This is a genomic window from Isoptericola variabilis, assembly GCF_050311655.1.
GTDB lineage: Bacteria > Actinomycetota > Actinomycetes > Actinomycetales > Cellulomonadaceae > Isoptericola > Isoptericola variabilis.
The window spans coordinates 57,045-169,987 of record NZ_JBNOZM010000006.1 but is presented as its reverse complement, the minus strand read 5'-3'; the positions used below and the strand labels follow the sequence as shown (position 1 = coordinate 169,987).

Sequence of the window (112,943 nt, the reverse complement as noted above, 5' to 3'; positions counted from 1 at the left end):
GCGCCGCCGCGCTCGGACTGCTGCGGGACGGCGCGGAGCGCGTGACCTTCCACGGCCCGCTGCCGCAGGACCGGGTGCGCGACGTCGTCGCCCGCGCCGCCGTCTTCGCCGCGCCGTGCGTGCTCGGCGCCGACGGCAACCGCGACGGCCTGCCGACCGTGCTGCTCGAGGCGATGGCCCTCGGCACCCCCGTCGTCTCGACGCCCGTCACGGGCATCCCCGAGGCCGTCCGCGACGGCGAGACCGGCCGGCTCGTGCCGCCCGGCGACGCCACCGCGCTCGCCGCGGCCCTCGGCGACCTGCTCGACGACCCGGCCGAGGCCGCGCGCCTCGCCGACGGCGCCCGGGCGCACGTCGAGGCCGAGTTCGACGTCGTCGGCACGTCCCGGCGCCTGCTGGACGTGCTGGAGACCGCGGCGGCCCCCGCCGCGGAGGGGAGGGCGGCATGAGGGTCGCGTACGTGAGCTCCGACCCGGGCGTCCCGGTGTTCGGCCGCAAGGGGTCGTCCGTGCACGTCCAGGCCATGCTGCGCGAGCTGGTGCGCACCGGCGCCGAGGTGCACGTCGTCACCACCCGCCCCGGCGACGACACCCCCGCCGACCTGACGGACGTCGTCGTGCACGACGTCCCGGTGGCTCCCTCCGGGTCGACGGCGGAGCGCGAGGTCGCGCTGCGTCACGCTGACGCGCACGTCGGGGGGATCCTGACGGAGATCGCCGCGAGCGAGGGCCTTGACCTCGTCTACGAGCGCTACTCGCTCTGGGGCACCGCCGCGACGGCCTGGGCGCGCGACGCCCGCGTGCCGAGCGTGCTGGAGGTGAACGCGCCGCTCGTCGCCGAGCAGCGCACCCACCGCGAGCTGGTCGACGAGGCCGCCGCCGAGCGCTGCGTCCGCGCGGCCGTCGGCGCCGCGACGGCCGTCGTCGCCGTCAGCGGCCCCGTCGCGGCCTGGGCGGCCGACCGCGCCGGCCAGCACCCGGAGAAGGTCCACGTGCTGGCGAACGGTGTGGACACCGCTCGGATCACCCCGTGGGCATCCACGCGGACATCCACCGACGGGAGCAGCCGCGCCCTGCCGCATTCTTCGCGCGGACGTATCCCTCCCGAAGTGGAGGGCGCCCTGGCGCCCGTGAACGCGCCCGCGCGAAGAATGCGGCAGGGCGCGGCCGAGTTCACCGTAGGCTTCGTCGGCACCCTCAAGCCGTGGCACGGGCTCGACGTGCTGGTCGACGCCTTCGCAGGGCTGCGTGCGCGCGTCCCCGGGGCGCGCCTGCTGCTGGTCGGCGACGGCCCCGGCCGCGGCGACGTCCTCGCCCTCGCGCACGAGCGCGGCGTCGAGGGCGCGGTGCGCGCCACCGGAGCGGTGCGGCCCGCCGACGTCGTGCGGCACCTGCACGAGGCGCACGTCGCCGTGGCGCCGTACCCGCCGCTCGACGACTTCTACTTCTCGCCGCTGAAGGTCTACGAGTACCTGGCGGCCGGGCTGCCCGTCGTCGCGAGCGCGGTCGGGGAGCTGCCCGACGCGCTGGAGCACGGCCGGGCCGGGTTGCTCGTCCCGCCCGGAGATGCCGCCGCGCTCACCGACGCGCTCGTCGCCCTCGCGCACGACGACGACCGCCGCGCCGCGCTCGGTGCACGAGCCCGGGAGGTCGCCGTCGAGCGGCACGACTGGTCCGTCGTCGTGCGCCGCGCGCTGGGGTTCGCGGGGGTCGCGCTCCCCGACGTCTCGACGGTCCCCGCCACCGGGGGTGGTCGCCGTGGCTGAGGGACGCCAGCGGTCGGTGCGGGCGGCGGGCCGGTCGTTCCGCCGGTTCTGGCCGCACCTGCGCCACCACGTCCGCCCGGAGCGGCGGCTGCTGGTGCTGGGCGGCCTGGCGCTGCTGGCGGAGGTCGCGATGCGGCTGCTGGAGCCGTGGCCGCTGAAGTACGTGGTCGACGGGATCGTCGCGGCGACCGGGTCGAGCGTCGCCGGGCCGGCGCCCGCGAACCTCGGGGTCGTCATCGCGCTCGCGGCGGGCTCGCTGCTCGTCGTCGTGCTGCTGCGGGCGGGCGCCGCGTACGCCATGACGGTGTGCTTCGCGCTGGCCGGCAACCGCGTCCTCACGGGCGTGCGGGCGGACCTCTACGACCACCTGCAGCGGCTCAGCCTCCGGTTCCACGACGGCTCCACCACCGGTGACCTCGTCACCCGGCTCACCAGCGACGTGGGGCGGCTCAAGGAGGTGTCCGTCACCGCGACGCTGCCGATGCTGGGGAACGTCGTGACCCTCGTCGGCATGGTCGTGGTGGTGGCGGTGCTCGACCCGGTGCTGGCGCTCGTGATGCTCGTCGTCCTGCCCGTCTTCCTGCTCACCAGCGGCCGCCTGTCGCGCCGCATCCGGCACGTCTCGCGCGACCAGCGCAAGGCGGAGGGGCAGCTCGCGTCGCTGGCCACCGAGTCGCTCGCGGCCGTCACAGTGGTGCAGGCGTACTCGCTCGAGGACCGCATGAGCGCCGGGTTCGCCCGGTCCAACACGTCGTCCCTGCGGGAGGGGGTCAAGGCGAAGCGGCTGTCCGCCGGCCTGGAGCGGTCCACCGACGTGCTGGTCGGCCTCGCGACCGCCGTCGTGCTCTACGTGGGGGCGCAGCGGGTGCTCGACGGCGCGCTGACGCCGGGCGAGCTCACCGTCTTCCTCACCTACCTCAAGGCCGCGTTCAAGCCGATGCGCGACATCGCGAAGTACACCGGCCGCATCGCGCAGGCCGGCGCGTCGAGCGAGCGCGTCGTCGAGGTGCTGGAGCGCAGCCCCGAGGTGGTCGACGCGAGCTGGGCGCGCCCGCTGCGGGACGCCCGCGGCGACGTGCGGTTCGAGGGCGTGTGGTTCTCCTACGTGCCCGGCCACCCGGTGCTCCGCGGGCTCGATCTCGCGGTGCGGCCGGGGGAGCGGGTCGCGGTCGTCGGGACCTCCGGTGCCGGCAAGTCCAGCCTGGTCTCGCTGCTGTCCCGCCTGCGCGACCCCGAGTCCGGCGTCGTGCGGATCGACGGCCACAACCTGCGCGACCTCACGCTGCGCAGCGTGCGGCGGTCGGTCGCCGTCGTGCTGCAGGACAGCGTGCTGTTCCGGGGGACCGTGCGCGAGAACATCGCCGCCGCCGTCCCCGACGCCACCGACGAACAGGTCGAGCAGGCTGCCCGGGTGGCGGGCGCGCACGACTTCGTCACCGCCCTGCCCGACGGCTATGACACGGTCGTGGGGGAGCGCGGCGCCACCCTCTCCGGCGGGCAGCGGCAGCGCATCGCCATCGCGCGCGCCGCGATGCTCGACGCCCCCGTCGTCCTCCTCGACGAGGCCATGACGGGTCTCGACGAGCAGACCGAGCGGGAGGTGGTCGATGCCATGCGCCGCCTCACCCGCGGCCGCACCACGTTCGTCGTGACGCACGACCTCGACGCCGCCCGCGACTGCGACCGCGTCGTGCGGCTCGACGCCGGGCGGATCGTCGCGTCCGGCCCGCCCGACGTCGTGCTCGGCGCGGCTTCCCCCGCGGGGGTGGGTCGTGGCTGAGCGGCTGATCGAGACGCCCGGTCGCACCACGGACGGCGTGGACGACCGTGCGGCAGAGCGCGCGGCCGACCGCGCGGCCGATGAGGCGCTGGTCGCCCGCGACCCGGCCGTGCCCGCGCTGGCCGACCTCCTCGACCCGGCGGCGCTGGCGCGGCGGGTGGCGGCGGCGACCGGCACGCCGGGCGTCGTGACGCGGCCCTACCTGCGCTACAAGCCCGGCACCAGCTGCCTGCTCGCCGCGCGGTGGGTGCCCGACGCCGGCGACCCGCGCGACCTCCTCGTGCGCGCCTACGCCGACCACGCCCGCCCCAAGCTGGACAAGGCCATGCGCCGCGCCGCGCCGGACGACGTCGTGCTGGTGGACGCGGACGCCGGGCTGGTCGTCACCGGCTGGGCGGGGGACCGCGACCTGCCCGGCGCCCGGCTCCTCGCCCGCGACGGCGCGCGGGGCCTGCTCGCGCGGCTCGGCCTGCCCGGCGCCGGTCCGGGCGCGACGGCCCGGCTGCTGCGGCACAACCCCGAGCGGCGGGCGGTGCTGCACGTGGCAGGGGACCACGGCGGCGTCGTCCTGCGCCTGCTGCGGCCGGGGACGGTGGCGCGCGTCGTCACCGGGTACGGGCTGCTCGCCGCGACGGACGTGCCCGCGCCCCGGGTCCTGGCCCACGACGACGCCCTCGGGGTCGTCGTGACGCGGTGGGTGGACGGCGACCCGCTCGACGCCCTCGACGCCGCGGGCGCGCTCGGCGACGCCGGGCTGCGCGAGGTCGGTGCGCAGGTCGCCGCGCTGCACGGGTCGGCTCCCGGGGCCGAGCCGCGCCTCGCGGGAGACGACGTCGGCCGGGGCGCCCTGAGCCCCGTGGCCGACGCGCTCGCGGGTCTGCTCCCTGGGCTCGCGGAGACGGTCGGACCGCTGGCCGACGCGCTCGACCGGCAGCCGTCCCCGGGCCGCGGCGTCCCGCTGCACGGCGACCTCTCGCTCGACCAGCTCGTGCGCGACCCCTCCGGCGCGCTGTGGCTCGTCGACGGCGACACCGCCCGGTGGGGCGCCCCCGAGGACGACCTGGGATCCCTGGCAGCAGGCCTCGTCCGGGCGCACGACGACGTCCCGACGGCGGCCGCCCGGCTCGCCGCCGTCCTCGCGGGACGCGACGACGCGGGCGCCCCGGCCCCCGACCGGACCACACTGCGGCACGCGACCGCGGCGCACCTGCTGCGCCGCGCCACCGAGCCGTTCCGCCGCCGGGAGACGGGCTGGGCGGGCCGGACCGCGTGGCTCGTCGGCCTCGCCCGCGACGTCCTCGACGGCGCGGGCGGGGACCTCGGCGACGTGCTCGACGCCGCGGCGGAACGCAGCGGCCACCGCGCCGGGACCGCCGCGAGCGCTCCCGGCACGCCCGCCGTGTCCGCACAGCCCTCCGCCGTGCCCGCGACGTCCACTGCGCCGGGCGGCAGGGTCCCGCCGGCGGAGCGGATCCGGTACGCGCCGGTCGCGCGCGAGCTCGCGGACGTCCTCGCCGGCGTCGGCGGGCGGCTCTCCGCCGTCGTCCCGCGGCCTGCGGACCGCCTGCTCGTGATCGGTACCGAGGCCGACGGCCGGGTCGTCGCCGGCCGCTGGGACGCCGACGCGCGCACGGCGGCGCGCCTCGCCGCCCGGATCGGCGCCCGGGTGCGGGCGGTCGCCGGCGGCGGCCTGGTGCTCCAGCCCGACGGCGCCGACCCGGACCTGCCGTCGCTCGCCGCGCGCGTGCGGGACGGCGCGACGCTCGTCGCGCACCGCTCCGGCCGGCGCGGCGTGGTGCGGGACCCCGCCGGCACGTACACGAAGGTGACGCGCCCGGGGCGCGAGCCCGGGGACGTGGCGGTGCCGTCGGCGGCCTTCACCACCCCTCAGGTCGTCGGCCGCGGCGACGGGTTCGTCACCACCACCGCGCTGCCCGGGCGCACGCTGCACGAGCTGCTGCGCGATGCCGTCACGCCGGACGCCGTGCTCGACCCCACGCTCGAGGATGTGGGCCGGACCATCGGGCGCGGGCTTCGGCGGCTGCAGGACGCGCCCCCGCCGCACGGCGCGGAGCACGACGCCGACGCCGAGGTCGCGGTCGTCGCCCGGTGGTGGGGGCTCGCCGCCGCCCACGGCGCGACGACGGCCGCGGACTCCGACGCCGTCGTCCGGCGGGTGCGCACGGCGCTCGACGCCGCGCCCGCGGCGCGTCCGGTGCTCACGCACCGCGACCTGCACGACAAGCAGCTGCTCGTGCACGTCGGCGACGACACGGTGCCCGCCGACGCCGTGCGCGCCGGCCTGCTCGACCTGGACCTCGCCGCCGTCGCGCACCCGGCCCTCGACCTGGCCAACCTGCTCGTGCACCTCGAGCTGCGCGCCCACCAGGGCGTCTGCCCGCCCGCACGCGCAGCCCGCGTGGCCCACGCCGTCCTGGACGGCTACGGCCACGGTGCCGGCTCCGACCCGGCCTCGCTCCGGGCCTGGGCGACCGCCGCCCGCGCGCGCCTCGCCGCCGTGTACGCCTTCCGACCCGCGCCCGGCGACGTGCCCGGCGCGCTCCTGACCGACCTCGGCCGGCCCCTGCCGCCCGAGCCCGCCCCGCTCACCCTGGAGGACCGATGACGCACGCCACCACGACCACCGCCGCGAACGCCGCCGGCGTCGCCGCCGTGCCCGAGCCCACGCGCGTCACCGTGATCGGCACGGGCTACCTGGGCGCCACGCACGCCGCGTGCCTGGCGGAGCTGGGCTACGACGTGCTCGGCCTGGACACCGACCCGGCGAAGATCGCCGACCTGGCCGCGGGGAGGCTGCCGTTCTACGAGCCCGGGCTGGCGGAGCTCGTCGAGCGGCACACCGCCGCCGGGCGCCTGCGGTTCACGACCGACCCGAGGGAGGCGGCCGCGTTCGCGGACCTGCACTTCGTGTGCGTCGGCACGCCGCAGCGCCGGGACTCGATGGCCGCCGACACGAGCCACGTCGAGGCCGCCGTGGCCGCGCTCGTGCCGTACCTGCGCGGCGACGCGCTGCTCGTCGGCAAGTCCACCGTCCCCGTGGGCACGGCGGCCGGCCTGCAGGCCCTCGCCGACCGCCTCGTCCCCGCGGGCGTCGAGGTGGGCGTGGCGTGGAACCCGGAGTTCCTGCGCGAGGGCCGCGCCGTCGAGGACACGCTGCGCCCCGACCGGATCGTCGTCGGCGTCACCGACCCGCGGCACGAGAAGGCGCTGCGCGAGCTGTACGCCCCGGTCGTGGACGCCGGCGTGCCGTTCCTCGTCACCGACCTCGCGACGTCCGAGCTGGTCAAGGTGGCCGCGAACGCGTTCCTGGCCACGAAGATCTCGTTCGCCAACGCGATCGCCGAGCTGTGCGACGCCGCCGGGGGCGACGTCGTCGCCCTCACGGACGCCATCGGCCACGACGCCCGCATCGGCCACCAGTTCCTCAGCGCGGGGCTCGGGTTCGGCGGCGGCTGCCTGCCCAAGGACATCCGCGCGCTCATGGCCCGCGCCGGCGAGCTCGGCGTCGACGAGGCGCTGACGTTCCTGCGCGAGGTCGACGCCATCAACATGCGGCGCCGGTCGCGCACGGTCGCGCTGGCGGTCGAGGAGTGCGGCGGCAGCGTGCTCGGGCGGCGCGTCGCCGTGCTGGGCGCGGCGTTCAAGCCCGGCACGGACGACGTGCGCGACTCGCCCGCGCTCAACGTCGCCGCCCAGCTCCAGCTGCAGGGCGCGCACGTGCGCGTGCACGACCCGCGCGCCAACGCCACCGCGGCCCGCACGTTCCCCACGCTGGGCTACGCGGACACCGTCGAGGAGGCGGTCGCCGGCGCCGACCTCGTGCTGCACCTCACCGAGTGGCCGGAGTTCCGCGACCTCGACCCGGCGGCCCTCGAGCCCGCGCGCCGCGTCGTCGTCGACGGCCGCAACGCCCTCGACGCCGACCGCTGGGCCGCCGCCGGCTGGCGCGTGCGCGCCCTGGGTCGCCCGGCCGTCGGCCCGGCGACGGTCAGCCCGTGAACGCCGCCAGCTCGGCGCGGGGGACGCGGCGGCGGGAGCGGATGAGCTCCTCGACGTCGTCCATGCGGTCCCACACGTTGACGGCCATGCCGGCCTGCACCTCGCCGTCGCGCAGCCAGAACGCGACGAGCTCGCGGTCGTCGACCGAGCCGCTGATCACCACCTCGGTGTCGCCGGCGCGCGGGTCGACGAACCCCTTGTACTCCATGCCGACGTCGTACTGGTCGCTGAAGAAGTAGGGGAGGACGTCGTAGGCGGCGTCGTCGCCGAGCATCGCGCGGCCGGCGTGCGCGCCGGTGTCCTGCGCGACGGCCCAGTGCTCCACGCGCAACGGGCGGCCGTAGTGCGGCGACGGGACGGAGGCGATGTCGCCGGCGGCGAAGACGTCCGGGGCGGAGGTGCGCAGGGTGCCGTCCACGACGATCCCGCCGCCGAGGTCGCGCGAGCGCAGCTCGATCCCGGCCGCCGACGCGATGCCCACGTTGGGGGTCACGCCGACGCCCATCACCACGAGGTCCGCCTCGAGGTGGGTGCCGTCCGCCAGCTCGACGCCCTTGACGCGGCCGGACTCGCCGGTGAAGGCGACGACGTCGCCGCGGTGCCGCAGGACGCCACGCTCGTGGTGCAGCCTCCCGTACAGGGCGCCGAGCTCCGGTCCCAGCGTCGCCTCCAGGGGGTGCGCGGTCTGGCCGACGAGGCACACGTCCAGGCCGAGCGTCCGCGCGGACGCGGCGACCTCGGTGCCGATCCAGCCGTCGCCGACCACGACGACCTTGCCCTCGCCCTCGAGCGACGCGGGCAGCAGGAGCCCGGCGAGCAGGTCGGCGTCGTCGACCGTGCGCAGGGTGTGCACGCCGATGAGGCTGCGCCCCGCCACCTGGAGCGCGCGCGGCGTGGAGCCGGTCGCGAGCAGCAGCGTGGAGTAGCCGAGCGTGGAGCCGTCGGCGAACGTCACCTCGTGGTCGCCGGGGGCCAGGTCGACGACGGTGGTGAGCGTGCGCAGGTCGATGGCGTGGTCGTCCCACCAGCCCGCCGGGAGCGGGTAGATGACGTCGGGCTCCGCCTGGCCTCGCAGGTAGTCCTTGGACAGCGGCGGACGCTCGTAGGGGCGGTGTCCCTCGTTGGTGACGACGACCAGGTCGACGTCGGGGTCCTGCTCGCGCACGGCCTCCACGGCGCGGGCGGCGGCGAGGCCCCCTCCGACGACGACGACAGGTGCGGTGGACGACGCGGGCATGGTGACTCCTGACCAGCGGGGACGAGGGCTGCCGAGGCCGACGGTGCCACAGTTCCGCGCTGCTGGCGACCGTCTGCCCACAGGATCACGGGCGTGGCACCGGCGCCGCCGGGCGGACGTCGCCCTCGGGGCCCGTGGTCGAGCCGTGACGGGCCGCGTCCACGACGCTGAGCAGGAGCAGGGCCGTGCCGGCCCAGCTGAGCCAGGAGGGTCGGTCGCCCAGCAGGACGACGGCCAGCACCGTGGCGGTCAGCGGCTCGAGCAGCGTGGTGACGCCCGCCATCGCCGTGCTCGCGCGCGGCAGGCCGCGGAAGTACATCCCGTAGGCCAGGGCGGTCGGCAGCAGCGCGAAGGCGACCAGCAGTGCGAGCGCGCGGCCGTCGAGCGTCACCGCTGAGGGGGCCCAGGGCGCCGAGCCCAGGAGCAGGATGCCTCCTGCTGCGACGAACCCGTACGCGATGCCTGACCGCTCGTCGAGGCCGGCCACGGGGCGTCGCGAGACCGCTGCGGTCGACGCGAAGCTGAGCCCCGATGCCAGGGCCAGGAGGTGGGCAGCGGCCCCGTGCAACCCGGACGCCTCGCCGTCCACCGCCGGTCCGGTGGCCGTCGACGGATCGGTCGATCCCGCGACCACCAGCGCCAGCCCCGCCACCCCGACGAGCGTGGCGCGGAGCTCGGGCAGCGTCGGCCGGGCCCGTGACCGGATCGCGTCGAGCAGCACGAGGGACACGGGCACGGACCCGATCGTCACGAGGGTGGCCGCGCTGACCGAGCCGATCGCGATCGAGGCGAAGTAGCAGCTCTGGAACACGGCCGACAGCAGGGCGAGCACGCCGATGCGCGCCCACGCCGTCCTCCCCCGCGGGAAGGGGACGCCCGTCACGGCGAGGTAGGTCAGGAGGAACAGGCCGCCGAGGCCGAGCCGGCCGGCGGCGACGAGGGAGGGCACGAGCCCGGACCGCTCGGCCAGCGCCGAGCCCAGCACGCCGCCGAAGCCCCACAGGACACCTGCGGTGCACAGCAGCGCCACGGCGGCGGCCCGGCCGTCGCCGGTCCGTGCGGGCCGGTGGCCACGCCACGGCAGCCGGGGAGAGAAGGGAGAAGTCATGGACACGCTCCGAGCGACGAGGGGAAGGGGGTCGCGGTGGAGCGGGGCCGCCCGCAGGCGCCTGGAAGGGAGCCTGACCGGGAGAGACGTCAGGAGGGCACGACGACAGATGCGCCGACCGTGCGGCGGCGCCGGGGGTCCCCGCTCAGAGAGCGGGGGGCGGGGTGGTGGCGACTCGGAACGTCACGGCGGCGACACTACAGCGCGGAGGGGTCGCTCGTCCGGACACGTCGCAGCACGGTGCAGGCGCGCTCCGGCGCGCTCCGGCAACGGCCGCGGGGCGAGACGGACGAGAGGCCCTCCGCTCAGCGTTTCCGCTGTTCAGAGGGCCTCTCGGCTGGTCGGGGTGACAGGATTTGAACCTGCGACCTCTTCGTCCCGAATGGGTTCTGAGGCATTCCTGCGGGTGCTGATCCGCGTGGTTCTGCGGCTGATCGTCCGCTGGTGTTCACGCCGCCTCGGAGCGATAAGCCCTCCGCTAAGCCCTCGGGACGTGAGGGTCTTGGAGGTGGGGACACTCGGAGGCGCTGCGGCGACAGTGGAGCACAAGAGGCTGACGGAGGTCAGGGTCAAGGGTTGGGCGTAGCCCATCGCGTAGCGACGCCGTAGGCGCCCTTGATGCTGGCCGGAATCGGCCGGATGCTCGGCTGTCGGTGCGGGGCCGGGCGCGAGGTGGTGCAGGAGCTCGCCCGGGGTGACGGCGGGCAGCTCGACGGCGTCGACGCGTATGCCGGCCGAGTGGGGTGAGGGTGGTTCCGGGTCAGCTCGGGGCCGCCTTCGTCATGTGCGGGTTGGGCGGCCGGACGGGTGGGGTGCGCGGAGCGAGCGTCAGCGAGCGGAGCGCGGGGCCCCGCCCGGTAGGCAGCCCGCGCGCGGCGAAGCCGCGCGCCTTGAGTCAGTGAGGAAAGTCCTCACCAGGCCGCGGGGACGGCGGCCTTGGACAGCCATCGAGCTGAACGTCGTCACGTGGGCATGGTGAACGGACCGCTTGCGTGGGCGTCGCTGCAGTCGAGTCACTGCTTTCGGCGAGCCTTTGCTGTATGGGCCTTGTACTCGACTCTCAACTTGTCGTAGCGGGCGTCGTCAAGTGACGATAGGTATGCAACTGCGTCGCCCGACCAGACGTGTGAAGCGCTGTTGCTGTGTTTCCATGCGTACTTGGGCTCGGAACGCAGGTTCTCTTTCCAGCAGATTGCCTGGAGATCGAATGTCGTGAGTTTTCTGCCCGACCGCTTCTTGTTGACGCGCTCCAGGAGTTTGCTGTAGCTGTATGGGTGCGTCTGGTTCGGGTCCGTCTTGCGCACGACCATCTGGCCGTCTGCCGTTGGAGAGACGGCCACGACGAGATCAGCGCTCGTCATGTCCCTAGTGGACTGCATGTGGATGTCGTAGATCGTCGCCAGGCGTGACATGTCCGCCCCGGCATTCTCTGCGGCGTCCATGTAGCGGCGCAGTTCGTCGATGAACTGCTCGACCTCCGCAACCATTGTCGCGCTTTTGTCGACCTTCATGAACTGGACGACGTCTGCAGGAGCCGTTGCGCCCAGGGGAAGGAGCTGCCAGGTGATCGAATCGGCGAGGTCCTTCTGGAACTTTGCCAGGAGGAAGTCGCGGAAGTTCAGGACGTTCTGTTGGAGGAAGGGGTAGATGACCGCGCCCAGCCCCTGAGCGTTGTACAGGTGGATCGCACGGTCGCGGTACTCCGAGAGTGCCTTGATGTTGGCGGTGACGGCAGCTCCATCAACCGTCGTGGGCCATAGACTCTGGCCGCTCACGCGTCCGAGTGCGTCATCGAGCGTGATGGAGCGGTACCGCTCTCCGCGCTTCTTCGGGTAGAAGATTGGACGGTTGGCGCGCCGGAGTGCTGCCTTCAGCGCGAGCTCCCAGGCGTTCGTGACGAGCATGACGGTGACTTCGTCACGATAGGTCATTTGAGGCTTATTGTAGACCTCGATCGCGGCGAGCATTGCCGCGAGCGAGTTGTCGACCAGGCGTTTGATCGAGACATAGGGCGCGGCCATCAGACGGTTTCCGGAGCGATGTGCGCTGCGTTCCGGACCCTCGCCGGTAGGCCTTGGATCAGCTGCTCGTATCGCTTCACAATCGCCTTCATCCGGTCGGCCTCGGTCGGTCGAGACAGTCCGTAAAGCCCGTCGATCTCCGCGTCGAGCGCTTGGTGTTTCCGGCGCAGCCCGCGGGGCATAGTCAGCGGGTCGTACATGGCTGCCAGTGTGTCCCCGATGGCTTCGCGCTCGTCGAGGATCCCCTGGGCGGCCGCTTCGATCCGGGACTGTTGCGCAGCGCTGGGAACTACGAAGGGAAAGGGGAAGTACATCAGGCCAGGGCTGATCGAGAAGTCGGACTTGAGCCTGCCGGCGTACGTCCGGACCCAGGCCATGAACGCTGAGGATTGGAGGTAGCCAAAGTGCCACAGCTCATCGGTGTCCCACACGATCAACTTGTTGCCCGCTACGTCGTCTGCCTCGAAGAAGCGGCCGGGGATCCACTCCCGGTTCTCGGACGAAACCTCGGGGAGTGCGATGTAGCCGGAGTCGGGCTGCCGGATCTGGGTGAACAGGGCTGGGGTGTCGGCCTGTTGCTGGACGCTCGGGGTGGGCGACTCCAGCCTTGCGTTCCGTACTTGCTGCAGCCGGTCGCGGATGAGTCGCGACCCCCGGAGATCAGACGGCGGAGCATCCACTAGCCAGAGGCACCAGCGGGGCTGCACGTTTCCGAGCATCTCGTCGCCCTGGTAGAACCGGCGAAGGTACTTCGATGCGATCGGATCGCGGGCGACCTCCGCGTACTGATCGACGGTAACGAGGAGACCGCCTCGGCCGTCCGTCGGCTGTGACCCCTTGGATGCAAGAGGCATGCCGTCGACCATCGGCCTGGACAGCTTGACCGGGGCGAGGTCTTCGGCATCGACCAGATAAAAGTTGATTCGACTGGGACGGGTCTCGACGGGATCACCCTTCGCTAGCGGGTAGTCGAACAAGTGCTTCTTGGAAGCACGATCCAACGGTGAGAACCCGACGATCACGACCATGACTGAGGCCGCATCGGGTGCCTCGGAGGTCCATAGGAAGGTGCGGTGTCCGAAGTCGACCTTGAACCCGTAGCGAGCGAGCAGCGGCACGAACGTGCGTGCTTGCTCGCCCTGAGTGACGGAGTTCGTGGACACGAAGGCGGCTCGTCCCTTTGAGCCTTGAAGCAGTGGGATGGCCTTTCCGTACCAGGCCGCGACGTAGTCCAGTCGTCCAGTGCGGAGGTCCTGGGCGTCGAGACGACCGAACACGTAAGCCCGGTCGTCCTGTTGGGATCCGGTCATCCGGTTCATACCAATGAACGGTGGGTTTCCCAGGATGATCAGGTTGTCGACTGAGTCCTCGTCGTTGATCCCCAGCACGCTCCGCCAGTCGAGGCGTAGGGCGTTGCCGCGTTCGACTTTGGCCGAGACCTCGATGGGCAAGCGGTCGGGCATGATGCCGAACTCTTCGGCAAGCCGGACGTTCTCTTGATGGTCCACGAGAAACATGGCGGTCTCTGCGATCATGGCCGGCCACTCTTCGATCTCGATGCCGAAGAACTGGTCCATCGAGACGTCGAGCATCGTGGAGGGGTCGATAACGTCCTGCTGGAACATCTGGCCCGGGCGAGTCGCTGCCTCGACGCGGAGGTCGCGGAGTCGGATCATGACTTCGAGCTCCAGCCGTCGGAGCTCGCGATAGGCGATGATCAAGAAGTTGCCGCAGCCGCAGGCTGGGTCGAGAAACCGCCATGTTCCGAGTTGCTTCTTGAACTCGCGGAGTCGTCGGGCGTCATGCTTGATAGCGTCGAATCGTGCTCGAAGGTCGTCCAGGAACAGCGGTTGCACCACGCGCATGATGTTCTTCTCAGTGGTGTAGTGCTCACCCATGGTTCTGCGGGCGACGCGGTCCTTAACTGACTGGAACATCGAGCCGAACACAGCGGGGCTGATCTTCGACCAGTCAAACGCTGCGGCTTCCAGCAGTTTGGCCCGCATCGGACGGTTGAAGAACGGGAACCGAACCTGCTCGGCGAAGAGGTGTCCGTTCACGTAGGGGAACCGGAGCATGAGTTCGTCGGCATGGCCGGGGCGTCGACCCTCTGGCGTGTCGAGTATGGAGAACAGGGCCGCCAACTGGGCGCCCAGGTCTGTGCCGTCCGCGGTGGTCCGGGTCTCAAGGAGTTCAAGGAAGAGGCCCTTGGACCACATACCGGTGTCGTCGCCAAACATAAGGAAAAGCAAGCGAGCGAGGAGGACCGAAGCATCGTGGTCTGGGTAGCCGTCCTGCTCCAGTTCGGCGTACAGCTCACCCATGAGCTTCGCGGCCTGGATGTTGGCCAGCGACTCCTGCTCGGCGCTGAACTTTCGCTGCTCATACCCCGCGATGAACATGAAGCGGTCGATCTCCCGCTCCAGATCGCGGAGGTAGATCGTCACTGGCTGAGCGCCAACCTCGCGCATGTCGAGGATGCGGATGCGCTTGAAGTCGGACGTGATCACTACCTGGGGGATGTTCTCCTGCTCCAGGTCGTCGAGGTAGTCGAGGGCTTGCGCCTCGGCATCATCGAGGGACTTGTCCTTCGACTTGTGTTCCACGACGAGCACGCCGGGCCAGTACAGGTCGATACGCCCGTCCTTGCCGGTAGAGGTCCGCTTGACGTGCCGTTCGAACAGGGCCACGCGGCGCCGGTCAACTCCGAAGACGGCAAGGAACTCATTCCAGAACGTCTGTGCTTCGGCCTGTTCGGAGGATTCGCCCGCCCATCGATGCGCAAACTCTCGGGCGTTCTGTCGGATCTCGTTCCAGGACGGGGGCTTGGTGATCGACCGCGGCTGTGGGGGCACGTCGGGACACTATCGGCAACCGGTGACAGCGGCCTGTAGGCCCTCCGAGCGGGCGCCCGGTGTGCGGGAGTTCACCCACACGGACCGTGGGGCGGCCGAACGGTGGTTAGGACAGGAGATCGACTATGCGCCCATGGATGGCGGGCGCAGTTGCCAGCACGTCGGGGCCGTCGAGCGTGTAGTCGCTTCCATCCACGTGGGTCACCACCGCACCTGCGGCCCTCGCAATCGCGATCCCTCCCGCAACGTCCCACATTCGGTTTGCATCGATGACTACAGCGTCCAGGCGCCCGGCCGCGAGCCACGCGAGATCGGTCGCGGCGGAGCCGAGCATGCGTACGCGGCCAACGGCGCCAGCGAGGCTGCCGATCATCGCTAGGCGTCGAGCGTTCTTGGCACCACTTCCGGTTCCCGTTGCGAAGTCGCCGGTCGAGACCAGGGCGTCGTGCAGACTGGCCGTCTTGGAAACGTGGATCGGCTGACCGTTGAGGTAGGCGGTGCCTTTGCGGCTCGCGTATCGCTCGCCGTGAGCGGGGAGGGCGATCGTTCCGAGGGTCGAAGCGCCGTGTTCGATCAGCGCAAGCGATACGCCGTAGTTCGGCACGCTCCGGGTGAAGTTCGTCGTGCCATCTACTGGATCGAGGCACCAGAACGTCTTTCGATCGCCGGTGTGACCACGCTCTTCACCCAAAAAGCCCGTGTCCGGTGTCTCGTGGGCTAGAAACTCGCGAACGGCGTCCTCGATAGCGAAGTCGGTGACTGTGGCGAAGTCACGGTCGGTCTTGTAGACCCGTTCGCCGTCGTCGTCCCGGTGCAGGAGGGACAGCGCCAGGTCCATGGCGCGATCTGCGACCTGCTCAATGGTCGAAGGCACGAGCGCGCTCCCAGGTCTCGGTGAAGATGCGTTCGAACACTGGGTACAGGCCGTGTGGTTCGTCGTCGTCGAGTTCGATGAGGAAGGTCGGTGCGTCGAGGCCGCGCACGCCCGGTAGGTAGGGCTGAACGAGGGAGCGTGTGCCGTCGATGTTCGTGATGTTGAACCTGACGGGCTCGTCGTAGGTGCGGACTTGGACGCGGCCCTCGGCCTCAGGTGTGAGGCGTTCGCGAAGCCGCTGGATCACGAGCAAGTTGGCCCGTGTCAGCTTCGCGAGATGTCCTGATGGATGACCTTCTTCGAGTTCGCGGGCCTTTGTGGCCTTGCCGTCTGGGTCGAGGAACAGGCAGCGCAGGGTCAGGCCGTTCTCGACGAGTTCCGCAAGGGTCACGTCAGAGACGGTCTGGCAGAGAGCGTTGAGGCTGAGGCCCATGGCGTCGACATGCTCTGCGGATGCGAGGGTCCGCAGTACCGGCACAGCCGACTGAGCCTCGGAGCGGGTCGCGAACACGCCGCGAACATCCCGCGTCGAGAACAGGGATTGCTCGCTCGGTGGTGCCAGGCGCTCGTGCACCAGGGCTTCGAGACGGTGCAGAGCACCGCGCAGCTCGTCGATGCCCTCCGGGTCCGATCTGGCGGCTGCTGGCTCAACGCCCAGGCGCGTGTCGAGGGAGATGCCGTACAGCGAGGCCGCCGCGAGGACGACATCAGCTGGCGGTCGTGCTCGGCCCTTAATCCAGTTGCTTACGGCCGACTCCGAGTAGGTGCCCGACTCTGGACCGACGTTCGCGGAGCGAAGCGCAAGGGCAAGGGGTGCACCCCCTCCGGCCGCGCGTCGGGCCTGGTCAAGCACGTCCCGAACGACGGCATCCCATGTCTGGCTCACGTTGTTCAGTGTGGCACGGATCGCCTGACATGCGAATGACGCGGCTCTGATCGCTTGACAGGCGAGTCGCTCGGGTGTGTAGGCGTTCGCAGGAGAAGCGATTCACGCGCTCCATGTGCGAACGGAGTTGGTTCCAGTGGCTATCGCCAAGCGTTTCCCCATCGCCCACGGGCTTGCGTTCCCCAACGGGGCGTTCCTGCGGGGCGAGGTTGAGCCGGTCGTGGACTTCCAGGCTGAGAAGCGGGCTGACGGTTCGCGTCCGCAGCAGCGGGACAAGGAGACCGGGCTGCTGATGTGGCAGTGCACGGTCATCGACGCGGACGACGACGCGAACCGGAAGGACATCGGCGTGAGCGTGAAGTTCGCGGCCGAGGTGCAGCCGGTCCCGCCGAAGAACACGTCGCCGTTGCCGTGGACGCCGGTGGAGTTCGTGGGTCTGACGGCGCTGCCGTGGATCGACGACAACGGGCCGCGTCCGCGTCTTCAGTGGTCGTTCCGGGCCGAGGGCATGATCGCGCCGGGGCAGGGCCGCGCCGAGCAGCCCAAGCCTCCTGAGTCCAAGGCGGCGGCCTGATGTCCGCGGCGATCACGGGCGAGGTCGTCGAGCGTGAGTACGCCTCGATCCGCGAGCTGATGGAGATCGCGTCCGATCTGGTGTCGTGGATCGACGGTCGGATCTCGTCGGTCGACCTCGGCCACAACCACGTCGGCGTGCACGTCGAGGCCCAGGACGACGCCGAGAGGCTGGCTCGGATGCTGTCGCTTGGCACGGTGACCGACTTCCCACCCGAGGCGGGCTCGCCCGCTTTCTCCGTGTGGACGTCGGGTGTCGGGCCGGGTGTGCAGTTCTCGGTGTACTGCTCGGGCGAGCTGGTCCGTCCGGTCCGGGCGTTCCCTCCGGTCGAGTCGTGGTGGCACGGCTTCTACGACGGCGGCGTCGGGACGGAGGCTGCGTGATGGACGTGCTCAGCACGACGTGGGCCATCACGCGCACGGTCGCCGCCGCGGTCTGGCACTTCGTGTCGTGGACGTTCCGGTCGTGGCGGCTGGTGCTGGCCCACGTCGTGCTGGGCAACCTCCTGCTCATCGGGGAGCGCACCTTCGCCGGCTATGCCGTGATCTGGTGCGTCCCCGCGTTCTGTCTCCTGCGGGCGGTCTGGTGGGCGGTGCACCCGCTGACCTATGAGGCGATGCTGGGCGGGCCGATCCGTCGTCGAGGGTGGCGGCGTCGGGTCCGTCGAAACTGGAAGCGCATCGCTGACCGCTGTGGCCTAGCGACCGCGCCCCGCGCCGATGAGGCCCGGGTGGTCCCGAGGCTGGCGCGCGTGCGGGCGTCGGGCAACACGCTCACGTTCAACGTCCGCGCTCGCGTCGGGCAGACCGCCGACGACGTCGCCGCCGCAGCCGAAGCAATCGGCACCTCGCTCGGCGCTCAGGCCGTCGAGACGCACCGGCTCGGTGCGGGCTGGGTTGAGCTGGTCTTGACGATGCGCGAGCTGCTCGACGTCGCGACGCTCCCGACGATCCCGTCCGCGATCGAGTACCGCGGAGTCACCATCGGGCGCTGCTCGGACGGCACACCGTGGCGGCTCGACCTGGCCGGGCGGCACACGCTCGTCGTCGGCCGCTCCGGGGCGGGCAAGGGTTCGGTGTTCTGGGGTGTCGCTGGGAACCTCGCCCCGGCCGCGCACGCGGGCATGGTCCAGCTCTGGGGCGTGGACCTGAAGGGCGGCGTCGAGGTCTCGGTGGGTGCGCCGATGTTCTCCCACGTCGCCATGAATGAGGTCGACGCCGTTCGCCTCCTGCGCGGGCTCAACCGCGTGATCGTCGACCGCCAGGCCGTCATGCGTGGTCAGTCGCGCAGCTTCGAACCGACGCCGGGCGACCCTGTCCACGTCCTGATGATCGACGAGCTCGCCGTGCTCACGGCCTACGCGTCCAAGGAAGTCGTCAACGAGGCCGCGAACCTGCTCAAGCTGATCCTCACGCAGGGCCGCGCCTTCGGAGTCATGGTGGTCGCGTTCGTGCAAGATCCGCGCAAGGAGACCGTGGGCATGCGCGACCTGTTCACCCAGACCATCGCGCTCCGCCTCGCCTCCGGTGCCGAAACCCGGATGGTCCTCGGGGACGGCATGGCTGCGCTCGCCCCGGCGCACCACATCTCCCAGACCATGCCAGGCACCGGCTACGCAGTCACCGACGACGGCGTCGTCGCCCGCGTCCGCGCCGACTACTGGGCGGACGACTACATCCGCATGGTCGCGGGCACCTTCCCCGCGCCTCCCGCGCCGTCGCTGCCGGACGAGAGTGTCACGGTCGACCCCGTTACAGCAGACACCACCGGGACCGCGGCTCCCGCGCCGGTCGGTGTGACTCTCAACGGCACGGCTCCGCGTCCTCGGTCGCCTCGCAAGCCCCGCGCACCGAGAAAGCCTCGTGCCGCGTCGAGTGACGGCGACCCCGAGGCGGCGTGATGTCCACGGTCGGGCAGGTCGGTGGAGGCTTCTGGGGACACTCCCCGGACGTCCCGCTCGACCTGCCCGACCTCGACGCTTCGGCGGCTGCGGGGATCGTCGGCCGGATCGCTGACAAGTCGTGGCCCGACTTCGCGGACACGCTCGCCCGCGTCGGGAACTGCTCGCACCCGATCCGTCTCGTCGGCCGCGCCGAGACCATCGACGCCGCGACGGGCGAGATCGTCGAGACGTTCCGATCCGCCGACCAGCCGCTCGGGATGCTCTACAAGCCCTGCGGCAATCGCCGCGCCGACGAGTGCGAAGCCTGCTCCCGCATCTACGCCCGCGACACCTTCGAACTCATCTCCACCGGCCTGCACGGCGGCAAGGGTGTGCCCGACGACGTCGCCCGGAACCCGCTCCTGTTCGTCACGCTGACGGCTCCCTCGTTCGGGGCGGTGCACGGCGTCCGCGACGGCGAGAAGCCATGCCGGCCCCATGCCCGAGCCGCGGTGTGCAAGCACGGGCGCCGGCTCGCCTGCTGGGCGCACCACAACGACGGCGACCCTGACGTCGGCGCTCCGCTCTGCCCCGACTGCTACGACGTCGAGACGGCTGCCGTGTGGCAATGGTTCGCGCCCGAGCTGTGGCGCCGGTTCACCATCGCGCTCCGCCGCCACCTCGCCGCGTCCCTCGGAGTGAAGCGCGGCGTCCTGAACCGTCACCTGCGGCTCGAGTACGCCAAGGTGGCCGAGTACCAGGCCCGCGGCCTCGTCCACTTCCACGCCCTCGTCCGCATCGACGGGCCAGACGGTCCCGGGTCGCCCGCGCCGATCCCCGCGGCCGCGCTCTGCGACGTCATCAAGACCGCGGCGGCCACGGTGCGCTACGACGTCGAACCCATCGACGCCGACGACGTCGGACGGGTGCTCCGCTTCGGCGCGCAGACCGACGTCCGCGTCGTCCGCGAGGCGTGCGTCATCGACGGCGACGTCACCGCCGAACAGGTCGCCGCATACCTGGCGAAGTACTCGACCAAGTCCGCAGGCGTCGACCCGTCGCGACCGCGCCCGCACCTCACCGCTCTGGCCGAGGCGTGCCGAACCCTTGCAGCCCGTGCCTTCGCCGGCTGCCCCTTTGGGTGCGCCGACCGGGCCGCGAACCGGCACCCCGGCCTCTGCGGTGGGTGCGCCGAAAGCCCGTACGCGCTCCTGGGCCACTGGGCCTCGATGCTCGGCTTCCGCGGGCACTTCTCGACCAAATCCCGACGCTACTCCGTCACCCTCGGCGCCCTCCGACGCGCTCGACGTCGGTTCAAGCGGCTCGCGTCCGAGGCCCGCCGCAACGGCGTCACGCTTGACACCCACGACCTGGAAGCCCGCCTCATGGCCGAGGACGCCGAAGAAACCACGCTCGTCGTCGGCTCCTGGCGCTACGAGGGCACGGGCTGGCCGCGTGCCGGTGACAAGGCCCTGGCCGACGCCGCCGCATCCCGCGCTCGCGAGTACGCGCAGTGGCGAGCAGAGCAGCGCACGATCCCGGCTCGATAGCCGACCCGAAACACGACCCGAGGGGGAGAGATGAGCAAGCGAGAGAAGATCACCGTGGCCGAGGTCGCCCCGGTGCTCTGTGACGTGAACGCAGCGTGCAAGGCGCTGGGGATCCACCGCACCATCCTGTACGAGCTGATCCGCTGCGGCGCCCTGCGCACGGTCAAGATCGGCACTCGTCGCCTGGTGCCCGTGGCGGCGTTGCAGGAGTACGCCGACAGTCTGGGTGGTGCGGCATGACCGAGCAGGCGCGTGAGAAACCGCCTCGTCGCGCCCGCGGTGAGGGCACCGTCTACTGGGACAAGCAGCGCGAGCGATTCGTTGCGACCCGGATCGTGGGCTACGACGACCGCGGCAAGGAGATCAGGAAGCGCGGTTCCGGCAAGTCCCGTTCGGCCGCGATGGAGGCGCTGCGGCTCCGCGTCCGCGACTACGAGCGGGGCCTGGCGCCTGGTGCCGACAAGACGACCGTGAGCGACATCATCAAGGACTGGATCCTCTACGGGCAGGGCCAGGTCGACGACAAGACGGTCAGGACGCGTGAGTTCAACTGCGCACACATCGATGCCGGGATCGGAGACGTCTTGCTGCGGAAGCTGACGGCCAAGCATGTCGAGAAGCTGCTTGCCTCGATGGTCGCCACGCACTCGACGCGCACCATCGCGGACGTCCGGGCGTGCCTGAACTCCGCCGTCAAGCGGGCCATGGCGCGCGACCTCGTCGACCGGAACGTCGTCGAGCTCGTCGTCACGCCGCGGGGGAATACCGGCCGGAAGTCCAAGTCCCTCACGGAACGTCAGGCGCTCGACATCCTGACGTTGACCAAGGCTCATTGGATGTACGCGTACATCGTGGTGTCGATGCTCGTCGGCATCCGGACCGAGGAGATGCGGGCGTTGACCTGGGATCGGGTCGACCTCGACGCGGACCCGGCCACGGTCGCGGTCTGGCGCTCGGTCAGGAAATCAGGGGACACCAAGACCCGGAAGTCCAGGCGGACACTCGCGATACCCGACCTCGCGGCTGACGTGCTCCGCCGACGACGTCGAGACCAGGCGGCAGACCGGATCAAGGCCGCGGCCAACTGGAAGGACACGGGCCTCGTGTTCACGACGACGCTCGGCACGGCGCTCGACTCCGCGAACGTGCGGCGCGGGTTCCGCTCGGCCCTCGGTGTGGTGCCGAGCGTCGTCCCGTCCGAGTGGACTCCGCGCGAGCTGCGGCACTCGTTCGTGTCGCTGATGTCGGCGGGCGGTGCGGCGGTGGAAGAGATCGCTCACGTCGTCGGGCACTCCGATACGTCGACGACGGAGCGCATCTACCGTCACGAGCTGCGCCCGGTGATCCAGACCGGGGCGACGTTCATGAACCGCTTCGCGGCCGTCGACGTCGTCGCGCCCGACTGGCACATGGAACCGCTGTTCAGGCTGCCAGGCGAGGGGAGCGCCGCTCATGCGTAAGCCCTCGGATAAGCCCTCCACGGGGGTTCCGGGCCTCTCCGGGCAAAGCGAAAGGCCCTCATCGCTCAGCGTTTCCGCTGGTCAGAGGGCCTTTCGGCTGGTCGGGGTGACAGGATTTGAACCTGCGACCTCTTCGTCCCGAACGAAGCGCGCTACCAAGCTGCGCCACACCCCGAAGGACTTGCTCCCACGCCTCAGGACCTACGTCCTCGTGCGGAAGCCTGCCCAGAATAGCCGACGATCCGGCCTGGACGAAAACGAGATCCGCCTACCGGGCGGTGAACGTGAGCAACGTCGCCTCCGGGCGGCACGCGAAGCGCACCGGGGCGTACGGCGAGGTGCCCGCGCCGGCCGACACGTGCAGCCATGCGGAGCCCGCGCCGCCCGTCTCGTCGGGTCGTGGACCGGGCCAGCCGTGCAGGCCGCTGGCCCGCCGCCGGTCGATGTCGCAGTTGGTGACGAGCGCGCCGAACCCGGGCAGCCGCAGCTGCCCGCCGTGCGTGTGACCGGCGAGGACGACGTCCGCGCCGTCCGCGTGCATCCGGTCCAGCACGCGCCGGTACGGGGCGTGCGTGACGCCGAGGTGCAGCACCGCGTCGTCCGGCCCGGACGGGGTCGACGACGCGGGGAAGTCGTCGCGGTCCAGGTGCGGGTCGTCCACGCCCACGAGCGACAGCAGGCGGCCGTCGGCCTCGACCGTGTCGCGCCGATTGGTGAGGTCGCGCCAGCCGGCGGCGACCATCGCGCCGGCCAGCTCCTCGGACGGGAGCTCCGCCGGGCGCGTGTGCACGATGCGGGTGTCGCGCTTCAGGTAGCGCGCCGGGTTCTTCGGCACGGGCGCGTAGTAGTCGTTCGACCCCATGACGAACGCGCCCGGCGCCGTCGTGAGCAGGGGGGTGAGCGCCTCCAGCAGCGGCCCGAGCGCGTCGCTGTGCGCCAGGTTGTCGCCCGTGTTCACCACCAGGTGCGGCTCGTACTCGGCCAGCGACTGCACCCAGGCGATCTTGCGGCTCTGCGACGGCGTGAGGTGCAGGTCGGACACGTGCAGGACGCGCAGCTCGGGCTCGCCCGCGGGCAGCACCGGCACCGTGACCCGGCGCACCGTGAACAGCTTGGTCTCCAGGTGGGCGTAGCCGAGGCCCGCGACGCCGGCGGCGACGAGCCCGCCCGCGACCTGCCAGGCGGGGGTCAGTTCTCGCCCCACGCGTCGCCGAGCGACTCCCAGTCGCCGTTCTGCACGGCGTCCCAGGCGGCCTCCGCGTCGGCGCGACCGTTCTTCTTGTCGTCGCCCTGGCCGTTGCCGCCGCGGTCGTTGCCCTCGTCGCCCTTGGGCCCCTGGTCGCCGCCGTCGCCCTCGTCCGAGGAGTCGTCCCCGCCGCCGTCGGGCGTGGACGGCTGGATGGCGCCGACCCCGATCATGCTCGGGTCCGGGCTGCCGAAGTCCTTGACCGGCAGGTCGGAGACGGCCTGGTCCATGTACTCCTTCCAGGCCGGCGCGGCGATCGTCGAGCCGTACAGGATGCGGTGGTATTGACCGTTGACGACGTTCCCACTCGTGTGGTCTTCGTTCGGCTTGTCGGCGTTCCCGACCCACACCGACGTGGACAGATTCGGCGTGAAGCCGGTGAACCACGTCTGGGCCGACAGCTGGGAGGTACCCGTCTTGCCGGCCACCGGGCGACCGTCCGAGAGGCCGCCGAGCTCACGCGCCGTACCGGTTCCGGAGAAGACCTTCTCCATCGCGTACACCACCGTGTTGGCGACGTTCTCCGGGAGGGCGTTCTTGTCGCACTTGGCGTCCGGGACGTCGTACTCCTTGCCGCCCGGGCCGGTGACGCTCGTGATGGCGATCGGCGAGCAGTACGTGCCGCCGGAGGCGAGGGTCGCGTACATCGCCGCCATGTAGAGCGGCGTCGACTCCTGCGTGCCGATGATCATCGGTGCGGTGATGTCGATGTCCTTCTTCTCAGGGGCGGTGATCGTCTTCTTCTGGACGGCGGAGTTGGTCGGCCGGAAACCCATGCTCCAGGCGGTGTCACGAAGGGCGCACAGGTTGAGCTGGTAACCCATCGCCGCGTACGCCGTGTTGACGGACTCGTAGGTGGCCTCGAGCGCCGAGATGTACCCGACCTCGACCCCCTCAGAGTTCGCAGGCGCCCAGGTGTCGAAGCCGAGGCCGCCGATGCACGGTGTCTGGAAGTTACCGACGACGCGCTCCTGCTTCGTCGCGTTCACGCGTTCGCTGAGGGTGTGCCCTTCCTTGAGCCACTGGGCGAGGACGATCGGCTTGAAGTTCGAGCCGACCTGGAACCCCTTGGAGGCGCCGTGCGTCGGGTCGGCCGCGTAGTTGACGCGCGTGGTCCCCTTGCCACCTTCGGACGGCGTGTAGGGGATGTTCTGCGCCATCGCGAGGATCTTGCCCGTGCCGGGCTCCACCGAGGCGATCGCCGACTGTAGACCGCTGGAGTCTCCGGGGTGCACGGCGTTCCTGACCGCCTTGGCGGCCGCCTTCTGCTTCTTCGGGTCCAGCGTGGTGTGGATCTCCAGGCCGCCCCGGTACAGCAGCTGCTGCCGCTCGGCCTTCGTCTCGCCGAACACCGGGTTGGTGACGATCTCCTTGGTGACGTAGTCGCAGAAGAACGCCGAGTCGCCCGCGGCGGCGCACCCGATCTCGGTCGGGTTGACGTCGAGCGTCTTCTTGATCGACATCGCCTTGGCCTCGTCACGCTCCTCGGTGGAGATGTAGCCGAGCTTCCACATGTTCTGCAGCACGAGGTCGCGCCGCTCCTTCGCCTCCTCGGGGTTCACCGTGGGGTCGAAGCGGCTCGGCGACTTCGTGATGCCGGCGATCGTGGCCGCCTCGACGATGCTGAGCTCGGAGGCGTGCTTGTCGAAGTAGTAGCGGGACGCGGCCTCGACGCCGTAGATGCTGCGGGAGCCGAACTGGGCCGCGTTGAGGTAGCCCTGCAGCACCTCGTCCTTGCTCATCGTCTTCTCGAGGGAGATGGCCATCTTCGCCTCGGTGAGCTTGCGGGAGATCGAGTCCTCGCTCGCCTTGATGACGGCGAACTGGTCGCCGTCCTGCAGCGCCTGGTCGATGAGCATGTTCTTCACGTACTGCTGCGTCAGCGTGGACGCGCCCTGCGTGGCGTGGCCGGCCACGTTGTTGGCCAGCGCGCGCGTCATGCCCTGCACGTCGATGCCGCCGTGCTCGTAGAACCGCTCGTCCTCGATGGCGATCACCGCGTGCTGCATGTTCTCGGAGATCTCGTCCAGCGGGACGACGATGCGGTTCTGCGCGTAGAACGTGGCGAGCAGCTTGCCGTCCGCGGCGTAGATGCGCGACTGCTGCGACATCGGCCGCGGCTCCAGCTCCGCCGGCACCTCGTCGTAGATCTCGACGGTGCTGTTCGCCGCCGCGTTCACGCCCGCCACCGCGGGGATGACCAGCCCGGCGGCGAGGACGCCGCCGACACCGGCCGCCAGGACGAACGCGAGCAGCAGGGCGACGAGCTGCGTCGCCGGCATCGTGCGCGTGATGCGGCGAGGGTCGGATTTGGCCATGCCCACCAGGGTACGGGCTGAGCCTGTGGCGGCACGGCCACGAGCCCGGCCGCGCTGTGCAGATCGTGTGGACCCGTCGTGGCAGCGACGGGACGACGGCGGTCGGGGCGGTCGCTGGTTACGATCGCGGCATGGCTACCACGTGGGAGTACGCGACCATCCCCCTGCTGATCCACAACACCAAGGCGATCCTCGACCAATGGGGGGCCGACGGGTGGGAGCTCGTCCAGGTCGTCCCCGGCCCCGACAGCACCAACCTGGTCGCCTACCTCAAGCGCCCCTCCGGCGGGCAGTGATGAGCGTCTCGCCCGAGGCCCGCCTCGCCGAGCTCGGCATCACCCTGCCCGACGTCGCCGCGCCCGTCGCGTCGTACGTCCCCGCCGTCCGTTCCGGTCAGTACGTCTACACGGCCGGCCAGCTGCCCTTCGTCGACGGCGCGCTGCCGCTGACCGGCAAGGTCGGCGCCGGCGTCACCCCGGAGCAGGCCGCCGACCTGGCCCGCACCTGCGCGCTCAACGCCCTCGCCGCCGTCCGCTCCCTCGTGGGCACCCTCGACGGCGCGCGGATCGTCAAGGTGACGGGCTTCGTCGCCTCCGACCCGTCGTTCACCGGCCAGCCGGGCGTCATCAACGGTGCGTCGAACGTTCTCGGCGAGATCTTCGGCGACGCGGGCGTGCACGCGCGCTCGGCCGTCGGTGTCGCGGTGCTGCCGTTGGACGCGCCGGTCGAGGTGGAGCTGGTCGTCTCGGTTTCTTGAGGTGCTGTCCGCTCTTTCTGGTTGCGGACGCGGGTGGGGACGAGGTCCTTCGCCAGGTCGCGTTCACGGGCCCCAGGGGGCCCTCCACTTCGGGACTTCTACGACCTGGCGAAGGACCTCGTCCCCACCCGCTCCTGCACCGTCTCGCGCTCCGCTTTCTCTGTGACGCGCTCGACGACGTGGTGACGGCGGGCAGCGCGTCGCGCGGCAGTGGGTGGGCAGCGGGCGGGCAGTAGGGCCTCTGCACCAGAGCCGACTTCCGCCGACGGCGATTGCGGCTCGGCCGTCAGCAGGCGGGCGACCGGCTCCCCTGCCGCGCCACACCGGCTCGACGGCGGCAGGTGGCGGCGGGGGAGGGCACCCCGGTCGGGGTACAGCACCGGCAGATCCCCCATCACGAGCGAGCGCGCCCCTCACGCGGCCGTACGACGGCGCGGCGCGAACGAACCACGACGCGCAAGGTAGGAGTGACGGCTGCGGCCGTCGTCGAGCATCAAGGCCGTGAGACGACAGCAGAGCAGGCGGGAGGGGCGTTCTTCGCCGGGTCGTAGAAGTCCCGAAGTGGAGGGCCCCCTGGGGCCCGTGAACGCGACCCGGCGAAGAACGCCCCTCCCGCCTGCGTCAGCGAGAAGGTGTCGGCCGCAACCACGGCGGCCGCAACGATCAGCGAGCCCGGCGCTCCAGGCGGTCGATGTCGAGGAGGACGACTGCGCGACCCTCACGACGCACCCAACCGCGCGTCGCGAAGTCCGCCAGGGCCTTGTTGACCGTCTCGCGCGAGGCGCCGACGAGCTGGGCGAGCTCCTCCTGCGTGAGGTCGTGGGCGACGCGGATGCCGTCGTCGTTGGGCTCGCCGAAGCGGGCGGAGAGGTCGAGGAGCGCCTTGGCGACGCGGCCGGGGACGTCGGAGAAGACGAGGTCGGCCAGGGTCTCGTTGGTGCGGCGCAGGCGGCGGGCCAGGGCGCCGAGCAGGGTGGTGGCGACGCTGGGGTGCGCGGCGATCCACTGCACGAGGGCCTGGTGGCGCAGCTCGTAGACGAGCGCGTCGGAGACGGACGAGGCGGTCGCGGTGCGGGGGCCCGGGTCGAACAGGGAGAGCTCGCCGAACATCTCGCCGGGGCCGAGGATCGACAGCAGGTTCTCCCGGCCGTCGCTGGATCGGCGGCCCAGCTTGATCTTGCCCTGCGCGATGACGTAGAGCCGGTCGCCGGGCTCGCCCTCGCGGAAGAGGACGTCCCCGCGGGTCAGCTCGACCGGGACCATGGACTCGAAGAGCGCCTTCGTCTCCTCGGATTCCATGTCCGCGAAGAGAGGGGCGGAGAGCACGACGGTGTCGTCCACAGGATTCCTCACGTGGTTCGGGGGCGGCCCCACCGGGTGGGGTGCGGTCGTCCGGGGGTTGTCAAGAGGGTGTGTTCCGGTTCTCAGTCTGCCTCACGGCACCAAATCGCGGCACGACGAAGCGCCGGGAACGGCGGTGGCGGCCTGCGCGGGCGGGCTGTCGGGGGTGCTGGCTACGCTCGCACCGTGCCGACGAAGCCCGCCTCCTCGATCGCCCTCCCGTCCGACGCGACGCCCACGGGCGAGTCACGCGTCGCGCTGGTGCGGCGCGCGCGCCGCATCGACCGCGAGCTCGCGGTGACGTACCCGGACGCGCGGGCGGAGCTGGACTTCACGACGCCGCTGGAGCTGCTGGTGGCGACGGTGCTGTCGGCGCAGACCACGGACGTGCGGGTCAACGCGACGACGCCGGCGATCTTCGCGCGCTACCCGGACGCGGCGGCGTACGCGGGCGCCGACCCGGCGGAGATGGAGGAGCTGTTCAAGCCGCTCGGCTTCTTCCGCGCCAAGACGCGCTCGATCATCGGGCTGGGCCAGGCGCTGGTCGAGCGGTTCGACGGCGAGGTCCCGGCCCGTCTCGACGACCTGGTGACGCTGCCGGGCGTCGGGCGCAAGACGGCGAACGTGGTGCTGGGCAACGCGTTCGGCGTCCCGGGGATCACGGTGGACACGCACTTCGGGCGGCTGGCGCGCCGCTTCGGCTGGACGGACCAGGAGGACCCGGTCAAGGTCGAGCACGAGGTGGGGGCGCTGTTCCCGAAGAAGGACTGGACGATGCTCAGCCACCACCTGGTGTGGCACGGGCGACGGCGGTGCCACGCGCGGCGGCCGGCGTGCGGGGCGTGCCCGGTGGCGCGGTGGTGCCCGTCGTTCGGGATCGGGGAGACGGACCCGGTGGCGGCGGCGAAGCTCGTCAAGCCGGGGCCGCGGGGTTGACCTGCCCTGACGTCGCTCAGCGGGCGAGCGCGTGCTCGAGCCAGTCGACGAGCAGCTTGCCGACCTCGTCCGGGGCCTCCTCGGGCAGGAAGTGCCCGGCGCCGTCGACGGTCTCGTAGCGGAAGTCGCGGGCGAGCGCGGCGCCGTCGACGGCGGCGTACCGCGGGTCGAGGAACCCGTCCAGCTCGCCGTGCACCTGGAGCACGGGGACGTCGACGGGCTCTCGCAGCGCGGTGAGGTAGCGGCGACCGTCGGGCCGCGGCGTCGAGCGGACGAGCCAGCGCAGCGACTCCATCACGGTGTGCGCGGCGAACGGGATGCGCATCACGGTGCGGTACAGGTCGTACGCGTCGGTGCCGAGGGGGCGGGCGGCGCCGTCGCGCAGCACGCGCGCCACCTGGTCGCCGTCGGTGAGCCGGCGCTCGGGCAGCGTGGGCAGCTGGTAGGCGGCGAGCTGGCGCCGGGCCGTCGGGGTGAGCAGCCGGCGCCCCGAGACGTGCAGGCGGGCCGGGTGCGGCGCCGAGACGGCGGCCACGGCGGCGGTCACGGCGGGCTGCAGCCGCGCCATCGACCAGGCGGTGACGCCGCCGGTGCCGTGCCCGACGACGACCGCCCGGTCGTGGCCGAGGGAGCGCACCACGCCCGCCACGTCCTGCGTGCCGGTGGGGACGTCGTAGCCCGACGGCGGCTTGTCGGAGGCGCCGACGCCGCGCAGGTCCATCGCCGCCACCCGGTACCCGGCGTCGGCGAGGTGCTCCACCTGGTGGCGCCACGCCCACCAGAACTGCGGGAAGCCGTGCAGCAGCACGACGAGCGGGCTGCGGCCGCCGTTCGTCCGGTCGGGCCCGGCGAGCGCCACGTGGAAGCGGGCGCCGTTCGCGGGCACGAGCTCGTGCCGCCAGGGTCCGTCGACCAGGGCGCTGGAGAAGTCGCTGGAGTCCGACATCGCGGTCACCGGTCGAACCTACCCGCTGCGGTGCGCCGTGGCCCGCGAGGGCGCGCGCAGCCCAGCCGAAGGTTCAGCGGGTGGGGGCGGCCCTGCCCGGCGTGCTCGTGCCGTCGGGCGTCGTGGCGCCGTCGGGCTCGTCGCCCTCGGCGGGCCGCGGCTCCTTGGGCGGGTCGAACCGGTAGCCGACGTTGCGGACCGTGCCGATGAGCTGCTCGTGCTCGGGGCCGAGCTTGGCGCGCAGGCGCCGCACGTGCACGTCCACGGTGCGGGTGCCGCCGTAGTAGTCGTAGCCCCACACCTCCTGCAGCAGCTGCGCCCGGGTGAAGACGCGGCCCGGGTGCTGCACGAGGTACTTGAGGAGCTCGAACTCCTTGTACGTGAGGTCGATGGGGCGGCCGCGCAGCCGGGCGGTGTAGCCGCCGGCGTCGATCGCGAGGTCGCCCGCGGCGATCTCCTGCGGGCCGTCGTCGACGGGTCCGCGCTCCGACTTCTCGATCACGAGGCGCAACCGCGCCTCCACCTCGGCGGGCGACGCGGTCTCGAGCAGCAGGTCGTCGGCGCCCCACTCGTGCGTGACGACGGTGAGACCGCCCTCGGTGAGCACGAGCACGAGCGGCACGGTGAGCCCGGTGGCGTGCAGCAGCCGGCACGTGGTGCGGGCGGCGACGAGGTCACGACGCGCGTCGAGCAGCACGACGTCGGAGTCCGGGGCGTCCACCAGGGCGGACGGCTCCATGGGCAGCACCCGGATGCGGTGGTTCAGCAGGCCCAGGGCGGGCAGCACCTCGACCGACCCGCCGGAGGCGGGCGTGAGGATCAGCAGCTCGGCCACCGGCACCTCCTCCCGGTCGTCGGACGGTCCGTTCGACAGCGTCCGACAGGTGCGTCCGCCAACGTACCGCGGTGCGGTGTCGATCACACCGCAGCCGTCCCGGCCGTGCGACCGGTTCCCGCAGTCTGCCCCGAACCGTGTTGCGGGCGCGTTTCCGATCGACGACCGGACTGTGACGGGCACGGCCGTGAACGTGCCGCGGCGTGTCGGCCGGGGGTCGGGAGCCGGGGGCCGGACGGCGGGGGCGCCGTCCGCCGTCTGCGACACTCGTCGTCGTGACCGTGACCACCCGCGCCGTCTGGACGGCCGTCCTCTCCGCCGTCGTCGCGGCGGCCGCCGCCCTCAACGACTACGGGATCCTGCCCCTCACGGCCGTGGCCGGCGTGCTCGTGCTGCTCCTCGCCGCCGGGTGGGGGCCGCTGCTGCGGCTGCCCGCCCAGGGCGGGGCGACGGTCGTGGTGGCGGTCGCCGGGCTCGGTGCCGTCGCGGTGGCGTGGGCCACCCAGGGCGAGCCGGTCCTGCGGAACGTGCCGCTGGTGCTCGCGATGGCGCTGGTGCTGGCGTTCGTCGCGGAGATGCTGCGCCGCGGCGGGCGACCCCGGCTCGTGGAGTCCGTGAGCGGCACGGTGACCGGCGCGGTCGTCGCGGTCTGCGCCTCCGGCTGGGTGGCCGCGGGGCGCTCGGAGGCGGGCGCGTCGCTCGTGGTCGTGAGCGCGCTCGGCCTGGCGGTCGCCGCGGCGGTGTCCGCGACGCCGGTCGCGCGCAGCTGGGCCGGCTCCCTCGTGGGGGTGGCGCTGGGCGCCGTCGCCGCGGGCGGGGTGGCGACGCTCCTGCCGTCGATCGACCCGGTGAGCGGCCTGGTCGCGGGCGCCGTCACGGGTCTGGTGGTCGCGGTGCTGCGGCTGCTGTTCGAGCGTCAGCCCGCGCTGACCAGCCGCCGGGCGGTGCTGGCCGCCGTCACCGCGCCGGTCGCCGTCGGCGGCATCCTGGTCTTCGTCGTCGGGCGCCTGGTCCTGGCGTAGCCCGGTCGGGGAGCCCCGTCAGATCGCGGGCGCCGGCTCCGGGGGAGCCTGGCGGATGGCCTCGCCCGCGAGCTCGATGCGCACCGTCTTCGCGACCAGCACGCCGCCCGCCTCGAGCGCGACGTTCCAGGTGAGGCCGTACTTCTCGCGCTCGAAGTCGGCCGTGGCGTTGAAGCCGAAGATGTCGTTGCCGAACGGGTCGCGGCCCGCGCCGCCGAACTCCGCGTTGAGCGCGATCGGGTGGGTGATGCCGCGGATCGTGAGGTCGCCGTGCAGCACGAACTTCGCCGACGTCTTCAGCGTGCTCGGGGCGGTGTCGGCGCGGCCCGGCGTGCGGCCCTTGAGGCGGGCCCAGGAGAACATCGGGTCCTCCTGCGTGCGCCACTCGATGCCGGTGCTGCGGAACTCGATCGTCGGGTAGTTCTCGACGTCGAGGAAGTCCGCGCTGCGCAGGTGGGTGTCGCGGTCCGGGTTGTGCGTCGTGATCGTCGCCGTCTCCAGCGTGGCCGAGACTGCCGACCGCAGCGGGTCCTCGCCGACGTGGATCGTCGCGGTGCCGACCGGGAACTCGCCGCGCACGGGGCTGACCATCATGTGCATCGCCAGGAAGCCCAGCCGCTTGTGCGCCTCGTCGAGCAGGTACGTCCCCGCCGCCGGGATGACGAGGTCGTTCCAGGTCCGGGTGGGCGAGGTCATGAGGCGTTCTCCGGGATCAGGACGTCGGTGGGCGGGCGCCCGCCAGCGGCGGGCGACGGCGGGGGAGGTGCTCCGTGACGAGGACACGGATGCTTCAACGTTCAATCTACGGCACGGGAGGTGCCCGGCGGGAGGGGGTCCGGCCGACGGGTGGTGCGCCTCACAGCGGGGCGTGAGGCGGCGCGCACGGCGTCAGTACACGAGCGCCTGGGCGCCCGGGCGCAGCACCTCCTCGGCGAAGACGGCCGCGCCCGCGATGCGGACGCCCGGCAGGACGTCGTCGGGCCCGAGGCCCCGGCGCGCGGCGCACTGGGTGCACAGGGTGACCGAGCCGGCGGCGAGGACGGCGTCGAGGAGGTCGGTGGCGGGCGCCGCGTGCTCGAGGTCGAGCTCCGCGACGCGGCCCGGGACGGCGAACCACGCGCCCTCCCCGGTGAGCCAGAGGCTCACCTCCGCACCCGCCGCGACCGCGGCGGCCGCGACGGTGAGGGCCTGGTTCGCGGCCTCCGGCCGGTCGGTCCCGGACGTGGTCTTGATCACGAGCGAGCGGGCGGGCGTCGCGTCGGGGGTGCTCATGGGCGGCGACCCTACCGACGCGGCGCCCCCGCGCCGGGACCCACGCTGAACGAGACCCGGGTGCCTGGGTAGGATCGCGGCATGTCGATCCAAGCTCTCGAGGCAGTGTTCACCGGTCTGCTGGTCGTCGTGACCGTCACGATCCTGTGGTTCGCCGGCTACGTCGTCTACAAGCTGTTCCAGGGCCAGCGCTGATGCCCTTCGCCTTCCCCGAGGGCCTCGCGCCCGAGGTCTACCCGCTCGCGTGGCTCGTGGGCCGCTGGCGGGGCGAGGGCGTGATCGAGTACACCGGCATCGACGAGACGCCGTTCGTGCACGACCTCGTCTTCGACCACGACGGCGGGCCCTACCTGCGCTTCGAGTCCACGCTGCGCGTGCGCTCGGCCGCGGCGGCCGACGGCGAGGGCACCCCCGGCGACGACGAGCCCGACACGGTCTGGTCGACGGAGACGGGCTACTGGCGCGTGTCGAGCGACCGGCCGGAGGGGCTGGAGGACGACCGGCACGCCCTGGAGGTGCTCGTCACCGACGCGTCGGGCCGGCTGTCCCTGTTCCTCGGCGTCGCGGGCAACGGCCGCATCGACCTGGCCACCGACTTCGTGGCCCGCACCTCCACGGCCGCGGAGGTCACCGCGGCGAAGCGCCTGTACGGCCTGGTCGAGGGGCGCCTGATGTGGGTCGAGGAGCTCGCCGCGTTCGGGCGCCCGCTCGGCTCGTACGCCTCCGCCCAGCTGGACCGGGTCGAGGGCGACTGATGGTGGCCTCCCCGCTCCTGGCCCGGCAGGGCGCCGTGGCCGCCACGGGCGCCGACGAGGGCGTGGCCTGGCACTACGGCGACCCCGTGGCCGAGCAGCGCGCGCTGGCGCGCGGCGGTGCCGTGGTCGACCAGTCGCACCTGGGCGTCGTGCGCGTCGCCGGCCCCGACCGCCTGTCGTGGCTGCACTCGATCACCTCGCAGGACGTGCAGGCGCTGGCGCCGCGCTCCTCCACCGAGCTGTTCGTGCTGTCGCCGCAGGGTCACGTCGAGCACGCCGCCGCCGTCGTCGACGACGGCGAGGCCACCTGGCTGGTCACCGAGGGCGACCACGCCGCGCCGCTCGCCGCCTGGCTCGAGCGCATGAAGTTCATGATGCGAGTCGAGATCGACGACCTCTCCGCCGAGTACGCGGCGCTGGGCGAGCCTGTCGCCGCCGAGGGTGCCGAGGGCGAGCCCGTGACCTGGTGGGACACCTGGCCGCGCGTCGCCCAGGGCGGCACCCGGTACGGCCCGCCCGAGACGGAGCACCCGGGCCTGGACCGCCCGTGGCGCCTCGTCCTGGTGCCCCGCGCCGACCTCGAGTCCGCCGTCGCCGAGCGCGAGGCCGCCGGGTGGCGCCTGGCCGGCACGTGGGCCACCGAGGCGCTGCGTGTCGAGGCGTGGCGCCCGCGGCTGGCGCACGAGGTCGACCACCGCAGCGTGCCGCACGAGCTCGACTGGCTGCGCACCGCCGTCCACCTGCACAAGGGCTGCTACCGCGGTCAGGAGACCATCGCGCGCGTGCACAACCTGGGCCGCCCGCCCCGGCGCCTCGTCATGCTGCACCTCGACGGCTCCCAGCACGTGGTCCCCGAGGCGGGGGCGCAGGTGCTCGTCGGCGGACCCGAGGGCCGCCCCGTCGGCACCGTGACCACGGTGGCTCGGCACCACGAGCTCGGGCCGGTCGCGCTCGCCGTCATCAAGCGCTCCACCCCCGAGGACGCCGAGCTCACCGTGGTGGGCGACGTCGGCGGGCAGGAGCTGCAGGTCGCGGCAGCGCAGGAGGTCGTGGTGCCGGGCGACGGCGTCTCGGCCGACCGCCCCGAGGCGCACGGGCCGCTGACGCGCGGCCTCACGCCGCGCGGGCCCGACGCCCCGCAGAGCCTGCTGTGAGGGGCCTGCTGTGAGCGGGCGCCCGTGAGCGACGAGCCCTCGGCCCGTCCCGCGGGCGACGTCCCCGTGTCCCGGCGCGCGGGCGCCGCGGCGCGGGCCGCGCTGCGCACCCTGCCCCGGCGCATCCGGCTGCGCCAGGGCATCGCGCGCGTGCGCACGGCCTTCTGGCCCATCGTCCAGGCGGCGCTGGCCGCGGGCGTCGCGTACGGGATCGCGACCGTCGTGCTGGGGCACACGCAGCCGTTCTTCGCCGCCATCGCGGCGTGGGTGTGCCTCGGGTTCAGCTTCGACCGCGAGCTGCGCAAGGTGGCCGAGGTCGCGGCGGGCGTGGCCCTCGGCGTCGCGCTGGGCGACGTCATGGTCCACCTCATCGGGTCCGGCTGGTGGCAGATCGCGCTGGTGATGGGCGTCTCCGCCCTCATCGCCCGGTTCGTCGACCGGGGGCCGCTGGTGACGATCCAGGCGGGCGTCCAGGCCGGCGTCGTCGTCGGCCTGCCCGCCTCGGTCGCGACCAACGGGGCGTTCGGCCGGTGGACGGACGCCCTGGTCGGGGGCGGTGTCGCGCTGCTCGTCGCGCTGATCACGCCCGGCGACCCGCGGCGGCGCATCCGCGACCTGGCGCAGAGCGCGACCCGGGAGCTGGCCCTGACGCTGGAGTCCGTCGCGCTCGGGCTGCGCGACGGCGACGCCGACGAGCTCGCCGCAGCCCTGGTGCGCGGCCGCGCGGCCGAGAAGACGCTCGAGGAGTGGCACGACGTCGCGACCAAGTCGGACGAGATCGCCCGGGTGAGCGTCAACCGTCTGCTGAGGGCGGAGATCACGCGGCTCACCGGCCAGGCGGTGCTGGTCGACCGGGCCATGCGCAGCGTGCGCGTGCTCGCCAGGCGCGCCCCGGCGACGCTCCGCTCGCTGGGGGAGCTGGGGGACGAGGGGAGCCACCGCGTGTCGGCGGCGCCCCTGTCCGGAGGGCTCCCGCCGCCGCCGGAGGTCGACCCGACCGCCGACCCGGTGGCGGACCTCGTCGTGCGGCTCGCGCACGGCGTGCGCCTGCTCGCCGCCGCCCTCGGGTCGGGCGCCGGCCTGGCGCAGGCGCGTGACGCGCTGCTGGACGTCGCGCGCGACGTCGACCCGCGCACCGTGGGCGAGGGGTACTGGCAGGTGCAGTCGCTGGTGCTGCTGCTGCGCTCGCCCGTCGTCGACCTGCTCGAGGCCGCCGGCCTGCCGCCCGAGGAGGCCCGGGACGCCCTGCCGGAGATGTGACGGCCGGCCCGCGGGGGCTCAGCGGTGCTCGACGACGTCCGTGTCGTCGGCGAGGAGCTGGTGGGTGAGCTGTTCCACGAGCTCGTCCACCTCGGGGTCGTCCCCGCCGGGCCACTCGGCGACGTACCGCCGCAGCCGCCGGCGCTCCGCCTCGCGGATCCGCTCGGCCGCGGCGTCGCCGTCGGGCGTGGCGAGCACGGCGTCGCCGTCCACCTCGACCAGGCCGCGCGCCTCCAGCGCCTCCGCGACGCGCCGCACCGTCGCGGGCGAGACCTCCGTGCGCTCGGCCATGAGCCGCACGGAGCGCTTCCGCTTGAGGGAGACGCGGGTGACCATCCACGCCTCCTCGGCGGTGAGGTCGTCGTCGCGCGCGATGGTCTCGTACACCTTGAGCGGGTCCAGCTTGCCGACGCGGCGCCACAGGATGAGGCGCAGCTCGTCGAGGGACGTGCGGGCGGAGCCGAGCGCGAAAGACTCGCCCGCCGCCTGCCCGGCGGTGGTGGCGGCGTCGCCGCGCGTCGCGGTGCGCAGCTCGACCTCCGGCAGCAGCCAGGTGAGGAGGAACGCGAGCACCGCGACCGGCACCGCCCACAGGAAGACGACGTGCAGCGCGCCCGCGTACGCGTCGAGGAACCAGTCCTGGACCTCGGGCGGGCACTGCCCGAGCGTCTGGGTCGACGCGGCCAGCGCCCCGGGCCCGCACGGGCCCTGCGCCGTCGCCGGGACGCCCGCGCCGAGCTCCTGGCCGAGCCGGTTCGCGAAGACGGTGCCGAAGACGGCGACCCCGACCGACGACCCGATGGTGCGGAAGTAGGTGGCGCCCGACGTCGCGGTGCCGAGGTCGCGATAGCTCACGGCGTTCTGCACGGCGATGACGAGCACCTGGGTGACCATGCCGAGCCCGGCGCCGAGGACGAACATGCTCAGCCCCGCCTGGAGCGTGGTGGTGTCGCGGCCCATGAGCGACAGCAGGTAGAGCCCGCACGCCGTGATCGCGGTGCCGACGATCGGGTAGACCTTGTACCGCCCGGTGCGGGAGATGAGCTGCCCCGACCCGATGGACGTCAGCAGCATGCCGAGCATCATCGGCGTCATCTCGAGCCCGGACTCGGTGGGCGTGGACCCCTTGACCGTCTGCAGGTACAGCGGCAGGTAGGTGATCGCGCCGAACATGGCGAAGCCGACGACGAACCCGACGACGGCGGCCACGGAGAACACCTTGCTGCGGAACAGGTGGAGCGGGAGCACGGGCTCGGGGGCGCGCTGCTCCACGACGACGAACGCCACCAGGGACGCGACGGCGAGCGCGATCATCCCGTACACCGGCCACGACGCCCACTCCCACGTCGTGCCGCCCAGGCTGGTGACCAGCACGACCGACGTGGAGATGAGGCCCAGCAGGATGATGCCGGCGTAGTCGATGCGGGGCTTCTTGCCGGCGTCGATGTGCGGCAGCACGGACGCGACGACGAGCAGCGCGACGATGCCGATGGGGATGTTGATGTAGAAGACCCAGCGCCAGTCGAGGTTGTCCACGAAGAAGCCGCCGAGCAGCGGGCCGGCCACCGACGAGACGCCGAAGACGGCGCCGAAGAAGCCCTGGTACTTGCCGCGCTCCCGCGGCGGGACGACGTCGCCGATGATCGCCTGCGACAGCACCATGAGCCCGCCGCCGCCCACGCCCTGCACGGCGCGCCACGCGATGAGCTGCGCCATCGTCTGGGACGTGCCGGACAGGATCGACCCGACGAGGAAGATGAGGATGCAGGCGATGAACAGCGCCTTGCGCCCGTAGAGGTCGCCGAGCTTGCCCCACAGCACCGTGGTGGCCGTGCTCGCGAGCATGTACGCCGTCACGACCCACGACAGGTGCTCCGCGCCGCCGAGGTCGGAGACGATCGTGGGCAGGGCCGTCGCGACGATCGTCTGGTCGAGCGCCGCGAGCAGCATCGCGAGCATGAGCCCGCCGAAGATGGCCAGGACCCGGCGCTGGGGCAGGGCCTCCGGCTCGGCGGTCGGTGCGCTCGGTGCGGCCATCGCGTGCCCTTCGGGTCGGGGCGGACGACGGCGTCCGCGCGGTGAGCAGGTGTCCCGCCTTGCAGGCTCGCACGGTCTCCCGAGGACGGCACGGCGAACCCCGCGAGGTGGGGCACGTGCAGCACCTGTTGTCGTCGAGTAGTTGATGAGATACAGTACCTGTCGTGATGCAGCGAGCTGAACCTTCGACGGCGGACGACGCGTTCTCCGCCGACCTGCTGCGTGGTCACACCGACACGATCGTGCTCGCGACGCTGCGTCGCGGGGACCGCTACGGCTTCGAGATCTACAAGACGATCCGCGACGCCACGGGCGGGGCGCACGAGATCAAGGAGGCCACGCTCTACGCGACGTACCGCCGTCTCACCAAGGACGGCCTGGTCGAGGCCTACTGGGGCGACGAGTCCCAGGGCGGGCGCCGCAAGTACTACCGGATCACGGACGCCGGGCGGGCCGTGTTTCGGAGCAACGTCGCCGCGTGGGTCGCCACCCGCGACGTCATCGACTCCCTCCTGAGCACCGGCACCAGCACCGGCGCAGGGACCAGCACAGACAAGGACACCCCCCGATGACCACCGTCCACCGCCTCCTCGACGACGCGTTCGCGGGCGTCGAGCCGTCCCCCGAGGTCCAGGACCTCAAGGAGGAGATCCGGGCGAACCTCGAGGCCCGGGCCGCCGAGCTGCAGGCCGGCGGCGCCTCGCCCGACGACGCCGCCCGCCAGGCGTTCGACGAGCTCGGGGACGTCCGCGCGATCGTCGCCGACGCGCAGGCGGACGTCGCGGCCGAGACCGGCGGCGCGCCCCGCACCCCGCTGCAGGAGGCGTTCGCCGTCGCCCAGCAGCAGCGCGTGCGCCCCAAGCCCCGCTTCGTGCTGGGCGTCGTGCTCGCATCGGTCGTGCTCGTGGCCCTCGTCGCCCTGTGCCTGCTGGCGCCCCTCGGCGTGCTCGCGCTGCCCGCCGTCGCGGTGGCCGCCCTGCTGCTCACGGCGTCCAGCGCGGCCGGCTTCGTCGTCGGGTCGTCGCTCTCGCAGGAGACGACGACGAACCACCCGATGCCGTCGCGGCGCGCGGGCGGCTACTACCTGGCCACGGGCCTCGCCGTCCTCGGCCTGCTCCTCGCCGGGTTCACCCTGCTCGGCACCTTCGAGGCGTGGGTGTACGTCGTCGCGGCGGGGCTCGTCGTCGTGGGTGGCGTGCTGTTCACGATGCTCGGCGTCACGCAGACCAACCGGAAGAAGGCCTGGGTGCGGGACGTCGCGCGGGCGCACGCCACCGGCCACGACTTCGACCGGTTCGAGCAGGACCCAGCCGCCGCCGCGCGGTTCGGCGTCTACACGATGGTCATCTGGCTGGCGGCGTTCGTCGTGTTCGTCGTGCTCGGCCTCACCGTCGGCTGGGCGTGGTCCTGGCTGACCTTCGTCGTCGCCCTCGCGGTGATGATGCTCGTCCTCGCCCGGATGCTCTTCAGGTCGCAGGGCGAGCAGCAGGAGAAGTAGCAGAAGAACGGTCCCGGGCGACTGCCATCGCCCGGGACCGGTGGCTCGGGTCCGGTGCACGACCGCACCCTGCACGCACCCTCACTCTAGGGCGTGCGCCGGACCCTCCGAACCCTGGACCATCCAGCAAGGAGGAACCATGTCCACCCCGACCCTCTCGGGGCCGGCGATCGACGTCGCCGGCCTGACCAAGTCCTACGGCTCCGCCCGCGGGGCCGGTCGTGGCGCGCGCACCGTGCGCGCGCTCGACGGCCTCGACCTGTCCGCCGCCCCCGGCAGCGTGCTCGGCCTGCTCGGGCCGAACGGCGCCGGCAAGTCCACCACCGTGAAGATCCTCGCGACGCTCTCCGCCCCGGACGGCGGGACCGCGCGCGTCGCGGGCCACGACGTCGTGCGCGACCCGGCCGCCGTCCGGCGGGTCATCGGCTACGTGGCGCAGCGCCCCGTGACCGACCCCATGGGCACGGGTCGCGAGAACCTCGTGCTGGCCGGGCGGCTGCAGGGGCTCGGCGCCCGCGACGCGCGGGCCCGGGCCGACGAGCTGCTCGAGCGGTTCGGCGTCGCGCACGCCGCCGACCGCCTGGTGAAGACCTGGTCCGGCGGGATGGCGCGCAAGCTCGACGTCGCCGTCGGCCTGGTGCACCGGCCGCAGGTGCTGTTCCTCGACGAGCCCACCACGGGACTGGACCCGGAGGCGCGCTCCGCGATGTGGGCCGAGATCGAGCGCATGGCGGCCGGCGACGGCATGACGAGCCTGCTGACGACGCACTACCTGGACGAGGCCGACCGCCTCGCCGACCAGGTGGTCATCGTGGACGCGGGCCGCGTCGTCACGGCGGGCACCCCCGACGCGCTGAAGGACGAGCTGCGCGGCGACGGCGTCACCGTCGAGCTCGACGACGTCGCCGCCGCGGCGGCCGCCGCACCGGTGGCCGCGCGCGTGCCCGGCGTCGTCGACGTCACGACCGACGGGCGGACCCTGCGGGCCCGCGCCGACGCCGGGGCCACCGCGCTCCCCGTCCTCCTCGCGGCGCTCGACGCCGCGGGCCTCGACGTGCGGGCGGCGGGGGTGTCCCGGCCCACGCTCGACGACGTCTACCTGCGGCACACCGGCCGCAGCCTGGAGGCGGCCCACCGGGCCGCGAGCACGACCGCCGGGACCGCCGGCGCCGAGGCCACGGAGGTGGCGGCATGAGCACCACGACGATCGACCCGACCCCCGGCCGCACCACGTCGCGACCGGCCCGTCGTACGGGCGCGCTGACCCAGGCCGCCCTCCTCACGGGCCGGCAGGCGCGGCAGGGCATGCGCATCCCCGTGTTCATGGTGATGAACCTGCTGCAGCCGATGATCTGGCTGCTGCTGTTCGGGCAGCTCTTCCGCTCCGTCATCGAGATCCCCGGCTTCGCGGGCGGCGCGGACGTCAGCTACCTCGAGTACCTCACGCCCGGCGTCGTCATGATGACGGCGATGGGCGGCGCGGCCTGGGCGGGCACCACGTTCGTGCAGGACATGGACCGCGGCGTCATGGACCGCTTCCTCGCGTCGCCCACCAGCCGCGGCGCGCTGCTGTCCGCGACGATGGCCTGGTACGCGCTGCTCGGCTGCGCGCAGGCGCTCGTGGTCGTGGGCGTCGCGTGGCTCGGCGGGGCGCGGTTCCCGGGCGGCGTCCCCGGCGTGCTCGTCATGCTGGTCGCCGTCGCGCTGCTGAGCTGCCTGTTCGCCGCGCTGTCCGGCGCCGTCGCGCTGCTCACGCGGCAGCAGGAGGCGCTCATCGGCGTCTCGCAGCTGCTGACGATCCCGCTGATGTTCCTGTCCTCGGCGGTCATGGACCCGGCCCTCGCGCCGGACTGGATCGCCACCGCCGCGCGGTACAACCCGTTCGACTGGGCGGTCGTCGTCGCGCGCGACGCCCTGCAGGGCTTCGCCGACCCCGGCACCGTGTGGCTGCACCTGGGGCTGCTCGCCGCCGCCGTCGCCGTGATGGGCGCGCTCGCGTCGCTGGCGTTCCGCGCCTACCGCCGCGCCATCTGACGCCGCCGCACCGGAGCGTCTGTCGGACGAGCGGGTCGGGGCGGTACGGTCGTCGGTCATGGAGGTCTCCGTGAGTGCGCTGCGCGCCGAGCTCAAGTCGTGGATCGAGAAGGCGCGGGCGGGCGAGGAGGTCGTCATCACCGAGCGGGGGGTGCCGGTCGCCCGCCTGTCGGGGGTGCAGACGGCGGACCTCGTCGCCGGGCTGGTGCGTGACGGCCTGCTCACGCCCGCCGCCACGGAGCGTCCGGTGCACGCGGTGCCCGACGACGAGGCCGCCCGGCCGGCCCCGCGCCCCGCCGCCCGGCCGGCGTCGCGCATGTCCGACCTGGTGCGGCGCATCCGCCGCTGAGCACCCCCCACGACCGGACGGAGCAGGATGGCCCTCGTCTACTTCGACGCCAGCGCGCTGGTGAAGCTGTGCGTGCCCGAGCCCGGCTCCGCGCTGGCGAGCGCGCTGTGGAACCGCGCCGACGTCGTCGTCACGTCGCGCATCGCCGACGCCGAGGTGCGGGCCGCGCTCGCCGCCGGCGAGCGGGCCGGCGTGCTCGACCCCTTCGCGCGGCGTCGCGGCACCGCGCTCTGGGACGAGCTGAGCGCCGGGCTGCACACGCTCGAGGTGACGCCGGAGGTCTCCGCGCGCGCCGCGGAGCTGGTCGCGTCCTGCCCCGTGCCGCTGCGCGGCGCCGACGCCCTGCACGTGGCCAGCGCGCTCGCCGTCGCGCACGAGGACAGCCTCGTCGCCGCCTGGGACGAGCACGTCGCGGGCGCCGCACGCTCCCGCAGACTCCGCGTGCTCCCGTAGGCTCGGGCGGGTGATCTCCGCCGCCTTCGGATCCTTCCAGTACATCCTGCTCGTCGTGCTCGCGGTCGTGGTGTTCGTCGTGCAGCTCGTCGCGTTCCTCGACGCCGCCCGCCGGCCGGCGAACGCCTACGTGTCCGAGGGGAAGCTGAAGAAGAACATCTGGCTGATCATCCTCGGCATCGCGGCCCTCATCGGGCTGTTCGGGCTGCCGCCGATGCTCATGACCGCCGGGTCGTTCTTCAACGTCATCGCCGTGACGCCCGCGATCATCTACTGGGTGGACGTGCGCCCGCGGATCCAGCCGTACGGCACGGGCGGGGGGCGTCGTCCCCAGGGCCCGACGGGCGGCTGGTGACGTGGGCGCGGTGACGACGCCGGGCTCGCTCGCGCCCGTCGCGCGGGGTGCGGCCCCGCTGGCGGAGGTGGTGCGCGGCGACCTCGTGGAGTCGGTGCACCTGGGGCACCTCGTGGTGACCGGGCCGGACGGCGCAGTCCGCCTCGCCCTCGGGGACCCGACGACGACGATCTGGCCGCGCTCGTCGGTCAAGCCGCTGCAGGCCCTGGCCATGTTGAGGGCCGGCCTCGACCTGCCGGACCGCCTGCTGGCGCTCGCGGCCGCCAGCCACAGCGGCGCCCCCGAGCATCTCGCCGGGGTGCGCGAGATCCTCGCCGGCGCCGGGCTCGACGAGTCCGCGCTCCGCAACACGCCCGACCTGCCGCTGGGCCGCGCGGAGGCGCTCGCCTGGCAGGAGGCGGGACACGGCCCGGAGCGGATCGCGCAGAACTGCTCGGGCAAGCACGCCGGGATGCTCGCCACCTGCGTCGCCGCCGGCTGGGACACGGCGACCTACCTCGACGTCGACCACCCGCTGCAGCGCGCGGTGCGCGACGCCGTCGTCGAGGTGACGGGCGACGCGGACCCGCACGTCACCGTGGACGGCTGCGGTGCGCCGCTGTTCTCCACGACCGTGCTCGGCCTGGCGCGGGCGTTCGGCCGCCTCGCCTCCGCGGGCTCCGCCGGCGCGGAGGGCAGCGACGACGGCGGGCGCATCGCGCGCGCGATGTCGCGGTACCCGGAGATGGTCGCGGGCCGCGGGCGCGAGGACACCCTCGTCATGACCGCCGTGCCCGGCGCCATTGCGAAGATCGGCGCCGACGGCGTGTGCGCCGCGGGCCTGCCCGACGGCTCGGCCGTGGCGTTCAAGATCCTCGACGGCGGCGACCGGGCGCGCCCGGCCGTCCTTGCCGCCGCGATGCGCGCGGCCGGGGCGGCAGGTCTCGCGGGGGCGGACGCCGCCGCACTGGACGCGGTCGGCGTCACGCCCGTGCTGGGCGGCGGGGCCCCGGTCGGCGCGGTCCGCCCGGCGTTCGGCGCGGACGTCGCATGAGGGCCGTGCTGCAGCGGGTCACCCGCGCCAGCGTGACCGTCGACGGCGAGGTGGTCGGCGCGATCGACCGTCCCGGCCTGCTCGCGCTGGTCGGCGTGACGCACGACGACGGACCGCCCGAGGTGGCGACCGTCGCGCGCAAGATCGCGGAGCTGCGGATCCTGCGCGACGAGCGCTCGGTGACCGACGCGGGCGCCCCGGTGCTGGTGGTCAGCCAGTTCACGCTGTACGGCGACGCGCGCAAGGGCCGCCGGCCCACCTGGAACGCGGCCGCGCCCGGCCCGGTGGCCGAGCCGCTGGTGGACGCGGTCGTCGCCGACCTGCGGTCGCGGGGACTCGAGGTGGCCACCGGGAGGTTCGGCGCGGACATGGCCGTCGAGCTCGTGAACGACGGCCCCGTGACTATATTGGTGGAGACCTGACAAATCGCTGACCTGCGTCTTCGCGCAAATTCTCGGGCGATGCGGCAGAGTGGTGCCGCCGAGCACCGAGGCTGGGCACGAGACGGGAGGGCGATGATGACCTCGATCCGGGACACGGCAGCGCCCTGGCAGTCCCCGCCAGGAGTGCGTGCCCGCCCGGTGGCGCCGCAGGTCGTGCGACGCGTCTCGGAGCTCGTCGGCGCCGACTCCGAGGCCCTCGCCCAGACGCTCGGCCTGCTCGACCCCCGCCAGCTCGTTGGCGTCGCCGCGCTGCCCGACCCGCTCCCGGTGACGCCCGCGGTGCGGGCGGCCGCGCTCGACGGGCCTGTGCTCGACCCCGAGGACCGGCGCCTTCTCCTGGCCGCCGGGGTGCTCGTCCTGGACCGCGTCGACGTCCTGCTCGGGGCGACCGGCGCGTCCGTCGAGCGGCTGCTCGCGCCGCCCCTGGCGGGCCACCTCCACCTCGCTGACGGCCGGTACCGGGTCGCGGACCCGCGGCTGCGCGCCGTCGTGCACGAGGACGCCGACCTCACCGAGCGCACGGCCGTGCATGCCTCCCTGGCCGCCGAGCTGGAGCGCGTGGGGGAGCCCGGCGCGGCACGGTGGCACGCCGCGCTCGCGACCCTCGCCGGCGACCCGGCGCTGGCCGACGGCCTGGTGCGCCTCGCCCGGCAGCGGCTGGGACAGGGGTGCGCGGTCGCGGCGCACGCCGTCGCGCGCGAGGCGGCCAGCCACGGCACCGGCGAGGTGCGGGCGCGCGCGTTCCTCGTCGCGGGCCGGGCCGCGCTGCTCGCCGGGTACCTGCACGACGCCGTCGGGTGGCTCGAGCGCGTCGCGAGCACCGGCGTGGCGGCCGTCCAGGAGGGCGCCGAGCGGGCCCGCGACGCGGTGCTCGCGCTGGCCGACGCCCGCCCGCTCGACCGTGCCGGGACCGGCACCCGCCCCGGGGCGGCCTCCCTCGACGAGGACGACGAGGACCCGCCGGGCGTCCGGCTCGCGCGCCTCGTCGTGCCGGTCGCGCGCGCCACGGTGTCCCCGGCCGACCGCGCCGTCCTGGCCGCCGTGGTCGACGCCCTGGCCCGCCTCGACCGCTACCCGCGCGAGGCTGACGAGGTGCTGGCGCGCGCCGTCGTCACGGCCGTGCCGTACCGGGAGACGGCGGTGTGGACCGGGACGGACGGCCTGTCCCCGCTGGCCGAGGCGCACCTGCGGGTGGTGCAGGCCCTGGTGCTCCTGCGCGGCGGCGACGCCGAGCAGGCCGCCCGCGTGCTCGACGACGCCGCCGCGCGGCTGCCCGTGTCGCACGTCGTCGGCGGGCTCGCGGCCGAGGTGGCGCGCCGCACCGGTGGCTCGGACACCCTCGCCGCCGGGCTGCGCGCCGTCGGCCCGGAGCCGGTCGCGGCCGCCGTCGCCGCCTGTCGCGACCTCGGGTACCCGCGCCCGGCGGCCGTGCCGTCGCTCGTCGTGAGCGCCGTGCGCTCGTGCCGGGGCGACCCCGACGGCCTCGCGGACGTCTGGGCGCGCTGGGCGGGCGTGCTCACGGCGCGGGAGCTCGACGTCGCGCGCCTCGTCGCGGACGGCCTCGCGAACAAGCAGGTGGCCGACCGGCTGTGCGTCTCCGTGCGCACCGTCGAGGTGCACCTGGGGCGCGTGTTCCGGAAGGTCGGCGTGAGCTCGCGCGCCGAGCTGACGGTCGTCGCGCTGCGGCCCGCGTCGTGAGCCGCCCCTGACCTGGCCTGACCTGGCCGGGAGCCGCGGACGTACGCGTTCCCGCGTATCCCGGGCGCCGGGGAGTGTGGCGGTCCCGGATGCCGCGAGGAGAGGAAGCCGTCTTCACTTTTGCGTGCACCATCTGCTCCACCCGCGCCTGCGGGCGCGGCCCATCCGTGCAGGACAGGGAGGAACCTCGATGGACAGGCACGCAGAGGCACCGCAGCACCCCGGACGCCCGCGCCGACGACGTCGTCTCCGCGGCATCCTCGCCGGGGCCGCGGCGCTCGCCGTGGCCGCCGGCGGTGCGGTCGGCGCCGTCGCCGCCGCGCAGAGCGCCGTCGCCGAGCCGGCGAACCCCGGCGACAGCGCGATCAACGGCTACCGGAACGTCGGCTACTTCACGCAGTGGGGCGTGTACGGCCGGGGCTTCCAGGTCAAGGACCTGGTGGACTCCGGCGCGGCCGAGCAGCTCACCCACCTCAACTACTCCTTCGGCAACATCCACCACCAGACGCTCACCTGCTTCGAGGCGAACAAGGCCCAGGGCACCGGCCCGAACGGCTCCGACGGCGCCGGCGACGCCTGGGCCGACTACGGCATGACCTACACGGCCGCGACCAGCGTCGGCGGCGTCGCCGACACCTGGGACCAGCCGCTCGCCGGGTCGTTCAACCAGCTCAAGCAGCTCAAGGCGAAGTACCCGCACCTCAAGGTGATGCTGTCCCTGGGCGGCTGGACGTGGTCGAAGAACTTCTCCAGGGCGGCCGCCACCCAGGCGTCGCGGGAGACGTTCGTCAGCTCGTGCGTCGACCAGTACCTCAAGGGGAACCTCCCCGTGATCGACGGGCGCGGGGGCCCCGGCGCCGCCGCGGGAATCTTCGACGGCTTCGACATCGACTGGGAGTGGCCGGGCTCGCAGAACGGCAACGAGGGCAACGACGTCGACGAGGTCAACGACCGGCAGAACTTCAAGCTCCTGCTCGCGGAGTTCCGCAGGCAGCTCGACGCGTACGGCGCGACGACGGGCGAGGACTACCTGCTGTCGGCGTTCCTGCCCGCCAACCCGGAGGACATCGAGGCCGGCGGGTGGAACGACCCGGCGATCTTCGAGTCCCTCGACTACGGGAACATCCAGGGCTACGACCTGCACGGCGCCTGGCAGCCCGACCTCACCGGGCACCAGATCAACCTGTACGACGACCCGGCCGACCCGCGCGCCGACGGCCGCCGCTTCAGCGCGGACAAGGCGGTCCAGGAGTACGTCGGGAACGGGGTCGACCCGGCGCAGCTCGGGCTGGGCATGGCGATGTACGGGCGCGGCTGGACGGGCGCGACCCAGGCCGAGCCGTGGGGGCCCGCGACGGGCGGGGCGCCCGCCACCTGGGAGGCAGGCATCGAGGACTACGACCTCCTGAAGAACCGGGGCACCGGCTACTACGACGAGGCCGTGGGCGCCGCCTGGCGCTACGACGGCACCACGTGGTGGAGTCTCGACACGCCGCAGACCGTGGCGCAGAAGTCGGAGTACATCCGGGCACAGGGCCTGGGCGGCGCGATGTGGTGGGACCTGTCCGGCGACGAGCCGGGCGAGCTGCTCGACGCCGTCGAGGCAGGCCTGTTCACCGGTACGCCCGGCCCCGTCGACCCGGGCGACCCGGGCCCTGACCCGACGGACCCGCCGACCGATCCGACCGACCCGCCCACGGACCCGACGGACCCGCCCACGGAGCCCGGAGACTGCTCGGCCACCGCGTGGGACCGCACCGCCGTCTACACCGGCGGCACCGTCGTCGCGCACGAGGGCCACGAGTGGCGGGCCAAGTGGTGGACGCAGGGCGAGGAGCCCGGCACCACCGGTGAGTGGGGGGTCTGGGCGGACCAGGGCGCCTGCTGACCCCACCCGAGCCCGACCCACCGGAGGCTCTGAGCGAGCGTCGGGCCCCTGTCCCGGCCGGAACAGGGGCCCGACGCCCGCACACGAGGGTTCGGGGCGTGCGAGTCAGTGGTCGGTGCGACGCCGGCGCGCGATGCCGATCGCGACGCCGCCCGCGGCGGCCAGCGCGGCGGCCGCGGCGACCAGCCCGGCGACGCCGGCGCCCGTCTGCGGCAGGAAGCCCGAGGCGGGCGGGGCGGCCGCGGGCGGGGCGCCGTCCGCGGGCACGGCGGCGGGGACGGTCGTGCCGGGGGTCGGCTCGCCGGGGTCCTCCGGCGGCACGGTGCCGGGCGGGTTCGTCGCGCAGCTCGGGGACGACGGCGGGTAGGCGGCGGTCATGGTGAGCTCGGGGTTCACCTCGAGCCTCACGTCCACGGACGGGCGCACCCAGTCGAACTCGTCGCCCTCCACCCAGACGCCGTCCTCGAGCCGCCAGCCGGGCCAGTCGAGCGGGGCGCCCGACGCGTCCACCTCGGCGCCGGGCCACAGCACCGTGCCGCTCATCGGCAGCCCCGACTGGACGACGTCGTCGCCGCCCGGGTTGAGCCACGTGATCGTGACGGTGTCGTTGTCCGTGCCCGTGGCGGTGACCGCGTAGCGCAGCTTCGGCACGTCGCCGTCGCACAGGGGCTGGAAGATCTGCGCGGTGAGCGTCGGGACCTCGGGCGGCGGGTAGTCGGTGCTGCTCGGGCTCGGGCTGCTGGTCGGGTCCGTGTCGGCGAGGGCCGGCGCGGCGGCCGCGAGCGCGACGGCGCCGCTCAGGAGGAGGCCGACGGCGGCGCCGGCTGCGGTGCGTGCGTGGGCCATCTCGACTCCTCGGGGGCGGTGCTCTCCGTGCGTCCTGGGTGCTGCCTGCGGCCATCACGCTAGCCGCGCGCACCGCCCGCGGACCCCGTCTCACCCGGGTGAAACCGCAGGCCGCGGGGCATCTTCACCCGCAGCTCGGCGCCTCGACGTCGAGCAGCCCGCCGGTGGTCGTGGTCGGCGTCGACCAGACCTCGAGCCGGCCGTCGGGGGTGCCGCCTGGGCGGTCCGTCGCCGCGGCGGGCACGACCAGCCGGAGCGTGGTGGCCTCGCCCGGGGCGAGGACCACCGTGACCGTCTGGGTGGGCCGCCCGTGCGTGGTGCGGGCGTCGCCGCCGACGGCGGTCCCGTCCCGCTCGACCCGCGGCGCCTCGCCGCCGCGCGGCCCCGACACCGTCACGGCGAGGCTCAGGGTGCCGGGCGGGTGCGCTCCGTCGGGCAGCCCGGCGACGTACGACGGCAGCGACGTGGCGGCGTCGGCGGGGGCCGTCGACGCGAGGGTGAGCTCGAGCGTGTCCACCCGGCCGCCCGCGGTGCACTCGCTCCCGACGACCTGCAGCGACGAGTCGAGGTAGGCCGACATCTTCCCGGCCACGTGGTCGGCGAGGAAGACGCCGACGGCGTCCGCCGCCCGCGGGGCCGTGGCGTACGAGCCGGCGATCAGCGTGCCCTCGAGGCGCGCCTCCTCGACGGGATCGGCCGACCAGACCCGCACGCGGTGCTCCCCGGCGGCCCGCTGGAGGCCGGAGAGCAGGGCGGAGGGGGACGCGTCCGGGGACGTGGCCCGGGCGAGCACCGCGGCGGCGGCGTCGGCGAAGAACCGGTCCGCCGTGTCGGGGTCGAGCACGTCGTAGACGCGCCGCAGCAGCACGTCGACGGCGTTCTCCGCGGTCAGCTCCACCGTGTCGCGCCCCAGCGCGGCGGCCACCGGGCGCGACACGGGCACGCGCACCGGGCCCGTCTCCGCGAGGAGCTGGGAGAGCGCGACGGGGTCGGCGGCGAGGACGCCGTCCACCTGCTCGCCCTGCGCCCGCGCCCACATCTCGGCGGCCAGCGCGGCCGACGTCGGGAAGTCGGGGGTGGCGGTCACGTCCTGCACGAACATGCCGAGCCGGCCCGTGTAGGCGGCGTCGTCGTCCGAGGACAGCGGCAGCACGGGGGAGCGGAACGGGCCGACCTGGGTGGCGGCGACCTGGCGCACCACCTCGACGCGGCCGTCGTCGACCCGCAGCAGGATGAGCGCGCCCGGGATCCCGCCGCCCTGCCGCAGCTCCGCGCTGTTCATGCTCAGCACCAGGTAGGTGCGCGGGCCGTCCGCGCCGAGCATCGCGGGCCCGAGCGCGGCGGCCCGGTCTCCGGTGGCGACGGCGCCGGCGAGCTCGTCCACCCGCGCGCGCAGCGTCGTCACGGGATCGACGAGCTGCGGCAGCAGCGCGTCCGGGTCGACGGCGTCGAGCCGGGCGAGCGACGCGTCGACCGTCGTCCGGGCCGTCACCATCCCGGGGGCGGCCGACCGCAGGGGCGCGAGGTCGAGCCCGCCGTCGACGGTGCGGCCCGTGGAGGCCACGGCGTCGGCCAGGTCGGCCAGCGCGGGCAGGACGTCGTCCGTCACGTCGTCGAGCACGACGGCGACGTCGGCCGTCGCTGCCGCCGACGGGCCGATCACGGGCGCGCGAGCGGCCAGCCACCACAGCGGGCCGTCGGTCGCCCCGCGCGCGATCGTCGTCTGTCGGCGCAGCTCGGCGAGTGCGGGGGAGGAGGCGAGCGTCGCGGGGGAGTCGTCGGCCTCGGACCGGACGCCGGCGCGCAGCTCCTCGGTGACCGCGGGCACCTGCGCGGCGGCGCGGGTGAGGGCGCCGCGCGCGGCGAGCGCGTCGCGCACCAGCAGGACCGCGCCGGCGGCGACCACCAGCAGGGCCGCCAGCGTGCCGAGCACGACCCAGCGGCCCCGTCGGCGTCGACGGGGTGCCGGCGCCTCGGGCTCCGTGCTGGCGGGCGCCGCGCCCGTGTCGACGGTCATGTCCGCACCGTAGGTCCCCGCGGTCGGGCCGGAGGGATGAATCTGCGGGTGATGTCGGCGCGCGCGGGTGCAAGACCGGGGCCCGCGACGACACAGTCGCGTCGAGGGGTGGCGCGCGCCCTCGCGCGCCCAGGACCGCAGGAGGCCCGGTGGACCCGCACGAGACGGCCCGTTCCGGCGACGGCGACGACGCTGCCGTCGACGACACCACGTGGTTCGACGACCTCTTCGCCGCGCACGCCGGGGCGGTGCACCGCTACCTCGTGCGCCGCCTGCCGGCGGGCGGCGCGGACGCCGAGGACCTGGCCGCGGACGTGCTGGCCACCGCCTGGCGCCGGCGGGCGGACGTGCCGCGCGGGGCCGAGCTGCCGTGGCTGTACCGGACGGCCGGCTTCGTGCTGGCCAACCACCGGCGCAAGGCCCGGCCGACGCCCGTCGCCGTGGTGCCCGACGTCCCGGACGACGTCGACCCGGCGACCCTCGCCGTCGACGACGACCGCGTGCGCGCCGTCCTCGGCCGGCTCTCGCCGCGCGACCGGCAGGTGCTCCTCCTGGTCGCCTGGGACGGCATCGGCGGCGACGCGCTGGCGCACGTGCTCGGCGTCTCGCGCGGGGGAGCGGACGCCGCCCTGTCCCGCGCCCGGGCGCGGCTGCGCGCGGCCTGGGCCGCGGAGTCGGACGAGACGACGGACGCGGGCGCCGATGACGGCGCGGGCGAGGGCGACGCCGCCGCGCAAGCGGGGGTGCGATGACGACACAGACGGGGTGCGAGACGCCCGCCGCGCCGGCGGGCCGCGGGGCCGGGAGGACAGCATGAGCCGCGACGAGGGTCGGGACGAGACGCGCGACGACGTGCCCGAGGGCGTGACGGGCATCCCGGGAACGCCACGTGACGACCGCGACGACCGCGTCGACGAGGCGTTCGCGCGGCTGCGGGCGGCGGACCCGGCCGCCGGGGCGGGGCCGATCGGTGCGGGGCTGCGCGCGGCGGTCGACGCCCGGCTGGCCGGCGACGCGCCCGTCGCCGAGGGCGCGAGCGGCGACGGGAGCCCCGGCGCTGAGCGGGGTGGCGAGGAGCGGGAGGGCGACGTGTTCGCCGCCCGCCGCGGGCGGCGTCGCGCGCCCTGGCTGGCGGCCGCGGGCGTCGTGCTGCTCGCCGGGGTGGGCGTGGGCGGGTACGCCCTCGGCGGCGCGGCGGCGCCGGGCGCGTCCGACGCCGCCGGGGCCGCCGACGCCCCCATCGTGCTGAACGGCGGGGGCCGGGCCGCCGGGTCGGCCGGGGACGACGCCGCGGCCGGGGGCGCGGCGATGGGCGCCGCAGAGGACAGCGCGTCCGCCGTCGCGGGATCGTCGACGGGCGCGTCCACCCTGCCGAGCTGGTACTCGTCGGGCCGCGCGCTGTTCCACGGCGAGGGCCTGTCCACCGCGGGCGGCACAGCATCGGCGTACGCGTTCGACGCCACGGACGCCGCCACCCGCGAGGGGGCCGCCCGGGTCGCGCAGGCGCTCGGCGTCGAGGGGAAGCCGCGCTGGGACTACGGCTGGAACGTGGGGCCGCAGGACGGCAGCGGGCCGCACGTCTGGCTGTCCGCCGACGGCAGCGCCACATTCGGCTACAACGACCCGGACGCCGATCCGTGGCGGTGCGAGGACGCCGTCGCCCGCAGCGACGAGGGGGACGGTGCGGGTGACGGCGAGGACGCGGAGCCCTCGTGCGAGGAGCCGGGCACGTCGTCCGTCGGGGACCGTGAGGCGAAGGACGCGCTGGTCGACGTCATGCGGAGCCTCGGCGTCGACCCCGCAGGCTTTGAGATCGAGGTCGGCGAGAAGTCCGACGGCGACCCCGGCCGCTGGGTCACCGCGTACCAGGTGGTCGACGGCACCCGCACGGGCGCGCAGTGGAGCGCCACCGTGGGCGAGCGGGGCATCGCGTGGCTCGACGGCTTCCTCGCCACCACCGAGGACCTCGGCGAGTACCCGGTGATCAGCCCTGCCGAGGCGGTGGAGCGCCTCGGCGACCCGCGGTTCTCCGGCTCCGCCTGGCCGGTCGCGTACGCCGACGAGGAGGTGGTGTGGGCGGCGTCCGAGGACGACGGGACCGAGCCGACCGCGCCCCCGGCACCCCCCGCGGCGGGCGACCCGGTCGACTGGCCCGTGTCCGACGTCGAGATCACCGACGCCCGCCTCGGCCTGGCGCAGCAGACGCTGGACGACGGCTCCGTCGCCCTCGTCCCCGCGTACGAGCTGTCCGACGCGGACGGCAACGCGTGGTCCGTCGTCGCCGTCGCCGACGACGCGATGGACTTCTCGGCGCCGCGATGAGCCCCGCGGGAGCGGGACGTCGCGCCGCGGCCGGCGCCCTCGCGGCGGGCCTCGCCGCGTGCGCCGCGCCGTCCGACGCCGCACCGACCGACCGCTCGCCGACCGCCGCGCCGTCCGGCGTCGTGGTCGCGATGGCGGAGGAGGCGTTCCCCAGCCGGACGGCCGCGGACTGGGTGACCTGGGCGGACCACGTCGTGGTCGCGACCGCCGTGGACGAGGCGGAGTCCCTGCTCCCGCGGGAGGAGGGGAACCCGCCCGGCGAGCGGTCCGTCCGCCGCGACGTCACGCTGCGCGTGGACGAGCTGGCGTGGTCGTCAGCGGACCCGCGGCACGCCGCCCCGGGCGAGTCCTTCGTGCTGCCGGTGCCCTGGACGATCGTCCGGGGCGACGTGCGCACGCGCGTCGCGATCGAGGACACCCCGCGGGTCGAGGTGGGCCACTCGTACGTGATCGCGCTGCTCTGGCGGCCCGCCGCGGAGGACCCCGCCAGGCCCGGGCACTGGACCTGGCTCGGTCAGGACGCCCTGCTGCCCTACGACGACGGCACGATCGGCGTCGGGGAGCTCGAGGGCGCGGCGCGCGCGGAGCCGCTGCGCGTGCCCGAGGACGACGTCCGGTTCTCGTTCGAGGACGCCATGGCCGGCCGGACGGCGGCCGACCTGGTCGCGGTGCTCGACCGCACCGGCCCGGACGAGCGCGAGGGCTACGGGTGGTGACGCGGTCTCGGGGACGTGACCGCCACCACGCGGTCGGTCCCTGACGTGGGGTGCGGGGGCGGGTTACGGTCGTCGTGACCTGTCCCGGAGCACGAAGGAGAACTCCCATGCCCACCCGTACCGCACGCACCGCCTGGAACGGCGACATCCAGCAGGGCTCCGGCCGGGTCGAGCTCGCCAGCTCGGGCGCCGCGGCGTTCGACGTGTCGTTCCCGCGTCGCGCCGCCGACGACGCCGAGGGCGTCACCAGCCCGGAGGAGCTCATCGCGGCGGCGCACTCGTCCTGCTTCGCGATGGCGTTCTCGCTCGAGGTCGCGAACGCGGGCGGCACGCCCGGGAAGACGGACGTGACCGCCGACGTCACGCTGCGCCCGGCCGCGGGCGGCGGGTTCGAGATCTCGACCATCAAGCTCACCGTCGTGGGCGCGGCCGCCGGCATCGACGCGGACGCGTACCGCGCCGCCGCCGAGGCCGCGAAGGCCGGCTGCCCGGTCTCGAAGGCGCTCGCGGGCGTCGGCGAGATCACGCTGGACGTCACCTTCGAGGGCTGACGCACCGCCCGGACCCGCATCGAGCGTGCCGGCTTGCTCCTCAACCCTCAGGTTCGAGGAGCACGTCGGCACGCTCGATGCATGTCCGGGCGGGCCGGCCCGGGCGGTCAGCGGGCGGCGAGCGCCCGGCCTGCCGCGACGGCGTCCTCCTCGGCCTGCTTGGCCATGACGGCGGCGACCTCGGCGAACTGGTCGAGGGCGGGGTTGACCCCGACCATCGTGAACTCGCGCTCGACGACGGTGAGGTCCGCCAGCCAGAGGTCCGCGAGGATGCGGCGCAGGTAGGCGGTGTTGTGGTCCCAGCCCTCGCGCGGGGTGCCCTCGCCGAAGGCGCCGCCGCGCGTGGTGACGAGCACGGTGGGCTTGCCCTCGAGGGCGGGCACGCCGGTGCCGAAACCGACGGTCACGAGGTCGATCCACGCCTTCGCGTGCTGCGAGACCCCGTAGTTGTACAGGGGGAGGGCCAGCACGAGCGCGTCGGCGGCGCGGACCTCGTCGGCCAGGGCCGCGGCGAGGTCGAGGGCCGCCGCCTGCTCGGGCGAGCGCTCCGCCGCGGCGACGACGCCGGCCGAGGTGGCCAGCGCCCAGGCGTCGGCGGGCAGCGGGTCCTGGCCCAGGTGCCGCGTGACGACGGCCGTGCCGGGTCGGGCGGCGGTGAGCTCGGCGACGACGGTGTCCGCCAGCGCGGAGCTGGCGGAGCGGTCGCCCTGGATGCTGGCGTCGATGCGGAGAAGCGTCATGCGGCGGAGGTCCTCGTTCGGTGGCGGAAGATGGTTGCTCGGGGAGCCGAACCGGACCGTACCCACGGGCGGATTGACCGTTCAAGTCGGCCTACCATGAGGCATGCCGACCGCAGCGACCGACGCCCCGGCCTGGCTCGACGACGTCCAGCAGCGCAGCTGGTCGTCGGTGGCCGCGCTCCTCATGACCCTGCCCGCCACGCTCGACGCACAGCTGCGCGCCGACGCCGGTCTCAACCTCTTCGAGTACCACGTGCTGGTCGCGCTCGGCGACGCCCCGGCGCGCACCCTGAGCATGTCCGACCTGGCCGCGCTGTCCCGCGGCTCCCTGTCGCGCCTGTCGCACGCCGTCGGGAGGCTGGAGCGCTCCGGGTTCGTCGAGCGCAGGCCGTGCTCGGTGGGGCGGCGGCGCATGGAGGCCCGGCTCACGGACGCGGGCTGGGACAAGCTCGTGGCTTCCGCCCCCGGCCACGTCGCCGAGGTGCGGCGGCTCGTGGTGGACGCGCTCGACGACGACCAGCTCGAGGCGTTCGGTGCGGCCGCCGACGTCGTCGTCCGCACGATCGACCCCGCGCTGGCGCGCGGCGAGCGCGTCCGCGGCTGCGCCGAGCCGTCAGCCCAGCCGTCAGCCCAGCAGGGGCGGTGAGCCCGCGCCGGTACCGGCGATGACGCCCTCGACGGTCTCGCGCAGCACGTCGCGCGGGTCGTGCGTGGGCGCCCAGCGCAGCAGCTCGCGGGCGCGCGTCGCGTCGAGGACGACGTCGGCGCGGGCCATGTCGAACCAGCCCACGTCGATGGGTGCGAGGCGCAGCCGCGAGGCGACCGACAGCCCGGTCCGCGCGACGTCGGGCGAGACCTCGACGCTGCGGCCGCCCGAGAGCGTGTCCGCGAGGTCGGCCGACGTCAGCCAGCCCTCGGGCGCGAGGTTGAACGGCCCGGGGTGGCGGCCGACGACGACGGCGCGGTACGCGTCGGCGGCGTCGTCGACGTGCATCACCTGCAGGCGGAGCCCGTCGAGCGCGGGCACGGCGGGCAGCAGCGCGCCCTCGGGCGCGCGCTTGGCGGCGAGCCGCAGGGCCCGGGTGCCGAGCGGCCCCAGGAAGTAGCGCCCGAGCTCGGCGCCCGCCTCGCGCTGCAGCATGAGCGCGGGTCGGACCCGCGTCACGACCAGCCGCGGGTGCCGCTCGGCGACGTCGTCGAGCATCCGCTCGACGGCGGCCTTCTGCACGGAGTAGGACGACGTGCGCACGCCGCGCCGCGGCCAGTCCTCGCGCACGAGGCCGCCGCCCGCGGGGCCGGGGGAGTAGACGCCGGAGGTCGAGCCGAACACGAGGTGCGGCACGCCGCCGCGCACGACGGCGTCCGCGACCGCCCGCGAGCCGTCGAGGTTGAGGCGCCGGGCCTGCCCGGAGTCGCGGGCGGACGGCGGCGCCCAGGCGAGGTGGATGACGGCGTCGGCCCCGAGGAAGGCCCGGTCGAGGCCGCGCACGACGGCGTCCGCGGTGTCCGTGAGGTCGACGCGCACCCACTCGGCGGTGGAGTGGGGGTAGGCGACGGTGCTGCTGCCGTCGGCGCGCGGCACCCGTCGGGCGACACCGACGACCGAGGTCACGGCGGGTTCGCGGGCCAGTGCTCCCAGCACGGCGGTCCCGACGTTCCCGCTGGCTCCCACGACGACGACGCGCACGGTCCGACCGTAGCCGCGGCGGCGCCGTGGCGCGCGAGCAACCGGCCCGGGCCACGTCTCGTGTATCCGGGACACGCAGGTGTATGGCCAACACGCTGTGTATGCCGTACGCTCGTGTATGTCATACACACCGACCGGAGGGGAACGGCCATGAACGACCCGATGATCGCGGTGCGGGGCCTGCGCAAGTCCTACGGACGCACGGCCGTCCTGCGCGGCGTCGACCTCGCCGTCCGACGCGGCGAGATCTTCGCGCTGCTCGGGCCGAACGGCGCGGGCAAGACCACCACCGTCAACATCCTCACCACGCTGATCCGCCCTGACGGCGGCACCGCCACCATCGCGGGGGCGGACGTCGTCAAGGACCCTGCGGCCGTCCGCCGCAGCATCGCCCTGACGGGCCAGTACGCGAGCGTCGACGAGTTCCAGACGGGGGAGGAGAACCTCGTCATGATGGCCGACCTCGCCCACCTGCCGAAGCGGGCCGTGCGCCGCCGGGCCCACGAGCTCCTGGAGCGCTTCGGCCTCACCGACGCCGCCCGCCGCCGCGTCGGCACCTACTCCGGCGGCATGCGCCGCCGGCTCGACCTGGCGATCAGCCTCGTGGCAGACCCGACCGTGCTGGTCCTCGACGAGCCCACCACGGGTCTCGACCCGGCGTCCCGCTCCCAGCTGTGGGAGGTCGTGCGCGGGCTCGCCTCCGACGGCACCACCATCCTCCTCACCACGCAGTACCTGGAGGAGGCCGACCGGCTCGCCGACACGATCGCCGTCCTCGCCGAGGGCACCATCGCCGCCCGCGGCACCGCCGAGGAGCTCAAGGCCCTCGTCGCCGGGGACCACGTGCGCGTGACCTTCGACGACGCCGCGAGCCTCGCCACCGCGCGCGAGCTCGGCGTCGCCGGCCTCGACGCCGCGGAGGAGGACCTGCGGGCGCTCGCGCTCACCTTCCCGAGCGCCGAGCCCGTCCGCGCCATCCGCGACGTCCTCGACCGGGCCGAGTCCCGCGGCCTCGCCGTCGCCGGCGTGAGCGTGGTCAAGCCCACCCTCGACGACGTCTTCCTGGCGCTCACCGGCAGCGCCGCCACCGCCCGCACGACCGGCACCACCGACCGGACCGCCCCCGAGGAGGCTCTGCGATGACCACCACCCTGGCCCCGGCCGCGCGCACCGCGCCCGCCCCCGTCCGCGCCACCCGCGCGCCCCTGCGCGACGTCGCCACCATGACGCGGCGCGAGGCGCGGCGCTCCCTGCGCTCGATCGACGGCCTCATCACCGCGTTCGCGCTGCCCGTGCTCATCATGTCGGCGTTCGTCATCGTCTTCGGCGGCGCGATCTCCGGCGGCACGGGGGGCGAGTACATTGACTACGTCGTGCCGGGACTGCTCGTCATGTGCCTGGGCATGAACTCGGCCACTGCCGCGACCGGCGTGGCCCAGGACATGACCACCGGCACCATCGACCGGTTCAAGACGCTGCCGATCTTCTCGTCCTCCGCCCTGTGGGGCCACGTGATCGCGAGCGTGGTGCGGAACCTCGCCTCCGTGGTCGTGGTGCTGCTGGTGGCGCTCGCGTACGGGTTCCGGCCCGACGCCGACCCCGCCCAGTGGCTCGGCTTCGTGGGCATGGTGGTGCTCGCGGTCGTGACGTTCACCTGGATCAGCGTGGTGCTCGGGCTCGTGCTCAGCGTCGAGGCGTCGATGTCGGTGAACATGATCTTCCTGTTCGTGCCCTACCTCAGCTCGGGGTTCGTGCCGGTCGAGACGATGCCCGACTGGCTGCACGGCTTCGCCGAGCACCAGCCGTTCACCCCGATCATCGAGTCCGTCCGGGGGCTGCTCATGGGCAGCCCCGACGCCGGCACCATCCTCACCGCGTGCGCATGGCTGGTGGGGTTCCTCGCCGCGAGCGTCGCCGCCGGCAGCGTGCTGTACCGCCGTCGGACCGCCCGCTGACACCCCCGGACCGCTGTGAGCGGGCGTTTGGCCCTGTGCCGGAACCGAACAGGGCCAAACGCCCGCTCACAACGATCAGGGGGCGATCAGGGATGATGACACCATGACGGACACGCCGGAGACGGACCTGCCGGAGACCGACCCGCCCGGGCCCGACGTGCCGGAGCTGCCGCCGCGCCTCGCGCTGGCCTGGGGCGTGGCCGAGCGGCCGGAGCGCGTGCCCCGCCGCGAGCTGAGCATCGAGCGCATCGTCGAGGCCGCCGTCGAGATCGCGGACGCCGAGGGGCTCGCCGGCGTCTCCATGGCGCGCGTGGCCAAGAGCCTCGGCTTCACCACGATGTCGCTGTACCGGTACGTCACCAGCAAGGACGACCTGCTGCTGCTCATGCAGGAGGTCGCGTTCGACGTCGTGTTCCCGTCGGCGCGCGAGCCTGCAGACTGGCGGGCCGAGCTGCGCGCGTGGGCACTCATGACGCTGGCCACCTACCGCCGGCACCCGTGGGTGCTGGACATCCCGATCACGGGTGCCCCCATGACGCCCAGCAACCTGCGCGCGGCGGACGCCGGGCTGCGGGCCCTGCGCTCCGCCCCGCTCGGCGACACCGAGAAGGTGGCCGCGATCCTGCTGGTCAACGGGTTCACCCGTAACGCCGCGCAGCTGGGGCGTGACCTGGAGCGTGCCGCGGACCAGAACGACGGTACCTACGACGCGGAGGGCATCGCGGGCACCCTGCGTGCGCTCGTCGACGAGGTGCGGTTCCCGTACCTGCGCCCGCTCGTGGAGCGGGGGACGTACGTGCCCGAGGTTCCCGAGCTGGACGACATCGACGACGTCGCATGGGGTCTCGAGCGGACCCTCGACGGGATCGCCGCCTATGTCGCGCGCCGCGAGGCGGCCGGTGCCGAGCCCGGCGGCCCGGACGCGGCGCACGTCGACGACCCCGAGGTGGCCGCTGCCCTCGCGACCGCGGGGGCGTACGCCTCGGACGCCAAGGTCAAGAAGGCCGCCGCCAAGCGCAAGGAGGCCGAGAAGCGGGTGCGCGAGGCGCAGAAGCGGGTGCGCGACCTCCAGAAGGCGGAGCGCGAGGCGCGCAAGGCGGAGGCCGAGGCCGTGCGGGCGGCGCAGGAGAAGGCCGACCGCGGCTGACCTTCCAGCAAGCGATCCCTTGCGGGAAGACGTCCTCTCCCGCGAGGGATCGCTTGCTGGAAGGGTCGGACGGGGCGCCGATGGCGTGGACGCGTCGGCGCGGTGCGGGGACGAATGGCAGAATCGGCGCGTGCCAGCCCAGACACCGACGACCCCGACCCCGGACGGTGACGTGGACTCCGCGCCCACCCGTGACGAGGCGGAGAGCGCGGCCAGGCGGGCGGCCGACGAGGCCCGCGCGGCCGTGGTCTCCGCGCTGCGGACGGTGATCGCGGGCGACGTCGACGCCAGCTCCCGCCGTCGTGCCGAGTACTCCACGGACGCGTCGAACTACCGCGTGGTGCCCGACGTCGTGGCCTTCCCGCGCAGCTCGCGCGACGTGGAGCGCGGCCTGGAGGTGCTGCGCGAGCTGTCCATCCCGGTGACGGCGCGCGGCGCGGGCACGTCGGTGGCCGGCAACGCGGTAGGGCCGGGCGTGGTGCTCGACTTCTCCCGGCACCTGAACCAGGTGGTCTCGATCGACCCGGAGGCCGGCACGGCCGTCGTCGAGCCCGGCACGGTGATGTCGACCCTGCAGCGCGCGGGCGCCGCCCACGGCCTGCGGTTCGGCCCCGACCCGTCCACGCAGAACCGCGCCACCCTCGGCGGGATGATCGGCAACAACGCCTGCGGCCCGCACGCCGTGGCCTACGGCCGCACGGCCGACAACGTCGTGGAGCTCGACGTCGTCGACGGGCGCGGTCGCCGCTTCACCGCCGGCCAGGGCGACGCGACGTTCGCCGCCGTGCCGGGCCTGGCGGAGCTGGTGCGCGAGAACCTGGCGCTGATCCGCACCCAGTTCGGCCGGTTCGGGCGCCAGGTGTCGGGGTACTCGCTGGAGCACCTGCTGCCGGAGAACGGCTCCGACCTCGCCAAGGCGCTGGTGGGCACCGAGGGCACGCTGGTCACGGTGCTCGGCGCCACGCTGCGGATGGTGCCCGTGCCGACCGCTCCGACGCTCGTCGTGCTCGGCTACCCGGACATGCCCGCGGCGGCCGACGACGTCCCGCACCTGCTCGGCCACAAGCCGCTCGCGATCGAGGGCCTCGACGCGCGCCTGGTCGACGTCGTGCGCAAGGCCAAGGGCGAGGCGTCCGTGCCCGCCCTCCCCGAGGGCGCCGGCTGGCTGATGATCGAGGTCGGCGGCGCGAGCCAGGACGAGGCGAGCGCGCGGGCCGAGGCCATCGTGACGTCGTCGTCCGCCCTGTCGTCGCTGGTGCTGCCCGCCGGGCCGGACGCCACCAAGATGTGGCAGATCCGGGCCGACGGCGCCGGGCTCGCGGGCCGCACGCCCGCGGGCGAGCAGGCGTGGCCGGGCTGGGAGGACTCCGCCGTCCCGCCCGAGCGCCTGGGCGCGTACCTGCGCGACCTCGAGGACCTCATGGCGCGCTACGGCGTCGACGGGCTGCCCTACGGGCACTTCGGCGACGGCTGCGTGCACCTGCGGATCGACATCCCGATGGAGACGTCGGGCTCGGTGCTGCGCACCTTCATGACCGACGCCGCGCGGCTGGTGGCGTACCACGGCGGGTCGCTGTCGGGGGAGCACGGCGACGGCCGCGCCCGGTCCGAGCTGCTGCCGCTCATGTACTCGCCGGAGGCGATCCGGCTCATGGAGCGGTTCAAGGCGCTCTTCGACCCGGACGACCTGCTCAACCCCGGCGTCGTCGTGCGGCCCGCGGCCGTCGACGCCGACCTGCGCCGCCCGGCGGCGAAGGCCGTGCTCTCGACGCTGCCGGTGGGGGACCGGGGGATGGCGGGCTCGGGCCGGCTGCACGGCATCGCGAAGAAGGCGGGCCACACCGGCTTCTCGTTCGCGCACGACCACCACGACCTCACGACGGCCGTGCACCGCTGCGTCGGCGTCGGCAAGTGCCGCGCCGACAACCACGCCTCGGGCGGGTTCATGTGCCCCAGCTACCAGGCCACGAAGGACGAGAAGGACGTGACCCGCGGGCGGGCGCGCGTGCTCCAGGAGGCCGTCAACGGCACCCTCGTGGGCGGCCTCACGGCGCCGGAGGTGCGCGAGTCGCTCGACCTGTGCCTCAGCTGCAAGGCCTGCTCGTCCGACTGCCCGGCCGGCGTCGACATGGCCCAGTACAAGTCCGAGGTGCTGCACCGGACGTACAAGGGCAGGCTGCGCCCGGTCGACCACTACGCCCTCGGCTGGCTGCCCCGCTGGGCGCGCCTCGCGGGCGGGATGCCGCGGTTCGTCAACCGGGTGCTCGGCGTGCCGTGGATCGCCAAGGCGGTGCTGTGGGCGGGCGGCATGGACACGCGGCGGCAGGTGCCGCAGTTCGCCGAGATCCCGTTCCGCACCTGGTGGAGGCGCGGCTGGGCGTCGCACGGCGTGCCGGGCCTGGGCGCCGGGAAGACGCCGCACGACCGTCCCGTCGAGGACCGCCCGAAGGTCGTGCTGTGGGCCGACTCGTTCAGCGACGCCCTCGCGCCGTCCGTCCCGCAGGCCGCCGTGAAGGTGCTCACCGCGGCGGGGTACGACGTCGTCGTGCCCGACCAGCAGGCGTGCTGCGGCCTGACCTGGATCTCGACGGGCCAGCTCGACGGCGCCCGGCGGAGGCTGTCGCAGCTGCTGTCCGTGCTCGGTCCGTACGCCGTCAACGGCATCCCGATCCTCGGGCTGGAGCCGTCGTGCACCGCCGTGCTGCGCTCGGACCTGCTGGACCTGTTCCCCGACGACCCGCGCGCCACGGCCGTCGCGGACGCGACCCGCACCCTGGCGGAGCTGCTCACGTCGCCGGAGACGGCGCCGGCAGCCGGGTCGGGCTGGGAGATGCCGGACCTCTCCGACCTCACCGCCGTCGTGCAGCCGCACTGCCACCAGCACTCCGTCATGGGCTTCGACGCCGACGAGGCGCTGCTGCGCGCCGCGGGCGCCGACATCAAGGTCCTCGCCGGCTGCTGCGGGCTGGCCGGCAACTTCGGCATGCAGAAGGGCCACTACGACGTGTCCGTCGCGGTGGCCGAGAACGCCCTGCTGCCTGCGCTCCGCGAGGCCGCGCCGGGCACCGAGTACGTCGCCGACGGCTTCTCCTGCCGCACCCAGGCCGTGCAGCTCGAGGGCACCCAGGGCAAGGCGCTCGTGGAGGTCATCGCCGAGCGCCTCTGAGCCTCCTGCGTTGTGGGCGGGCGTTTGGCCCTGTTTCTCGTCGAAACAGGGCCAAACGCCCACCCACAACGCGTCAGGGGCGGCGGACGATGGCGAGGACGCCGGAGCGGGCGGGCTCGGGGAGCTCCGGGACGAGGACGACGAGCGACTCGAGCAGCAGCCGCTCCAGCTCGTCCCGCGCGATGCCGCTGCCGCCCAGCCAGGCGGCGGTGACGTTCTCGACCAGCGCCACCCAGCCGCGGGCCAGGAGCTGCAGCCGGTCGCTGGGCGTGAAGCCGATGACGCCGGCGGTGGTCGTCATGCGCGCCACCAGCGCCGTCCGCACGCGCTGCAGCGCCTCCTCGGTGGCGTCGTCGCCGGCGAGCGCGCCGCGCCAGATGTCCTCCCAGACGCGCCGGTGCGCGGTGACCGAGCCCAGGAACAGCGTCATCGCGTGCGCGGGGCGGTCGGCGAGGGGACGATCGTCGGGTGCCAGCAGCGTCTGCTCCAGGTCGGACACCGCCTCGAGCGCGACCGTGCGGCGCAGCGCCGTCGTCGACCCGAAGTAGTGGAAGACGAGCGCCTTCGACGCCCCCGCGCGGGCCGCGGCGGTCGCGGGGGTCAGCACGTCCAGCCCCTCTGCCTCCGCCTCGGCGACGGCCGCCTCGAGGAGCTGGCGCCGCCGGTCGGACGGCTCGTGGCGCGTGCGGGGGCGCGGGGTGGCGGACGTCATGGGCACAGTTGTACGGCGTTATTGACCAGCAGTCAACACCGGTCGTAGAGTTGTTGATCGCAAGTCAACAGTGTGTCGGGGGACGGGGAGCAGGGTGCAGATCACGCTGAGCGGGGTGCGGGTCGAGGGGCGTCGGGACCCGATGCTGGAGGCCACGGACCTCGCCTGGTCGACGGGGGAGTGCCTGCTCGTCGCCGGCGAGCCCGGCCACGGGCACACCGCCCTCGCGCTGGTCGCGACCGGGCGGTTCGTCCCGTCGTCCGGCACCGTGCGCCTCGACGGCGCCGCCGTGCCGCCGTCCGCGCTGCGCGCCCGCACCGCCGTCGTCGACGTGCCCGGCATCAGCGAGCCCGACGACGCGCTCTCCCTCGCCGACGTCGTCGCCGAGGGTCTCGCGCTCGCCGGACGGCGCTCGCTGCCGCGCGACGTGACGCGGTGGCTCGACGAGCGCGCGCTCACCGAGGACCGCGGGCGGCGCGTGGACCAGCTCCCCGGCGTCGTGCGCACCGCCGTCCTGGCGGCGCTGGCGACCGAGAACTCCGACGTCCGGTTCGTCGTGCTGACGCTGCCCGACCGGCACGGCGGCGAGCCGTCCGGCTGGTGGGAGACGGCGCGCACGCTCGCCGCGTCGGGGCTCGGCGTCCTCGTGCAGTGCACGCGCTCGTCCGCGCGCGACCTGGGCGTGGACCTGCCGCCGGCCCGCGGGGCCACCCTGCACGAGCCGCCGCAGGTCGTGCTGCGCGAGGTGCCCGGCGCGCCCGAGGAGCCCGCCGCGACCGCCGTCCTCCCGGCGACCGAGCCCGAGCCGGACGCGCCGGCCGTCGAGCCCGAGCCCGCCGCCGAGCCCGAACCCGAGGTCGAGGACGAGCTGGAGCCGTCCCCCGAGCCGGACGCCCGAGCCGAGGAGGAGCTCGACGAACCGCTCGCCGAGCCGCCCCGCGCCGGCACCCCGGTCGACGACACCCCGGTCGACGACACCCCGGTCGACGACACCCCGGTCGACGACACCCCGGTCGACGACACCCCGATCCACGACAGCCTGGCCGCGACGCCGGCCGACGACGCGCAGGAGGAGGCCCGATGACCGCGGTCCGGCTCGCTCTCTCGGAGCTCAAGCGGCTCGCCGCCGGGCGCCTGCCGAAGCTCGCCATCCTCGCGATGGCGCTGATCCCGACGCTGTACGCGGGGCTGTACCTGTTCGCCAACCACGACCCCTACGGGCAGCTCGAGCAGGTGCCGGCCGCCGTCGTCGTGCAGGACGAGGGCACGACGACGAAGGATGCCGAGACCGGCGAGACGACCGAGCGCGACTTCGGCCGCGACGTCGCGGACCAGCTGCTCGACGACGGCGGGTTCGGCTGGGTCGAGACGTCCCAGGCGGACGCGGAGGCGGGCGTACGGTCCGGCCGCTACGACGCGGCGCTGATCATCGGCCCGACGTTCTCCGCCGACCTCGCGTCCGCGGGGGAGTTCGAGCCACAGCAGGCCAGCCTCACGCTCATCACCAACGACGCGAACAACTACCTCGCCGGCACCATCTCGGACACGATCGTGGGGAAGGTGCGCGACTCCATCGCGGAGGAGGTCGGCACGGAGGCGGCCGACACGTTCCTGCGCGGCTTCGCGTCCATCCACACCAACCTCGCGGACGCGGTGGACGGCGCGCAGAAGCTCCTCAAGGGGGCGACCACGCTGGACGACGGGCTCGCCGACGCGGACGACGGTGCGCACACCCTGGCCGACGGCGCGGCGCAGGCGGCGGACGGCGCCGCCACGCTGGACGGCAAGGTCGGCACGCTGGCGTCGGCCGTCGGGCAGCTCGACGACGGCGCGGGCAAGCTCGCGACCGGCCTCGGGACGCTGCAGGACAAGACGGCGGACCTGCCCGCCCAGACGAAGAAGCTGTCGGACGGCGCCGCGCAGGTCGCCGACGGCAACGCGCAGGTGGCGCAGTACGGCCGGGAGGCGGCCGACGCGGCCGGGCAGGTGCTGCCGACCCTCGACGGCGCGCGCTCCGACGCGAAGGACGCGTTCGCCGGCGCGCAGGACGACCTCCGGGACCGCATCGACGCCCAGGTGGCCGCGGTGTGCGGCGACGTGCCGGCGGACCAGCAGGAGCAGTGCGAGCAGATCGCGGGGAAGATCACCGCGGAGGTCCGCGCCGGCGTCGACGACCAGCTCGACGCCGTGCAGCAGGATGTGGACAGCGCGCTCGACGCCCAGCGGGACGACGTGCAGGCGGCCGTGACGAAGGTGGAGGGCGCGTCGAAGCAGCTCGACACGCTCGCCGACGGCTCCCGGCAGGTGGCCGACGGCGCCGCCACCCTGGCGGGCGCGACGCCGCAGCTCACGGCCGGCATCGCGTCGGCCGCGGACGGCGCCGACCGGCTCGCCGACGGCACGGGCCAGCTCGCCGCTGCCACGCCCGCGCTCGTCGACGGCGTGCACCGGCTGGCGGACGGCACCGGCCAGGTCTCCGACGGGGCCGCGGAGCTCGCCGCCGGCACGACGAAGCTCGCGGACGGCTCCGGGGAGCTCAAGGGCGGCATCAAGGAGCTGCGCGACGGGCTCGCCGAGGGCCTCGGCCAGATCCCCGACCTGGACGACCAGACGCGCGAGGACACGGCGTCGACCATCGGCAACCCGCTGGAGGTGCGGAACGACGCGCTGTCGTCGGCGGGCACGTACGGCGCCGGACTCGCGCCGTTCTTCCTGTCGCTGGCCACGTGGATCGGCGCGTACGTGCTGTTCCTGCTGGTGCGGCCGCTGTCGACGCGGGCGCTCGCGGCGGGCCGGTCCGGGCTCGCGACGGCGCTGGGCGGCTGGGCCACCCCCGCCGCGATCGGCGTCGTGCAGGTGGCGGCGATGTTCGCCGTGACGAAGTTCGCGCTGGACATCCAGCCCTCCTACGGGCTGTTCACGGCCCTGTTCCTCGTGCTGGTGTCGGGCACGTTCGTCGCGATCCTCCAGGCGCTGAACGTCTGGCTGGGCGCGGCGGGTCAGTTCCTGGGGCTCGTGCTCATGCTGGTGCAGCTCGTCACCGCGGGCGGCACGTTCCCGTGGCAGACCATCCCGCAGCCGCTAAAGGCGATGCACCAGTTCATGCCGATGACCTACGCCGTCGAGGGCCTGCGCCAGCTGCTGTACGGCGGCAACCTCGCCACCGTCACGCGCGACGTCACCGTGCTGCTCGGCGTCCTCGTCGTCGCGCTGGGCCTCACAACGCTCGCCGCTCGCAAGCAGCGCGTGTGGACGGTGACCAAGCTGCAGCCGGAGCTCGTCCTCTGACGACCTGACGGCCGACCATGCAGCTGCGCACGTCCTGGGCACCCAGAACGTGCGCAACTGCATGCTCGGCGGGGGCAGGATGGGCGCGTGGAGTTCCAGGACGTGGTGCGACGACGGCGGATGGTGCGGCGGTTCACGGACGAGCCCGTGCCGCCCGAGACGGTGGAACGGCTGGTGCGCAACGCCGTGCGTGCCCCCAGCGCGGGGTTCTCGCAGGGTTGGTCGTTCCTCGTGCTGACCGAGCCGGTGGACCGCGAGCGGTTCTGGACGGCGGCCACCCCTGAGGACTCCGAGCGCGACATGTCGACGTGGCTCGCGGGCATGCGCACCGCCCCGGTGCTGGTCGTCGCGCTGTGCTCGAAGGACGCCTACGTCGGCCGCTACGCCGAGGCCGACAAGGGCTGGACCGACCGCGACGAGGCGCGCTGGCCCGTGCCGTACTGGCACGTCGACGCCGGCATGGCGTCGCTCCTCATGCTCCAGACGGCGGTCGACGAGGGCCTCGGCGCGTGCTTCTTCGGCATCGGCGCGGGCGAGATGCCGGCGTTCCGCGAGGCGTTCGGCATCCCGGAAGCGTGGGTCCAGACCGGCGTCGTCGCGGTGGGCCACCCGGCCGAGCCGGGCGCGGGCGCGACCGCAAAGGGGTCGCCCACGCGCCGGCGCCGCAAGCCGCTGGAGGACGTCGTGCACCGCGGGCGGTGGTGACCGGCCCGCTCAGGCCGTGACGGAGCGGACCGCGGCCGCGAGCGCGGTCACGGCCTCCTCCACCCGCGCGTCGGCGAGGTTGCCGTACCCGACGACGAGCGCCTCGGCCCCGCGGTCCGCGGCGGACACCCGGTAGCGGCGCAGGTCGGCGACGGCGACGTCGCGCCCGGCGGCGGCGCGGACGACCGCGGCGGCGGCCACGTCGTCGGGCAGACCGAGCACCACGTGCAGGCCCGCGGCCAGGCCGCTGACGGGGAGGCCGGGCAGCGCGGCGTCGAGCGCGGCGAGCAACGCCGCCCGGCGCCGGCGGAACCGGCCGCGCGCGGCCCGCAGGTGCTTCTCGTAGCCGCCGTCCGTGAGGAACCGGGCCAGCGCGAGCTGGTCGAGGGTCGACGGGGCGGGGCCTCCCGCGTCCGCGCTCAGCCGGTCCCGCCAGCGCGGCGGCAGCACCAGCCAGCCGAGCCCGAACGCGGGGGAGACCGTCTTGCTGAGCGACCCGAGCAGGGCGACGCGGCCCGGGTCGTGGCCCTGGAGCGCGGCGACGGGGCGCCGGTCGTAGCGGAACTCGGCGTCGTAGTCGTCCTCGACGACGAGGCCGTCGACGGCGCGCGCCCACGACACGAGCGCGTCGCGGCGCTCGGGGGCGAGCGCCACGCCGGTGGGGAACTGGTGCGCCGGCGCGACCAGCGCGGCGCGGGCGCCGGTCCGCGCGGCCGCCGCGGCGAGCGCGTCGACGTCCACCCCGCGGTCGTCCACCAGCACCGGTACCGGGACCAGGCCGGCGCCGCGCGCGACGTCGCGCAGCCGCCCCCAGCTCGGGTCCTCGACCAGGAGCGTGCGGTGCCCGGCGGCGCGCAGCGCGCGGGCGAGGCGGGTCATGCCGTCGGTGGCGCCGTGCGTCACCAGGACGTCGTCGGGACCGGCGCACGTGGAGCGGGCCCGGGCCAGGTACGCGACGACGGCGGCGCGCGCCGCCGCGTGGCCCCCGGGGTGCGGCGCGCCCAGGTCGGCGTCGGGGGTGTCGGCCAGGGCGTCGCGCAGCGCCCGCAGCCAAGCCGCCCGGGGCACGTGCCGCAAGTCGGGGACGCCGGGGGCGAGGTCCAGGCGGGCGCGCCGCCCCGGGACGGCGTCGAGCGACGTCGGGTGCAGCGTCGGGTGCGCCGTCGCGTGCTTCGGCGTGGCGTGCGCGGCCGCCCCCGCCGCGATCCGCGTGCCGGACCCGACCCGCGCCTCGCAGAACCCCTCCGCGACGAGCTGGCCGTACACCTCCGTCACGACCCACCGCGACACGCCCAGCGTCTCCGCGAGGGCGCGCGACGGCGGCAGCGCCGCCCCGCCGGGGACGCGGCCCGCGTGCACGGCGTCCCGCACGGCGCGCTCGAGGCGCGCGACCAGCGGGGCGTCGTCGTCCCCGAGGTCGAGCACGGTGTCCCACGCCAGGACTGGATTGGTCTGGGCATCAGCCATGGAATTGGACGGTACACCCGAGCCGATCCGCTCGTAGCGTCGGGGAAGTCGGCCGGCGGGAGGTCCGCCGGCCCGCACGACGCACACCGGACAGGAGCACTCATGCGCTACCGCACGATCGGCGACGGCACCACGTCCTTCGAGGTCAGCACGCTGTGCCTCGGCACCATGTGGTTCGGCACCCGGACGGACGAGGAGACGTCGTTCGCGATCCTCGACCGGTTCGTCGAGGCCGGCGGCACCTTCCTCGACACCGCGAACAACTACAACGCCTGGGGCCTGGGATACGGCCGCGACAGCGAGGACGTGCTCGGCCGCTGGCTCGCCTCGCGGGGCAGCCGCGACCAGGTGCGCCTCGCCACCAAGGTGGGGGCGGCCAAGAAGGACCCGAACCTGCCGCTCCAGATGGAGGAGCCGCGCAACTACCAGGGCCTCGGGGCCGAGACGATCGCCCGGGAGGCGCGCGAGAGCCTCCGCCACCTCGGCGTCGACCACCTCGACGCCTACTACGGCCACGTCGACGACTACGACACCCCGCTCGCCGAGACCGTCGGCGCGTTCGGCAAGCTCCAGGCCGAGGGCCTCGTCGGGATCACCGGCATCTCCAACGTCGCGCTGCACCGCGTCGTCGAGGCGCGCGAGGAGGCCCGCCGCCAGGGCGTCGCCCCCTACGGCCTGGTGCAGCAGCAGCTCACCTACCCCTACCCGCGGCCCGACGTCGGCCGGCACAACTGGGCGTCGTACGAGCTGCTCGACTACGCCCGGGCGTCGTCCGAGGCGGGCAGCCCGCTCACCGTCGTCGCCTACTCCCCGCTCATGCAGGGGGCGCTGGTGCGCGACGACAGGCCGCTGTGGGACGGCTTCGACCACCCGACCACGCACGAGCGGCTGCGGGTGCTGCGCGAGGTCGCGGACGAGATCGGCGCCACGCCGAACCAGGTGGTGCTCGCCTGGCTGCTCGGCGGCCCGGTGCCGGTGGTCCCGATCGTCGGGGCCGGCAGCCTGGCGCAGCTCGAGGAGATCCTCGGCGCCGCCGAGCTCGACCTCGACGACGACGTGCGGGCCCGGCTCGATGCGGTGTGACGCCGCTACTCCAGCCACTCCGTGACGAAGCGGTCGTTCGCGTGCACGTGGATCGCCTCGTACACCTCGGGTCCGATCACGGTGAACCTGTGCGGCGTCCCGGCGGGGGCGACGAGGATCTGGCCGCCCACGGCGAGCACCTCGTCGTCCCCCACCCGGAACAGCGCGCGCCCCGACCGCAGGATGAACGTCTCCGTGTAGGGGTGGCGGTGCAGGCGGGGGCCCGCGCCGTCGCGGGAGATCCGCTCGAACATCACCGACACGGTCGACCCGTGCAGGTACCCCTCGAAGTCGGCGTCCGGCAGCGTGGCCTGCTCGATCAGCTCGATGCTCGACTCGGTGCTCATGCGGGGTTGGACCGGGGCCGGGTCCGGAACTGAGCGGCCCCTGCGGTGCCGGATCGCTAGCGGGCGTGCCGGAGGTTCCGGGCGAGCACGTCGAGGGCCTGCGCGACCTCGGTCAGCCGGGGTGCGCCGTCCGGCCCGAGCGCGGCGAGGAGCGCCTCGTCGATCCCGGTGGCACGCACCTCGGCCACCCTCGCGGACGCCTCTGCGGCCTGCCGGACGAGGACCCGGCGTCGGTCCCCCGGATCGGGGGCGGTCTCGATCGACCCGGCCTCCCTGAGGCGGGCCACGGCCGACGACACCTGGCTCTGCGGCAACGCGGTGCGGGCGACGATCTCGCTCGCCGTGGTGTCGGGGTGGTCGGCGATGTCGCTGGCCACCACGAGCACCGTCCGGTCGCCGCCCGGGTGGCGACCGGTGCCGCCGGGAGGCGGCGGCAGGGCCTCTTCGCCGATCTTCATCAGGGCTCGTCCCAGCAGGAACAGCTCGACTCCGTTCACCCCGCGAGCGTACATCCAGTTAGATACATCTTGATAGATGTATCGAAATAGATAGAGTGGTTCTCGGAGAGTCGCGGCAACGGGTCGCGATCGAAGGGAGCCACCATGTCCGTCACCACCGGCACGCTCGCCGTCCCCGGCGCGACGCTGCACTACCAGGTCTGCGGGACGGGGCCGGTGCTGCTGATCTCCCAGAGCGGCGAGGGCGACGCCGACCGCAACAACGACCTCGTCGCCCGGCTCGTCGACTCGTGGACCGTGGTCACCTACGACCGTCGCGGGCTGTCCCGCAGCCGGCTGGACGAGCCCGGCCGGGGTGCGACGATGGCCGAGCACGCCGACGACGTCCATCGCCTGCTGGCCGCGCTCACCGACGTGCCCGCGCTCATGCTCGGCTGCAGCCTCGGCGCCGTCATCGGCCTGCACGTCGCCGTCGAGCACCCCGAGCAGCTCCGGACGCTGGTCGCGCACGAGCCCGTCGCCCCGCGCCTGCTGCCCGACGACCGGCGCGCCCGTCACGAGCGCGAGCTCGCCGAGCTCCAGGACCTCTACGCCCGGGCAGGGCTCGCCGCGACCCTCCCCGAGATCGCGACGACCTTGGGCATCGACCCCGCGGGCGCGGACCGCGAACCCGACCTGACGCCGCAGCCGATGACCGCGCAGCGCGTGCGCAACTTCGACCACTTCATCCGCCACGACTTCACCGCGATCCTCCGCGACCCCCTGGACCTCGAGGCGTTGAGGGGCGTCGGCACGCGCATCGTGCCCGCGACCGGGCGCACCACGCCACGGTCCGTCTTCGACCACCTGGCCGCGGCAGCGCTGGCGACCCTGCTCGAGCGCCCGCTGCAGGAGGCGCCCGGCGGGCACAACGGCAACACCACCCACCCGCGCGCCTACGCGCAGTGGCTCCGGGAGGTCCTCGACACGGCCGGTCGCGCGCCCGGTCGGTAGCCCGCCGGGAGCGCGGGGCGCGTCAGTGCAGCGGCAGGTCGAGCCCGTGCCGCAGCCGGTCGCGGGCGGCGCGGGGCAGCTCGCCCCAGTCGTCGATGGTGTCCAGGTCGACGGCGGTACCCGGGCGGCGTACGACGACGGGCCGCAGGCCGACGCGCTCCGCCTCGGCGACGTGCGCTGCCCGGGACCCCTCGCCGAAGCGGAACCGGAAGGCCGCATCCCGGGGCGTCGTCGCGGGCAGCACCAGCAGGTTCGTCCCCGCGAGGTGCCGGTCCGTGGCGACGACGACGGGCGGCGGGTCGTCGTCCGTCCCGCCCGCGGCCAGCAGCGCCGCGACGTCGTCGGGCGCGAGCAGCGGCAGGTCCGCGTGCGCGACGAGCAGCCGGCCCGCGCCGCGCGCGACGGCGGCCTCGCGTCCGACGTCGAGCGCCGCGTTCAACCCCGGACGGTCGGGTGGCTGGGGGATGACCTCGACGCCCGGCGCGGCAGTCTCCGCTCGGCGCGGCAGTCCGAGCTGCCGCGCCGACACCGAGCTGCCGCCGTGAGCGCCGAGGGCCTGGTCGACGAACGGCACGTCGGCGGTGACCACCAGCACCCGGTCGACGCCGTCGGAGGCCTGCAGGACGGCGACGACGTGGCGGGCCAGCGCCGCGACCAGCCGGCGTCGCGCGGCCGGGTCGAGCGAGGACGCCAGCCGCGACTTGCCGGAGACGCCGTCGCGCAGCGGCACCAGTGCGACCGTGCCGCCGACCGGGACCCGGTCGTCCGGTGCGCTCATCCGAGGACGAGCAGGTCGCGGGCCAGGCGCTCGCGGCCGGCGGGCCCACCCATGATCGTGTCGGTGACGACGACCTCGACGCCGAGGTCGCGGATCGGCCCGGCGAGGGCGGCGTCGGCGTCGTCGACCACCATGACGTCCACCAGGTCGGCGTACAGCCGGGCCACGCCCAGCGCGGACACCTCGTGCCCCAGCGTCTCGAGGATCTGCGCGGCCGGGCCCTTGATCGCCTGCCCGCCGACGATCGGGCTCACGGCCACGCGCCGCGCGGCCGAGGCCAGGACGGCGTCCCGCACGCCGGCCACGGCCAGCACCGGCTCCACGGACAGGAACGGGTTGGACGGCGCGACGACGAGCAGGTCCGCGCCCGCGACGGCGTCCAGCACGCCGGGTGCCGGCCGCGCCGCGGCGACGCCGTCCAGCTCGATGCCGAGCACCGCGTCGGCGTGCTGCCGGCGCACGAAGTACTCCTGGAAGGCGACCCGGCCGGACGGCGTGTCGACGAGGGTGCGCAGCCGGTCGTCGGTCACCGGCAGCAGTCGCGCCCGCACGCCCAGCGACGCGGCCAGCCGTGCCGTCACCGCGTGCAGCGGCTGTCCCTCGCGCAGCGCGGCCGTGCGCACGACATGGGTCGCGAGGTCGCGGTCGCCGAGGGTGAACCACGTGTCCTCGCCGAGGCGCGCGAGCTGGTCGAGGGTCGTGTACGTCTCGTCGGTCAGCCCCCAGCCGCGGGTCTCGTCGTTCAGCCCGGCGAGCGTGTACATCACCGTGTCGAGGTCGGGGGAGACCAGCAGTCCGTGCCGCTCGGTGTCGTCGCCGACGTTGACGACGACCGTCAGGCCGCCGTCCGGCGCCGGGGCGCCGTCGTCGGGCTGGGCGAGGGCGAAGCCGTGCGCCAGGCGGGCGCCGCCGACCCCGCCGGCGAGAAGGGTGACGCGTGTGCTCACCCGACGAGCCTACGGTCCTCGCGGACCGACGCGGGCGGTCGTGGACGTGCAGGATGGGGGCATGGCCGTCTTCGCTTTCTCCGTCGCCCCGCTCGGCGCGGGCGAGTCCGTGGCGGACTCCGTCGCCGCCGCCGTCCGCATCGTCCGCGAGTCCGGGCTCCCCACCCGCACCACCGCGATGTTCACCGAGATCGAGGGGGACTGGGACGAGGTGATGCCGGTGATCCAGCGCGCCACGGAGGCCGTCGGCGCGGGCGGGCACCGGGTGTCGCTGGTGCTCAAGGCGGACATCCGCCCGGGGTACACCGGGCAGCTCGACGCGAAGGTCGCGCGCGTCGAGGAGCGGCTCGCCGACGACGGCGGCACGGGGCACGCGTAGCCCCGGCGACGACTCACGGGTCCTCGCCGCACCTCCCTGCGGGCGGCTGTCGCGCCGACGCGCGCCTGGGAGCCCGCTGTGGTACATGCCACGCCGCGGGGGCCTTAGGCTTGCCCCGGGATCCGGCCGCCGGGGTCGGGTCCGATCCAGGAGTGGTGTGCCATGCCCCTGTTCGAGGTCGATGCCCAACGGCCCCTCCTCGTCCAGTCCGACCGGTCGCCTGCGGCAAGCGCCCAGGGCGTCGGGACCACCGCCCACCGGGTGGTGGACAGTCACATCGACGGTCTGCTCGGCGAGCAGATCTTCCCGGTGAGCCCCGGCGCGGGCCCGGACGAGCCGCACCTGCTCGCCCTGGACGCGACCGGTTCGCCCGTCGTCGTCGAGCTCGTCGCCGACCTCGACCGCGCCGCCCTCACGCGGGCCCTCGACCACGCCGGCGCGGCCGGCCGCCTGACTCGCGGCGCGCTGGCCGAGCGGTACCACGGTGGTCCCTCGGCGTTCCACCGCGACGTCGCCGCCTTCTACGACAGCGTGCCGATCACCCGCTCGCAGCCGGGGCGCAGCAGCGCGCGGCTCATCGTCATCTGCCAGGAGGCGAGCGAGGAGATCCTCAACGCCGTCGACTTCCTGCGCCAGCCCACCATGCCCGTCGAGGTGCTGAAGATGGGCGTCGTGCACAGCGCCGACGGGCGCCGCTTCGTGGACGTGTCGCCGCTGGTGATCCACCCCGCGTCCGCGCCGTCGGCCCCGAGCCTGTCCGCGCCCACCCCGGCGGCGCTGCCGCGCGACACGATCGCCGCCGACGAGACCCCGCGCGCCGCCGCGGCGCGCGACGGCGTGGACCCCGAGACCTTCGCGGAGGGCGTCGCCGTCGGCCTCGCGCTCGGCGGCAAGATGCCCGCGTCGGTGCAGGCACCCCGCGACCGGGCGGAGTCGGCGCCGCCGTCGCGGACCCGGCGCCGCGCCGCCCGCGCGCGGACCGGCGAGGAGGGTCCGGCGGCCGTGGCCGGCCCGGAGGCGGCGCCGGCCACCCCGGTGCCGCCGCCCCCGGCGCCCGTCCCGCTGCCGAGCCCCGCCGCGGGCCTCGGCGACGACCTCGACATCACCCGCGAGCGACCGCCGCTCCCGGGCGCGGCGCCGCGCCGGCGTTCGCGCGCGGACCGCTTCTCGTCGCGCCCGGAGCCGGACGAGCCGGCACCGGCGATCGGCCGCCTGGGCCTGGGCGGCCCGGAGGCGCGACGTCCTGACCTCGGCGAGGCGTTCGCGGAGGTCGCGGCCCCCGCGTTCGACCTGCCCGTGCCGGAGCCGCGCTGGTCCGGCGTCGAGGACGACCTGCCCCGGCTGCAGGTGCCGCCGCTCGAGCCGCCGCGCCTGCGCACGCCGCCGTCGGACCCGTTGGAGCCGGGCTGGACGCCCGCGCCGCACGACCACGGCTACGACCCGCTCACCTCGCCCGTGCCGCCGCCGGACCCGGCGCCGTGGGCGCCGCCGCCCGCCGCCGGCGACGACGAGGTCGACCCCGATCTCGTCGCCCTGGCGCGCACCCTGGTGCACCCGACGACGATCGTGTGGTCGCGCCCCCGACGCCGTCAGTACTTCGAGGCCGTGCTGCACCAGGACGGCGCCATCCAGCTCGCCGACGGCTCCCGCTACTGGCACCCCGACCACGCGGCGTCCGCCGCGTCGGGCTCGCCCACCGCGGACGGCTGGAGCGTGTGGCGCCTCGGCGCCGAGGGTCCGACGCTCCTGGACGCCTTCCGGCACCGCTTCGCCTGACCGCCCACCACGGTCGGGTCAGGGCAGGACGACGATCTTGCCCGTCTGCTCGCCGGCGGCGAGGCGGGCGAGGCCCTCGCCGACGCGCGCGAGCGGCACGACCGAGTCGATGACGGGCCGCACGCCGGTGCGGTCGACGAACCGCACGAGGGCGGCGAGGTCGTCCCGCGAGCCCATCGTCACGCCCTGCACGCGGATCTCGTTGAAGAAGACGCGGGTGAGCTCGGCGGGCGGGGCATCGCCCGACGTCGCGCCGCAGACGACGATCGTGCCGCCGGGCCGCACGGACCGCACGGAGTGCGCCCAGGTGGCCTGGCCGACGGACTCGATCACCGCGTCCACACGCTCGGGCACGCGGGCGCCCGTCTCGACGGCGTGCGCCGCGCCCAGCTCCAGGGCGCGCTCCCGGCGCTCCGCGGAGCGCGAGGTCACCGTCACCTCCAGGCCGGCGGCGGCCCCGAGCACGGTCGCCGCGGTGGCGACGCCGCCGCCCGCGCCCTGCACCAGCACCCGGTCGCCCGGGGCGAGGCCGGCCGCGCCGAACAGCATCCGGTAGGCGGTGAGCCAGGCGGTGGGGAGGCACGCGGCCTCCTCGAGCGACATCCCGTCGGGGAGGGGCACCAGGTTGTGGATCGGCACGGAGACGTACTCCGCCAGCGTGCCCGGGTAGTGCTCCGACAGCAGCGTGCGCCGCTCCAGCGGCCCGACGCCGTGGCCGTCCGCGCCGATGACGCCGTGCAGGAGCACCGGCGTCCCGTCCGCGGCGGTGCCCGCGGCGTCGGTGCCCAGGATCATCGGGAGCTGCTCGGGCCGCAGGCCCACGCCGCGCAGCGACCACAGGTCGTGGTGGTTGAGCGTCGCGGCGCGCACGCGCACCGTGGTCCAGTTCTCCCGCGGCTCGGGTTCGGGGCGCTCGCCCACCTCCAGGCCGTCGAGGGGGGAGTCGGGCGAGAACCGGGCGACGGTGGCGGCGAGCATGCGTCCCAACCTACTGGTCGCCCTCGCCGGTGAGCCTGGAGGCCGGACCGGCGATGCCCTAGGTTGTCGGCCATGCCTATCGACGGACCCGCCGGCAGGGTCGAGGACGAGCTGACCGCGGCGCGCGCGGCCGTGGTCGAGCACGCGCAGCGGACGGCGCGCCGCCAGGTCGCGGGCCGGAAGCTCGCCGCGGCGGACGAGGCCCTGGCGGCGGCGAGGGCGTCGCTCGCCGACGAGGCCGCCGACGTCGCGCGCCTGGAGTCCCTGAGCCTCGCGCGGGTGTGGGCGGGGCTGCGCGGCGACCGTGCCCAGCGTCTCGACGCGGAGCGCGCCGAGCAGCAGGCCGCCGAGTACGTCGCCGCGGCGGCGCAGGCGCGCCGGGACGCCGCGGAGCGCGAGGTGCGCGCCGTCGACGCCGGCCTCGCCGCCCTCGGCGACGTGCAGGCCCGGTGGCGGGCCGCCCTCGCGGCGAAGGAGCAGTGGGTGCGCGGCGTCGGGGGCCCGGCCGCGGCCGACCTGGCCGCGGTGGCCGAGCAGGTGGGCGCGTGGCGCGCCCAGCAGACGGAGGTCGCCGAGGCACGGGCCGCGGCGGAGCACGCCGCGGGTGCCCTCGGCGCAGCCGCGGACGAGCTGCGCAGCGCCGACGGCTGGTCCACCTACGACACGTTCTTCGACGGCGGCATGGTCGCGAGCATGGTCAAGCACGACAAGCTGGACCGGGCCGCGGGCCTGCTGCGCGAGGCCGACGCGGCGCTGCGGCACCTCACCGTCGAGCTGGGCGACCTCGGCGAGCAGGGCGTCGGCGGGGTCGGCGTCGACGGCCTCACCCGCACGCTCGACGTCTGGTTCGACAACATCTTCACCGACTGGTCGGTGCGGAACCGGATCGCCGAGGCGCGCGACCGTGTCGCCGCCGCGGGGCACGCCGTCGACGACGTCCGGCAGCGCCTCGCGGAGCGATCGGCCGCCGTCGACGCCGAGCTGGCTGCGCTCGCCGCCCGCCGCGAGTCGCTGCTGGTGGGCTGACGGTCAGGGCGCCCCGACGTCGAACATCCAGGTAATGCCGTACCGGTCGGTCACCTGGCCGTAGAAGTCGCCCCACGGCGCCTTGTCGAACGGCATCGCGTCCGTGCCGCCCTCGGCCAGCTTCGCGTACGCGCTCGCGACGTAGTCGTAGTCCTCCGGCCCGCCGGTCAGCGCGACGGTGACGCCGCTGGTGGGCGCCACGTAGGGCATCATCGAGCCGGTGTCGGCGGCCATGAGCGTGAGCCCGTGCGGCGTCTCGAGCTGGCCGTGCATGACGAGGTCCTTGTCGGCGTCCTCGATCGGCATCCCGGCGTCGGCCGGCATGCTGCCGAACGTGCTGACGTCGAGCTCGCCGCCGAGCACCGACCGGTAGAACTCGAGGGCCTCGCGGGCTTGGTCCTTGAAGCTGAGATAGGGGTTGAGCCGAACCATGGGTCGCCTCCAGCAGCGCTGCGTGGGAGAGGGGTCGGAACGGACCGCAGGGCTCCGCGGCCGAGGTCCACGCTAGGCACGGCCTCCGACACCCGCACCGCGGTGGCGCGGGGGCGCAGAGGTTCACCCCTCAGAGCATCTCCAGCGGCACAGGACCGGCCGGCGGAGGGAAGGCGGCGTCGAGCTCGGCGAGGTCCTCGGCGCCCAGGCGCAGGTCGCGCGCGGCGGCGTTCTCGCGCACGTGCTCCGCGGACCCGGACCGCGGGATCGCGACGACGCCCTCGCCCGCCAGCACCCACGCGAGCGCGACCTGCGCCGGGGTGGCGCCGTGCCGCCGGGCGACCTTCCGCAGGGCGGGGTCGCCGAGGATGCGGCCCTGCTCCACCGGCGAGTACGCCATGGTCGCGATGCCGCGCCCCCGGAGGAGCGGGAGCAGGTCGTGCTCGGGGCCGCGGCGGGAGAGGTTGTACAGCACCTGGTCGGTCTGGCACGCGCTGCCGAGCCCGCCGGCGACCCCGTCCAGCTCCCGCAGGTCGTCGGCGTCGAGGTTGCTCACTCCCCAGCCGAGGACGTCGCCCGCCTGCACCAGCGCGTCGAGCGCGGCCGCCGTCTCCGCGAGCGGCACCGCGCCGCGCCAGTGCAGCAGGTAGAGGTCGAGCCGGTCGGTGCCGAGCCGGCGCAGGCTGGCCCGGCACGCCTCGACCGTGCCGCGCGCGTCCGCGTGCCACGGGTACACCTTGCTGACCAGCACGACGTCGTCACGACGCCCGGCGACGGCCTCGCCCACCAGCTCCTCGGCCGCGCCCTCGCCGTACATCTCAGCGGTGTCGATCAGGGTGAGACCCAGGTCGAGGCCGGTGCGCAGCGCGGCCAGCTCGTCGGCGCGGCGGGACCGCGTCTCCCCGAGGTACCAGGTGCCCTGGCCCAGCGCGGGCACGGCGCGACCGTCGGGCAGCGTGACGGTGGTGCTCATGCGCCGATCATGCCTCGGCCTCGTCCTCCTCGACGCTCGCCCCGGCGAGGAAGTCGGCGACGATCGGCCCGAGCTGGTCGAACTCGATGAGGAAGCCGTCGTGCCCGAAGTCGGACGTGACGATCCGCAGCGGCTCCGCGCCGGGCACCCAGGCGGCGATGCGGCTCGCCTGCTCCGGCGGGAACAGCCGGTCGGAGTCCACCGCCACGACCAGCGCGCGGGCCGCGATCTGCGACAGCGCCGACTCGACTCCGCCGCGGTCGCGGCCCAGGTCGTGGCTCAGCATCGACTCGGTGAGCACGAGGTAGGAGTTGGCGTCGAAGCGGCGCGCGAGCTTGTCCCCGTGGTGGTCGAGGTACGACTGCACGGCGTACCGCCCGTCGGCCAGCGGGTCCTCGCCGCCCTGCGGCAGCCGCCCGAACCGCACGTCCAGCTCCGCCGCCGTCCGGTAGGTCGTGTGCGCGATCTGCCGCGCGATGGCGAGCCCGGTGTCCGGCCCGTCGCCGTCGGCCGCGTCGTAGTAGTCGCCGCCGCGCCAGCGGGGGTCGGCGCGGATCGCGCCGAGCTGCGGGTGCGCCCAGGCGATCTGGTCGCCCGACGTCTGCGCCGTCGTCGCGATGGCGGCGATGCCGTCCACGCCGATCCCGGCCTCGGGGCCGAGCAGCGCCCACTCCAGCACGCGCAGGCCGCCCATCGACGCCCCGACGACGAGCGACCAGCGCTCGACGCCGAGCTGCCGGGCCAGCTCGATCTCCGCGGCGACCTGGTCACGTGTCGTGATGCGGGGGAAGCGGGCGCCCCAGGGCCGGCCGTCGGGGGCCGTGGACGCCGGGCCGGTCGTGCCCTGGCAGCCGCCCAGCACGTTGGGCGCGACGACGAAGTACCGGTCGGTGTCGATGGGGGCGCCGGGCCCGATCATGTCGGCCCACCAGCCGGCGGTGGGCTGGCCGGGCCCGGCGGGGCCGGTGACGTGCGCGTCTCCGGTGAGCGCGTGCAGCACGAGGACGGCGTTGGAACCGTCGGGTGCGAGCTCGCCCCACGTCTCGTACGCGACGCGCACGTCGGGCAGCACGCCGCCCGCCTCGAGCTCGACCGCGCCGACGTCGACGAACTTCCGGTCGGCGGCGGGGTCGCCCTCGCGCCACGCGCCGGTGGCGGGCACCGGCGGCTTGACCCGGTCCCGCGAGACCGGCGTCGGGCGGACGGTGGGGGCGGTCTGGTGGCGCCCGCCCACCGACGGGACGGTGGCCGCGACGCCGCCGCCGCACCGCGCGGACGGGCCGGGCACCGCGGTCACGCGGCGGCCTCGTCGTCCGACGTCGTGCCGGCCGCGACGACGTCCGCCGCCGCGGCGAAGCCGAGCTCGAGGTCGGCGAGGATGTCCTGGATCCCCTCGAGGCCGACCGCCAACCGCACCAGGGCCGGCGTCACGCCGGACTGCGCCTGCGCCTCCGGGGTGAGCTGCGAGTGCGTGGTCGACGCGGGGTGGATCACCAGCGACCGCACGTCGCCGATGTTCGCCACGTGCGAGTGCAGCTCCAGCGCGGAGACGAACGCGCGGCCCGCGGCGTTCGCCAGCTCCGGGTCGGCGACGTCGAGCTCGAACGCGACGACCGCGCCGGCCCCCTTGGGTGCGTACCTCCGGGCGTTCTCGTGCCACGGCGACGACGGCAGGCCGGCGTAGTGCACGAGGCGCACGTCGGCGCGCTCCTCGAGCCACTCGGCCACGTGCTGCGCGTTGGCGACGTGCCGCTCGACGCGCAGCGACAGCGTCTCGAGGCCCTGGGCGAGCAGGAAGGCGTTGAAGGGCGCGACGGCGGGGCCCAGGTCGCGCAGCAGCTGGACGCGCGCCTTGAGCACGAACGCGAGGTTGGCGCCGAGCGCGGAACCCACGCCGAGGTCGCGGGCGTAGACGAGCCCGTGGTAGCTGTCGTCCGGCTGGTTGAAGCCGGGGAAGCGCTCGGGCTGCGCGGCGTAGTCGAACGTGCCGCCGTCGACGATGACGCCGCCGATGGCCGCGCCGTGCCCGCCGAGGTACTTCGTGGCCGAGTGCACGACGACGTCCGCGCCGTGCTCGATCGGGCGCACCAGGTAGGGGGTGGCGATCGTGTTGTCCACGATGAGCGGCACGCCCACCTCGTGGGCGACGCCCGCGACGGCGGCGATGTCCAGCACATCCGCCCGCGGGTTGGGGATCGTCTCGGCGAAGAACGCCTTGGTGGTCGGCCGGGCCGCCGCGCGCCACGACTCCGGGTCGTGCGGGTCGTCGACGAACGTCGTCTCGATGCCCAGCTTCGGCAGCGTGTGGCGCAGCAGGTTGTAGGTGCCGCCGTACAGGCTCGGGCTGGCGACGACGTGGTCGCCGGCCTGCGCGACGTTGAGGATCGCGAGCGTCTCGGCCGCCTGGCCGGAGGCGACGAGCAGGGCGCCGACGCCGCCCTCGAGGTCGGCGATGCGCGCCTCGACGGCCTCCTGGGTGGGGTTGCCGATGCGGGTGTAGATGGGGCCGAGGTCGGCGAGCGCGAAGCGGTCGGCGGCGACGTCGGCGCTGGGGAACTCGAACGACGTGGTCTGGTAGATCGGCAGCGCGCGGGCGCCCGTGGCGGGGTCCGGGGTCTGGCCGGCGTGGATCTGGCGGGTCTCGAAGGTCCAGCTGGAGGTCATGACGTGCTCCTGGGTGGCTCTGGGTGGCTCTGGGCGGCACCGTGTCGGCGGTGATCGGGCCGCGGCGGGAACCAGGAGGCCTGCGCGTCTGGGGCGGGCCGCGGCGGTCGGCTGCGCACGCGGAGCGGATGGCTGGGTCGACGAGCGGCCGCAGGCAGGCGAACGTGCGCGGTGGTCAGCGGCACATTCGACGGGTCATGCGGACGACCGTAGCCCGGCTGCGCAGCGCGCGACACCCGTGTCTCGTCATTCGGGACCAGGATTTGGACGGCGTGTCGGCTTGCTCGGCGGGTCACGTCCGCACTCTCGGGTGGCGGTCCCGGTCGGCCGGGGTGAGTCTGGGCGAGGTTGCCCGAAGCACACCGCCGCCGGGACGTCTGCCCAGGGAGGAGCAGATCATGCCTCGCACCCGTCGCACGACCACCCGTACCCGCAGGGCCACGTCGTGGATCGCCGTCGCGCTGCTCGGCGGCGCCCCGGCCGTCGCCGGGGGAGTCGCGTGGGCCGAGCCGCCGTCGGACGACGACGTCACCGCCGCGCACGCCGCGTCCGACGCCGCCGCCCTCGACGTCGAGGGTGCGCAGGCGCGGCTGGACGCGATCCGCGCCGAGCTGGCGCGCGCCGAGGCCGCCGTCCAGACCGCCGCCGAGGACTACGCCGAGGCCCGCGAGGCGCTCGCGGACGCCACGCGCGAGACGGCCGCGGCGCGCGAGCGGGCCGCCCGCGCCCAGCGCGCGGAGGACGCCGCCCGCACGACGCTCGCCGAGGCGTACCGCACCACGGCCCGCGCGAACGAGAACGACCTCGGTCCGCTCGACGTCGTCGCCGGGGCGCGCGACGTCGGCGACGTGGTGTCGACCGACGCCGCGCAGCGGGCCGTGGACCGGAAGGTCGCCGGTGCCCTCGCGCAGCAGGCCGACGTGCGGTCCGCGGCGCGCAACGCCGACGCCCGCTGGCAGGCCGCGCGCGCCGCGCAGCGGGAGGCGAGCGCGACGGCCGAGGCCGCCTTCGCCACCGCGCGGCGCACGGCCGACGACCTCACCGCCCGCACCGCCGCGGCCGAGGCCGAGCGCGACCGCCTGTTCGCGCGCCTCGCCGACCTGCGCAGCACCAGCGTCGAGCTCGAGCGCCAGCGCGAGGCCGACCGCCAGGAGAAGGCCGCGGCGGCGCGCGAGGCCGCCGCGCGGGATCGGGCCGAGGACGCGGGCTCGACGGGCAGCTCGTCGGGCGGGGCCGAGGTCCGGGAGGGCGGGGACGCGCAGGCCGACCCGGAACCCGAACGATCCCGGTCCGGCGGGTCGGACGACGACACCCGGGCCGACGACGCGGCGTCGGGCGGCTCGGGGAGCGCGGCCGAGCCCGACCCGCAGCCGACGCGCACCCGCGAGCCCGCCCCGGACCCGGCGCCACGGCCGGACCCGAAGCCCGACCCGAAGCCGGACCCGCCGCCGGTCAGCGGCGTCGGCCAGGGCACGGCGGCGCAGGGCCGCGCGGCGCTGGCGTGGGCGCGGTCGAAGATCGGCACCGAGTACCAGTGGGGCGGCGACGGAAACCCGGGCTACGACTGCTCGGGCCTGACGTCCGGGGCGTGGAACGCCGCGGGTGTGTGGATCACCCGCACGTCGCGGTCGCAGTACCTCACCGTCGGCAAGGTCTCCTACGACCGCATGCGCCCCGGCGACCTCATCTTCTACGCCAACGACACGTCCGACCCGTCGACCATCCGGCACGTGGCGATCTACGCCGGCGGCGGCAGGATGGTCGAGGCCCCACGCCCCGGCATCGACGTCCGCGAGACGCCGGTCCGCTGGGACGAGGTCATGCCCTACGCCGGCCGCCCGTAGTCGCTGTGAGCGGACGTTTGGCCCCGGTTCCCACGGAATCGGGGCCAAACGTCCGCTCACACCATCGGGGCCGCAGCAGGCCGGGTCAGGGGCGCAGCAGCACCTTGGTGGCGCGGCGCTCGTCCATCGCGGCGTAGGCCTCGCCGACGTCCCCGAGCGGGAGCTCCAGGTCGAACACCTTGCCGGGCACGATCGCGCCGGACAGGACGTCGGGCAGCAGCGTCTCCATGTAGCGGCGGGCGGAGGCCATGCCGCCGCCGATGGTGACGTTGCGGTCGAACAGGCGCCGCACGCTCAGCTCGGGGCCCCCGTTCGGCACGCCGACGAAGCCGACGCGCCCGCCGCCGCGCACGACGTCGAGCGCCGTGTCCATGGACTGCTTGGTGCCGACGCACTCGAGCGCCGCGTCGGCCAGGTCGCCGTCGAGCAGGTCGCGCACGGCCGCGAGGCCCTCCTCGCCGCGCTCGGCGACGACGTCGGTGGCGCCGAACTCGCGCGCCAGGGCGGCCCGGTCGTCGTGCCGGCTCATCGCGACGATCCGCTCCGCGCCGAGCAGGCGCGCGCCGATCACGCCGGACAGCCCGACGGCGCCGTCGCCGACCACGACGACGGTGTCGCCCGCGGAGACGCCCGCGGAGAACGCCGCGTGGTACCCGGTGGACATGACGTCGGCGAGGGTGAGCAGGTGCGGCACGAGGCCCGCCGCCTCGAGCTCGGCCTCCGGCCGGCCCACGGGGAACAGGGAGTGCTGCGCGAGCGGGATCCGCACGCGCTCGCCCTGCGCGCCGTCCACCGGGTTCCCCCAGCGGTCCGTGGAGCCGAAGCCGGTGACGAGGTCGCAGGCGGCGGGGTAGCCGGCGCGGCACGACTGGCACTCCCCGCAGCTCATGGTGAACGGCAGGATCACGAAGTCGCCGACCTGCGCCGACGTCACGTCGGAGCCCAGCTCCTCGACCACACCCACCAGCTCGTGCCCGATGGGGCGCGGCCGCCTCACGGTCGTGACGCCGCGGTAGGGCCACAGGTCGGAGCCGCACACACAGGCGGCGACGACGCGGACCACCGCGTCGCCGGGGGTCAGGACGGTCGGGTCGGGACGGTCCTCGACGCGGACGTCGCGGGGCCCGTGGATGACGGCTGCACGCATGGGCCCCACGGTAGACGGACGCGGGCCGTCGGCGTCACCACCGGGGACGACGACGGCGCCGCACCTCGCAGGGTGCGGCGCCGTCGCGGGGCCCGGACGGTCAGTGACCGTCGTAGTAGCCGGTGTCCTTGGCGCGCTGGAACGAGCGCTCGATCTCGGCCTCGGCGTCGGCGCGGCCCACCCAGTGGGCGCCCTCGACGGACTTGCCGGGCTCGAGGTCCTTGTAGACCTCGAAGAAGTGCTGGATCTCCAGGCGGTGGAAGTCGGAGACGTCGTCGATGTCCTGCCGCCAGGCGGCGCGCTGGTCGCCGAGGGGGACGCAGAGCACCTTGTCGTCGCCGCCGGCCTCGTCGCGCATGCGGAACATGCCGAGCGCGCGGCAGCGGATCAGGCAGCCGGGGAACGTGGGCTCCTCCAGCAGCACGAGCGCGTCCAGCGGGTCGCCGTCCTCGCCGAGGGTGCCCTCGATGAACCCGTAGTCGTCCGGGTAGCGGGTCGAGGTGAAGAGCATGCGGTCGAGGCGGATGCGACCGGTCTCGTGGTCGACCTCGTACTTGTTCCGCTGGCCCTTCGGGATCTCGATCGTGACGTCGAACTCCACTGTTCCTCCATGCTCGGGACGTGCTCGGGGAGATGCTTCGGACATGCTCGGTGCGGGCATGCTCGGTGCGGACGCCCTGTCAAAGTGTGCCATGCGCGAGCGTGCCCGCCTGGTGCGGTGCGGCGGCGCCGCGGGGCGGACGGACGTGGGAAGATACGCACGGAGCGCGCCACGGGACCCGGGCTGTGACGATGCTCACTGGGCTCACGGACGGCTCACGGACGGCTCACGGGCGCGGGAGGACGAGATGGGGTGGCGGGCCAGCGTCGGCGCCACCGTCACGACGGTCGTCGTGCTCTTCGGCGGCTATCTCGTGGCGGACGCCCTCGACGTCGTCCCGGGCATGCTCACCACCGCGCCGCCGCCCGCGCCGGCGGCCCCCTTCCCGACGGCGCCCGGCGCCACCACCGGGCCCACGCCCGAGCGGTCGCTGCCCGACCTGCCCTCCGACGCGCCGGAGCCCGCGAGGTCCGCCGTCGGCAAGCTCGTCACGGGGCTGGCGAAGGACGACCGCCTGGGCAAGCGGGTCGGCGCGGTCGTCGTGGACGCGGCGTCCGGCGAGACGCTCGCGACGGCCGCGCCGGACCGGCCGATGATCCCCGCCTCCACGCAGAAGCTCTTCACCGCCGTGGCCACGCTCGCCGGCCCGGGCGGCGACACGACGCTCCCGACGACGGTGGTGCTCGACGACGAGTCCCACCTCGTGCTCGTGGGCGGCGGCGACATGATGCTCGCGGCGGGCGCCGGCGACCCCGACGAGGTGAACGGGCGCGCGGGCCTCGCCGACCTCGCGGAGCAGGTGTCCGCGCAGGTGCTCGACGCCGGGCAGGACACGGTGACCCTCGGCCTCGACGACAGCCTGTTCTCCGGCCCGGCCGTGCCCGCCGAGGTGCCCGCCGCGGACGTCAAGGACGGCTACACGGCGCCGGTGGCCGCGCTGGCGGTCGACGTCGCGCGGAAGACCGACGAGGAGTACGCGCCGCGGCAGAAGGACCCGGCGATGGCGGCCGCCCGCACGTTCGTGAAGGCCCTGGAGAAGCGGGGCGTCACCGTGCGGGGCGAGGTCGCGCGCGAGGAGGCGCCGGAGGGCGCGCGCGAGGTCGGCCGGGTCGAGTCGGCGCCGCTGCGCGACGTCGTCGGGGACGTGCTGCGCCGGTCGGACAACACCCTCACCGAGGTGCTGGGGCGGATCGTGGCGATCGACGCGGGCCAGCCCGGCACGGGAGCCGCCGCGATCAAGGCCGTGATCGCGCAGGTCGAGGAGCTCGGCGTCGACATGGACGGAGCGAAGCTCGTGGACCTGTCCGGGCTGGGCCGCGGGTCGCGGGCGACGCCCGCCCAGCTCGCCGCGGTGCTGACGCTCGCCGTCGACCCCGACCACCCGGAGCTGCGCGACGTCGCCGACGGGCTCGCCGTCGCGGGGCTCAACGGCACCCTGCACGACCGCTACCCGAAGTCCAACCCCGGCCGCGGCTACGTCAACGGCAAGACGGGGAGCCTGCCGAAGGTCACCGGCCTGGCCGGCACCGTGGTCACGGCCGACGACCGCATGCTCGTGTTCGTCACGCTCGCGGACACGGTGCCCGAGGGCGGGTCGTACGGCGCCCGGGTGATCTTCGACAACTTCGCGGGGAAGCTCGCCGACTGCGGCTGCCGCTGACCGACGTCGCCGATGCGGTGCCCGGCGGTGGTTACCGTGGTCCCGTGACCACGCCAGCCCCCGCCGCCGAGCCCCTGCTGGACTGGACGTCGGCGGCGCAGATCGCCGCGCGGCTCGCGCGGCCGGGCGCCACGGCCCCCCGCGACGACCTCGACGCGCTGGTCGCCGGGCTGCGCGCCGCGGCCGGGGACGCCGTCGGGCACGTGCTCGAGGTCACGGGCATGACGCCGGCGACGCCGCGCGCGGCGGGCGCGCTCGGCGACGTGCACGTCGTGGACCGGGCGGGCTGGACCCGCGCCAACGCGCAGTCGATGCGGGCGATGACCGACCCCGTGATGGCGGCCGTCGCGGCGGACGTGCCGCCCACGACGGCCGCGGCGCGGCTGGCCGGCGCCGCGGAGGTCGGGGGCCTGCTCGCGCTGCTGTCGGGGCGGGTGCTGGGCCAGTTCGACCCGTACGGGGCGGGCCACGCGCCGGGGCACGGCCGGCTGCTGCTCGTGGCCCCCAACGTGCTCCAGGTGGAGCGCGCGCTCGCGCTGCGCCCCCGGGACTTCCGCCTCTGGGTGTGCCTGCACGAGCAGACGCACGCCCTCCAGTTCGCCGCCGCGCCGTGGCTCGCCGACCATCTGGTGGGGCGCGTCGGGGACCTGATGAGCGGCGTCACGCGCAGCTCGGTCGCGATGGCGCGCGCCCCGCTGCGGGAGAAGGCGGCCGTCGTGGGGCGCACCGTGCTGCGGGCGGTGCGCGGCGAGCTCGTCACCCCCCTCGACGGGATCCTCGGCCCCGAGCAGCGGCGCGAGCTCGAGGAGATCACCGCCGTCATGGCCCTGCTCGAGGGGCACGCCGACGTGATGATGGACGCCGTCGGGCCGCGCGTCGTGCGCTCGGTGCGCACCATCCGCGCCCGGTTCGAGAAGCGGCGCGACGGCGAGGGCGCGCCCGCGCTCGACGTCGTGCTGCGCCGGGTGCTCGGCATGGACGCCAAGCTCGCCCAGTACCGCGACGGCGCCGCGTTCGTGCGGGCCGTCGAGGAGCGGGTCGGCCGCGACGGGCTCAACGCCGTCTGGTCCGAGCCCGACCACCTGCCCTCCGCCCGCGAGATCGCCGACCCGCGCGCCTGGGTGCGGCGCGTGCACGGCTGAGACCGGGGACGACGTGGCCCGCGTCGACCCGGCGCTCGCGTCGGCCCGCACGGCCGTGCGGGCCGAGCTCGGCGACCTCGCCCGCGGAGACGCGAACGGGCCCGGCGGCCTGGGTCCGGGCGGCCTCGTGCTCGTCGCGTGCTCCGGCGGCGCCGACAGCCTGGCGCTCGCCGCCGCCGCCGCGCTCGAGGCCCCGCGCGTGGGCCGGTCGGTGCGCTCGGCCGGGTTCGCGGTCCGGGTCGGGGCGGTGGTCGTGGACCACGGGATGCAGGCGGGCTCCGACGCCGTGGCGGCGACGGCGGCCGCGCGGTGCCGCGACCTCGGGCTCGACCCGGTGCTGGTGCGTCGCGTGCGGGTGGACGACGGACCGGGCGCGGCCGGGCCCGAGGGTGCGGCCCGGGACGCGCGGTACGCCGCGCTCGACGCCGCCGCGGACGAGACCGGGGCGGTCGCCGTCCTGCTGGGCCACACGCTCGACGACCAGGCGGAGTCGGTGCTGCTCGGGCTGGCGCGGGGGAGCGGGGCGCGCTCGCTGGCGGGGATGCCCCGCCGACGGGGCCGTTACCGCCGGCCGTTCCTCGGCCTGCGCCGCGCCCAGACCGAGGCGGTCTGCGCCGCCGTCGGCGTGGACTTCTGGACCGACCCCACCAACCTGCTGCCCGCGGCGGACGTCGACCGCGTCGCCGCGCCCGCCCGCACCCGCGTGCGCGGCGCCGTCGTGCCGGTGCTGGAGGACGCGCTGGGGCCGGGCGTCGTCGAGGCGCTGGCGCGCACGGCCGACCAGCTGCGCGCGGACGCCGACGCGCTCGACGCCCTGGCCGCCGACCTGCTCGCCGCCGCGACCGTCGCCGGCGCGGACCCGGGACCCGCTGCGGTCCGCCGGGCGCCCGACGGCCGTCTGGTGCTCGACGTCGGCCCGCTCGCGGCGGCGCACGCCGCGCTGCGTCGTCGTGCCCTGCGCGCCGCGGCGCTCGCCGTCGGCTGCCCGCGCGGCACGACGACGGCGCGTCACGTGGACGCCCTCGACGCGCTCGTCGTCTCGTGGCGTGGGCAGGGAACCGTCCACCTGCCGGGCGACGCCCGAGCGCTCCGCGCGTGTGGCAGGCTCTACCTGCACCCCGCCGCCGACGCGCCTCCCGCGACGCTGCCGGCGCGGGCGGCGCACCCTCCAGCCCCAACCCCGCCCCTCGAGGAGTGACCGTGGACCAGTCGGACGTCGAAGGCGATCTCGCCAACATCCTGCTCACCGAGGAGCAGATCGGCAGCAAGCTCGACGAGATCGCCGGGCGGATCGACGCGGACTACGCGGGCCAGGACCTGCTGCTCGTCGGCGTGCTCAAGGGCGCCGTCATGGTCATGGCGGACCTCGCGCGCCGCCTCCACCACCCGGTGCAGATGGACTGGATGGCCGTGTCGTCGTACGGGTCGGGCACCAAGTCGTCCGGCGTCGTGCGCATCCTCAAGGACCTCGACGCCGACCTCACCGGCCGCAACGTGCTCATCGTCGAGGACGTCATCGACTCCGGGCTCACCCTCTCGTGGCTCGTCGCGAACCTGCGCTCCCGCGGCCCGGCGTCGGTGGAGATCGCGACCATGCTCCGCAAGCCCGACGCCGCGAAGGTGGACGTCGACGTGCGCTACGTCGGCTTCGACATCCCGAACGAGTTCGTCGTCGGCTACGGGCTCGACTACGCCGAGAAGTACCGCAACCTGCCGTTCGTCGGCACGCTCGCGCCGCACGTCTACAGCTGACCGGCAGCCGAGGAGCGGCGTCGCGCCCTGGGCGAACACCCACGGTTCGTCCACACTCGGCGTGTAGCGTCGTGAACCACACGTTGCCCGACGGAAGGGAAGCGGGGAACCGTCCCCGTCGCCGATGAACATCAAGAAGATCCTGAGCGGCCCGATCATCTGGATCGTGGTCGGCCTGCTGCTCGTCTCGCTGGCCTTCAGCGCGTTCAACACCGAGCGGGTGTCGCGGATCGAGACCTCGCAGGGGCTCGAGCTGCTCGCCGGCGACACGGTCGACCACGCCCTCGTCGTGGACGGGGAGCAGCGCGTCGAGCTGGACCTCAGCGAGAAGTACGTCACCGGTGCGGGCACCGAGAGCGAGCAGGACCACGGCACGAAGGTCGAGTTCTTCTACGTGGCGCCGCAGGGCGACACGGTGGCGACCGCCGTCGAGAAGGCCGACCTCCCGAAGGGCTTCGACTCCGAGGTGCCGCAGCCGAGCTTCTGGAGCTCGATGCTCGGCTTCCTCATCCCGTTCCTCATCATCGGCGTGGTCTTCTGGTTCATCCTGTCGCGGATGCAGGGCGGCGGGCGCAACGGCGTCATGGGCTTCGGCAAGTCCAAGGCCAAGCTCATCAGCAAGGACATGCCGCAGGTGACGTTCGCCGACGTCGCGGGCGTGGACGAGGCGGTCGAGGAGCTCCACGAGATCAAGGAGTTCCTCGAGGACCCGGCCAAGTTCCAGGCCGTGGGCGCCAAGATCCCCAAGGGCGTGCTGCTGTACGGCCCGCCCGGAACGGGCAAGACGCTCCTCGCGCGCGCCGTCGCGGGCGAGGCGGGCGTGCCGTTCTACTCGATCTCCGGGTCGGACTTCGTCGAGATGTTCGTCGGCGTGGGCGCGTCCCGCGTGCGCGACCTGTTCGAGCAGGCGAAGAACAACGCGCCCGCGATCATCTTCGTGGACGAGATCGACGCCGTCGGCCGCCACCGCGGCGCCGGCATGGGCGGCGGGCACGACGAGCGCGAGCAGACGCTGAACCAGATGCTCGTCGAGATGGACGGCTTCGACGTCAAGACGAACGTCATCCTCATCGCGGCCACCAACCGCCCCGACATCCTCGACCCGGCGCTGCTGCGCCCGGGCCGCTTCGACCGCCAGGTGGCCGTCGAGGCCCCGGACCTCAAGGGCCGCGAGCACATCCTCAAGGTGCACGCGCAGGGCAAGCCGATGGTCGACTCGATCGACCTGGCCGCCGTCGCGCGCCGCACCCCCGGCTTCACGGGTGCCGACCTGGCGAACGTCCTCAACGAGGCCGCGCTGCTCACCGCGCGCAGCGGCGCCCAGCTCATCGACGACCGTGCGCTGGACGAGGCGATCGACCGCGTCATCGCCGGCCCGCAGAAGCGCACCCGCGTGATGAAGGTCAAGGAGCAGAAGATCACCGCGTACCACGAGGGCGGTCACGCCCTGGTCGCGGCGGCGATGCGCTACACGGACCCCGTCACCAAGGTGACGATCCTGCCGCGGGGCCGGGCCCTCGGCTACACGATGGTCATGCCGATGGAGGACAAGTACTCCACCACCCGCAACGAGCTGCTCGACCAGCTCGCGTACGCGATGGGTGGCCGCGTGGCCGAGGAGATCGTCTTCCACGACCCGACCACGGGCGCGAGCAACGACATCGAGAAGGCCACCGCCACCGCCCGCAAGATGGTCACCGAGTACGGCATGAGCGAGAAGGTCGGCGCCATCAAGCTCGGCAGCGGGTCCGGCGAGCCGTTCCTGGGCCGCGACATGGGCCACCAGCGCGACTACTCCGAGGCCGTCGCCGGCACCGTGGACCACGAGGTGCGCAAGCTCGTCGAGGCCGCGCACGACGAGGCGTGGGAGGTGCTCACCCAGTACCGCGACGTGCTCGACGACCTCGTGCTGCGCCTGCTGGAGAAGGAGACGCTCAACCAGGCGGAGCTCGCCGAGGTCTTCGCTCCCGTCGTCAAGCGCGAGCCGCGCGACGTGTGGCTGTCCAGCGAGCAGCGCACCGTGCACACCCGCGGCCCGATCATGACGGACGCCGAGCGCGCCGCCGCCAACGGCAACGGCCAGGCCGTCGTGCCGCAGGACGAGGCCGCCGTCGTGGGCAACGAGAGCGACCTGCGGGAGGCCGGCCCCGGTCTCGGCAGCGACAGCGAGCCGCCGGCGGCGGGGGACAACCGGTGACCGACCCGGTGACTGACCTGGGGATGCGGGCTGCCGCAGACGTGCCGCCGTACGACTCCGCCCGCGCGGAGGCCGCGGTCCGCGAGCTGCTGCTCGCGGTCGGCGAGGACCCGGACCGCGAGGGCCTCAAGGAGACGCCGGCCCGCGTGGCCCGCGCCTACCAGGAGATCTTCGCGGGGCTCCGCCAGGAGCCGGAGGACGTGCTCACCACGACCTTCGACCTCGGCCACGAGGAGATGGTGCTCGTCCGCGACATCGAGGTGTACTCGACGTGCGAGCACCACCTCGTGCCGTTCCACGGCGTCGCGCACGTGGGCTACATCCCCAACACCGACGGCCGGATCACGGGCCTGTCGAAGCTGGCGCGGCTCGTCGAGGTGTACGCCCGGCGCCCGCAGGTGCAGGAGCGACTCACGACGCAGGTCGCCGACGCGCTGGTGCGCATCCTCGAGCCGCGCGGCGTGCTGGTCGTGGTGGAGTGCGAGCACCTGTGCATGTCCATGCGCGGGGTGCGCAAGCCCGGCTCGCGGACCGTCACGTCGGCGGTGCGCGGCATCATGCAGAACGCGACCACGCGCGCGGAGGCCATGAGCCTCATCACGGGACGGTGACCCGGGCATGACGGCGCACCCGCGCGACGCGGTGGTCGCCGGGCTCCCGGAGCTGTCCGGCGTGGGCCGGTGCCTGGTCATGGGCGTCGTGAACATCACGCCCGACTCGTTCTCCGACGGCGGCCGCTGGTTCGACGCCGACGCGGGCGTGCGGCACGGCCTCGACCTGCTGGCCGAGGGAGCCGAGATCCTCGACGTGGGCGGCGAGTCCACCCGCCCCGGCGCGGCGCGCGTGGACGAGGCGGAGGAGCTGCGTCGCGTGGTCCCCGTCATCGAGCGCCTCGCGGCCCACGGCGCGGTCGTGTCGGTGGACACGACGCGCGCGTCGGTCGCCGAGGCGGCCGTCGCGGCCGGCGCCCGGATCGTCAACGACGTCTCGGGCAGCTACGCGGACCCGCGCATGGGGCACGTGGTGGCGGAGACGGGCGTGGCGTACGTCGCGATGCACTGGCGTGGCCACGCGGACGTCATGGACAGCCTCGAGGTGTACGACGACGTCGTCGCGGAGGTGCGCGACGAGCTCGCGGCCCGCATGGACGCGCTGGTCGCGGTGGGGGTGGACCCGGAGCAGCTCGTGCTCGACCCGGGCCTGGGGTTCTCGAAGGCCGGGGTGCTGAACTGGCCGATCCTCGCGCACCTGGACGCCCTGCACTCCCTCGGGCGACCAGTCCTCGTGGGCGCGTCGCGCAAACGCTTCCTCGGGCACCTGCTCGAGGGCACGCGCGGCCTGCCCGCCGACGAGCCCGCGCCGCCGCTGGAGCGCGACGACGCCACCGCCGCCATCTCCGCGCTGTCCGCCGCCGCGGGCGCATGGGCGGTGCGGGTGCACGCCGTCCGGGCCAGCGCGGACGCCGTCCGGGTCGCGGACGCCTGGACGTCGGCGTCCCGCGACGTGTTGGATGCCGGGATGACCGCACCGGCGCACCACATCCGCGCCGCGGGCGGAGCAGGAACCGCCGCTGATGAGGAGGGCCCCTCGTGACGTTCGCCGCAGCCGTACCAGGACCGGACGGACAGCCGCTCGACCAGATCCGCCTCGCCGGCGTCACGGCGACGGGGCGCCACGGGGTGCTCGCGCACGAGCGCGCCGACGGCCAGGTCTTCAGCGCGGACGTCGTGCTGCACCTGGACACCCGTGCCGCCGCGTCGTCGGACGACCTCGGGCGGACCGTGAGCTACGCGGACGTCGCCCAGGACGTGCACGACGTGCTCGCCGGCTCCCCGGTCGACCTCGTGGAGACGGTCGCCGAGCGGATCGCCGCCGTGGTGCTGAGCCACGAGGCCGTGCAGGCGGTCGACGTCCGCGTGCACAAGCCGCAGGCGCCCATCCCGGTGCCGTTCGACGACGTCGCGATCGTCGTGCGCCGCGACCGTGCGCGCCCGCCCGTGGTCGACGCCGCCCCGGCGGCCGAGCCGGAGGCGGCCGCCGTGCCCGCCCCGCCCGTCGTCCCGCTCGAGCCGGCCGAGCAGGCGCAGCCGGCCGAGGTGCACGCGCCCGTCCCGCCGGCGCCCGTCCCCGCCGCGGTGCCGGTCGAGGTCGCCGTGCCCGCCGAGGCGCCCGCTCCGCAGCCCCCCGCGGACCCGCTGGACGCCACCCCCGCCGAGCCCGTCGACGCCGTCCTCGCGCTCGGCGCGAACCTCGGGGACGCGCAGGTCACCCTGCGCCAGGCCGTGACGGACGTGGACCGGCTGCCGGGCGTGCAGGTCATGGAGGTCTCGCCGCTCGCGCGCACCGCCGCCGTCGGCGGGCCGGAGCAGCCCGACTACCTCAACGCCGTGCTCGTCGTGCGCACCACGCTGTCGCCGCGCGACCTGCTGCGCAGCACCCAGCAGGTCGAGGCTCAGCACGGCCGCGTCCGCGAGGAGCGCTGGGGTCCCCGCACGCTCGACGTCGACATCGTGCAGTACGGCTCGCTCGTCGCGGGCGCGCCCGACCTCGAGCTGCCGCACCCCCGGGCGAAGGAGAGGGCCTTCGTGCTCGTGCCGTGGGCCGAGGTCGCCCCGGACGCGCTGCTCGGCGGCCCGGGCGGCGGCCCCGTCGGGCAGCTCGCGGTCACGGCCCCCGACCGCGCCGGCATCCGCTGGCTCGCGCTCGACTGGCTGACCGGGCCCACCCAGAGCACCGGCCAGGTCTCCGCAGCGTCGGCCGACGCCGCGCCGTCGGCCCCGGTGCCGCAGTCCGAGCCCGCGCCCCAGCCGGCGCCGGAGCCCGCCGACGACGCCCAGGCGCCGTACGCCCCCGAGGCCTACGCGGGGGAGGCGTACACCTCGGAGCCCTACACGCCGGAGACCTACAGCCCCGAGGCGTACACGCCGGAGACGTACGCCGCCGAGCCCCACGCCGCGCCCGCGTCTCCCGCCGAGCCTCCGTCGGCCGGCAGCCCGGCCCCCGAGCAGTACACGCCGGAGCAGTACGCGCCCGAGCAGCACCAGCCGGAGCCGTACCTGCCGGTGCCCCAGGCGGCCGAGCCGCCGGTCGTGGAGCCGCCGCTGGTCGAGCCGCCCGCCGAGCCGGCGGCCCCGGAGCCGCGCCGCGAGGACCCGCCCGCACCGGACGCGCGCGCCGTCGTGCCCGACCCGTTCGGGCCCGACCCGGACCAGCCGGTCATGCCGCGCCCGTTCGCGCCCGTCGGGTCGCCCCCGCCGGCCGTCACGCCGCTGCCCCCGGAGCCGCGCGACGACGCCCCGGAGCCCCCGCAGGCGCCGCCGGCCAGCCCGTTCCCCGCGCCGGCCGACCCGTCGGAGCGGCCGTCGGGCCCGACGGCGCCGCCCGCGGTGTCGTCGTTCGCGCCGCCGGCGCCCGTGCCCCACGAGCCGGTGCCGCCGGCCCCCGCGCCCGTCGCCGACCTGCCCGCCTACCCGGACCCGTTCGCCCCGCTGCCGGAGGCGCACCCGGGCCGGCTGCCCGGTCTCGCCGGCCCGCAGGAGCGGTTCGGGGAGGACGGTCGCTGAGATGCGCCGTACCTCGGTCCGCCTGCTCGCCGCCGTCGCCGCCGTGGTGGCGGTCGGCGGCGCCGGGCTGCTGCGGCTGCTCGAGTCGCGCGGCGTCTACCTGCCCACGGTCGCGTGGGTCGAGGACGTCGCGATGCTCGCGCTGGCGGGCGTCATCTTCTGGATGGGCTGGGCGGTGCGCGCCTACCAGAAGGGGGATCGCCCGGACCTCGACCCGATGCGCGCGGCCCGCACGTTCGTGCTGGCCAAGGCCGGGGCGCTGACGGGGGCGCTGCTCGCCGGGCGGTACGTCGCGAGCGTGCTCGTCGTCCTGGGGCAGCTGCAGATCGAGGCGCGCCGCGACCAGGCGGTCGCCGCCGGCATCGCGGCGGCGTGCGCGGTGGTGCTGTGCGTGGTGGGGCTGGTCGTGGAGAAGTTCTGCCAGCTGCCGCCGTCCGATGACACCGACGGCGGGGACACCGAGGAGCACGCGGACCCGCTGCCGTCGTGACCCGCGGCCCCCGGCGCCCGGATGGAAGGATGGACCCCATGACCAGCATCCCGGCGGGCGCGGACCCGTCGATCACGCGGCCGTCCGGTCCCTTCGACCCGCCCGGCGTCACGTGGCAGGGCGTGTCTCCGCGGCTCGTGCCGGCGCGGCTCATCTCGACGTCGGTGACCCTCGCCGTGCCGATCGTCGCGGGCGTCGTGCTCGGCGTCCTGGTCTCGCCGTGGTTCTGGCTGCTCGCCGGGGTCCCGGCCGCGCTGCTGGTGTGGGCGCTGCTGCTCGTGCCGCGCCAGGTCCGCGCGATCGGGTACGCGGAGCGCGACGACGACCTGCTGATCCGCAAGGGGATCATGTTCCGCACCCTCGTCGTCGTGCCCTACGGCCGCATGCAGTACGTGGACGTGGAGGCGGGCCCGCTGGACCGCAAGCTCGGCATCGCGAAGGTGCAGCTGCACACCGCGTCGGCCAGCACCGACGCCGACATCCCCGGCCTCGTGCCCGACGAGGCCGAGCGCCTGCGTGACCGCCTCACCGCGCGCGGCGAGGCGAGGCTGGCGGGCCTGTGAGCGAGCCGACGCGCGAGCCCCGCCACGAGCAGGACTGGCATCGCGTCCACCCGGTCACGCCGTTCGTGCGCGGCTGGGCGGCCGTGGTGGCGATCCTCGTCATCGGTGGCCAGCAGGTGCTCGACGACGTGGCGAACGCGGTCAGGGCGGTCGACTCGATCCGCAGCCTGTGGTGGGTGGTGCTCCTCGGGCTGGTGGTGCTCGTCGCGATCATCTTCGGTTACGCGGCCCTGGCCTGGCGGATGACGGCGTACGCGGTGGACGACGACGCCGTGCGCCTGCGCAAGGGCATCCTGTTCCGCCAGCAGCGGCACGCCCGCCTCGACCGGTTGCAGGCGATCGACGTGCGGCAGCCCCTGCTGGCCCGGCTGTTCGGGCTGGCGGAGCTGCGGCTGGAGGTGGCGGGCGGCTCCGACTCGGGCGTGGCGATCGGCTTCCTCAAGGAGGCGGACGCGCAGCGCCTGCGGGCGGACCTGCTCGCGCGCGCGGCGGGCGTGAAGGCGGCCCGGCGCACCGACGCGTCGGGAGCGCAGCCCACCGGGGCGCACCAGGCGCCCGGCACGTCGTCGGCTCCCGCGGAGCCCGCGGACGCCCCGCCCGCCGGGGTGGGCGAGGGGGCGGACCGGCCGCTCGACGACGTCGTCCCCGAGGCGCCGGAGCGGCAGGTGTACGAGGTGCCGGCGACGCGCCTGCTGCTGTCGTTGCTGCGGATGCCGGGGGTGTGGATCGGCGTCCTCGTGCTGGTCGGCGTCGGGGTGGCGGTGGCCGTCACCCGCGAGCTGAGCATCCTGTTCTCCGCGCTGCCCGCGATCCTGGGCGTCGGCGGGTACATCTTCCAGCGGTTCGCGGGCGAGTTCGGCTTCCGGGCCGCGCTGTCACCGGACGGCATCCGGCTGCGGCACGGACTGCTGGAGACCCGCGCGCAGACGATCCCGCCGGGCCGCGTGCAGGCCGTGTCGCTCACGCAGGGCCCGCTGTGGCGCGGGCCGGACTGGTGGCGCGTCAAGGTCAACGTGGCCGGCTACGGCGGCGGCGAGGGGCAGCAGCAGGGGGAGCAGCAGCACGTGCTGCTGCCGGTCGGCCCGCGGGAGGAGGCGCTCACGGCGCTGTGGCTCGTGCTGCCCGACCTCGAGGTCGAGAACCCCGACGACACGCTGGCGCTGCTCGACGAGGCCCTCACCGGCGACGCCCGCACCGACCGCTGGTTCGTCACCAGCCCGCGCCGCGCCCGCCTGCTCGACCCGTGGAGCTGGCGCCGCAACGGCTACGCGGTCACGGGCCGCGCCCTGCTGGCGCGCGGGGGCCGCTTCGTGCGCTCGCTCGAGGTGGTGCCGCACGAGCGCACCCAGTCCCTCGGCATCGAGCAGGGGCCGTGGCAGCGGCGCCGCGGCCTCGCGTCGTTCACGCTGCACTCGACGCCGGGCCCGATCAGCCCGGCCGTCCACCACCTCGCCGAGGACGAGGCCGCGCGCCTGCTCGCGGAGCAGTCCGCGCGGGCCCGCGCCGCTCGCGCCCACGCGGGGCCGGAGCGCTGGATGGAGGCCGGGCGATGAGCCGGCCCGGCCGCCTCGGCGTCGGCGTCGTGGGCGCCGGCCGGGTGGGCGCGGTGCTGGGCAGCGCGCTGCGCGCGGCGGGCCACACGGTGGTCGGGGCGAGCGGGGTCAGCGAGGAGTCGCGCGAGCGGATCGCGACCCTCCTGCCCGGCGTCCCGCACCTCGAGGTGACCGACGTCGTGGAGCGCGCCGAGATGGTGCTGCTCGCGGTGCCCGACGACGCGCTCGCGGAGGTCGTGAGCGGCCTGGCGGCGCTCGGCGCGTGGCAGCCCGGGCAGCTCGTCGTGCACACGTCCGGGCGCTACGGCGTGGCCGTGCTCGACCCGGCGCGCAAGGCCGGAGCCATCCCCGTGGCGCTGCACCCTGCGATGACGTTCACGGGCACGTCGCTCGACCTGCACCGCCTGGAGGGCTGCACGTTCGCGGTCACGGCGCCGGCCGCCGTGCAGCCGATCGGCCAGGCGCTCGTCGTCGAGGTCGGTGGGGAGCCGGTGATCGTCGCCGAGGAGGCCCGGGGGCTCTACCACGCGGCCCTCGCGCACGGCGCCAACCACCTCGTGGTGCTGGTGGCCCAGTCCGCCCAGGCGCTCGCGGCGGCCGGCGTCGAGCAGCCGGGCCGGGCGCTCGCGCCGCTCCTGTCCGCCGCGCTCGACGGCGCGACGCGCGCCGCCGACGTGGCCGACGGCCCCGGCGCGATCACCGCCCTCACCGGCCCGGTGTCGCGCGGCGACGTCGGCACGGTGCGCACGCACCTCGACGCGCTGCGGGCGCTGGCGGCCGGGACCGGCGCCACCGACGTGCCGGCGTCGTACACCGAGCTGTCGCGCGGCGCGACGAGCCGTGCGCTCGCGGCCCACCGCATCGACGACCGCGCGGCCCGGGAGCTGCTCGACGCCCTCGCACCGCCGCCCGCGTCCCACCCCGACGACCCGCCCTCTGCCGATCCTCAGGAGCCCCGATGACCACCACCCCGCACGCGCCCGCCGTCGTGAGCACCCGGGCGGACCTGCACGACGCGCTGGGATCGTGGACGCTGTCCGGCCCGGAGCCGACGGACCGCCGCGCCGTCGTCATGACGATGGGCGCGCTGCACGAGGGGCACCTGGAGCTGGTGCGGCAGGCCCGCGAGGCCGCCGGCCCCACCGGCCAGGTCATCGTGACGATCTTCGTCAACCCGCTGCAGTTCGGGGCGGGGGAGGACCTGGACCGCTACCCGCGCGACCTGGACGGCGACGTCGCGAAGCTGGCGAGCGTCGGCGCGGACGTGGTCTTCGCGCCCACGCCGGACGTCGTCTACCCCGACGGCGACCCGATCGTGCGGGTGTCGGCGGGCCGCATCGGCGAGGTGCTGGAGGGCGAGTCGCGCCCCGGTCACCTCGACGGCGTGCTCACCGTGGTGCTCAAGCTCATGCACCTCACGCGGCCCGACGTCGCCCTCTTCGGGGAGAAGGACGCCCAGCAGCTGCTGGCCGTGCGCCGCATGGTGCGCGACCTGGACGTAGACGTCGAGGTGCTCGGCGTGCCGATCGTGCGCGACGCCGACGGGCTCGCGCTGTCCTCGCGCAACGCCTACCTGTCGGACGACGAGCGGGCCTCGGCGCTCGCGCTCTCGAGGGCCCTGCGAGCGGGTGCGGACGCCGCCGCCGAGGGGGCGGAGGCGGTCGTCGGGGCCGCCTCGGGAATCCTGGACGGGGCGGCGGGCGTTGAGGTGGATTACCTCGCACTCGTCGACCCGACTACCGTGGACCCGGTGCCCGCGGACTTCCGCGGCCCCGCCCTCCTCCTCGTGGCGGCGCGTACGGGCGCCACCCGACTGATCGACAACCAGGCCGTGGACCTCGCCGGCATCCCCGCCGGCACCCTGGATCCACAGGAGAACGCCAGTGACTGAGCACGCGAACCGCCCCGCCTCCCTGCAGCGGCCGATGATGATCGGCAAGATCCATCGCGCCACGGTGACGCAGGCGGACCTGCACTACGTCGGCTCGATCACCATCGACGCCGACCTCCTCGACGCGGCCGACCTCTACCCGGGGCAGCAGGTCGACGTGGTGGACGTCACCAACGGCGCCCGCCTCACGACCTACGTCATCCCGGGCGAGCGCGGCGGCCGCCAGGTGAGCATCAACGGTGCGGCCGCGCACCTGGTGCACCCCGGGGACACGGTCATCGTCATCGCCTACGGCACGATGTCGGACGCCGACGCGCGCACGTACTCGCCGGCCGTCGTCTTCGTCGACCCGGAGAACCGGATCGTCGAGCTCGACGACGACCCGGGCCAGGTGCCCGACGGCTTCGGCCTGGAGTCCAGCGGCGTGCCCTTCGCGGCCGTCCGGTGACGCCCCCGGTGAACCGTCCGTGACCGGGCCGCGGCTGGCCCGCGCCCTCGCCGCCCCCGCCCCCGGCTGGACGACGGCGGCCGACGCGATCGTCGTCGGCACCGGCATCGCCGGGCTGACCGCGGCGCTGGAGCTGCGCTCGCGCGTGCCGCGGGTGCTGCTGGTCACCAAGGGCGCGCTGTCGTCGGGCTCGACGGTGTGGGCGCAGGGCGGCATCGCCGCGGCGCTGCACCCCGACGACACCCCCGACGCGCACCTCACCGACACGCTGGCGGCCGGCGGCGGGCTGAGCGACCCCGCGGCCGTGCGGGTGCTGGTCGACGAGGGCCCGGACCGGGTGCGCGAGCTGGTGGCCCGCGGCACGGCGTTCGACGTCGGCCCGGACGGCGGCATCGCCCTCACCCGCGAGGGCGGGCACCGGGCCGACCGCATCGCGCACGCCGGCGGCGACGCGACCGGGGCCGAGATCTCCCGCGCGCTGATCGCGCAGATCGAGGCGGTGCGCGACGACCCGGGCATCGAGGTGCTCGAGAACGCGCTGGTGCTCGACGTCCTCACCGGCGCCCCGGGCCCGGACGGCCGCCGGTCGGTCGCCGGCGTCACCCTGCACGTGCGCGGCGCCGGCAGCCGCGACGGCGTCGGCGCCGCGCTGGCGCCGGTCGTGGTGCTGGCGACGGGCGGCATCGGCCAGGTGTTCCGCTCGTCGACCAACCCGCCCGGCGCGACCGGGGACGGCATCGCCGCCGCCCTGCGCGCGGGCGCGTCCGTGGGCGACCTGGAGTTCGTCCAGTTCCACCCCACCGTGCTGTGGCAGGGCATGGGGGCCAAGGGGCAGCTGCCGCTCATCAGCGAGGCCGTGCGCGGCGAGGGCGCGCTGCTCCTCGACGTCGACGGCTTCCGTTTCATGCCGGCCGAGCACGAGCTCGCCGAGCTGGCGCCGCGGGACGTCGTCGCGCACGCCATCGTGCGACGGATGGCCGCGACGAGCGCCGACCACGTGCTGCTGGACGCCCGCCACCTCGGCGCCGGGTTCCTGCGCCGCCGCTTCCCGACCATCACCGCCCGCCTGCTGGCGCAGGGCATCGACTGGACCGAGGAGCCGGTGCCGGTGGCACCCGCGCAGCACTACCACTCGGGCGGCGTCGTCACCGACCCTCGTGGACGCACCTCGGTACCCGGCCTGTACGCGGTCGGAGAGGTGGCGTGCACCGGCGTGCACGGTGCCAACCGGCTCGCCTCCAACTCCCTGCTCGAGGGCCTGGTCTTCGCGCACCGCGCCGCGCGCGACGTCGTGCGGCAGGTGGCCGACGGCGGGCCGGGGCGTGCGCCCGAGCCCGAGGAGCGCCCGGGGGGAGCGGCGCTCGTCGCGGCCGCCGCCCGGTCGCGCGTGCAGCGCGCGACGTCGGACGGCGCGGGCCCCGTGCGGTCGGCCGAGTCGCTGGAGCGCGCCGCGCAGGCGCTCGCCGGGGTCCGGACGGACGCCCACCGCGCGGCCGACGTCGTCGCCGACCCGCAGGTCGCCGAGTGGGAGACCACCACCGTCCACCAGGTCGCCAGCGCGCTGGTGCACGCCGCCCGGGTGCGCGAGGAGTCCCGCGGCGGGCACTTCCGCACCGACTTCCCCGTGCCGGACCCGGCCTGGCAGCGCCGCGTCACGCTCGGCCTCGACGAGGACGGCACCCTCCGCGAGGTCGCGGCCGAGGCGGTCCTGCCCGCGCGGTAGCGTTGCGCAGCGTGACCGACCTGCACCGCGACCGCTCCCGTGACCTCGCGCGCGACCTGCCCGTGCACGACCAGCCGTCCGCCGTCGAGCCGGGGCTGGACGGCGCGTGGGTGGCGCGCGTCGTCGAGACCGCGCTGGACGAGGACCTCGGCGCGGCGCCCGGCCGCGACGTCACGACGCAGGCCACGGTGCCGGGGTCGACCACGGGCACCGCGGACCTCGTCGCCCGGTCGGCGGGCACGGTCGCGGGGCTCGTCGTCGTGGCGGAGGTGCTGCGTCAGGTCGCCGGCCGCCTCGGGCTCCCCGCGCCGTCGGTCACGTTCCACGCGCAGGACGGCGACGCCGTCGAGCCGGGGCAGGTGCTCGCGGCCCTCGCCGGGCCGGTGCAGGTGCTGCTCGTCGCGGAGCGGACGCTGCTCAACCTCGCCTCCCGCGCGTCGGGCGTCGCGACGGCGACGGCGGCGTGGTCGCGCGAGCTCGCCGGCACGGGTGCCCAGGTGCTCGACACCCGCAAGACGACGCCGGGCCTGCGCGCGCTGGAGAAGTACGCCGTGCGCGCGGGCGGCGGCACCAACAAGCGCATGGGCCTGCACGACGTCGCGATGGTCAAGGACAACCACGTGGTCGCGGCCGGCTCGGTGCGCGGCGCGATCGACGCCGTCCGCCGCACCTTCCCCGACGTCCTGGTGCAGGTCGAGGCCGACACGACCGCCCAGGCGATGGAGGCCCTCGACGCCGGCGCGGACTTCCTGCTCCTCGACAACATGCCCACGCCGGTCCTGGCCGCGACCGTCGCCGCCGTCCGCGAGCGGCAGGGGCACGACGGGGTGCCCGCGCACGTCGAGCTCGAGGCCACGGGCAACCTCACCCTCGACCGCGCCCGCGAGGTGGCCGGCACCGGCGTCGACTACCTGTCCGTCGGCGCCCTCACGCACTCCGCCCCGATCCTCGACCTGGCGCTCGACCTCCGCCCGTGATCCCGGCGTCGCGGCGTCGTGACCCCGTGCGACGCCGCCGCGCGGGTGTGACGCGCGTCGCCCGTAGAATCGACGGGTGACCTCCGCGCAGAACCCTGACCCCGCCGTGCCCGCCGACGACCTCCCGGAGCAGATGCGCGTGCGCCGGGAGAAGCGCGACCGGCTCCTGGAGCAGGGCGTGGAGCCGTATCCGGTCGGCCTGCCGATCAGCCACTCGATCGCGCAGGTGCGCGAGGGGTACGGGCACCTCGAGGCCGGCCAGGAGACGGACGACGTCGTCGGCGTGGCCGGCCGGGTCGTCTTCCTCCGCAACACGGGCAAGCTGTGCTTCGTCACGCTGCAGGACGGCGAGGGGCGGCGCCTCCAGGCGATGCTCAGCCTCAAGGAGGTCGGCGAGGAGTCGCTGGCGTCGTTCAAGGCCGACGTCGACCTGGGCGACCAGCTGTTCGTGCACGGCCGGGTGGGCTCCTCCCGCCGTGGCGAGCTGAGCGTGTTCGCCGACTCGTGGCGGATGGCGGCGAAGGCCCTGCGCCCGCTGCCGGTGCTGCACAAGGACCTGTCGGAAGAGGCGCGGGTCCGCCAGCGCTACGTCGACCTCATCGCGCGCCCCGCCGCCCGCGAGATGGTCCGCACGCGTGCGGGCGTCGTCCGCTCGATGCGCGACAACTTCCACGCGCGCGGCTTCCTCGAGATCGAGACGCCGATGCTGCAGACCATCGCGTCCGGCGCCTCCGCCCGCCCGTTCATGACGCACATGAACGCCTACGACATCGATCTCTTCCTGCGCATCGCGCCGGAGCTCTTCCTCAAGCGTGCGGTCGTCGGCGGTGTGGAGAAGGTCTTCGAGATCAACCGCAACTTCCGTAACGAGGGCGCGGACTCGACGCACTCGCCGGAGTTCGCGATGCTGGAGGCCTACGAGGCGTACGGCGACTACAACACGATCGGCGCTCTCACCCAGGATCTCGTGCAGAAGTCCGCGCTCGACGTCCTCGGTACCACCACGGTGACCCTTCCGGACGGCGAGGAGTACGACCTCGGCGGCGAATGGGCGCAGATCACGATGTACGGGTCCCTCTCCGAGGCGATCGGCGAGGAGATCACGCCCGAGACCACCGTCGAGCATCTTCTCGATCTCGCCGAGAAGGCCGAGATCTCGGTGGACCCGAAGAAGATCAACCACGGCAAGCTCGTCGAGGAGCTGTGGGAGCACCACGTGGGCGACGACCTCTACGCGCCGACGTTCGTGCGCGACTTCCCGGTCGAGACGTCGCCGCTGGTGCGTGCGCACCGCACCGTTCCCGGCGTCGTCGAGAAGTGGGACCTGTACGTGCGCGGCTTCGAGCTGGCCACGGGGTACTCCGAGCTCGTGGACCCCGTCGTGCAGCGGCAGCGCTTCGAGGACCAGGCGCGTCTCGCCGCCGCCGGCGACGACGAGGCCATGGCGCTCGACGAGGACTTCCTCACCGCGATGGAGCACGCGATGCCGCCGTCGGGCGGCATGGGCATGGGCGTCGACCGTCTCCTCATGGCGCTCACCGGGCTCGGAATCCGCGAGACCATCCTCTTCCCGCTCGTCAAGCCGACGGCCTGAACGAAAGTCATCCCATGGACACCTTTCTCGCGATCATGAGCGGGCTCGCCCCGTCGGTCGGTGTGGGCCTGCTGTTCTGGCTCGCCATGCGCAAGATCCTGCATGCGGACCGGAACGAGCGGATGGCGCTCGAGAGGATGGACGCGGAAGAAGCGGCCGCGGCTGCCGCGGCCGAAACGGAATCGCGCTGAATTCTTTTCGTGCGATGAGCCTTCGGCGCCGATTCGGATTGACAATCGGACGGCAAGAGGGGCATTCTCACTTCTGACCCGATATCGTGACCGAGGGGAATTCACGTGGTTCAGAAGCAGCAGATCGTCCTGATCGACGATATCGACGGTGGCGACGCCGACGAGACCGTCACGTTCGCGCTCGACGGCGTCTCGTACGAGATCGACCTCACGTCCAAGCACGCGGCCGAGCTCCGGGACGCGTTCGCCACCTGGATCGGGCACGGTCGTAAGACCACGACGCGCCTGGGCGGCGGCACGCGGAGCTCCGCCCGTCGCACCGGCACCGACCGCGCGCAGCTCGCCAAGATCCGCGAGTGGGCCCGCGACAACGGCCACAAGGTGAGCGACCGCGGCCGCATCCCCAGCTCCGTCCTCGAGGCCTACGAGGCCGCGCACTGACGCCTCGCGCCTGCAGCTCGCACGACCCCCGACCGGGCTCCGGTCGGGGGTCGTGCGCGTTCCGGGGCGTCGGTCGGGCGGTCATAGGCTGAGGCCATGACGGAACGGGACGCGCGGGCGCAGCTCTGGGTCGGCACCTACCCGCAGGCGGGCGGCGGCCCGGGCAGCGGGGAGAGCATCTGGCGGGTGGCGCTCGGTGCTGACGGCGCGGTGGAGGTGGCGACGCCGGCGGTGGCCGCCACGTCGCCGTCGTTCCTGGCCCTGCACCCGGGCGGGCGCACGCTGTACGCGGTGGGGGAGACCCCGGCGGGCACGCTCTCGGCGTTCCGGGTGGAGGACGACGGCGAGGCGGACGGCGTGCGGCTCGCGCCGTCGGGGTCGCTCGCGTCCGGCGGCGACGACCCGTGCCACGTCCTGGCCCTCGGCGACACCGTGTGGGTCGCGAACTACGGGGACGGTGTCGCCTCCTCCGTGGACGTCGACCCGGCGACGGGCGACCTCGCCGCGGAGGGCGTCGTCGCGCACCCCGGGGTGGGCAGCGGGCCCGTCGTCGAACGGCAGGCCGGCCCGCACGCGCACTTCGTGGCCCAGGCCGGGGACGACGTGCTGGTCTGCGACCTCGGTGCCGACGTCGTGCGCCGGTATCCCGCCGCCGGCGCGGACGCGGGCGCCGCGGCCGACGTCGCTGCCGTCCTGCCGCCCGGCACCGGGCCGCGCCACCTCGTCGCGCTTCCGGACGGCTCGCTCGTCGTCGTCGGTGAGCTCGACGCCCGCGCGCACGTGCTGGTGCGCGACGGCGACGGGTGGGCTCCCGCGGCGGCCGTGCCCGTCTCGCCGGCCGCGGAGGCGGGCCGCGACTTCCCCGCGCACGTCACGCTGAGCGCGGACGGCACCCGCCTGCACGTCGGCCTGCGCGGGGCGGACGTGCTCGCCGTGCTGCGGGTGGGCCAGGACGGCGCGACGCCGGTCCTCGAGCACCTCGCGGACGTCCCGCTGGGCGACGGCGCGTGGCCGCGGCACCACGCGGTGCTCGCGTCCGACAGCCCCGACGGCGCCGAGATCGTCGTCGTGGCGCTGCAGGGTCGCAGCGAGCTCGCGACGGTCCGGGCCGACCCTGCGACGGGCGCCGGCGAGGTGGTGGCGCGGTACGCGCTGCCGACGCCTCCCGCCTGCGTGCTGGAGTCCTGATGACCACCCCCGGCGAGCGGCCCGGCCCGCGCGTGGCGATGCTGTCGGTGCACACGTCGCCGCTCGACCAGCCCGGTACCGGCGACGCGGGCGGCATGAACGTCTACGTCATGGAGCTGGCCCGCGCCCTGGCCCGCCGGGGGGCGGAGATCGAGATCTTCACGCGCGCGACGGCGTCCGCGCAGCCGCGCTGGGTCGACGTCGAGCCCGGCATCCGTGTCGTGCACGTGGCCGCCGGCCCGTACGAGGGGCTCGACAAGAACGACCTGCCCGGCCAGCTCTGCGCCTTCACCGCGGGCGTCCTGCGTGCCGAGGCGCACCGCCCGCCGCACTGGTACGACGTCGTGCACAGCCACTACTGGCTGTCGGGGCAGGTGGGCTGGCTGGCCGCCGAGCGGTGGGACGTGCCGCTCGTGCACACCATGCACACGATGGCGCGCGTGAAGAACGCGGCGCTGGCGCCGGGCGACACCCCGGAGCCCGTGGGCCGGATCGTGGGGGAGGAGCAGGTGGTCGAGGCCGCCGACGGCCTCGTCGCCTCCACCCGGGAGGAGGCCCGCGACCTCGAGCAGGAGTACCGCGCCGACCCCGACCGGGTGCACGTGGTCGCGCCCGGCGTCGACCTCGACGTCTTCCGCCCGCTCGGGCCCGCCCCCGGGCAGGACGCCGACGACGCACGCCGCGAGCTGCGCGAGCGGCTCGGCCTGCCCACCGACCGGAAGATCGTGCTGTTCGCCGGCCGCGTCCAGCTCCTCAAGGGGCCGGACGTGCTGGTGCGCGCGCTCGGCGTGCTGGCCGACCACGCCAGCTCCGACGGCGCCGCCGAGCCCGAGGCGTGGTGCGACGGCGGCGGGTCGCGCGTGCCGACGCTGGTCGTCCTGGGGGGCGCCAGCGGCCGCGCGACGGCGGTGCGCGAGCTCGAGGCGCTCGCCCACCAGGTGGGCGTCACCGACCACCTCGACGTGCGGCCGCCGGTGCCGCGCGAAGAGCTCGTCGACTACCTGCGTGCAGCGGACGTCGTCGCGGTGCCGTCGCACAACGAGTCGTTCGGCCTGGTCGCCGCCGAGGCGCAGGCGGCGGGCACCCCCGTCGTCGCGGCCGCCGTGGGCGGGCTCCAGACCGTCGTCGTCGACGGGGCGTCCGGTGTCCTCGTGCCCGACCACAGCCCCTGGACCTGGGCGCGCGAGCTCGGCGACCTGCTCGCCGACGACGAGCGCCGCGCCCGCCTGGCCGCCGGTGCCCGCCGCGCGAGCGAGCGGTTCAGCTGGGACCGTGCCGCCGCGGCCATGCTCGACGTCTACGCCCAGGCGGCGAAGGTGCACCGGTCCCGATCGCTGAGGTAGTCGGGCCCGCGCGAGGTGGTCGGGAATGGATCGCCCGGGCACGGAATTACACGTGGCATGCCGATCACCGGAGAGTACGTCCCCAGCCCGTCCGCCCACGCCGCGAAGCAGGTCGAGCAGTACGAGAGCTCGGGCGGCACGAAGGGCACCACCATGCGCGGGATGCCCGTCGTGATCCTCACGACCGTCGGGGCCAAGACCGGCGCGCTGCGCAAGGCGCCGCTGATGCGCGTGGAGCACGAGGGCACGTACGCCGTCGTCGCGTCGCTGGGCGGGGCGCCGAAGCACCCGGTCTGGTACTACAACGTGCTGGCGAACCCGCGCGTGGAGCTGCAGGACGGCCCGGAGAAGCACGAGTACGTCGCGCGCGAGGTCACCGGCGACGAGAAGGCCCTGTGGTGGGAGCGGTCCGTCGCCGCGTACCCGGACTACGCCGACTACCAGCGCAAGACCGACCGCGAGATCCCCGTCTTCGTGCTCGAGCGCGCGGACTCCTGACCGGGCCACTCGATCCGGACGGCGTGAGTCCGGGATCCGACCCGCGGTGCGGGCGGCGCCGGGCAGCAGGCAGGATGGACCCATGACCTACACCCTCGTGCTGCTCCGCCACGGCGAGAGCGAGTGGAACGCGAAGAACCTCTTCACCGGCTGGGTGGACGTGCCGCTCTCGGAGAAGGGCACCGCGGAGGCGAAGCGCGGCGGCGAGCTGCTCAAGGAGTCGGGGGTCACCCCCGACGTCGTGCACACGTCGCTGCTGCGCCGCGCCATCAACACGGCGAACCTGGCGCTCGACGCCGCCGACCGGCACTGGATCCCGGTCAAGCGCCACTGGCGCCTCAACGAGCGCCACTACGGCGACCTGCAGGGCAAGGACAAGAAGCAGGTGCGCGACCAGTACGGCGAGGAGCAGTTCATGCTCTGGCGCCGCTCCTACGACGTGCCGCCGCCCGAGATCGAGCTGGGCTCGGAGTTCTCGCAGGACTCGGACGTGCGCTACGCCGGCGAGCCGATCCCGCGCTCCGAGGCCCTCAAGCAGGTGCTCGAGCGGGCGCTGCCGTACTGGGACGGCGAGATCGTGCCGGACCTCAAGGCCGGCAAGACCGTCCTCGTCGCCGCGCACGGCAACTCGCTGCGCGCCATCGTCAAGCACCTCGACGGCGTCGACGACCAGACCATCGCCGGGCTGAACATCCCCACCGGCATCCCGCTGGTCTACGAGCTCGACGAGGAGACGCTGCAGCCCACCAACCCGGGCGGCACGTACCTCGACCCCGAGGCCGCGAAGGACGCCATCGCCGCGGTCGCGAACCAGGGCAAGTGACGCACAGCGCGTGACACCGACGAACCCCGGGCCTCGAGAAAGAGGTCCGGGGTTCGTCGTCCCCGCTGGCAGCATGGCGGCGTGACCACCGGGACCGGCCTCGCGCAGGCCTACCACGACGACGTCGTCCGGCCCCTGCTCCAGGCGTGGCGGCCCGGCCTGCCCTACGCCGCGGCGCGCCTCGGCAGCGGGTCCGACGTGCTGGGGCTCGACGACGAGACGTCGCGCGACCACGACTGGGGGCTGCGGCTCACGCTGCTCGTCGACGAGGCGGACGTCGCGGCCGTCGAAACCCACCTGGAGGCCGCGCTGCCGGCCGAGCACGCGGGCCTGCCCGTGCGGTTCGCCACGACCTGGGACCCGGCGGTGCGCCACCGCGTCGAGGTCGCGACGCCGCGCGGGTTCGCGGCGTCGCGCCTCGGGCTCGACCCGACGACCGAACTCGACGCCGCGGGCTGGCTGGCGCTCACCGGGCAGAGCGTGCTGGAGGTGACGGCCGGTCCGGTCTTCCACGACGGGCCGGGAGAGCTCACCGCGATCCGGGAGCGGCTGCGCTGGTACCCCGACGACCTGTGGCTGCACGTCCTCGCCGCCGAGTGGGCGCGCGTCGGGCAGGAGCTGCCGTTCGTCGGGCGCACCGGGGTGCGCGGGGACGACGCCGGGTCGCGGGTGCTCGCCGCCCGGCTCGCGGGCTCGCTGCTGCGCCTCGGGCTGCTCCTGGAGCGGCGGTGGCCGCCCTACCCCAAGTGGCTCGGCAGCGCGTTCGCGGGCACGCCGTCGGCGGCGACCGCCGGGCCGCACCTGGACCGGGCGCTCGCGGCCGCGACCTGGCAGGAGCGGGACGCCGCCCTCGGCGACGCGTGCGACGCGCTGCACGAGCGGCAGCGCGAGGTCGGGCTGCCCGCCCTCGACGGCCCCGCGACGGGTCCGTTCTTCGATCGCCCCTTCCGGGGGCTGCGCGGGGTGCCCGAGCTGCTGCGGGAGCGCGCGGGCGACGTCGTGCGCGGCCTGCCCGCCGCCGTCGAGCAGTGGGTCGACGGCGTCGACGTGCTCATGGACGGACCGCGCCGCGTGGCGCTGGCGCGTGCCGAGGCAGGACGAAGCTCCGCGAGGTAGTCACCACCTCGCGGAGCCTCGTCCGACCTCGCCGGCGGGTCAGGCGTCGGCGCGCGCGTGCTCGTCGTCGAAGTTGCCGGTGACGAGGAAGGTGATGCGGCGCGCGACGGAGACGCCGTGGTCGCCGAACCGCTCGTAGTAGCGGCCCAGCAGCGTGACGTCGACCGTCTGCTGGGTGGTGCCGGGCCACGCGGGGTCGAGCGTCGCGGCGAAGGTGTCCTGGTGCAGGGCGTCGAGGAGGTCGTCGTCCTGCTGCACCTCCGCGGCGAGGGCGACGTCGCGCGTGGCGAGCAGCGCCGTCGTGCGCTGGGCGACGTGCACCGCCGCGCCGTGCATCTTGACGAACGTCTCGCGCGCGGGCTCGGGCACCGCCTGGGCGGGGTACCGGCCGCGGGCGATCTCGGCGACGTGCCGGGCGAGGTCGCCCATCCGCTCGAGCGAGGCGCTGATGCGCAGCGCGGAGATGACGACCCGCAGGTCCGTCGCGACGGGCTGCTGCTGCGCGAGCAGGTGCACGCAGCGCTCGTCGAGCTCGCTCTCGAGCCGGTCGATCGCGTGGTCGGAGGCGATCACCTCCTGCGCGAGCTGGTGGTCGGCCTCCAGCAGGGCGTCGCCCGCGCGCCGGATGGCGGACTCGACGAGCCGGCTCATCTCGATGAGGTCGTCGCCGACCTGGCGCAGCTCGGCCTCGAAGATCTCTCGCATCGCTGTCCTCTCGGGGTGAAGGGTCTGCGGCCAGCCTGACACGCGCCGTGGACGCGGCGGGGGCGCCCAGGTGAACTGCGGGCGGGCCGAAGGTGAACAGTGGGCGACGGCTCGCTGAGCAGTTCCGCTCCGCGACGGATTCCCGGGGCGCCGCCACCTACGCTTGCCGTGTGGACGGAATCATCCAGGGCGTGACCGCGGTCGTCGCGGGCATCTTCGGCGTCGTGGTGGGCGTGGTCGCGACCCTCGCCTTCCGCTTCTCCGAGCGTGTCCAGCGCCGGTCGCCCGAGGCAGCCCCCGCCGAGCTGGACGAGGGTCTCGTCCGCGTGCTCGCGGTGCTGCGCTCGGCCGCGGTGGTCCTGGACGAGGAGGACGACGTCGTGCGGGCGTCGCCGCCGGCGTACGCGCTGGGGGTGGTGCGCAACGACGCCCTGCAGCACCCGGCGATCGTCGACCTGGTGCGGGAGGTCCGGCGCGACGGCGTGATCCGCGAGAAGGAGCTGGAGCTGCCGCGCGGCCCGATCGGCTCGGGCACGGTGCTGCTGCAGGTCCGGGTGGCGCCCGTCGGCCCGGACAAGCTGCTCGTCCTCGCCGAGGACCGCACGGAGGCCCGCCGCGTGGAGGCCATCCGCCGCGACTTCGTCGTCAACGTGTCGCACGAGCTCAAGACGCCGGTCGGGGCGCTCGCCCTGCTCGCCGAGACGGTGCAGGACGCCGCGGACGACCCGGTCGCCGTGCGCCGGTTCACCGAGCGGATGCAGGCGGAGGCGCAGCGTCTGTCCGCCCTGGTGCACGAGATCATCGAGCTGTCCCGCCTGCAGGTGGCGGGCGCCCTGCAGGAGGTCACGACGATCCCGGTGCGCGACGTCGTCGCCGAGGCCGTGGACCGCGCCCGCACCACCGCGCAGGCGAAGAACATCGCGATCACGGTGGGCGGCTCGGCCGACGTCCTCGTGTACGGCGACCACAACCTGCTCGTCACCGCGGTGCGCAACCTGCTCGACAACGCCGTCGCCTACTCGCCGGAGAACACCCGCGTGGGCGTGGGGGTGCGCGTGCGCCGCGGCCTCGTCGAGATCGACGTCGTCGACCAGGGCGTGGGCATCGCCGCCGACGAGCAGGACCGCGTCTTCGAGCGCTTCTACCGCGTCGACCCGGCGCGCTCCCGCGACACGGGCGGCACCGGGCTGGGCCTGAGCATCGTCAAGCACGTGGCGGCCGACCACGGCGGCGACGTGCAGATCTGGTCCGAGCCCGGCAAGGGCTCGACGTTCACCCTGCGCATCCCGGCGGCCGACGTGCCGCAGGAGCTCCCGCAGGACACCGAGGACATCCCGGAACACAGCTCTCAGCACACCCATGGCACGACGGACGAGGAGGTAGGTGCGTGACGCGCATCCTGGTGGTCGAGGACGAGGAGTCCTACCGGGACCCCCTGACATATCAGCTCACCCGCGAGGGTTTCGAGGTCGTGGAGGCCTCGAACGGGGTCGACGCGCTGGCCGCCTACGACGACGGCGGCGCCGACCTCGTGCTGCTCGACCTCATGCTGCCCGGCCTGTCCGGCACGGAGGTGTGCCGGGAGCTGCGGCAGCGCGGCGACGTGCCCGTCATCATGCTCACGGCCAAGGACTCGGAGATCGACAAGGTCGTGGGCCTCGAGCTGGGCGCCGACGACTACGTCACCAAGCCGTACTC

General features: G+C 74.6%; 105 protein-coding genes and 1 tRNA gene (2 of these 106 cut by a window edge). 73 read left to right on the top strand and 33 right to left on the bottom strand.

Annotated elements, in window-relative coordinates:
• The 5 genes in view from ACQP60_RS14600 to ACQP60_RS14580 are tightly spaced (each overlapping or abutting the next) and all read left to right on the top strand, a layout consistent with a single transcriptional unit that may run on beyond the window.
• Positions 1 to 449: the 3' end of a glycosyltransferase family 4 protein gene (locus tag ACQP60_RS14600; RefSeq protein ID WP_429734023.1), read on the top strand. The gene continues 808 nt to the left of window position 1, outside the view; 449 of the gene's 1,257 nt are visible here — the last part of the coding sequence; its start codon lies beyond the left edge, outside the window; its stop codon occupies positions 447 to 449.
• Positions 446 to 1,765: a glycosyltransferase family 4 protein gene (locus ACQP60_RS14595; protein ID WP_429734021.1), complete on the top strand. Its 1,320-nt coding sequence runs from the start codon at positions 446 to 448 to the stop codon at positions 1,763 to 1,765. Before ACQP60_RS14600 ends, ACQP60_RS14595 begins: the two co-directional genes overlap by 4 nt.
• Positions 1,758 to 3,545, top strand: a complete 1,788-nt coding sequence (locus tag ACQP60_RS14590) for an ABC transporter ATP-binding protein (RefSeq protein ID WP_429734019.1) — start codon at positions 1,758 to 1,760, stop codon at positions 3,543 to 3,545. Before ACQP60_RS14595 ends, ACQP60_RS14590 begins: the two co-directional genes overlap by 8 nt.
• Positions 3,538 to 6,171, top strand: a complete 2,634-nt coding sequence (locus tag ACQP60_RS14585; RefSeq protein WP_429734017.1) for a hypothetical protein — start codon at positions 3,538 to 3,540, stop codon at positions 6,169 to 6,171. The genes ACQP60_RS14590 and ACQP60_RS14585 overlap by 8 nt, the downstream gene beginning before the upstream one ends.
• Positions 6,168 to 7,565 (top strand): UDP-glucose dehydrogenase family protein, encoded by a 1,398-nt coding sequence (locus ACQP60_RS14580; RefSeq protein WP_429734015.1) that lies wholly within the window; start codon positions 6,168 to 6,170, stop codon positions 7,563 to 7,565. Before ACQP60_RS14585 ends, ACQP60_RS14580 begins: the two co-directional genes overlap by 4 nt.
• Here the strand turns inward: ACQP60_RS14580 and ACQP60_RS14575 are convergent.
• The 6 genes from ACQP60_RS14575 to ACQP60_RS14550 all read right to left on the bottom strand — a co-directional run bounded on the left by ACQP60_RS14575 (position 7,555) and on the right by ACQP60_RS14550 (position 16,546).
• Positions 7,555 to 8,802, bottom strand: a complete 1,248-nt coding sequence (locus ACQP60_RS14575; RefSeq protein ID WP_429734013.1) for an NAD(P)/FAD-dependent oxidoreductase — start codon at positions 8,800 to 8,802, stop codon at positions 7,555 to 7,557. The two genes, ACQP60_RS14580 and ACQP60_RS14575, sit on opposite strands and share 11 nt — an antisense overlap.
• 85 nt (positions 8,803 to 8,887) lie before the next feature.
• Positions 8,888 to 9,910, bottom strand: coding sequence for a DMT family transporter (locus tag ACQP60_RS14570; RefSeq protein WP_429734011.1), 1,023 nt, complete (start codon positions 9,908 to 9,910; stop codon positions 8,888 to 8,890).
• A gap of 1,013 nt (positions 9,911 to 10,923) precedes the next feature.
• Positions 10,924 to 11,931: a DUF3644 domain-containing protein gene (locus tag ACQP60_RS14565; protein WP_429734009.1), complete on the bottom strand. Its 1,008-nt coding sequence runs from the start codon at positions 11,929 to 11,931 to the stop codon at positions 10,924 to 10,926.
• The gene (locus ACQP60_RS14560; protein ID WP_429734007.1) at positions 11,931 to 14,786 is read right to left on the bottom strand and encodes a DNA methyltransferase; all 2,856 of its coding nucleotides are present in this window, start codon (positions 14,784 to 14,786) and stop codon (positions 11,931 to 11,933) included. The genes ACQP60_RS14565 and ACQP60_RS14560 overlap by 1 nt, the downstream gene beginning before the upstream one ends.
• Positions 14,787 to 14,892: 106 nt before the next feature.
• Positions 14,893 to 15,660 carry an inositol monophosphatase family protein gene (locus ACQP60_RS14555; RefSeq protein ID WP_429734005.1) on the bottom strand — a complete coding sequence of 256 codons (768 nt, stop codon included), beginning with the start codon at positions 15,658 to 15,660 and terminating at the stop codon, positions 14,893 to 14,895.
• Entirely contained in the window at positions 15,644 to 16,546 is a 903-nt protein-coding gene (locus ACQP60_RS14550) for a DUF5919 domain-containing protein (RefSeq protein WP_429734003.1), read from the bottom strand. Before ACQP60_RS14550 ends, ACQP60_RS14555 begins: the two co-directional genes overlap by 17 nt.
• Before the next feature lie 136 nt (positions 16,547 to 16,682).
• Between ACQP60_RS14550 and ACQP60_RS14545 the strand changes: the two genes are divergently transcribed.
• The 6 genes from ACQP60_RS14545 (at position 16,683) to ACQP60_RS14520 (ending at position 22,012) form a co-directional block, all read left to right on the top strand.
• The gene (locus tag ACQP60_RS14545; RefSeq protein WP_429734001.1) at positions 16,683 to 17,120 is read left to right on the top strand and encodes a plasmid replication, integration and excision activator; all 438 of its coding nucleotides are present in this window, start codon (positions 16,683 to 16,685) and stop codon (positions 17,118 to 17,120) included.
• Positions 17,120 to 17,503 carry a hypothetical protein gene (locus ACQP60_RS14540; RefSeq protein ID WP_429733999.1) on the top strand — a complete coding sequence of 128 codons (384 nt, stop codon included), beginning with the start codon at positions 17,120 to 17,122 and terminating at the stop codon, positions 17,501 to 17,503. The genes ACQP60_RS14545 and ACQP60_RS14540 overlap by 1 nt, the downstream gene beginning before the upstream one ends.
• A gap of 92 nt (positions 17,504 to 17,595) precedes the next feature.
• A complete protein-coding gene (locus ACQP60_RS14535) occupies positions 17,596 to 19,020 on the top strand; it encodes an FtsK/SpoIIIE domain-containing protein (RefSeq protein WP_429733997.1) in 1,425 nt (474 codons plus the stop codon).
• Positions 19,020 to 20,552 carry a replication initiator gene (locus ACQP60_RS14530; protein ID WP_429733995.1) on the top strand — a complete coding sequence of 511 codons (1,533 nt, stop codon included), beginning with the start codon at positions 19,020 to 19,022 and terminating at the stop codon, positions 20,550 to 20,552. The genes ACQP60_RS14535 and ACQP60_RS14530 overlap by 1 nt, the downstream gene beginning before the upstream one ends.
• Positions 20,553 to 20,582: 30 nt before the next feature.
• Positions 20,583 to 20,792 (top strand): helix-turn-helix domain-containing protein, encoded by a 210-nt coding sequence (locus ACQP60_RS14525; RefSeq protein ID WP_429733993.1) that lies wholly within the window; start codon positions 20,583 to 20,585, stop codon positions 20,790 to 20,792.
• Positions 20,789 to 22,012, top strand: coding sequence for a site-specific integrase (locus ACQP60_RS14520; RefSeq protein ID WP_429733991.1), 1,224 nt, complete (start codon positions 20,789 to 20,791; stop codon positions 22,010 to 22,012). The genes ACQP60_RS14525 and ACQP60_RS14520 overlap by 4 nt, the downstream gene beginning before the upstream one ends.
• A gap of 98 nt (positions 22,013 to 22,110) precedes the next feature.
• On the opposite strand, the gene ACQP60_RS14515 is transcribed toward ACQP60_RS14520, so the two are convergent.
• The 3 genes from ACQP60_RS14515 to ACQP60_RS14505 all read right to left on the bottom strand — a co-directional run bounded on the left by ACQP60_RS14515 (position 22,111) and on the right by ACQP60_RS14505 (position 25,576).
• Positions 22,111 to 22,187: transfer RNA gene (locus ACQP60_RS14515), tRNA-Pro, on the bottom strand.
• Positions 22,188 to 22,280: 93 nt separating this feature from the next.
• Complete coding sequence (locus ACQP60_RS14510) at positions 22,281 to 23,216, bottom strand: metallophosphoesterase (protein WP_429733989.1); 936 nt, start codon at positions 23,214 to 23,216, stop codon at positions 22,281 to 22,283.
• Positions 23,201 to 25,576: a transglycosylase domain-containing protein gene (locus ACQP60_RS14505; protein WP_429733987.1), complete on the bottom strand. Its 2,376-nt coding sequence runs from the start codon at positions 25,574 to 25,576 to the stop codon at positions 23,201 to 23,203. Before ACQP60_RS14505 ends, ACQP60_RS14510 begins: the two co-directional genes overlap by 16 nt.
• A gap of 131 nt (positions 25,577 to 25,707) precedes the next feature.
• On the opposite strand from ACQP60_RS14505, the gene sp36 reads away from it, so the two are divergent.
• Positions 25,708 to 25,872: a Sp36 family protein gene (sp36, locus tag ACQP60_RS14500; protein WP_139820690.1), complete on the top strand. Its 165-nt coding sequence runs from the start codon at positions 25,708 to 25,710 to the stop codon at positions 25,870 to 25,872.
• A complete protein-coding gene (locus ACQP60_RS14495) occupies positions 25,872 to 26,333 on the top strand; it encodes a RidA family protein (RefSeq protein WP_429733984.1) in 462 nt (153 codons plus the stop codon). Before sp36 ends, ACQP60_RS14495 begins: the two co-directional genes overlap by 1 nt.
• A 663-nt stretch (positions 26,334 to 26,996) precedes the next feature.
• On the opposite strand, the gene ACQP60_RS14490 is transcribed toward ACQP60_RS14495, so the two are convergent.
• Positions 26,997 to 27,674, bottom strand: coding sequence for a Crp/Fnr family transcriptional regulator (locus ACQP60_RS14490; RefSeq protein WP_416345052.1), 678 nt, complete (start codon positions 27,672 to 27,674; stop codon positions 26,997 to 26,999).
• A 210-nt stretch (positions 27,675 to 27,884) separates the two neighbouring features.
• On the opposite strand from ACQP60_RS14490, the gene nth reads away from it, so the two are divergent.
• Positions 27,885 to 28,610, top strand: coding sequence for an endonuclease III (gene nth / locus ACQP60_RS14485; protein WP_429734375.1), 726 nt, complete (start codon positions 27,885 to 27,887; stop codon positions 28,608 to 28,610).
• 16 nt (positions 28,611 to 28,626) lie between these two features.
• Here the strand turns inward: nth and ACQP60_RS14480 are convergent, their stop codons facing one another.
• Positions 28,627 to 29,556 (bottom strand): alpha/beta fold hydrolase, encoded by a 930-nt coding sequence (locus ACQP60_RS14480; RefSeq protein WP_429734373.1) that lies wholly within the window; start codon positions 29,554 to 29,556, stop codon positions 28,627 to 28,629.
• Between the two features lie 73 nt (positions 29,557 to 29,629).
• A complete protein-coding gene (locus ACQP60_RS14475) occupies positions 29,630 to 30,391 on the bottom strand; it encodes a winged helix-turn-helix transcriptional regulator (protein WP_429733977.1) in 762 nt (253 codons plus the stop codon).
• Between the two features lie 275 nt (positions 30,392 to 30,666).
• Between ACQP60_RS14475 and ACQP60_RS14470 the strand changes: the two genes are divergently transcribed.
• Positions 30,667 to 31,413, top strand: a complete 747-nt coding sequence (locus tag ACQP60_RS14470; protein ID WP_429733973.1) for a hypothetical protein — start codon at positions 30,667 to 30,669, stop codon at positions 31,411 to 31,413.
• An 18-nt stretch (positions 31,414 to 31,431) separates the two neighbouring features.
• Here ACQP60_RS14470 and ACQP60_RS14465 read toward each other — a convergent pair whose 3' ends face one another.
• Complete coding sequence (locus ACQP60_RS14465; protein ID WP_429733971.1) at positions 31,432 to 32,109, bottom strand: YceI family protein; 678 nt, start codon at positions 32,107 to 32,109, stop codon at positions 31,432 to 31,434.
• Between the two features lie 192 nt (positions 32,110 to 32,301).
• A complete protein-coding gene (locus ACQP60_RS14460) occupies positions 32,302 to 32,685 on the bottom strand; it encodes a DsrE family protein (RefSeq protein ID WP_429733969.1) in 384 nt (127 codons plus the stop codon).
• Between the two features lie 194 nt (positions 32,686 to 32,879).
• On the opposite strand from ACQP60_RS14460, the gene ACQP60_RS14455 reads away from it, so the two are divergent.
• From ACQP60_RS14455 to ACQP60_RS14445, 3 genes are read left to right on the top strand one after another with little or no spacing between them, the layout of a single operon-like run.
• Complete coding sequence (locus tag ACQP60_RS14455) at positions 32,880 to 33,440, top strand: heme-binding beta-barrel domain-containing protein (protein ID WP_429733967.1); 561 nt, start codon at positions 32,880 to 32,882, stop codon at positions 33,438 to 33,440.
• Positions 33,440 to 34,594: a CAF17-like 4Fe-4S cluster assembly/insertion protein YgfZ gene (ygfZ, locus tag ACQP60_RS14450; RefSeq protein WP_429733965.1), complete on the top strand. Its 1,155-nt coding sequence runs from the start codon at positions 33,440 to 33,442 to the stop codon at positions 34,592 to 34,594. The genes ACQP60_RS14455 and ygfZ overlap by 1 nt, the downstream gene beginning before the upstream one ends.
• Before the next feature lie 24 nt (positions 34,595 to 34,618).
• On the top strand, positions 34,619 to 35,854 hold the full coding sequence (locus ACQP60_RS14445) for an FUSC family protein (protein ID WP_429733963.1): 1,236 nt from the start codon (positions 34,619 to 34,621) through the stop codon (positions 35,852 to 35,854).
• Between the two features lie 18 nt (positions 35,855 to 35,872).
• Here ACQP60_RS14445 and ACQP60_RS14440 read toward each other — a convergent pair whose 3' ends face one another.
• On the bottom strand, positions 35,873 to 37,891 hold the full coding sequence (locus tag ACQP60_RS14440; protein ID WP_429733961.1) for a DHA2 family efflux MFS transporter permease subunit: 2,019 nt from the start codon (positions 37,889 to 37,891) through the stop codon (positions 35,873 to 35,875).
• A 167-nt stretch (positions 37,892 to 38,058) separates the two neighbouring features.
• Between ACQP60_RS14440 and ACQP60_RS14435 the strand changes: the two genes are divergently transcribed.
• The 11 genes from ACQP60_RS14435 to ACQP60_RS14385 all read left to right on the top strand — a co-directional run bounded on the left by ACQP60_RS14435 (position 38,059) and on the right by ACQP60_RS14385 (position 47,642).
• Positions 38,059 to 38,463 carry a PadR family transcriptional regulator gene (locus tag ACQP60_RS14435; protein WP_429734371.1) on the top strand — a complete coding sequence of 135 codons (405 nt, stop codon included), beginning with the start codon at positions 38,059 to 38,061 and terminating at the stop codon, positions 38,461 to 38,463.
• Complete coding sequence (locus ACQP60_RS14430; protein WP_429733959.1) at positions 38,460 to 39,389, top strand: permease prefix domain 1-containing protein; 930 nt, start codon at positions 38,460 to 38,462, stop codon at positions 39,387 to 39,389. Before ACQP60_RS14435 ends, ACQP60_RS14430 begins: the two co-directional genes overlap by 4 nt.
• Before the next feature lie 139 nt (positions 39,390 to 39,528).
• A complete protein-coding gene (locus tag ACQP60_RS14425; RefSeq protein WP_429733957.1) occupies positions 39,529 to 40,584 on the top strand; it encodes an ABC transporter ATP-binding protein in 1,056 nt (351 codons plus the stop codon).
• Positions 40,581 to 41,423, top strand: coding sequence for an ABC transporter permease (locus tag ACQP60_RS14420; RefSeq protein WP_429733955.1), 843 nt, complete (start codon positions 40,581 to 40,583; stop codon positions 41,421 to 41,423). The genes ACQP60_RS14425 and ACQP60_RS14420 overlap by 4 nt, the downstream gene beginning before the upstream one ends.
• Positions 41,424 to 41,481: 58 nt before the next feature.
• Positions 41,482 to 41,772, top strand: a complete 291-nt coding sequence (locus tag ACQP60_RS14415) for a type II toxin-antitoxin system Phd/YefM family antitoxin (protein ID WP_429733953.1) — start codon at positions 41,482 to 41,484, stop codon at positions 41,770 to 41,772.
• A 27-nt stretch (positions 41,773 to 41,799) separates the two neighbouring features.
• A complete protein-coding gene (locus tag ACQP60_RS14410) occupies positions 41,800 to 42,225 on the top strand; it encodes a type II toxin-antitoxin system VapC family toxin (RefSeq protein WP_429733951.1) in 426 nt (141 codons plus the stop codon).
• Between the two features lie 10 nt (positions 42,226 to 42,235).
• Complete coding sequence (locus ACQP60_RS14405; RefSeq protein WP_429733949.1) at positions 42,236 to 42,580, top strand: DUF2516 family protein; 345 nt, start codon at positions 42,236 to 42,238, stop codon at positions 42,578 to 42,580.
• Between the two features lie 10 nt (positions 42,581 to 42,590).
• Positions 42,591 to 43,613 carry an asparaginase gene (locus ACQP60_RS14400; RefSeq protein ID WP_429733947.1) on the top strand — a complete coding sequence of 341 codons (1,023 nt, stop codon included), beginning with the start codon at positions 42,591 to 42,593 and terminating at the stop codon, positions 43,611 to 43,613.
• Positions 43,610 to 44,035 (top strand): D-aminoacyl-tRNA deacylase, encoded by a 426-nt coding sequence (dtd, locus tag ACQP60_RS14395; protein WP_429733945.1) that lies wholly within the window; start codon positions 43,610 to 43,612, stop codon positions 44,033 to 44,035. The genes ACQP60_RS14400 and dtd overlap by 4 nt, the downstream gene beginning before the upstream one ends.
• A gap of 96 nt (positions 44,036 to 44,131) precedes the next feature.
• Positions 44,132 to 45,754, top strand: coding sequence for a LuxR C-terminal-related transcriptional regulator (locus tag ACQP60_RS14390; protein ID WP_429733943.1), 1,623 nt, complete (start codon positions 44,132 to 44,134; stop codon positions 45,752 to 45,754).
• A 190-nt stretch (positions 45,755 to 45,944) separates the two neighbouring features.
• Positions 45,945 to 47,642 carry a glycosyl hydrolase family 18 protein gene (locus tag ACQP60_RS14385; RefSeq protein WP_429733941.1) on the top strand — a complete coding sequence of 566 codons (1,698 nt, stop codon included), beginning with the start codon at positions 45,945 to 45,947 and terminating at the stop codon, positions 47,640 to 47,642.
• Between the two features lie 105 nt (positions 47,643 to 47,747).
• Here ACQP60_RS14385 and ACQP60_RS14380 read toward each other — a convergent pair whose 3' ends face one another.
• Together ACQP60_RS14380 and ACQP60_RS14375 are read right to left on the bottom strand one after the other, a co-directional pair.
• Positions 47,748 to 48,488 carry an LPXTG cell wall anchor domain-containing protein gene (locus tag ACQP60_RS14380; protein ID WP_429733939.1) on the bottom strand — a complete coding sequence of 247 codons (741 nt, stop codon included), beginning with the start codon at positions 48,486 to 48,488 and terminating at the stop codon, positions 47,748 to 47,750.
• Between the two features lie 124 nt (positions 48,489 to 48,612).
• Entirely contained in the window at positions 48,613 to 50,505 is a 1,893-nt protein-coding gene (locus ACQP60_RS14375; RefSeq protein ID WP_429733937.1) for a DUF4012 domain-containing protein, read from the bottom strand.
• A gap of 149 nt (positions 50,506 to 50,654) precedes the next feature.
• Here ACQP60_RS14375 and ACQP60_RS14370 point away from each other — a divergent pair, with 149 nt between their 5' ends.
• From ACQP60_RS14370 to ACQP60_RS14355, 4 genes are all read left to right on the top strand, one after another.
• Positions 50,655 to 51,257, top strand: coding sequence for a sigma-70 family RNA polymerase sigma factor (locus ACQP60_RS14370; RefSeq protein WP_429733935.1), 603 nt, complete (start codon positions 50,655 to 50,657; stop codon positions 51,255 to 51,257).
• 61 nt (positions 51,258 to 51,318) lie between these two features.
• Positions 51,319 to 52,827 carry a hypothetical protein gene (locus ACQP60_RS14365; RefSeq protein WP_429733933.1) on the top strand — a complete coding sequence of 503 codons (1,509 nt, stop codon included), beginning with the start codon at positions 51,319 to 51,321 and terminating at the stop codon, positions 52,825 to 52,827.
• Positions 52,824 to 53,543, top strand: coding sequence for a hypothetical protein (locus ACQP60_RS14360; protein WP_429733931.1), 720 nt, complete (start codon positions 52,824 to 52,826; stop codon positions 53,541 to 53,543). Before ACQP60_RS14365 ends, ACQP60_RS14360 begins: the two co-directional genes overlap by 4 nt.
• Positions 53,544 to 53,650: 107 nt before the next feature.
• Positions 53,651 to 54,094, top strand: coding sequence for an OsmC family peroxiredoxin (locus ACQP60_RS14355; RefSeq protein WP_429733929.1), 444 nt, complete (start codon positions 53,651 to 53,653; stop codon positions 54,092 to 54,094).
• 107 nt (positions 54,095 to 54,201) lie between these two features.
• Here the strand turns inward: ACQP60_RS14355 and ACQP60_RS14350 are convergent, their stop codons facing one another.
• Entirely contained in the window at positions 54,202 to 54,834 is a 633-nt protein-coding gene (locus ACQP60_RS14350) for an FMN-dependent NADH-azoreductase (RefSeq protein WP_429733927.1), read from the bottom strand.
• Between the two features lie 103 nt (positions 54,835 to 54,937).
• Here ACQP60_RS14350 and ACQP60_RS14345 point away from each other — a divergent pair, with 103 nt between their 5' ends.
• Positions 54,938 to 55,480 (top strand): MarR family winged helix-turn-helix transcriptional regulator, encoded by a 543-nt coding sequence (locus ACQP60_RS14345; RefSeq protein ID WP_429733925.1) that lies wholly within the window; start codon positions 54,938 to 54,940, stop codon positions 55,478 to 55,480.
• On the opposite strand, the gene ACQP60_RS14340 is transcribed toward ACQP60_RS14345, so the two are convergent.
• Entirely contained in the window at positions 55,460 to 56,521 is a 1,062-nt protein-coding gene (locus ACQP60_RS14340) for an NAD-dependent epimerase/dehydratase family protein (protein WP_429733923.1), read from the bottom strand. The two genes, ACQP60_RS14345 and ACQP60_RS14340, sit on opposite strands and share 21 nt — an antisense overlap.
• 150 nt (positions 56,522 to 56,671) lie before the next feature.
• Between ACQP60_RS14340 and ACQP60_RS14335 the strand changes: the two genes are divergently transcribed.
• The 4 genes from ACQP60_RS14335 to ACQP60_RS14320 all read left to right on the top strand — a co-directional run bounded on the left by ACQP60_RS14335 (position 56,672) and on the right by ACQP60_RS14320 (position 62,789).
• Positions 56,672 to 57,664: an ATP-binding cassette domain-containing protein gene (locus ACQP60_RS14335; RefSeq protein WP_429733921.1), complete on the top strand. Its 993-nt coding sequence runs from the start codon at positions 56,672 to 56,674 to the stop codon at positions 57,662 to 57,664.
• The gene (locus ACQP60_RS14330) at positions 57,661 to 58,476 is read left to right on the top strand and encodes an ABC transporter permease (protein WP_429733918.1); all 816 of its coding nucleotides are present in this window, start codon (positions 57,661 to 57,663) and stop codon (positions 58,474 to 58,476) included. The genes ACQP60_RS14335 and ACQP60_RS14330 overlap by 4 nt, the downstream gene beginning before the upstream one ends.
• A 103-nt stretch (positions 58,477 to 58,579) precedes the next feature.
• Positions 58,580 to 59,623 (top strand): TetR/AcrR family transcriptional regulator, encoded by a 1,044-nt coding sequence (locus tag ACQP60_RS14325; protein WP_429733915.1) that lies wholly within the window; start codon positions 58,580 to 58,582, stop codon positions 59,621 to 59,623.
• A 130-nt stretch (positions 59,624 to 59,753) separates the two neighbouring features.
• Complete coding sequence (locus tag ACQP60_RS14320; RefSeq protein ID WP_429733912.1) at positions 59,754 to 62,789, top strand: FAD-binding and (Fe-S)-binding domain-containing protein; 3,036 nt, start codon at positions 59,754 to 59,756, stop codon at positions 62,787 to 62,789.
• Positions 62,790 to 62,862: 73 nt separating this feature from the next.
• Here ACQP60_RS14320 and ACQP60_RS14315 read toward each other — a convergent pair whose 3' ends face one another.
• On the bottom strand, positions 62,863 to 63,501 hold the full coding sequence (locus tag ACQP60_RS14315) for a TetR family transcriptional regulator (RefSeq protein WP_429733910.1): 639 nt from the start codon (positions 63,499 to 63,501) through the stop codon (positions 62,863 to 62,865).
• Between the two features lie 94 nt (positions 63,502 to 63,595).
• Between ACQP60_RS14315 and ACQP60_RS14310 the strand changes: the two genes are divergently transcribed.
• From ACQP60_RS14310 to ACQP60_RS14300, 3 genes are all read left to right on the top strand, one after another.
• On the top strand, positions 63,596 to 64,585 hold the full coding sequence (locus ACQP60_RS14310; RefSeq protein WP_429733908.1) for a P-loop NTPase family protein: 990 nt from the start codon (positions 63,596 to 63,598) through the stop codon (positions 64,583 to 64,585).
• Positions 64,582 to 66,789, top strand: coding sequence for a YhgE/Pip family protein (locus ACQP60_RS14305; protein ID WP_429733905.1), 2,208 nt, complete (start codon positions 64,582 to 64,584; stop codon positions 66,787 to 66,789). The genes ACQP60_RS14310 and ACQP60_RS14305 overlap by 4 nt, the downstream gene beginning before the upstream one ends.
• An 87-nt stretch (positions 66,790 to 66,876) precedes the next feature.
• Positions 66,877 to 67,494: a nitroreductase family protein gene (locus ACQP60_RS14300; RefSeq protein WP_429733902.1), complete on the top strand. Its 618-nt coding sequence runs from the start codon at positions 66,877 to 66,879 to the stop codon at positions 67,492 to 67,494.
• A 9-nt stretch (positions 67,495 to 67,503) separates the two neighbouring features.
• On the opposite strand, the gene pdxR is transcribed toward ACQP60_RS14300, so the two are convergent.
• The gene (gene pdxR / locus ACQP60_RS14295; protein ID WP_429733899.1) at positions 67,504 to 68,961 is read right to left on the bottom strand and encodes a MocR-like pyridoxine biosynthesis transcription factor PdxR; all 1,458 of its coding nucleotides are present in this window, start codon (positions 68,959 to 68,961) and stop codon (positions 67,504 to 67,506) included.
• Between the two features lie 102 nt (positions 68,962 to 69,063).
• On the opposite strand from pdxR, the gene ACQP60_RS14290 reads away from it, so the two are divergent.
• Positions 69,064 to 70,044 (top strand): aldo/keto reductase, encoded by a 981-nt coding sequence (locus ACQP60_RS14290; protein ID WP_429733896.1) that lies wholly within the window; start codon positions 69,064 to 69,066, stop codon positions 70,042 to 70,044.
• 5 nt (positions 70,045 to 70,049) lie between these two features.
• On the opposite strand, the gene ACQP60_RS14285 is transcribed toward ACQP60_RS14290, so the two are convergent.
• Positions 70,050 to 70,391 carry a cupin domain-containing protein gene (locus ACQP60_RS14285; RefSeq protein ID WP_429733893.1) on the bottom strand — a complete coding sequence of 114 codons (342 nt, stop codon included), beginning with the start codon at positions 70,389 to 70,391 and terminating at the stop codon, positions 70,050 to 70,052.
• Between the two features lie 56 nt (positions 70,392 to 70,447).
• Entirely contained in the window at positions 70,448 to 70,888 is a 441-nt protein-coding gene (locus tag ACQP60_RS14280; RefSeq protein ID WP_429733888.1) for a MarR family winged helix-turn-helix transcriptional regulator, read from the bottom strand.
• A gap of 105 nt (positions 70,889 to 70,993) precedes the next feature.
• Here ACQP60_RS14280 and ACQP60_RS14275 point away from each other — a divergent pair, with 105 nt between their 5' ends.
• Entirely contained in the window at positions 70,994 to 71,842 is an 849-nt protein-coding gene (locus tag ACQP60_RS14275) for an alpha/beta fold hydrolase (protein WP_429733885.1), read from the top strand.
• Positions 71,843 to 71,864: 22 nt separating this feature from the next.
• On the opposite strand, the gene cofC is transcribed toward ACQP60_RS14275, so the two are convergent.
• Positions 71,865 to 72,620: a 2-phospho-L-lactate guanylyltransferase gene (cofC, locus tag ACQP60_RS14270; protein ID WP_429733882.1), complete on the bottom strand. Its 756-nt coding sequence runs from the start codon at positions 72,618 to 72,620 to the stop codon at positions 71,865 to 71,867.
• A complete protein-coding gene (gene cofD, locus ACQP60_RS14265; RefSeq protein ID WP_429733879.1) occupies positions 72,617 to 73,567 on the bottom strand; it encodes a 2-phospho-L-lactate transferase in 951 nt (316 codons plus the stop codon). Before cofD ends, cofC begins: the two co-directional genes overlap by 4 nt.
• A 61-nt stretch (positions 73,568 to 73,628) precedes the next feature.
• Here cofD and ACQP60_RS14260 point away from each other — a divergent pair, with 61 nt between their 5' ends.
• A complete protein-coding gene (locus ACQP60_RS14260) occupies positions 73,629 to 73,946 on the top strand; it encodes an MTH1187 family thiamine-binding protein (protein ID WP_429733876.1) in 318 nt (105 codons plus the stop codon).
• Between the two features lie 162 nt (positions 73,947 to 74,108).
• Positions 74,109 to 75,722 carry a restriction system modified-DNA reader domain-containing protein gene (locus ACQP60_RS14255; RefSeq protein ID WP_429733873.1) on the top strand — a complete coding sequence of 538 codons (1,614 nt, stop codon included), beginning with the start codon at positions 74,109 to 74,111 and terminating at the stop codon, positions 75,720 to 75,722.
• Positions 75,723 to 75,740: 18 nt separating this feature from the next.
• Here ACQP60_RS14255 and ACQP60_RS14250 read toward each other — a convergent pair whose 3' ends face one another.
• Positions 75,741 to 76,700, bottom strand: coding sequence for a zinc-binding dehydrogenase (locus tag ACQP60_RS14250; RefSeq protein WP_429733870.1), 960 nt, complete (start codon positions 76,698 to 76,700; stop codon positions 75,741 to 75,743).
• Between the two features lie 72 nt (positions 76,701 to 76,772).
• Here ACQP60_RS14250 and ACQP60_RS14245 point away from each other — a divergent pair, with 72 nt between their 5' ends.
• Positions 76,773 to 77,726, top strand: a complete 954-nt coding sequence (locus ACQP60_RS14245) for a hypothetical protein (protein WP_429733867.1) — start codon at positions 76,773 to 76,775, stop codon at positions 77,724 to 77,726.
• Positions 77,727 to 77,729: 3 nt separating this feature from the next.
• On the opposite strand, the gene ACQP60_RS14240 is transcribed toward ACQP60_RS14245, so the two are convergent.
• The 4 genes from ACQP60_RS14240 to ACQP60_RS14225 all read right to left on the bottom strand — a co-directional run bounded on the left by ACQP60_RS14240 (position 77,730) and on the right by ACQP60_RS14225 (position 81,870).
• Positions 77,730 to 78,158 (bottom strand): VOC family protein, encoded by a 429-nt coding sequence (locus ACQP60_RS14240; protein WP_429733864.1) that lies wholly within the window; start codon positions 78,156 to 78,158, stop codon positions 77,730 to 77,732.
• A gap of 130 nt (positions 78,159 to 78,288) precedes the next feature.
• On the bottom strand, positions 78,289 to 79,131 hold the full coding sequence (locus ACQP60_RS14235; protein ID WP_429733861.1) for an aldo/keto reductase: 843 nt from the start codon (positions 79,129 to 79,131) through the stop codon (positions 78,289 to 78,291).
• A 7-nt stretch (positions 79,132 to 79,138) separates the two neighbouring features.
• Positions 79,139 to 80,428 carry a homoserine O-acetyltransferase MetX gene (gene metX / locus ACQP60_RS14230; protein WP_429733858.1) on the bottom strand — a complete coding sequence of 430 codons (1,290 nt, stop codon included), beginning with the start codon at positions 80,426 to 80,428 and terminating at the stop codon, positions 79,139 to 79,141.
• Entirely contained in the window at positions 80,425 to 81,870 is a 1,446-nt protein-coding gene (locus tag ACQP60_RS14225; RefSeq protein WP_429734369.1) for a bifunctional o-acetylhomoserine/o-acetylserine sulfhydrylase, read from the bottom strand. The genes metX and ACQP60_RS14225 overlap by 4 nt, the downstream gene beginning before the upstream one ends.
• Positions 81,871 to 82,193: 323 nt before the next feature.
• Here ACQP60_RS14225 and ACQP60_RS14220 point away from each other — a divergent pair, with 323 nt between their 5' ends.
• Complete coding sequence (locus ACQP60_RS14220) at positions 82,194 to 83,639, top strand: C40 family peptidase (protein ID WP_429733855.1); 1,446 nt, start codon at positions 82,194 to 82,196, stop codon at positions 83,637 to 83,639.
• Between the two features lie 85 nt (positions 83,640 to 83,724).
• Here ACQP60_RS14220 and ACQP60_RS14215 read toward each other — a convergent pair whose 3' ends face one another.
• Both ACQP60_RS14215 and ACQP60_RS14210 read right to left on the bottom strand, forming a co-directional pair.
• Positions 83,725 to 84,786: a zinc-binding dehydrogenase gene (locus tag ACQP60_RS14215; RefSeq protein ID WP_429733852.1), complete on the bottom strand. Its 1,062-nt coding sequence runs from the start codon at positions 84,784 to 84,786 to the stop codon at positions 83,725 to 83,727.
• Between the two features lie 100 nt (positions 84,787 to 84,886).
• The gene (locus ACQP60_RS14210) at positions 84,887 to 85,387 is read right to left on the bottom strand and encodes an inorganic diphosphatase (RefSeq protein WP_416344998.1); all 501 of its coding nucleotides are present in this window, start codon (positions 85,385 to 85,387) and stop codon (positions 84,887 to 84,889) included.
• Between the two features lie 247 nt (positions 85,388 to 85,634).
• On the opposite strand from ACQP60_RS14210, the gene dacB reads away from it, so the two are divergent.
• The 24 genes from dacB (at position 85,635) to ACQP60_RS14090 (ending at position 110,540) form a co-directional block, all read left to right on the top strand.
• A complete protein-coding gene (gene dacB, locus ACQP60_RS14205) occupies positions 85,635 to 87,047 on the top strand; it encodes a D-alanyl-D-alanine carboxypeptidase/D-alanyl-D-alanine endopeptidase (RefSeq protein ID WP_429733848.1) in 1,413 nt (470 codons plus the stop codon).
• A gap of 44 nt (positions 87,048 to 87,091) precedes the next feature.
• Positions 87,092 to 88,189: a zinc-dependent metalloprotease gene (locus ACQP60_RS14200; protein WP_429733845.1), complete on the top strand. Its 1,098-nt coding sequence runs from the start codon at positions 87,092 to 87,094 to the stop codon at positions 88,187 to 88,189.
• A gap of 13 nt (positions 88,190 to 88,202) precedes the next feature.
• On the top strand, positions 88,203 to 89,387 hold the full coding sequence (gene tilS / locus ACQP60_RS14195; protein ID WP_429733842.1) for a tRNA lysidine(34) synthetase TilS: 1,185 nt from the start codon (positions 88,203 to 88,205) through the stop codon (positions 89,385 to 89,387).
• Between the two features lie 2 nt (positions 89,388 to 89,389).
• Positions 89,390 to 89,941 carry a hypoxanthine phosphoribosyltransferase gene (gene hpt / locus ACQP60_RS14190; protein WP_429733839.1) on the top strand — a complete coding sequence of 184 codons (552 nt, stop codon included), beginning with the start codon at positions 89,390 to 89,392 and terminating at the stop codon, positions 89,939 to 89,941.
• A 124-nt stretch (positions 89,942 to 90,065) separates the two neighbouring features.
• Positions 90,066 to 92,138 carry an ATP-dependent zinc metalloprotease FtsH gene (gene ftsH, locus ACQP60_RS14185; RefSeq protein WP_429733836.1) on the top strand — a complete coding sequence of 691 codons (2,073 nt, stop codon included), beginning with the start codon at positions 90,066 to 90,068 and terminating at the stop codon, positions 92,136 to 92,138.
• Positions 92,139 to 92,161: 23 nt separating this feature from the next.
• A complete protein-coding gene (folE, locus tag ACQP60_RS14180; RefSeq protein WP_429733833.1) occupies positions 92,162 to 92,749 on the top strand; it encodes a GTP cyclohydrolase I FolE in 588 nt (195 codons plus the stop codon).
• A gap of 7 nt (positions 92,750 to 92,756) precedes the next feature.
• Positions 92,757 to 93,731, top strand: a complete 975-nt coding sequence (gene folP, locus ACQP60_RS14175) for a dihydropteroate synthase (protein ID WP_429733830.1) — start codon at positions 92,757 to 92,759, stop codon at positions 93,729 to 93,731.
• On the top strand, positions 93,728 to 95,701 hold the full coding sequence (folK, locus tag ACQP60_RS14170; RefSeq protein WP_429733828.1) for a 2-amino-4-hydroxy-6-hydroxymethyldihydropteridine diphosphokinase: 1,974 nt from the start codon (positions 93,728 to 93,730) through the stop codon (positions 95,699 to 95,701). Before folP ends, folK begins: the two co-directional genes overlap by 4 nt.
• Position 95,702: 1 nt before the next feature.
• Complete coding sequence (locus ACQP60_RS14165) at positions 95,703 to 96,191, top strand: DUF3180 domain-containing protein (protein ID WP_429733825.1); 489 nt, start codon at positions 95,703 to 95,705, stop codon at positions 96,189 to 96,191.
• 38 nt (positions 96,192 to 96,229) lie between these two features.
• The gene (locus ACQP60_RS14160; RefSeq protein WP_429733822.1) at positions 96,230 to 96,754 is read left to right on the top strand and encodes a PH domain-containing protein; all 525 of its coding nucleotides are present in this window, start codon (positions 96,230 to 96,232) and stop codon (positions 96,752 to 96,754) included.
• A complete protein-coding gene (locus ACQP60_RS14155) occupies positions 96,751 to 98,307 on the top strand; it encodes a PH domain-containing protein (RefSeq protein ID WP_429733819.1) in 1,557 nt (518 codons plus the stop codon). Before ACQP60_RS14160 ends, ACQP60_RS14155 begins: the two co-directional genes overlap by 4 nt.
• On the top strand, positions 98,304 to 99,269 hold the full coding sequence (locus ACQP60_RS14150; RefSeq protein WP_429733816.1) for a Rossmann-like and DUF2520 domain-containing protein: 966 nt from the start codon (positions 98,304 to 98,306) through the stop codon (positions 99,267 to 99,269). Before ACQP60_RS14155 ends, ACQP60_RS14150 begins: the two co-directional genes overlap by 4 nt.
• The gene (gene panC / locus ACQP60_RS14145) at positions 99,266 to 100,198 is read left to right on the top strand and encodes a pantoate--beta-alanine ligase (RefSeq protein WP_429733809.1); all 933 of its coding nucleotides are present in this window, start codon (positions 99,266 to 99,268) and stop codon (positions 100,196 to 100,198) included. Before ACQP60_RS14150 ends, panC begins: the two co-directional genes overlap by 4 nt.
• Before the next feature lie 34 nt (positions 100,199 to 100,232).
• The gene (gene panD, locus ACQP60_RS14140) at positions 100,233 to 100,646 is read left to right on the top strand and encodes an aspartate 1-decarboxylase (RefSeq protein WP_429734367.1); all 414 of its coding nucleotides are present in this window, start codon (positions 100,233 to 100,235) and stop codon (positions 100,644 to 100,646) included.
• Positions 100,647 to 100,665: 19 nt separating this feature from the next.
• Positions 100,666 to 102,369 carry an L-aspartate oxidase gene (locus ACQP60_RS14135; protein ID WP_429733806.1) on the top strand — a complete coding sequence of 568 codons (1,704 nt, stop codon included), beginning with the start codon at positions 100,666 to 100,668 and terminating at the stop codon, positions 102,367 to 102,369.
• Positions 102,370 to 102,425: 56 nt separating this feature from the next.
• Entirely contained in the window at positions 102,426 to 103,346 is a 921-nt protein-coding gene (gene nadC / locus ACQP60_RS14130) for a carboxylating nicotinate-nucleotide diphosphorylase (RefSeq protein ID WP_429734365.1), read from the top strand.
• Between the two features lie 133 nt (positions 103,347 to 103,479).
• On the top strand, positions 103,480 to 104,940 hold the full coding sequence (gene lysS / locus ACQP60_RS14125; protein ID WP_429734363.1) for a lysine--tRNA ligase: 1,461 nt from the start codon (positions 103,480 to 103,482) through the stop codon (positions 104,938 to 104,940).
• Between the two features lie 14 nt (positions 104,941 to 104,954).
• Entirely contained in the window at positions 104,955 to 105,131 is a 177-nt protein-coding gene (locus ACQP60_RS14120) for a hypothetical protein (RefSeq protein WP_429733803.1), read from the top strand.
• A gap of 105 nt (positions 105,132 to 105,236) precedes the next feature.
• Positions 105,237 to 105,572 carry a histone-like nucleoid-structuring protein Lsr2 gene (locus ACQP60_RS14115; protein WP_429733800.1) on the top strand — a complete coding sequence of 112 codons (336 nt, stop codon included), beginning with the start codon at positions 105,237 to 105,239 and terminating at the stop codon, positions 105,570 to 105,572.
• A 96-nt stretch (positions 105,573 to 105,668) separates the two neighbouring features.
• Complete coding sequence (locus ACQP60_RS14110) at positions 105,669 to 106,760, top strand: lactonase family protein (protein ID WP_429733798.1); 1,092 nt, start codon at positions 105,669 to 105,671, stop codon at positions 106,758 to 106,760.
• Positions 106,760 to 108,103, top strand: a complete 1,344-nt coding sequence (gene mshA / locus ACQP60_RS14105) for a D-inositol-3-phosphate glycosyltransferase (RefSeq protein WP_429733795.1) — start codon at positions 106,760 to 106,762, stop codon at positions 108,101 to 108,103. The genes ACQP60_RS14110 and mshA overlap by 1 nt, the downstream gene beginning before the upstream one ends.
• A gap of 57 nt (positions 108,104 to 108,160) precedes the next feature.
• Entirely contained in the window at positions 108,161 to 108,601 is a 441-nt protein-coding gene (locus ACQP60_RS14100; protein ID WP_429733792.1) for a nitroreductase family deazaflavin-dependent oxidoreductase, read from the top strand.
• Positions 108,602 to 108,683: 82 nt separating this feature from the next.
• Positions 108,684 to 109,424: a phosphoglyceromutase gene (locus tag ACQP60_RS14095; protein ID WP_429733789.1), complete on the top strand. Its 741-nt coding sequence runs from the start codon at positions 108,684 to 108,686 to the stop codon at positions 109,422 to 109,424.
• Between the two features lie 81 nt (positions 109,425 to 109,505).
• The gene (locus ACQP60_RS14090) at positions 109,506 to 110,540 is read left to right on the top strand and encodes a DUF4037 domain-containing protein (RefSeq protein ID WP_429733786.1); all 1,035 of its coding nucleotides are present in this window, start codon (positions 109,506 to 109,508) and stop codon (positions 110,538 to 110,540) included.
• Positions 110,541 to 110,579: 39 nt separating this feature from the next.
• Here the strand turns inward: ACQP60_RS14090 and phoU are convergent, their stop codons facing one another.
• Entirely contained in the window at positions 110,580 to 111,245 is a 666-nt protein-coding gene (phoU, locus tag ACQP60_RS14085; protein WP_429733783.1) for a phosphate signaling complex protein PhoU, read from the bottom strand.
• Between the two features lie 170 nt (positions 111,246 to 111,415).
• On the opposite strand from phoU, the gene ACQP60_RS14080 reads away from it, so the two are divergent.
• Positions 111,416 to 112,636 (top strand): sensor histidine kinase, encoded by a 1,221-nt coding sequence (locus ACQP60_RS14080; protein ID WP_429733780.1) that lies wholly within the window; start codon positions 111,416 to 111,418, stop codon positions 112,634 to 112,636.
• Positions 112,633 to 112,943: the 5' portion of a response regulator transcription factor gene (locus ACQP60_RS14075; protein WP_429733777.1), read on the top strand. It continues 406 nt past the right edge of the window; the window shows 311 of its 717 coding nt (coding positions 1-311); the start codon lies at positions 112,633 to 112,635; the stop codon falls past the right edge of the window. Before ACQP60_RS14080 ends, ACQP60_RS14075 begins: the two co-directional genes overlap by 4 nt.

Coding starts and splice junctions, on each gene's coding strand:
- ACQP60_RS14595 (WP_429734021.1), top strand. CDS start 446: ATGAGGGTCGCGTACGTGAGCTCCGACCCGGGCGTCCCGGTGTTCGGC.
- ACQP60_RS14580 (WP_429734015.1), top strand. CDS start 6,168: ATGACGCACGCCACCACGACCACCGCCGCGAACGCCGCCGGCGTCGCC.
- ACQP60_RS14575 (WP_429734013.1), bottom strand. CDS start 8,802: ATGCCCGCGTCGTCCACCGCACCTGTCGTCGTCGTCGGAGGGGGCCTC.
- ACQP60_RS14570 (WP_429734011.1), bottom strand. CDS start 9,910: ATGACTTCTCCCTTCTCTCCCCGGCTGCCGTGGCGTGGCCACCGGCCC.
- ACQP60_RS14565 (WP_429734009.1), bottom strand. CDS start 11,931: ATGGCCGCGCCCTATGTCTCGATCAAACGCCTGGTCGACAACTCGCTC.
- ACQP60_RS14540 (WP_429733999.1), top strand. CDS start 17,120: ATGTCCGCGGCGATCACGGGCGAGGTCGTCGAGCGTGAGTACGCCTCG.
- ACQP60_RS14530 (WP_429733995.1), top strand. CDS start 19,020: ATGTCCACGGTCGGGCAGGTCGGTGGAGGCTTCTGGGGACACTCCCCG.
- ACQP60_RS14525 (WP_429733993.1), top strand. CDS start 20,583: ATGAGCAAGCGAGAGAAGATCACCGTGGCCGAGGTCGCCCCGGTGCTC.
- ACQP60_RS14520 (WP_429733991.1), top strand. CDS start 20,789: ATGACCGAGCAGGCGCGTGAGAAACCGCCTCGTCGCGCCCGCGGTGAG.
- ACQP60_RS14505 (WP_429733987.1), bottom strand. CDS start 25,576: ATGGCCAAATCCGACCCTCGCCGCATCACGCGCACGATGCCGGCGACG.
- sp36 (WP_139820690.1), top strand. CDS start 25,708: ATGGCTACCACGTGGGAGTACGCGACCATCCCCCTGCTGATCCACAAC.
- ACQP60_RS14495 (WP_429733984.1), top strand. CDS start 25,872: ATGAGCGTCTCGCCCGAGGCCCGCCTCGCCGAGCTCGGCATCACCCTG.
- ACQP60_RS14480 (WP_429734373.1), bottom strand. CDS start 29,556: ATGTCGGACTCCAGCGACTTCTCCAGCGCCCTGGTCGACGGACCCTGG.
- ACQP60_RS14465 (WP_429733971.1), bottom strand. CDS start 32,109: ATGACCTCGCCCACCCGGACCTGGAACGACCTCGTCATCCCGGCGGCG.
- ACQP60_RS14460 (WP_429733969.1), bottom strand. CDS start 32,685: ATGAGCACCCCCGACGCGACGCCCGCCCGCTCGCTCGTGATCAAGACC.
- ACQP60_RS14455 (WP_429733967.1), top strand. CDS start 32,880: ATGCCCTTCGCCTTCCCCGAGGGCCTCGCGCCCGAGGTCTACCCGCTC.
- ygfZ (WP_429733965.1), top strand. CDS start 33,440: ATGGTGGCCTCCCCGCTCCTGGCCCGGCAGGGCGCCGTGGCCGCCACG.
- ACQP60_RS14440 (WP_429733961.1), bottom strand. CDS start 37,891: ATGGCCGCACCGAGCGCACCGACCGCCGAGCCGGAGGCCCTGCCCCAG.
- ACQP60_RS14435 (WP_429734371.1), top strand. CDS start 38,059: ATGCAGCGAGCTGAACCTTCGACGGCGGACGACGCGTTCTCCGCCGAC.
- ACQP60_RS14430 (WP_429733959.1), top strand. CDS start 38,460: ATGACCACCGTCCACCGCCTCCTCGACGACGCGTTCGCGGGCGTCGAG.
- ACQP60_RS14425 (WP_429733957.1), top strand. CDS start 39,529: ATGTCCACCCCGACCCTCTCGGGGCCGGCGATCGACGTCGCCGGCCTG.
- ACQP60_RS14420 (WP_429733955.1), top strand. CDS start 40,581: ATGAGCACCACGACGATCGACCCGACCCCCGGCCGCACCACGTCGCGA.
- ACQP60_RS14415 (WP_429733953.1), top strand. CDS start 41,482: ATGGAGGTCTCCGTGAGTGCGCTGCGCGCCGAGCTCAAGTCGTGGATC.
- ACQP60_RS14410 (WP_429733951.1), top strand. CDS start 41,800: ATGGCCCTCGTCTACTTCGACGCCAGCGCGCTGGTGAAGCTGTGCGTG.
- dtd (WP_429733945.1), top strand. CDS start 43,610: ATGAGGGCCGTGCTGCAGCGGGTCACCCGCGCCAGCGTGACCGTCGAC.
- ACQP60_RS14390 (WP_429733943.1), top strand. CDS start 44,132: ATGACCTCGATCCGGGACACGGCAGCGCCCTGGCAGTCCCCGCCAGGA.
- ACQP60_RS14385 (WP_429733941.1), top strand. CDS start 45,945: ATGGACAGGCACGCAGAGGCACCGCAGCACCCCGGACGCCCGCGCCGA.
- ACQP60_RS14380 (WP_429733939.1), bottom strand. CDS start 48,488: ATGGCCCACGCACGCACCGCAGCCGGCGCCGCCGTCGGCCTCCTCCTG.
- ACQP60_RS14375 (WP_429733937.1), bottom strand. CDS start 50,505: ATGACCGTCGACACGGGCGCGGCGCCCGCCAGCACGGAGCCCGAGGCG.
- ACQP60_RS14365 (WP_429733933.1), top strand. CDS start 51,319: ATGAGCCGCGACGAGGGTCGGGACGAGACGCGCGACGACGTGCCCGAG.
- ACQP60_RS14360 (WP_429733931.1), top strand. CDS start 52,824: ATGAGCCCCGCGGGAGCGGGACGTCGCGCCGCGGCCGGCGCCCTCGCG.
- ACQP60_RS14355 (WP_429733929.1), top strand. CDS start 53,651: ATGCCCACCCGTACCGCACGCACCGCCTGGAACGGCGACATCCAGCAG.
- ACQP60_RS14350 (WP_429733927.1), bottom strand. CDS start 54,834: ATGACGCTTCTCCGCATCGACGCCAGCATCCAGGGCGACCGCTCCGCC.
- ACQP60_RS14345 (WP_429733925.1), top strand. CDS start 54,938: ATGCCGACCGCAGCGACCGACGCCCCGGCCTGGCTCGACGACGTCCAG.
- ACQP60_RS14335 (WP_429733921.1), top strand. CDS start 56,672: ATGAACGACCCGATGATCGCGGTGCGGGGCCTGCGCAAGTCCTACGGA.
- ACQP60_RS14330 (WP_429733918.1), top strand. CDS start 57,661: ATGACCACCACCCTGGCCCCGGCCGCGCGCACCGCGCCCGCCCCCGTC.
- ACQP60_RS14325 (WP_429733915.1), top strand. CDS start 58,580: ATGACGGACACGCCGGAGACGGACCTGCCGGAGACCGACCCGCCCGGG.
- ACQP60_RS14315 (WP_429733910.1), bottom strand. CDS start 63,501: ATGACGTCCGCCACCCCGCGCCCCCGCACGCGCCACGAGCCGTCCGAC.
- ACQP60_RS14305 (WP_429733905.1), top strand. CDS start 64,582: ATGACCGCGGTCCGGCTCGCTCTCTCGGAGCTCAAGCGGCTCGCCGCC.
- pdxR (WP_429733899.1), bottom strand. CDS start 68,961: ATGGCTGATGCCCAGACCAATCCAGTCCTGGCGTGGGACACCGTGCTC.
- ACQP60_RS14290 (WP_429733896.1), top strand. CDS start 69,064: ATGCGCTACCGCACGATCGGCGACGGCACCACGTCCTTCGAGGTCAGC.
- ACQP60_RS14285 (WP_429733893.1), bottom strand. CDS start 70,391: ATGAGCACCGAGTCGAGCATCGAGCTGATCGAGCAGGCCACGCTGCCG.
- ACQP60_RS14275 (WP_429733885.1), top strand. CDS start 70,994: ATGTCCGTCACCACCGGCACGCTCGCCGTCCCCGGCGCGACGCTGCAC.
- cofC (WP_429733882.1), bottom strand. CDS start 72,620: ATGAGCGCACCGGACGACCGGGTCCCGGTCGGCGGCACGGTCGCACTG.
- ACQP60_RS14260 (WP_429733876.1), top strand. CDS start 73,629: ATGGCCGTCTTCGCTTTCTCCGTCGCCCCGCTCGGCGCGGGCGAGTCC.
- ACQP60_RS14255 (WP_429733873.1), top strand. CDS start 74,109: ATGCCCCTGTTCGAGGTCGATGCCCAACGGCCCCTCCTCGTCCAGTCC.
- ACQP60_RS14250 (WP_429733870.1), bottom strand. CDS start 76,700: ATGCTCGCCGCCACCGTCGCCCGGTTCTCGCCCGACTCCCCCCTCGAC.
- ACQP60_RS14245 (WP_429733867.1), top strand. CDS start 76,773: ATGCCTATCGACGGACCCGCCGGCAGGGTCGAGGACGAGCTGACCGCG.
- ACQP60_RS14240 (WP_429733864.1), bottom strand. CDS start 78,158: ATGGTTCGGCTCAACCCCTATCTCAGCTTCAAGGACCAAGCCCGCGAG.
- ACQP60_RS14235 (WP_429733861.1), bottom strand. CDS start 79,131: ATGAGCACCACCGTCACGCTGCCCGACGGTCGCGCCGTGCCCGCGCTG.
- ACQP60_RS14220 (WP_429733855.1), top strand. CDS start 82,194: ATGCCTCGCACCCGTCGCACGACCACCCGTACCCGCAGGGCCACGTCG.
- ACQP60_RS14215 (WP_429733852.1), bottom strand. CDS start 84,786: ATGCGTGCAGCCGTCATCCACGGGCCCCGCGACGTCCGCGTCGAGGAC.
- dacB (WP_429733848.1), top strand. CDS start 85,635: ATGGGGTGGCGGGCCAGCGTCGGCGCCACCGTCACGACGGTCGTCGTG.
- ftsH (WP_429733836.1), top strand. CDS start 90,066: ATGAACATCAAGAAGATCCTGAGCGGCCCGATCATCTGGATCGTGGTC.
- folE (WP_429733833.1), top strand. CDS start 92,162: ATGCGGGCTGCCGCAGACGTGCCGCCGTACGACTCCGCCCGCGCGGAG.
- folP (WP_429733830.1), top strand. CDS start 92,757: ATGACGGCGCACCCGCGCGACGCGGTGGTCGCCGGGCTCCCGGAGCTG.
- ACQP60_RS14165 (WP_429733825.1), top strand. CDS start 95,703: ATGCGCCGTACCTCGGTCCGCCTGCTCGCCGCCGTCGCCGCCGTGGTG.
- ACQP60_RS14160 (WP_429733822.1), top strand. CDS start 96,230: ATGACCAGCATCCCGGCGGGCGCGGACCCGTCGATCACGCGGCCGTCC.
- ACQP60_RS14150 (WP_429733816.1), top strand. CDS start 98,304: ATGAGCCGGCCCGGCCGCCTCGGCGTCGGCGTCGTGGGCGCCGGCCGG.
- panC (WP_429733809.1), top strand. CDS start 99,266: ATGACCACCACCCCGCACGCGCCCGCCGTCGTGAGCACCCGGGCGGAC.
- panD (WP_429734367.1), top strand. CDS start 100,233: ATGATGATCGGCAAGATCCATCGCGCCACGGTGACGCAGGCGGACCTG.
- lysS (WP_429734363.1), top strand. CDS start 103,480: ATGCGCGTGCGCCGGGAGAAGCGCGACCGGCTCCTGGAGCAGGGCGTG.
- ACQP60_RS14120 (WP_429733803.1), top strand. CDS start 104,955: ATGGACACCTTTCTCGCGATCATGAGCGGGCTCGCCCCGTCGGTCGGT.
- ACQP60_RS14110 (WP_429733798.1), top strand. CDS start 105,669: ATGACGGAACGGGACGCGCGGGCGCAGCTCTGGGTCGGCACCTACCCG.
- mshA (WP_429733795.1), top strand. CDS start 106,760: ATGACCACCCCCGGCGAGCGGCCCGGCCCGCGCGTGGCGATGCTGTCG.
- ACQP60_RS14100 (WP_429733792.1), top strand. CDS start 108,161: ATGCCGATCACCGGAGAGTACGTCCCCAGCCCGTCCGCCCACGCCGCG.
- ACQP60_RS14095 (WP_429733789.1), top strand. CDS start 108,684: ATGACCTACACCCTCGTGCTGCTCCGCCACGGCGAGAGCGAGTGGAAC.
- phoU (WP_429733783.1), bottom strand. CDS start 111,245: ATGCGAGAGATCTTCGAGGCCGAGCTGCGCCAGGTCGGCGACGACCTC.